The sequence below is a fragment of the Halomonas sp. XH26 genome, assembly GCF_024138895.1.
GTDB classification, from domain to species: domain Bacteria; phylum Pseudomonadota; class Gammaproteobacteria; order Pseudomonadales; family Halomonadaceae; genus Vreelandella; species Vreelandella alkaliphila.
The window spans coordinates 1726021-1841363 of record NZ_CP071889.1; the positions used below are offsets into that span (position 1 = coordinate 1726021).

Here is a 115343-nt window from a genome sequence, read left to right on the forward strand (position 1 = left end):
ATCGCGGCGATTGATGCCCGAGGCTTCATCATTGGTGCGCCCTTGGCCTATGAGTTGGGCTGCAGCTTTGTGCCCGTTCGCAAGAAGGGCAAACTGCCTTTCAAGACGATCAGTGAGACTTACACGCTTGAGTACGGCCACTCTGAAGTTGAGCTTCATGCCGATGCTTTTCAGAAAAATGACCGTATCCTGCTGATGGATGATTTGATTGCCACTGGCGGTACTATGCTTGCAGCAGCGAATCTAATTCAACGCTCTGGTGGGCACGTGGTGGAAACCGCAACTATTATTGAACTGCCTGAGCTGGGCGGTTCCCAGAAAATTCGCGACGCTGGCTATAGCGTATTCGCGGTATGTTCATTCACCGAAGACGAGTAACGCCTCTTATGAGCAGCGAACGCTATCATCAGCACTTCACCATTTCCTGGGATCAACTGCACCGCGATGTGCGTCAACTTTGTCATCAGTTAATTGAACGAGATTTCAAAGGTATCGTCGCGATTACCCGTGGTGGATTAATACCTGCGGCGCTTATCGCCCGTGAACTCAATATTCGCTTGATCGATACCGTTTGTATCAAAAGCTATGATCATATGGATCAAGGCGGTTTAGACATTATGAAGGGCGTTGACCATGATGGTGATGGTTGGCTGTTGGTTGATGATCTGGTAGACACCGGTAAAACTGCCCGTGCTGTTCGTGAAATGCTGCCTAAGGCGCATTTCGTGACAATGTATGCCAAACCAGAAGGGCGCCCTCTGGTTGACCAATACCTTACCGAAGTGGCTCAGCAGTGTTGGATCCAGTTCCCTTGGGATATGGGCATTGCTTATGTTGAGCCGCTGGCGGATCAACTGAAGAAGTAATATGGCTAACCCGCTACCCGACGATTGGAATCAATGGCTTGGGCAAGAATTTCAGGCTGACTATATGTCAGCCCTGAAAACATTTTTGGCCCAAGAAAAATCAGCCAAAAAAGTTATCTACCCGCACTCATCGCATTGGTTTCGCGCTTTTGAGCTGACACCTTTAGCCGCTGTGAAAGTGGTTATTTTAGGGCAAGACCCTTATCACGGCCCAAATCAAGCTCATGGGTTGTGCTTTTCGGTGCAGCCGGGTATCCAAGTGCCCCCCTCTTTGGTCAATATTTATAAAGAATTAGCTGCTGATGTGGGGTTTACGCCCGTGCGACACGGCTTTTTGGAGTCTTGGGCAAACCAGGGTGTGCTGCTGCTGAACACCGCATTAACGGTTGAGCAGGGTAATGCCGCTTCTCATCGTGGCAAGGGGTGGGAACACTTCACCGACTGCGCGATTGAAACCGTCAGTCGGTACGCTGAACCGTGCGTTTTCTTGTTGTGGGGTAGTCATGCGCGCCAGAAGAAAGTCCTGATTGATCAGTCGCGCCACTTGGTGTTGGAATCCCCGCATCCTTCGCCACTCTCGGCGCATCGAGGCTTTTTTGGCAATCATCACTTTTCCCGTGCCAATCAGTTTTTAGCAGAGCATGGGCGTTCACCGATTGAGTGGCAATTGCCGGAAACCCCTTAACCTACTGGTCAGTTGCGGGTAGAATGGCGCGCAATTTTGTAAGCTTGTCGATGCGACTTAGGTCGCCATCCTGAATCCCATGCAGCGAGGAAGTCCCATGAGTGTCTACGCCATTAATCATCCGCTTGTTCAACATAAGCTGGGACTGCTTCGCGAAGCTGATTTAAGCACCAAGAGCTTCCGAGAGCTGGCTGGTGAAGTGGCTAAGCTGCTGACCTATGAAGCAACAAAGGGGCTAGAGCTCGAAGATCATGAGATTCAAGGCTGGAACAACGAGCCTATTGCGACGCGTCGCTTGAAGGGAAAAAAAGTAACGGTTGTGCCAATTCTGCGAGCTGGTTTAGGTATGCTGGAGGGCGTAACTGATCTAATTCCTAGCGCACGCGTCAGCGTAGTGGGTCTTTATCGTGATGAAGAGACTCTTCAGCCAGTGCCTTATTTCGCCAAGTTCGCCAATGATATTGAAGAGCGCATGGCACTTGTCATCGACCCGATGCTTGCGACCGGTGGCTCAATGGTGGCGACGTTAGATATGTTGCGTGAGCGTGGTTGTGAGCATATGAAAGTCATCGTGCTGGTAGCTGCCCCTGAGGGTATTAAGCGTGTTCAGGATGCGTACCCAGATGTTGAGATTTACACCGCATCCGTTGATGACCGGCTAGATGAGCATGGCTACATCGTGCCTGGTTTGGGAGATGCAGGCGATAAGATCTTCGGAACGCGCTAAGCACTCCGACTAACAATGCCCCTTACGCTTCGCGTTGGGGGCATTTTTTTGGCTAACCACCGACAACGAAAACATTGGAAACGTTTAGATGAGACATTCAGCAAGTCATGAGTCTTGGCCCAAAATGCTGCTGACAGGTGCGCAAATGCTATTCGTAGCCTTTGGTGCACTGGTATTGGTTCCACTGCTGACTGGTCTAGATCCCAGTGTCGCACTATTTACCGCGGGTATTGGTACGCTGGTGTTTCACGGAATTACCAAGCAGACGGTGCCGGTATTCTTGGCGTCATCATTTGCGTTCATTGCTCCCATTCAAGGCTCGATAGCAAGCTTTGGCGTGTCAGCCACGCTGGGTGGCTTAATGGCAGCAGGGGTGGTGTACGTTGCCATTTCTCAAGTAGTACGTGTTAAAGGCACTGCTTGGCTGCACAGGCTGTTACCGCCTGTTGTTGTCGGGCCAGTCATTATGGTGATTGGTTTAGCATTGGCGCCAGTCGCTGTCAGTATGGCAACAGGAGAGACAAGCGATAACATTGGCTATGGTCAAGCGATCTTTCTTTCCATGGCCAGTTTGCTGGTAACGCTGATATTAGCTGTCTTCGGGCGTGGAATTCTTCGCTTGGTGCCGATAATGGGTGGTATTGCAGTAGGGTATGGCTTAGCGCTTGTTATGGGCGTTGTCGATTTCACTGTGGTGCGTGATGCTGCTTGGCTATCATTGCCAAACTTTACCGCGCCGAGTTTTCACTGGGCGGCTATTTTGTTCATGATTCCTGTCGCGATTGCTCCTGCGGTGGAACATATCGGCGATATGGTGGCGATAGGCTCAGTGACACGCAAAAACTATTTAGAGAAGCCAGGTCTTCACCGCACCTTGTTAGGCGATGGGCTGGCGACAATGGCGGCTGCGCTGTTTGGCGGTCCTCCCAACACAACCTACTCAGAAGTAACGGGGGCAGTGACGCTGACTAAGGCATTCAACCCCATGTACATGATCATCGCCGCAGTGATTGCGATTGTACTGGCCTTTGTAGGCAAGCTGGGCGCGTTACTGCAAACTATTCCAGGCCCTGTAATGGGCGGTATTATGACGCTGCTGTTTGGTTCGATCGCAGTGGTTGGTATGAATACCCTGGTGCGTGCAGGCCAGTCATTAACTGCGGCGCGTAATCTCGTGGTGGTTTCGTTAATTTTAGTATTTGGGATAGGTGGAATGCAGTTTGGAGGTGGTCAGTTCACCCTCCAGGGCGTGAGTTTAGCTGCGTTAGTTGGCATTGCGCTAAACTGGCTGTTACCCGCTGAGAAAGAGGGCGAATAGCCACTCAATCATACCCACCGGTTGGTCATTGGGAGTTGTTAATGGAAGAGGCAATTGATAGTCCATTTCCTGTACTCGGCATTGCCGCGTGGAGTGGTACTGGTAAGACGACTCTGTTAGCGCAGCTTTTGCCTCGCCTGCGCGAAAAGGGGCTTAGGGTGGGGGTGATAAAGCATGCTCACCATAGCTTTGATGTCGATCAGCCAGGAAAAGATAGCTATAAACTTCGTCAGGCTGGCGCTGCGCCTATGTTGATTGCATCCCGAGAGCGTTTTGCCATGATGCAAGAGACACCTGGCCAAGCAGAACCGGACCTTGGCTACCTCTTGTCACTGATGATTACCCAGGCGCCAGATTTGGTCATTGTCGAAGGCTTTAAGGCGTGGCCAATTCCTAAGCTAGTCCTGTACCGTGCAGGAATTGGCGATGTTTCCATTGTCAGTGGTGACTGGGTACAGGCGGTAGCGTCAAGTGGTTCGCTGCCTCCATCAATTCGCCCAACAGCTAAGCGGCTGGACCTGAATAATATTGAAGCGATCACTGAGTGGGTAATCGAGTGGATGAATGCTCAACCCAATGCTGTGGCTAACTAAATTAGCAGCTCCCAAATCAGTATTTTTATAACACCGTGGCTTGATTAAATAGGTAACGATATGCAGCTAACTCACCTCAATAAACACGGCGAAGCCAACATGGTCGATGTCGGAGATAAGCGAGAGACTCGCCGCGAGGCGGTAGCGTCTGGGCGTATCGTTATGCAGCCTAAAACGTTGCAGCTGTTGAGTGATGGCGAGTTGCCCAAAGGCGATGTGCTGGCGACCGCGCGCATTGCGGGTATTCAGGCAGCAAAGCGCACGCATGAGTTGATCCCGTTGTGCCATTCATTAGCGCTTTCAAAAGTCTCTGTAGATTTCGATATTGATCACGCTAACGGCTGTGTTGAAGTCTCCGCGCTTTGCCGCCTTAACGGACAGACCGGGGTGGAAATGGAAGCCCTGACAGCCGTGTCAGTAGCTTGTCTGACGCTTTACGATATGTGTAAAGCGGTGGATAAAGAGATGCGCATTGACGCCATTCAATTGGAAAGTAAGCGGGGCGGTGTTCGTGGCGATTATCAACGAGGTGTGCCAGAACCAATTGTGACTGGCGGTGGCGTTGCGGGAGAGGTTCGCTTAGGCGAGCGATGTGCATCCCCTTGCGTTCGGGTTAAGTTTCTTGCTGAGCTGCGTGAGCGGGTGGAAGAGAGTGACCTTGCCATTGGGCTTGATCAACTGCCGAGTCGAGATGTGGCGGGGTTGAAAGCGGCGTTAAGCGCTATGGATGCACGCTTTAATGTGTTGTCAGAGCAGCGCACGTTGTGTGCTATCAATCAAGTGATGGCCAACGATAGTGCGCGCCTTACCGATGAGGATGAAGTGGCCTTCTTTCCTCCAGTGACGGGTGGGTAATCAGATGGCTGATATTACAGAGACTGAATTGGATATTGCTGTCAGGGTTCAAGAAGAAGCGTTTAAAATGGATGATGGCTATGAAAGTGCGCTGCGCAAGCGCACCGATATCGGCGCTATTGTCACCTTCACGGGATTTGTGCGTGACTTTAATGAATCCCCTGATGTTATTGGGCTGACTCTTGAGCACTACCCAGGGATGACCGAGCGCACATTAACGCAGATTGGTGAGCAGGCCTATCGGCGTTGGGATTTACAGGCCGTGCGGATTATTCACCGCATTGGTGATTTGACGCCGGGAGACCCTATTGTGCGGGTGCTGGTGGCCAGTGCTCATCGCCGCGATGCTTTCCAAGCCTGCGACTTTATTATGGATTTTTTAAAAACCCAGGCGCCGTTTTGGAAGAAAGAGCACTCCCGTCAGGGGGCTTACTGGGTAAAAGAGCGGCATACTGATCAGCAAGCTGCAGAACGCTGGTAGACGATATTGCCAATAGCATTAATATCGCCAATGGCTTTAACTATCGCTAATGGCTTCTGAAGAGGGCATTTCGGTTGCCATTATTTGTAAATGTACGTCTGGCATGTGCTGTAGGTGATTGGCTAGCCAATGAATGAGCCTCGGTTGCAGTGCTTGACGCAAATCGGCCAATGTCTCTGCTGCTATTTCTAATAACTGATCATCTAGCCATTCGCTGAAACTATCTTCATCGAGTGGGCTGGTACCGCTGGCATCCAGCATCAAACGACCAATGCGGCACCAGCCAGTGTCGGTAGCCGTAACGGGAAGCGCTAAGAACAAACTGCCGCGCCGCGATGAATGAGAGCCGGTATCGAGCCCTGGATGAGGCACGACGCTGTTCTGATTAACGATGCAGGGCGGCTGGGGATAGCGTGCTTCGCAGCGTAAGCCTAGATTGTCGAACATCAACATGTCGCCATTTACCGGTGCGAGCGGGGCGTTAATACCGAGACTGGTGGCAATCTCTTGATGGGCAGCCTGATGGCGCGCCTCCCCATGCACCGGCAGCAATGTTTTCGGCCGAATCCATTGATACAGTTTTCTCAGCTCATCTTCGGCAGGATGCCCAGTAGCGTGTAATTCTGGGTGGTTCATCTCATCGAAAATTGACACCCCAAGCTGCACTAGGCGTTTTTTCAGTTGTTCAATAGGGCGCTCGTTGCCTGGTATGGCTTTGGCAGAAAAAATGATGCTATCGCCTGGCTCAATATCCACAAACGGGTGCCTCCGCTGCGCTAAGCGTTGTAGTGCTGCACGTGGTTCGCCTTGGCTGCCCGTAGCAATAATCACCACCTCTTCTGGCGGCAGGTAGCCTAAGTCATGGGGCGGTACTAGCGGCGGAAAGTCGTCTAGATACCCTAGGCCCTTCGCGACACTCACCATGCGTTCCATTGAACGGCCCATCAGACTGACGCGTCGGCCGCACTGTTGGGCAGCAATCCCAATCGCTAATACGCGGGCGAGGTTGCTGGCAAAACAAGATACCACCACGCGGCCTTTGCACTGCTTCAAGGTGTGAGCGAGTGCTTTTGCAACATCGCCTTCACTGCCTGAATGGCCGGGCATCGGGGCGTTAGTGGAGTCGCCTACGACGAGGTCGATAGGCGCGAGCGCACGAAATTGAGCAGCGTTAATGGGCGAACCAATTAACGGGTTAGGGTCTAGTTTCCAGTCCCCGGTGTGTAGCACGCGATAGTCGCCTGCCTGCATTAGGATTGAGCAGCTTTCAGGAATCGAATGGGTAACTTGAAGGTAACGCAGCGTGAAGGGGCCGAGCTCCATTGCATCACCCGGTTCCACAACGTTTATAGCGGCGCTACTAAGCTGATGTTCTGCAAACTTATGGCGCAGCAATCCCGCCGCTAACGGCGTTGCAAAAATAGGGCAATTCCACTTAGGCCAGAGCCACGCCACGGCGCCAATATGATCTTCATGGCCATGGGTAATGTAGAGTGCCTTTGGGGTAATGTTGAGTGCTGCTAATGTATCTGTATTGGGCACCTGCAGTGGAGAATTAGGTAGATCTTGGCGAATCATCATGCCGCAGTCGACGGCGATCCACTCATCATCGTATCCATACAGCGTAAGGTTCATTCCAATTTCACCACACCCACCTAGCGGCAGTAGGCGCAGGGGAGGGCGACGGCGGGGACGAAGTTGAACGCGTGGTGGGTGCATCAGTAATGAAAAGCCTAAAAAGTAAGGCCTTAACTATACGGGAAGGCAGGGGCGGGTAACAATCATCGTGGCATTTGGCTGCGGTGCTTCCTTGATAAGCATAAGGTACACTATTTCGCCTATATACCGCTTACCTACCGCTGGTAGGTGCTTGTCGAACGTGCCGTTAAAATATGTCAAGAGTGTTTATTTATGTCTCATTATTACCGTTTGGTGGTTTCTTGCCCTGATCAAGTGGGCATTGTGGCGCGTGTCTCAAGCTTTATTGCTCAACAAGGTGGTTCTATCACTGAAGCAAGCCAGCATTCTGATCTTGAGACTGGCCGATTCTTCATGCGATACGAAATTTTGGCAGATTCGTTGGGTATGTCGGCGGAGGCGTTACGTAGTGCGTTTGAGCCGGTGGCTAAAGCCTTCAATATGCAGTGGTCGCTCGTCGATACTCAAAAGCGTAGGCGTGTGGTGTTGATGGTGTCGCGGGAGTCTCACTGCCTGGTTGATCTGCTTTATCGTTGGCAGGCTGGGGAGCTTGATTGCGATATTGTCGGGGTTATTTCAAACCATGAGGATATGCGATCACTCACTGAGTGGTATGGCATTCCTTACCATCATGTGCCCGTAGATCCTGATAACAAGCAGGTTGCTTTCGAGCAGGTGCAAACTCAGATTGATAGCGCAAGGGCTGACTGCGTTGTGCTGGCACGTTACATGCAGATTTTGCCACCTTCGCTCTGCTCACGTTACGCGGGACGGGTGATTAACATCCACCATAGCTTCTTACCCTCTTTTGCCGGTGCTAAGCCCTATCATCAAGCTTACCAGCGTGGCGTTAAGCTAATCGGTGCTACCTGTCACTATGTCACTGAAGAACTGGATGCTGGGCCGATTATTGAACAAGATATTCATCGGGTAAGTCATTGCCACACGCCAACGGATCTCGTGCGTTTTGGGCGCGATGTCGAAAAAGCGGTATTGGCGCGTGGTTTACGATGGCATTTAGAAGACCGAGTATTAATCCATGGCAATAAGACCGTGGTGTTCAGCTAAGCATGTTGTTTAGATACGCAGAGTTTTTAGTCAATTCAATTTTACAGCTGGCTTGTCGTTAGCTGACGGGTAGATAGGGGCATCCATGTCTTTCGCGCAAAGTGTTTTAGCTCCCTGGGCATTGTTGCTGACGTGGTTGGTATCGTTGAGCGTACTTGCATGGATGATATGGCTGCGCCCTTGGCGAGTACTGATAGGCGATGTGGCTCTTCAGCATCGGTGGTTAGCCGCGACGCTCGCTGTAGTGTTGATGTGGCAACTGCGTGCTCAGGCAGTCGATTGGCTAACCCTGCACTTAGTATTCACTGTCTTAATGACGTTGGTATTCAAAATGCCTCTCGCATTAATCAGCAATGTGCTGATTAATGTTGCGATGTCAGCTATTGGCCGCAACGAATGGGTGTTACTAGGCGCTAATGTATTGGTAACCGGCATTGTACCTGCGGTCATTACCGGTTTGGTATGGCGATGGGTAGATCGGCGCCTGCCGGATAACTTGATGATCTTTCTATTCGTATGCGGCTTTTTTGGCGCAGCGCTGGCAACACTGGCAGGAGGGTTGTCGGCGGTCTTGCTAATCATGGTGGCGGGTACCGACTCTGAAGCTGTGTACTTAGCCCAAGAGTATGCGCGCTTCTTACCCCTGTTAATGCCCTCCGAGGCTTTCATCACAGGGATGTTGCTCAGTATTTTATTGGTGTATCACCCGAGTTGGGTAGCTACGTTTAATGATCGTCGCTATATAGACTCTCAGTAACATTGCGATAGCCGGTGAGTATCTCTATCGAGTGCCTCACCGGCATTTACACTTACTCGCTTATCCCAGTGCTTGGCCGTTACCGCCACGTATGACACCAACTCCCACCCCTTCGATATCCAACTGCTGCGTGCGTAGGTCAATTTCTATGGGCGCAAAGTCGTTGTTTTCAGCAATCAGCGTCACCGTATGGCCCTGTCGTTTAAAGCGTTTTACAGTTACTTCATCTTCTAGCCTTGCCACCACAATCTGGCCATCACGAACCCGGTCGGTGCGATGCACGGCAAGAAGGTCGCCTTCCAGTATGCCAACATCCTTCATTGACAAGCCTCGCACCCGAAGAAGGTAATCCGCTTTGGGGGTAAAGTATTCAGCGGGGAGTGGGCAATAACGATCAATGTGTTCCGCTGCTAGAATCGGGCTTCCTGCGGCCACTTCGCCAATGACAGGTAAGCCATTGGGTAGTGGTTCTACGTTGGCGGCAGGCGCTGTTGCCGAGACATCACTGACATCCTGCGGTTCCTGATTAGGCAGTCGAATCCCCCGCGAGGTATTGCGAATGATGCGGATGGCACCTTTACGCTCAAGCGCTCGTAAATGCTCTTCAGCAGCGTTAGGGGAGCGAAAGCCTAGCGCTTTGGCAATTTCTGCGCGGGTTGGCGGATAGCCAAATTCAGACATCGTTTTAACAATAAAATCAAAAACATGCTGTTGACGAGCAGTAAGTGGACGCGACATAACAAACTCCAAAAAATTAAACAAGACAGTGGCTACATGTCGGCTTAAACAGTATGTGGTTAAGTATACAGTATGTTGCTCTGTCCAGTACATGCTAGAGCGTTTCGCTATGGCATGGGAGTCGTTATGCGAATGGTGTCAGGAGTGGAGATAAGAACGGTAAGTCTGAGGGGCTCTGTCGACGGAGCGTCTGATGGCAGGCGTTTGAATAGGGGCCTAGGGTGCATTTGAGCGTTGGGTAAAAAGCTAAAGATAAGTGATTGAGCCAAATAGCGTTATGGCATAGTATTTAACGATGTTTTAAACACTCGTTTTCTGGAGGGCGCTATGGCGCAATCTGATACGGTAACACGTATCCTCGATACCGCTGAGGTGCTGTTTGCCGAGCGTGGTTTTGCCGAAACATCGCTACGCAATATCACCAGTAAAGCGCGGGTCAATTTGGCGGCTGTCAATTACCACTTTGGTTCTAAAAAAGCGCTTATCCAAGCGGTGTTTGCGCGCTATTTAGACCCTTTCTCGCAACGTTTTCACACGGCGCTTGATGAGCTGGAAGCGCAGTACAACGGTGATGTGATTCCGCTTGAAGTGCTGTTGGAAACAATGGCAAGCACGGTGCTGGCAGTGCCTGCTGAGCGCAATAGCCTGAAGGTGTTTATGCGTCTGCTAGGGTTGGCGTATAGCCAGGCACAAGGGCATTTACGCCGTTATATCCAACAGCAGTACGGAGACGTATTTACCCGCTTTACTGAACTCGTGCGCCAGGCAACGCCAGATTTACCTGATGCTGAGCGTTTTTGGCGACTGCATTTCATGTTGGGCACCGTGATTTTTACGCTGTCGGGTCTAGATGCGCTGCGAGACATTGCTGCGAAAGACTATAATGAGCAAGTAACCGTCAGGGATTTGGTAAGACGTTTACGCCCTGTCGTGGTTGCTGCCATGAATGCTCCGCTACCGCCTGCTGCTGATGAAGGACATTATGCGAACGCCCACGCTAGCTGAACTACCCCCGCAGAATGGTGGTTGGATAGAAATCAATATCAAACAGCAGCAGCTATGCTGGTGGCAAGGGCGTACGCTGCAGTACACGTGCTCTGTATCCACCGGTGAGAAAGGTGTAGGACAGCAGGAAGGTAGTGGTCAAACCCCCCTGGGATGGCATTATATCCGCGCATCGATAGGTGGCGGTTTAGCTGATAATGCTGTTTTTCGGGGGCGACGGTGGACTGGGGAGGTGTTTACGTCGGCGCTTGCGGCGGAATTCCCTCATCGTGATTGGATATTAACGCGCATTTTGTGGCTCTGTGGTTTAGAGAGAGGAGTGAATCGCGGCGGGGATGTCGACACTCAGCGTCGCTTTATCTACCTTCATGGCACGCCACCTGATCAACCGATGGGTGTGGCTGCTTCACATGGGTGTATTCGGTTGCGCAATGACGATCTGCTTTATCTTTTTGAGCATGCGCCGCCGGGCACACCTGTTTGGCTTCATAATGGCTAAGCGTAGGCAGCTTATTATTGATTTTTTGACACGAGAGATTGATCAACTAAAATTGACGGCCCTTTTGTTGGATCCATCACAATGACTCAATCTTTAGGCCCGGTCATGCTTGACCTTGAAGGGCCGCGATTAACCAAAGCTGAAAAACATCTTTTGATGGACCCTGCTGTGGGCGGTGTCATTTTATTCGCTAGAAATGTCGAGAATGCTTACCAGGTTAGAAAGCTTTGCAGTGATATTCGTCGTGTCCGCGGCGAGCTGTTACTTGGTATTGATCAAGAAGGCGGTCGCGTTCAGCGAATTAAAGAAGGCGTTACTCGCATGCCAGCCATGGCACGCATTGGTGATCAATTCGCTGAGGATTCGGCATCCGGTCTTGCACTAGCAAAAGATGCGGGTTGGTTGCTGGGGATGGAAATGGCTGCTTGCGGTCTGGATATCAGCTTTGCGCCTGTTTTAGATGTCGAAAGTGGCATCTCTAGCGTTATCGGTGATCGTAGCTTCAGCACCGACCCTGCACACGTCGCTGCGCTGGGTCAGTGTTTTATCAACGGTTTGCATGAAGCGGGTATGGCGGCGGTAGGTAAGCATTTTCCTGGCCATGGTGGCGTTGCCGCTGACTCCCATGTGGCGTTACCTGTGGATGACCGTCCGCTGGCGCTTATTAAACAGCGCGATCTTGTTCCGTTTAGCCAGCTTGCTACTCAGCTTGATGGTGTTATGCCTGCCCATGTTATTTATAGTGCGTTTGACTCACGTCCTGCTGGCTTCTCACCTAGCTGGTTGGGAATGTTAAGAGAGTCCCTGGGGTTTAAAGGTTGTATCTTTTCAGATGATTTAAGCATGGCGGGTGCTCATGAAGCGGGTGACCCGAAGGAGCGCGCCAGTGCTGCCCTTGCCGCAGGATGCGACATGCTATTGGTCTGTAATGACCGCTCTGCAGCGTTAGACGTTGTTGAAGCATGCCAAGGATTACACAGCAAACGACCAATCAAGCTACGCTATGGGCGAGCCCGTCCAGATGTGGATGCGCTAACGGCGCTTGGCCGCTGGCGTCGTACCCATGCCAAATTAGAAGCGTTGGCGAACTAACCCCATCTTTTCTTAAATTATTTCGTTTTTAAGTCACTGACTAGTTAACCTCTTCTTGGAGTAACCCGATGTCCAAACTGGATAAAGAGGCGCTTGAGTCGCTTGACTCAATGCGTGAGCTGATGGATAACGCTGACTGCTTAATTTCTCAAGAACAAGTTGAGCGCGCACTGGATCGAATGGCCGAGGCAATTAGCAAAGATCTAGGGGATAAGTTGCCAGTTTTTTACTGTGTTATGAATGGCGGCTTGATCACTACAGGGCACCTGCTAACTCGATTAGGTTTCCCTCTTGAGGTTGATTATCTGCACGCGACCCGCTATCGCAATGAGTTGCGTGGTGGCGAACTTTTTTGGCGTGTTTCTCCAGAAATTCCCATGGCAGGGCGCCACGTAGTCATCGTCGATGACATTCTTGATGAAGGCTCTACGTTAGCCGCTATTCTTGCCTACTGCGAGGAAGCCCAAGCGGCGAGCGTTACAACGGCCGTGCTGGTGGATAAGCAGCATGACCGTAAAGCGGTGCCTGGCTTAAAAGCCGATTACTGTAGCCTAGAGGTTGCAGATCGTTACGTGTTCGGCTTTGGCATGGATTATAAAGGCTACTGGCGTAATGCCCCTGGAATATTTGCTCCCAAGGGCATGTGATGTTCTGGCCTAGCGGGGCGAGAAGCGCCTGGCTAGGCCTGTCTCCGCAATCATTCGGGTTGATATCTCTTCTACTGAAAAGCGTGTCGTATCGATAAACGGGATGTGCATCGAGCGATATAGCGACTCAGCCTGTTCAACTTCTTGCAAACACTGATCCATTGAACTGTAGCGGCTGTTTGGACGGCGCTCGTTGCGTATTGCTGCTAGCCTGCGAGCATCAATTGTCAGACCAAACAGCTTGTGTCTATGAGGAGCCAGTGCCTTGGGTAGTTTTAAACTGCCATCTTCATCCAGGTCATCTTCAGTTAATGGGTAGTTAGCTGCTCGAATACCAAATTGAAGCGCTAGATAAAGAGAGGTGGGTGTTTTTCCGCAACGTGAAACGCCAACCAGAATAATGTCGGCTTTATCGTATTGGTGCGTTCGTGCGCCATCATCATTATCTAGTGCAAAATGGACGGAATGGATGCGATCCATGTAGACATCATCGCTACCAATCGAGTGCGTTCTGCCGACGCTGTAAGAGGAGTGTGTTTCTAGCTCTTGCTCTAGGGGTTCTAAAAAGGTAGAGAAGATATCCACCTTGAAACCTGAGGCCTGTCGAATGACGTTACGGATATCCTGATCCACAATGGTATCAATGATAATCGGCCGATGGCCGTCACGGACGGCGGTAGAGTCGATTATTTCCGCTAAAGCTTGAGCCTTTTCCAGCGTATCAATGTAGGGCTTTGTAAGCATATTAATTTCAACATCACTAAATTGAGCTAACAGGCTACGCCCAAGGCTTTCTGCCGTAATGCCAGTACCATCAGAAATAAAAAAAGCTGTTCGCTTCATCGCTAAATCCGTCAATAAATAAAGTTGCTATTGTGGGGTGAGGCATGGGTTAGCACAATCGTTGCCAAGCCATTCACATTGCAGTTCGTTTTAACGCATATTTAATAAAAATTACCTCATTAAGACTACATAAAAAGCCCTTTATTGCACTTTGTTGTAAAAATCCTCCACTCCGTTCGCTATTAGACCAATGGCGAATGCGGTGGGGCGATGCTAGTGTGACATGGTCAATTAGAGTCGGCCTGTCAGGTCGCAAAGCAGTCTAAAAGCGAGGGGGTTGCGTGGAAGAGTACATTCTATGGTTCGATCAGCTAGGTATGGCAGACGTCGAACGTGTGGGTGGTAAAAACGCTTCGCTTGGCGAAATGATCTCGAATTTATCAGGTGTGGGCGTGACAGTGCCGGGTGGATTTGCCACGACGGCCCATGCCTATCGTGAGTTTCTCTCTCACGAAGGGCTAAATGACCGCATCAACGCCACCCTTGCTCGCCTTGATGTCGATGATGTTAAGGCGTTGGCAGAGGCTGGCAAGACTATCCGCCAGTGGATTATTGATACGCCACTTCCCCCTGCATTTGAACATGCTTTACGCGGTGCCTATGAGCAGCTTCAGGCTAAGCATCCCAGCTTGAAAGTTGCCGTACGCAGCTCGGCCACGGCAGAAGATCTGCCTGATGCGTCTTTTGCTGGTCAGCAGGAAACGTTCCTCAATATTGAAGGTTTTGACAATATTAAACAGGCGGTGCACGAAGTGTTTGCATCGCTATTCAACGACCGCGCGATCTCTTACCGCGTTCACCGCGGCTACGCCCATGAGAATGTGGCGCTGTCTGCGGGTGTGCAGAAGATGGTGCGTTCAGAGACAGGTGCTTCCGGGGTTATGTTTACGCTGGATACCGAGTCTGGTTACCGCGACGCAGTGTTTGTCACTGCTTCCTGGGGGCTTGGTGAAACCGTCGTCCAGGGGGCTGTCAATCCTGATGAATTTTATGTGCACAAGCCCACGCTTGAGGCTGGCCGTCCCGCGGTGCTTCGCCGGACGCTAGGCTCTAAATTGATCAAAATGATCTATGGGCAAGATGCCAGTGCTGGTAAATCAGTTGAAACTGTTGATGTGCCGCTTAACGATCGTGGTCGGTTCTGTATTAACGATGAGCAGATCATGGATCTTGCACGGCAAGCCATGACCATTGAAAAACATTACCAGCGCCCGATGGATATCGAGTGGGCACTGGATGGTGATGATGGTCAGCTTTACATCGTTCAAGCACGTCCTGAAACCGTTGTTTCACAACAGGAAGGAGGAAAGTTAGAACGCTTCCACCTGCGTGAAAAAGGACGCACGCTGATTACAGGGCGGGCGATTGGTCAGCGGATTGGGCGTGGCACGGTAAAAACAGTACTTAGCCCAGAAGAAATGGACAAGGTTCAAGAGGGGGACATCCTGGTAACCGACATGACCGACCCGGATTGGGAACCGATCATGAAGCGTGCATCAGCGATTGTTACTAATCGTGGTGGACGAACTTGTCACGCGGCCATCATTGCGCGGGAATTGGGCATACCTGCGGTGGTCGGTTGCGGGGATGCAACCACTCAGCTTAAAGAAGGCATTGATGTCACGGTGTCCTGTGCCGAAGGTGACACTGGCCACGTATATGAAGGGCTTCTGGCATTTGACTGCAAGGTCTCAAGTGTCGACGCGATGCCGGAGATCCCCTTCAAAATTATGATGAATGTGGGTAACCCAGACCGTGCATTTGGCTTTGCTGGCTTACCCCACGCTGGGGTTGGCCTTGCTAGGCTGGAGTTCATCATTAACCGTATGATCGGTGTTCACCCCAAAGCGCTGTTGGATTACGACACGCTGCCTGCTGATCTTCAGCAGGTCATCGATTTGCGCACTGCCGGTTACGATGATCCTGTCAGTTTCTATGTTGATAAGCTGGTCGAAGGCATCTCAACCCTGGCCGCTGCTTTCCATCCTCAGCGAGTGATCGTAAGGCTCTCTGATTTTAAATCAAATGAGTACGAAAACCTCATTGGTGGCAAGCTTTATGAGCCCGGTGAAGAGAACCCAATGCTTGGTTTCAGAGGGGCCTCGCGTTATATCTCGGATGCCTTTAGGCCCTGTTTTGAGCTTGAGTGCCGAGCGCTGAAGCGGGTTCGTGAAGAAATGGGCTTTGATAACGTTGAAATCATGGTGCCCTTTGTCCGCACAACCGATGAAGCGCGCGAGGTCGTAGAGTTGTTAGCGGCTAATGGCTTACCGCGGGGCGGTGAGTCTAATCCTGATGGCTTAAAAGTTATCATGATGTGTGAGTTACCGGCTAACGCACTACTGGCTGATGAGTTCCTCGAGTACTTTGATGGTTTCTCGATTGGTTCCAATGATTTGACCCAACTGACGCTAGGTCTGGATCGTGACTCGGGTATCGTTGCGCATCTGTTTGATGAACGAAATCCAGCGGTGAAAAAGCTATTAGCAATGGCCATCAAAGCCTGCAAAGCGCAAGGCAAGTATGTTGGCATTTGTGGTCAAGGCCCTTCTGATCATCCGGATCTGGCCAAGTGGTTAATGGAGCAGGGAATTGATTCTGTCTCCTTAAACCCAGACGCGGTGCTTGAAACCTGGTTTATGCTGGCGGGTGAAACCATCGAATAATACTGTCAGCTTGCAGGACTGGCTCGCAACACCAGTGAGTGACATAGTGGGGTGAGTTGCTTATCTTCGCCCGGCCATTGGCCGGGCGACTGGGAATCATAAAGAGATTTTTGCTATTGGCGTAGCCAGTTGCGCAGTTTTACCAGCATTAGACCGCCGTCGCTCAGCGCACGGCGGTCTTCTATTAGCTCGCTCAAACGGTCTGGATAGTCAGTGATTATCGCATCAACCCCAAGATCAATCAGTGCCGACATGCGCGCTCGGTCATTGACTGTCCAGGCGTGTATTTCGTAGTTATAAAGCGCCGCCAATCGAATTTCTTGTGGTGTGATACGGTTATGACGCAGGCCTAAAGCATCGAATTGGCGTCGATCCAGCGTGCCAGCCAAGATCAGTTGGGCGAGTAAGGTAATGCGTAATTCGGGGGCTTGCTGTTTTAAATAAGTCACCATACTGGGTGACATGGTCGCCATGCGCATATCTAGGAATACATTTGGAAACCCGCAGTTCGCGTTCGCATTGAGCGCGTTATCCTGGGTTGCCCAGCAGCGATAACGAATGTCACTTTCTGTCTCAAGGGTTGCTAATACGGCGCGAGCAAGCCTCTCTTCTTCGCCAGGCGAGGGCTTCATGTCAATCATTAAGCCTGCGCGTCCTCGCACTAGCGCCAAAGCATCATCCAAACCAGCAATCCTTTCGTCTTGAAAGGCATCGCCAAACCAGCTGCCGACATCAACTTTGCTCAACTCTGCTCTAGTGAGTGAATCAAATTCTCGCCGATCGCCTGTTAGCCGGGCCAAGCTGCGATCATGGTAAAGAAGCACCTGGTTGTCAGCACTCAGGCGAACATCCAGTTCTACAGCATCGGCACCGTCTTCAAGCGCTTGTCTTATCGCGGATAAGGTATTCTCCGGCGCTACCATCGAGCTTCCTCGGTGGGCGATGACTGCTACGTTATCGCGTATTTCAAAGCTGTTGAGTATCCACCATGCTTGTAGCCCCGCCAGTAGCAGTACGCTTAGTTCAATCGCCCACGCAAGGCGACCAGGATGGGCGTGTTCCGACCGAGGCGAAGGGCGTGTCTCTCGAAAAGCCAGTTGCAGGTATAAGCACGCTGATAGGAGAGCATTGGTGGCAATACCTAAAAATGTAATGGTTAACGTAACCAGTACGTAGCTGGTTAAATAAGCCAACATCGCTGGAATCAGCACGGCATTATGTTCGGGTAGTCCCCATAACAGGGGCGTCACGACACTATCAAATAGCCATGTAGAGATAATCGGCAGACTGATAATGACGATCAGCAGTGTCAAGACCGCCACACCAATCGAACGATGCCAGCCGCGAGTTAAGCGCACGCTACGCTTAAGTGCTTGGAAAGGGGGGCAGTTGTCCAACGCTACTAACGGTAGCGCTAGTAACCAACGCAGGTAGAGCCACGCAGCAAACCCAAGCCAGATAACCAGTAACGGCAGTGCGCAAGCAATAAAATACCACAGCGAGGCTGGGCGGGTTTGTTGTAAATAGTAGGGATCTATACCGCTTAACCACACATCATAAAGCCACGCTAAGCCCATCATAAAAGGGGCTAAAAGCAACAAGTGGGCTCCTACCTGAAGAATGACCAGACCCGCGAGTGCTGGCAAACGGCGTGTGCTTAACCACAGTGCTTCAAAAGCGAGTCGGTAGTGGTTGTCTTTAGGTCTGACGGCCACCAGCAGCATGCCTGCTTGTTGCCAATAAATCAGTAAGAATGCAAAGCCAAGACCCACGAGCAACGCAACTAAGCCCAGTGGACTAAATAGCAGTGTAATCAGCGCATCATTGGTGACGACTGTTCGGTTGAGTTGCGCTAGTAAGGCCCGAGAGATCCACGCAATCAATGGCACTACAAGAGCAGAGGCTAATAGGGTGAAGAGCAGGTGATAAGCAATGAGAGGACGAAGATGGTCGCGCAGAGTGTGGAGTAGGGTGTAGCCCAATTGGTTAAGCGGCTGCATGGTCACAATTTTGTCAGAGTTGAATCACCAGGGTGGCACTAAGTACCACACCTGGCAAGCCCTTGCCTTAGGAAAGCTCAAGCGGTTTTTCGGCGATAATAATGCCGTTGTTATCTGCGTAAAGCCATTGTCCAGTGTGTAACGTGGCGCCTGCAAAGGTAATGGGTATATCGCGTTGCCCTTCGCCGCGCTTTTCGCTCTTGCGCGGATGGTTACCTAACGCTTGAACGCCAAGTGGTAGTGTGACAAGAATGTCGACGTCTCGTACACAGCCATACATCACCACACCAGCCCAACCATTTTTAGCGGCTTGCTCGGCGAGCATATCACCAAGCATGGCACAGCGGTGTGACCCGCCAGCATCCACAACTAACACTGCACCATCACCTGGTTCGGCAACAGCTTGCTTAACCATTGAGTTGTCTTCAAAACACTTAACGGTACGAATAGGGCCGTAAAAACTGTCGACGCCACCATAATTAGCAAACATCGGTTCAAGTACTATTACGTCAGGATTCGCGTCACATAAATCTGGCGTGACAACAGGGGTTGCATATGTCATTACACGCTCCTATGAAGCATTATCTTCAAAATTAGCCCATGAAGACCCATTGATGAAAGTCAGGCGGCCATAAAAAAACGCCCCAGCCTGCAAGCAGGTTGGGGCGTTCGGTCATCGGCTCAAAAAGGAGACATTGTCATCCTTCTTGCGATGTTGCGAGCATCGGCGATAAGTTCTCAGTACTGCAAAGAGCATTAAGCTTCTTGAGCAACCGGAATCACGTTCGAGGCGATTTTTTGATACTCCTCGATTTCGTGGAAGTTCATGTAACGATATATTTCTCCAGCGAGTGCGTCAAATTCACTCATGTATCGCTGGTACTCTTCCACGGTTGGAAGGCGGCCTTCCACGGCAGCGACGGCTGCGAGTTCCGCTGAGGCGAGGTATACATTGGCACCATCACCTAAGCGGTTCGGGAAGTTACGTGTAGACGTAGACACAACAGTGCTTTTCGCTGCAACGCGTGCCTGGTTACCCATACACAGTGAACATCCCGGCATTTCCATGCGGGCGCCAGCACGGCCATAAATGCCGTAATAGCCTTCTTCGGTAAGCTGGTGCTGATCCATTTTGGTCGGCGGCGCCAGCCAAAGGCGCGTTTTCAGGCTGCCCGCAGGCTGTTTTTCAAGTAGTTTACCGGCTGCACGGAAGTGACCAATATTGGTCATGCACGAACCGATAAATACTTCATCAATTTTTTCGCCGGCAACGTCTGAAAGCAGACGAGCATCATCTGGATCATTAGGCGCACAAAGAACGGGTTCTTTAATTTCGCTCAAATCAATTTCGATGATTTCGGCGTAGTCAGCATCTTTGTCAGCACGCATCAAGCTTGGGTTCTCAAGCCATGCTTCCATACCTTCGATACGACGGCTGATAGTGCGTTCGTCACCGTAGCCATTCGCAATCATCCACTTCAGCAGTGTGATGTTGGATTTAAGGTACTCGGTGACGCTTTCTTCAGACAGGGTGATTGTACAACCTGCTGCACTACGCTCTGCTGAAGCGTCGGAAAGCTCGAAAGCTTGCTCGACGGTCAGGTCTTCAAGACCTTCAATTTCCAATACACGGCCAGAGAAAGCGTTCTTCTTACCGGATTTCTCAACGGTTAGCAGTCCCTGCTTGATGGCGTAGAGGGGAATGGCGTGAACCAGGTCGCGCAGTGTCACGCCCGGCTGGCGCTCACCTTTAAAGCGCACCAGTACGGATTCCGGCATGTCCAGCGGCATAACGCCAGTCGCAGCAGCAAACGCTACCAGACCAGAACCTGCTGGAAACGAAATGCCCAGCGGGAAACGGGTGTGAGAGTCACCACCGGTACCCACTGTGTCGGGCAGTAGCATACGGTTCAGCCAGCTGTGGATGATGCCGTCGCCGGGGCGAAGAGAGACGCCGCCACGGTTCATGATGAAGTCAGGCAGTGTGTGGTGCGTATCCACATCGACAGGCTTTGGATAGGCCGCAGTGTGACAGAATGACTGCATGACCAAGTCGGCCTGGAAACCAAGGCACGCCAAGTCTTTCAGCTCGTCACGGGTCATCGGCCCTGTTGTGTCCTGAGAGCCAACGGTGGTCATCTTGGGCTCGCAGTACATGCCGGGGCGTACGCCGTCCATGCCACACGCTTTACCGACCATTTTTTGAGCAAGGGTGAAGCCCTTGCCAGTATCAACCGGCTGGTCTGGCAGGCGGAAAACATCAGAAGGCTCAAGGCCTAGCGATTCACGCGCTTTACCTGTTAAACCACGACCGATAATCAGCGGAATGCGTCCACCTGCGCGCACTTCGTCAAGAATCAGTTGGGTTTTAAGTTCGAAGGTTGTCAGTACTTCGTCGGTACCGTGCTTGCACACTTTGCCTTCGTATGGATAGACATCAATGATGTCGCCCATTTCTAGTTTGGCAACATCCATTTCAACCGGCAGTGCACCAGAATCTTCCATAGTATTGAAGAAGATCGGTGCGATTTTGGCACCAAAACAGAAGCCGCCAGCGCGCTTATTGGGCACGTAAGGAATGTCGTCGCCGAAGAACCAGAGTACAGAGTTAGTGGCGGACTTGCGTGAAGAGCCAGTACCAACCACGTCGCCTACATAGGCAACGGGGAAGCCTTTCGCTTTAACTTCTTCAATTTGTTTCAGCGGGCCAGTCGTGCCTTGCACTTCGGGTTCAATACCTTCGCGCTCGTTTTTGAGCATGGCATTGGCATGCAGCGGGATGTCTGGGCGCGACCACGCGTCAGGCGCAGGAGAGAGGTCGTCAGTATTGGTTTCGCCAGGAACCTTAAAGACGGTTAAGGTGATTTTCTCTTCCAGTGCAGGCTTGGAGAGGAACCACTCTGCAGCAGCCCAAGACTGAATAACGTCTTTAGCAACCGCATTGCCATTTTTGGCGCGCTCTTCAACGTCATGGAACGCATCAAACATGAGAAGGGTATGCTTGAGCTGTTCGCCAGCTTCTCGAGCAAGTTCTTCATTGTCTAATAGTTCGACCATGGAGACGATGTTATAACCGCCTTGCATGGTGCCGAGAAGTTTGACGGCATGGATCTTATCGATCAGTGGAGAGGTGGCTTCACCTTTAGCAATCGCGGTTAAGAAACCTGCTTTTACATACGCAGCTTCATCAACGCCTGGGGGTACTCGGTTGGTGATTAGGTCAAGAATAAACTCTTCTTCACCTGCCGGCGGATTTTTAAGTAGCTCAATTAAGGCAGCGACTTGTTCGGCGTTCAGGGGCTTGGGCGGTACGCCCTCTGCAGCGCGTTCCTCGACATGTTGGCGGTAAGCTTCAAGCACGTTGGGGCCCTCTCATCTTCTTAATGGTGACGAGCGCATACCCACACGGTATTGAGTATGTGCTCGGACACGTGACATACGCTTGACAAACAGCGTCTGGTGGATGAAATGGATTCTACGGGAAACTGTCGACAATGTTAAGGCGGCAAGCTCCTGAGGACCTTGTACTTTATGTTGAGGAGATGGTGTGGGGTTTCTTAATAGCGCGTTTTTTTCTTAATTAACCCAGCGGGTGGAAGTTTTTTACCGAACAGGCGTAATTGAGGGTGAGGGCACGTGTGATTATTGTGATGCCGCGTTACCATACTGTTTGATTATTTCGTCGTATTATTATCACTACGGCAGTTGAATCGCGGGTATTGTGGTGTGGAGCTGCAATATAAGCGTAATTTTATATTAGATATGTGCTATATAAAAAGTGCTGTTACGGCTCTTTCAACAGCGAGCGTAATGGCAGGGAACAAACGCCCAGGGCGTTTATATGTTGTACAATAGTGAGATAAGCGCTTGGTAATGGTGTTATGTCGATACAATTAAATATGTTGCAACCTGTAGGTCATGCGCTTCAAGCGGATGATTTACTGCCAGAATGTCTCCATCAGTTTCTTGCTTGCTCAACGCCTGATGCTTGGCTGCAATGGGCGCTGGATAACCCAGAGATACTTCTTATTGACCACGCTCAGTGTGAGAAAAAAGCCGCTTCAACGGCAATGAGCTTGCTCTATCGTTACGTTGATCAGCCGTTACTATTAAGCAAGATGTCGCAGCTGGCTCGAGAAGAACTACTGCATTTTGAGCAGGTAGTTGGCTTAATGGAGAAGCGAGGCGTGTCGTATAGTCACCTTACTGCGTCACGCTATGCCGAAGGCTTGCGCAAGCATGTGCGTAGCAATGATCCTGACCGTTTAATTGATGTGTTAATTATTGGTGCGCTCATTGAAGCACGTAGCTGCGAGCGCTTTGCGCGCTTAATTCCTTATTTAGATGAAGAGCTTGCCAAGTTCTATCGCACGTTAGTGAAGTCAGAAGGCCGTCACTTTGAAGACTATTTGCTGCTTGCCAGACAGCAAACATCGGCATCAATAGATGACAGAATCGCCTTTTTTGTGGCGCGTGAAGCGGAGTTGATTACTTCGCCAGATACGGCTTTTCGTTTTCATAGCGGTGTGCCTGCTTAAGCCACCGCTAGTCTAGGTAGGATATGTATCATGCGCGATGCTCGTGAGACAGACCAACTGACCCTGTTTGGCCATTTCTCTTTATCACAAGGAGAAGATGTGCTGACGCACTTCAGTTATGACAAGGTAAAAGCGCTGCTCGTTTATTTGTTGCTGCACCGACAGCCGGTCAACCGAGCTTCTCTCGCAGAGTTGCTTTGGCCAGACCAGGGGCTGTCATCGGGCAGAACCAACCTACGTCATGCGCTTCACTGTCTGCGTCAGTCGATGGGGGACAATGCCGAGCAAGTGCTGAACGTATCCCGCCAGACCATCGCTTTTCAATTGCCCGCCCACTGGCGGGTTGACTTGCACGAATTACAGCAATTGCTTGAAGGCCCTCGAGATTTAGCGAACCTCGAAGAGGTGATGTCGTGTTATCAGGGGGATTTGATAGAAGAGCTCCAACTTGCCAACTGCAGCGAATTTCAGCGCTGGTTAGTTCAAGTACGAAACGAGTGGCGCCAGCGTGTTATCCGTTTCGCTGAGCAGGTGTTAGATGCCCACTCCGATGTACCTGACAATCTATTGGAAGGTTTAGTCAGCCGCTTTTCTGGCTACGGACCATTCCATGAGCGCCTAGTACGTCAGTTGGCTGAGCAAAATCAGATGGCGGCTGCCCATGAACAGTACAACAGCTATTTACAGTTGTTAGCACTTTCTGGGCAGCAGCCCGAACCGAGCTTTCTACAGTTAGCTAATTATTGGTCAGATGGTCACCATGATCCGCGTGTATTGAGCCCGCAAGGCGCTTTTTCGCGCGTGTTGGCCGCGGATAGTAAGCCTCTTCGCGAAGATGAAATTGAGCTGCGCCAGTTATCTGTGATGGCTATCCGGCTTAAGTTACAAGGTGATTGGCAAGATCGCGCGGCTACTCGGAACTGTTTGGCGCTTCAATTAGAGCTACTGCGCTGGTTAGAACAGCAGTGTCATCACTTGGGTGGCTTCTGGTTGCCGGGCGCAACAGGTGGGCTTGGCTTGGCCTGCTTTGGTACCCATGGTCCGGCTCATCAGTTGGCAGAGCTGGTTGCACTTTATGAACACTGCCGCCTGGCGTTGCCTTTAGAGTCCCAGCGTCACTGGGTCGGTGACGGTGATCCTCCAAAATTTGAGCTCGCCGCAGGTCTTAATAGCGGAAGAGTGGTTTATCTACCTGAACGTCAGCTAGCTGACCCGCTTGGCCAAGTAACCCAAGTATCACTGGAGTTAATGAGTGCCGCAGAAGGTAGCGAGTTGGTAATTTCTCAAGAAGCCAGCCAGCACATGCCGCCTGCACTTGATTTGCAACCGCGGTTGGTATCTCGCTTAGTGGCTAGCGATGGCCGCGTCCGCTTGAGAGCATTAGTGCTGGGAGTGAATGAGGGCGGTAGGGATGCGCTACCTCCCAGTTTAGTGGGTCGAGAAACATCACTACGCACGCTAAGAGACGCGTTGGCGAGGGCAGGCATTGGCTTGCGCCAGAGCGTGCTAGTACGTGGTGCATCCGGGATGGGTAAATCTGCGTTAATGGTGGGTTTTCGCCAGTTAGAACTGAGTCGTGATGCTGCCATTTGTTGGCAGCCAACGACGCGGCTATCGGTGCTAGAGCCCTACGGTGTCGCACGTACTCTACTCGCTTGGTATGTTGAAGCTACGCCAACTTGTGAAGCTGTTCGCCAACTGCAAGAAACGCTCTCCTTAGAGCCTCTGGAGGATGAACGTCAGCAACTGCTTGAAGAAGCGCTCGGTGTGCGTGATGTTCAAGAAGTTGCTCAGTTAACTCAGAATGGTGAGGCTATTGAGCTAGTTGTAAAGCTGTTACACCGCTTAATCGATCATCTGGCCAGTTCACGGACATTGGTACTAATGATTGATGATCTGCAATGGCTTGATGAACCTTCATTCAAGGTGTTGGCAGGGCTACAAGCTCGGTTGCCGATCAATACTGCCTTTATGCTGGTCGCCAGTCACCATGGCCGAGAGTCACTGCCGGTCAAATTGCACTGGGATCAGCAAATTACGCTTGGAAGGCTGGATGCGCAGCAGTCGTCTCGCTTGCTTTCTCAGTTATCCCGCCGGTATCGCATTCATTTAAGCCCGCGGCTACGCAATCAAATCATTGAGCGTTGCGACGGGGTGCCGCTGTATATGCAAGAGATTTGTCGGCGTTTAGATATGGATCGCCGCGAAGGTCGCAGTGTACAGTTTGATGAGCTGCCCAAAGGGCTATTAGGACTGCTGGCTAGCCGAATTGACCAGTTGGAAGGTGATCGGGAAATTGCCCACGTAGCGGCGGTATTAGGCAAGCGTTTCCGTCTTGATTTTCTGCAAGAGTGCAGTGGTTGGGAAAAGCTGCGGCTGTCCCAAGCAATTGAGCACATGCGTCAACTGGAAATTATCGAACCAGTGGATAAAGACGGGGGCGAGCAGGAGCATCAGTTTAGCCACCAACTGCTGCAAGAAGCCGCTTATCTTTCATGTCCTAGGGACGTGCGCGTTAAGCTTCATCAGCAGGTAGTCACGCTGATTGAAGAGCGCTTCCCTGTATGGATTAGCCGCCACCCAGGTGATTTTGCAACCCACCTACGCCGCAGTGGCCATTACGCCAGGGGCGCTCGTTACTTTGAACTGGCCGCACGGGAAGCCCTCAAGGTGAGTGCTAACCGTACGGCACTGCGCATGGCAGACTTCGGACTTGCTAGCCTGCGTCATGTGGATCATGAAGTTGAGCGCGAAGTGAGCCTGCTGACCGTGCGAGGCCAAGCGGCCTTCGCCTTAGAGGGACATGGTTCGCCCACTGCGCATGAGAGCTTCGTGCGTGCGAGGGAGTTGCTCCGCCAGTCTGGTGGCGCCGCCACGGAAGATCCAGAAGACCTTGAGCAAATATTTTTGGTTAAGTGGGGCTTATGGGTTGGCCGAAGTCAGCGCTATGCCCACGCCGATGCATTTGCGCTTGCTTCGACGCTTGCAGACATTGCTGGGCGTTTAGAAGATCCGCGCTACCAAAGGCTGGCAGATTATGCGCGGGCGCATTGCGAATACTGGGCTGGACGTATTCAGCAAGCGCATGACCATCTGGACGAAATTGACCCGCTCAATGCGCAAATGATGATTGAATGGCTGCCATTCTCTGATCACCCGCAAGTAACCGCGGCTTCTTTCCAAGGTTGGGCGCTCTGCTTGCGTGGTGACTACCAACGCGCAGAGCGGCATATCTCTTCCGCCATCCGATTGGCTGAAAAAATTGGCCATCCCGGTACGCTTGCCATGGCGTTGATGTTTTCCGCCGCTCTTTATCGGCAGCTTGGCCATGTACATCTAGCAGCACGACACGCTGAGCGTGCTGCTGCAATGACGGGTACGCCCGATTTGCAACTGTGGCAGATTTCTGCCCAGGGGATTCTTGGCTGGCAGCGAGCTCTTGCGGGCGATCAGGGGGGCTTGGTGCAGGTGCGGGACAGCCTGGATCAGATGGCAGAGCTGAATGGACGTGATCGCTATCAGCGTCCGGTCCTGTGGTACTCAGATGCGTGTATTGAGCTTGGCGAGTTAAAAGCGGCTGAAGATTATCTAGATCAGTGTCTGGTCATTGCCAAAGAGCGCACAACGCTCTTTTTACCTGAGTTGGCAACGCAGTTAGCTAAAGTGCGTGATTTGCTCGGCCACCCTGCTAATGAAGTGAAAGCGCTGGCTGAAATGGCCATTAATCAGGCCCGCGAGCATGGCAATCGCCATCAGGAGCTTGCAGCGCTCGAGCTTTGGTTGACGCGTATTGCACCAAACGACTTGCAGGCCAAAGAAGCATTTAGACGCTTATTAAGTGAAGTGAGCCATAGCGATGCGCCAGTGCTTGTTCGCTGGGTTAGCCTGCTTGATAGACGGTTGCCCCACGCGGTAAGTGTTGAAAACGAAACCTGATTGGGTGACTAACGGGTTGTTGATTCCAGCCAGTTAAGTGTGGCGAGCGCCTCTTCACGGTGTTCGCCACACACATCAGCATCATAGTCGAACCGCTCACACACGGCAGGACGACTAGGATCGCCAAATAACCTACATAGATTGTCATCACTTAACTGTGCGCATCGAACGCCCGCCGGTTTGCCATTTGGCATGCCGGGTATATAAGAGGTGATCGACGGTGCAATACAGCAAGCACCGCAGCCTGCTCGGCAGGCGGCGGTGTCTGTTGCGAAAACGTGACTACTCATGGCGAGGCTTCTGCCGTTGCGCCTTTATCAATTCCTTCAAATGCCTGAACCAGTGTTTTATGGCCGCTGTGCTCTGCAATACTCTTGGCAAGCCATAAAGCAATATTCTCGACGGTTGTCGGCTTGGGCAGTACACAGCAGCGTTCTTGAGGCAGCGTGATCGAAAATGTGCCTTGTGCAGACTGGTAACGGCAGGTCAGCTTTTCATCAATCTGGCTTTCAATGTCGGCCTTTTCAAGCAGATATCGATTATCCAGCCATGCTGCCCAGCGCTGCTCAAGCGCTGGCTGACGTGCCTGATGCTGCCAGATAAACAGGCGCGAGCGGTGGCCATGGGCAATCCGCTGACAGTTGCCGAGATGCCGTTTCAGTCCGTGAGTGTAGCCATAGGCAGCGCCGTCTATAGGCTCGTCACTAAGCGTTAGTGTGACACTGTGGACATTGGCTGGCCGTTGCTCTTGCTTTGTCAGCTGTGAGCTTAAATAGTGGGTGACACGCTCAACAGTGATGGTATCCCAGGGGAGCAAGGTAAATGCTTGGGCTGGCCCGCGAACTTCCATTTCGTAAGGAGTCGCTGTTCTAATGCAGATACCTTCAGCGCAGTCAGTAACCTTAATGCCGGGCGCGTTGATAGGTACGAGCAGCGTATGGTCTAGGCCACTATCGAGTGTGCGTTTGATCCAAGGCTTAACTTCCCCGAAGTCAAAAAGCATACCATCTTCGCCTAGCTCCCCATCCAGTTGAGCATCTACTTGCCAGCTACAGCCTACCAACCCTTTTGTAGGGCACCACAGTGAAACATCAATATGGCTGAGACGATTTACAAATAACGCCATTACTCAAATCCTGCAATTTTGTGCGTTTGAAGCGATAGCCGCCACTGGGGGTTAGCCATGCAATACTCGGTGGTTGCCTGAACCGTCGCGTGATTTCTCTGCGCTATGCCGTGGTCCATCGGCTGCAAAAAAAAGTGGTTGAAGTCCAAATTGGCAAATTGAGTGGGTGGCGCTGCAGATTGTGGGAAAACCAGCTTTAACTCATCGCCATGGGTGACCACCAGTGGATTAGTGCCCTTAGGGCTAACACATAGCCAATCAATTCCTGGTGGTGGTATGACCGTTCCATTCGTTTCAACGGCCACTTCAAATCCATCGCTGTGTAGTAGCGCGATCAGCGGGGTATCAAGTTGGAGTAATGGCTCACCGCCAGTGAATACCACGTAGGGCGTTGCTCTTCCAGCATGAACTGGCCAAAGGGCTTTAATGTGTTCAGCGAGTTCACGTGCTGTATTAAAGCGCCCACCGTTAATGCCATCCGTACCGACAAAATCGGTGTCGCAAAAGGAGCATTTTGCGCTGGCGCGATCGATTTCACGCCCAGACCACAAATTGCAGCCGCTAAAGCGGCAAAATACGCTGGCGCGGCCTGCCTGTGCACCTTCGCCCTGCAAGGTATAAAAGGCTTCTTTGACGTGATACATCAGCCGGTAACCTGTGCAGGGGTAGATTCATACGCCAGTGGGTCTGAAGTATTGTTGGCTGCGAACGCCGCCAGCCGTTCACGGCAACTGCCACACTTGCCGCAAGCCAGTGGGCGTCCTTCATAGCAGGTCCAGGTGTCACGGTAGTTCAGGCCCATTGCTAAGCCATCGCGTAAGATATCGGCTTTGCTCGTTGCTAGATAAGGTGCATGCAGCGTTATCGGTTCAAAATTAGCGATGCCAGCGACCTGATTCATTGCGTGAACAAATTCAGGGCGGCAGTCAGGGTAGAGAATATGATCGCCGCCGTGGGCGCCGTAATCGACACGCCCCGCCCCGATATTAACTGCCTTAGCAATGGCTAACGAAAGCAGAATCATATTGCGGTTAGGGACAACGGTAGTAGTGAGGTTATCAGCAGCGTAGTCACCCTCAGGCATTGATATATCTGGGTTGGTCAGCGCTGAGTTATCAATTAAACCGTGAATAGCACGTATATCAACGACTTGATGGGGAATATTGTGCTGCTTACAAACTGCTTTCGCTATGTCCAGTTCTTTGGCGTGGCGTTGGCCATAATCAAATGAGAGCGCATGAACCTCGAGCCCTTCTTTAATTGCGCGGTGAAGAACGGTATAGGAGTCCATGCCGCCGGAATAAATCACAACGGTAGATGACGCGTCTGCGCCAGAGGTAGGGGGTAACGACATAATAATTACTCATTGGCCGGAGAATTTATTGAGTGCTTTAGCGTCGCGCTAAATGAGATTCCGGGGTCCGGTCCGGAAGGACGGCAGTTTACGCAATGCGGGCTTGCCTGGCCAGTGGTAGCGGCAATTGGTACCATTTTCCGTTCGGTATGTGCATGGGTCAACATGCTAAGCTAATCCTTCTAGTCGTAAGGGATGAATCCATGGCCACCATAGAACATAGCGAAATTATTAATGCTCAGCCTGAAAGGGTGTTTGAACTGCTGAGTCGAGTTGAAGATTTTGCTGACTATTCTGATCTGATTAGATCAATTGATACCTTAGGCGATAACCGTTATCGCTGGCATGTCCACGCGGTGGGTATGGATTGGTCATTTGATGTGGCAGTAACCGAGATCAAGCCACCTTATGTGCTGGCATGGGAATCATTGGAAGGCGTTAAAAATCAAGGTCGTTATCAATTGCGTGAAGTGCCGGAGGGGACAGAGGTATCACTTACGCTGAGTTATGAAATCCGTAATCGATTGGTGGAAAAAGCGGTGAACCGTGCTGCAAAGCCATTAGTGGGAAAAGTGAGCAGGCAAATTCTTGAGCGCGTTGAAGCTCGCCTCAATAGTTAATGGCTACATTGGCGCCGTTAGTGAGCGGCGCGCAAAGAGACGTTTAACAGCAATCAAGCTCGTTTGTGCATCGAGGCATCAAGGTGGTCGACAACTTCGGCCCAGTCAGCATCATCTTCCACGGCCTCACGAAGAAAATCAGCTTGGCCTTCGTTCCAGCAGGGAGCCTCTGCGAGTGGCATTTCTTTAGGTAGGGGGGAGTGGCGCTGAATAAAGTGCTCAATGGATTCTGCATCCGAGCGTAGCCCGAGCTGTTCAAATAGCTCGCTAAAATGGTGTACAGGCCGTTCCATACGCTGCTTTCCTTTTTGGTTATTAACGTATGTTTAAACATAGCGTGTATAAGTGACTACGCCAGTGCGAATTGATCGACGTGCGGCGTTTAGCGCTCGCCGACAAGTGACGTTAAAAATCGCTGGCGTCGAATGTCCATGGAAAGGGGTTGAGCCAATAGGTGAACGAGTTTGGTGAAAGCGGCTTCCGGCGTCATGTTATCTCCAGACAGTAAGCCCGCTTCTGCTAGGCCATGGCCCGCTGCGTACTCGCCCATATGAATGCTGCCCTGGGGGCACTGGCTAATCGCGGCCAGCAGTTTTCCTTCGCCACTGGCGTTAGCAATGACATCAATGAGTGCAGGGTCGTTGGGTATATTACCTGCTCCCCAAAGCTGCAGTAGAGCCCCCTTTACGCGCGAATCACCGAGCAGAGCTTCCAATTGCCAAGGCGATATGCCGGGCCACAATGCTAGTCTGATAACGGCGCCATCGGAGACGGCTTGATAGTCTGAAAGCTCAAAGCGGGGCGCGCCGCGTTGTTGAAATCCTAAACCTCGACTTGGGTAATAAATGAAGTCTTCGCCAACGCGTTCACCGATACAGGGATAGCTTGGTGAGATAAATGCATCTAAGGATTCTGTATGCTGTTTAATCGCTCGTGAACCCCTCAGAAGGCGATTTGAAAAGTAGATCGCCACCTCCTGTAATTCAACGTTTGCAGCAAACCTTAATGCTCCGTAAAGGTTGCCGATCGCATCGCTATCAATCATTTCAAGAGGATGCATAGAGCCTGTTAATACAACCGGGCGGTCAATCCCCTGTAGCTGATAGGCAAGACTCGACGCGGTCCAGCTTAGGGTATCTGTGCCGTGGATAACGACAAATCCACGGTAGTTGGCTAAGTGGGCTGCAATATCGTTGGCAATCTGTTGCCAAGTCAGCGGCGTCGCTGCACTTGAGTCGATCAATGACGCATAACTAAGCACGTCATAAGCGGGAAGGGCATGTTGGTGCAGTATAGGAAGCTGGCTTAGTGCGTCTGCCATGCGATCTTGAAAGTTCCCCCCTGGGGCTAGTCCCTTTACATTTGGCTGCATGCCAATGGTGCCGCCAGTATAGATGACCAGTACACGCTCTTGAGTGGGGGCGGCGTTTGCCAGGGGAGAAGTGATGCTCATAGCCGTTTCCTGAATTGGGCGAATCTAAAGGGGTGCTTCTCAATCGTAGCGTCTAGGTACTTGTGTCTAAGTACTTGTGCCTAAGTGCCTGTGCTTAAGTGTCCGTGGCTCAGTATGCTATTGAAGCAGGTGCTGCAAACTGAGGCAGGTATTGCCATGTGCGACTGCTAACCGCGATGTACTAACAACTCACCACTATGATCGTCTAATTGGCGGTTACGCCCAGCCAATAAGGCAAATCCGCAACAAATAACAATTAGCAGAATAAGCAGCCATGCTATGTGGTCTAACTCTGCTCCGGCTTGCAGCATTAGACCAACCCCAAATGGGCCTAGCGCTGCCAACGTATAGCCGCCACCCTGTACTAAGCCAGAAAGCTGCCCCGCAAGACGTGAGTTAGCCGTTCGTAACACCAGCAGACTGAGCGCTAAGCTAAAGCTGCCGCCTTGTCCAATGCCCAGAAGTACCGCGCCGGGCCACTTCCAGGCTAATGGCGCAATAAGCAACATCCAAAGCCCTAGTGCGGTGCTAAAAAGGACTAGCAGTAAGGCAGGGCGTTGGTCGTGGGTTAAGCGGGCTAGCCAAGGTGCGCCCAGTGCTGAAACTAGCTGACACATGATTGAGATGGCCATTGTCCAGCCGGCCGCAGCTTCATCATAACCTCTGTAGACTAATAAGGTGGGCAGCCAACCAAACACAATGTAAGCCATGGAAGACTGAATGCCCATGAACAGCATGACATGCCACGTGAGTGGTTTACGCATTAATTGGGCGAGCGAAGCAGAGGTTCTTGGGTTGAGCGGGGTGTGTTGAGCCGTTGGCATGCTGATCATCCATAGTGCCAGGGCTACTAATGCTAACAGTGACCAGCTCATTAGACTCAACTGCCAGCTGCCTAACCATTGCATTAGCGGAACACTAAGACCAGCGCCTAATGCACCGCCGAAACATAACGCCATGGTGTATAAACCAGTCAGCAGATCGGCGCTGTGGGGCAGCTCTCGTTTAACAAGCGCTGGTAGAAGGGTGCCTGCAAGGCCAATCGCACTGCCTGCCATTGCGGAGCCAATAAAAAGTGCGCCAGGCACTGGCATGCCTCTTAAGATTAAACCGCAGGTTAATAAAAGCAGTGCACTACTCAGGGCCCGTTCGCTGCCCAACTGTTTAGCCAATAGGGGAGCAAGTGGGGCTGACAAGCCTAAAAAAAGCACGGGTAATGTGGTTAAAATGCCCGCTGATGCAGGGCTTAATCCCGCAGTTTCTTGCAGTCGGGAAAGCAGAGGCGCAACTGATGACATAGCAGGGCGTAAATTAAGCCCTACTACGAACATCAGAACAATAAAGGTGTATGTGCGACGAGAAGCCATGCTGGCATTTACTTGAGGTGGGGGCGTAAGTCGCCGCGTACCGCATCAAGCAGGGTAATGAAATGATAATCTTGCTGCGTGTCTAAGCAGTCTACGCGCACCTCGGTACGCATCCCCTTATCAATATTCAGCTTGTCGTAGATTTCGAGGGTTAATTTACGTGCAGGTTTATCCCCAGGCGTAATAATGCCGTCTTCCAGCGTAAAGGTTTCAAGTAACGTTACCCGTACTCGCGTGCTGCTCTCTTCGCTAAGTACCCGTCGTACAAATAACCATCCTTCACAGGGTAGCGATTCGTTATCATTACGTTCACGTAAGAAAAGAGTGCGATAACAAGCGCCCTCTGTAGAGGCTTTTTCTGCCATGCTGCGATACGCTTGCAGTACCTGCCCAGCCGATGCTCGGGCATCCTCTAGCCGCTGTGAAATACCTTGGTGCTCACGGCTTAGTTGCTCCTGGCGTTGAAAGGTAAGCCACTGGCGGTAATCGTTAATAAGTTGAGACGACGCCATAATCACTCCATGAATAAGTTAAGCTGTACCAGCGGAATACGCGAAGCGATAACCTTCGCATATTCCTAAGCAAAGGGCTAGCGACGGGCGCGACGACGACGTTCACCGCCAGTATTGGCTGCTTGTCCTTCCGGTTTACGCTTGGCGCGGGGCTGCTTCTGACCACGGCGGCCATTTTCAATCGGCTCGGGCTTAGCGTTGGGATCAGGTTCAAAACCGGGTTCGATACGTTTAGGCAGGTTTTGCTTGATAAGACGCTCAATCCCACTCAGCAAACCGTGTTCGTCGACACATACGAGCGAAACTGCTTCTCCATCGCTGCCCGCTCGGCCGGTACGTCCAATACGGTGAACATAGTCCTCTGCCACATTGGGTAAGTCGAAATTAACGACATGGGGAAGTTCGTTGATATCTAGCCCGCGAGCGGCAATGTCAGTGGCGACAAGTACCTGCAAATCACCGCTTTTGAAAGCACCAAGAGCACGTGTTCTAGCCCCTTGGCTCTTATTGCCATGGATGGCCATGGCAGGTATGTCTTGCTTAGAAAGCTGCTCTGCTAAGCGGTTTGCGCCATGTTTGGTGCGTGTGAAAACGAGTACCTGAAACCAGCCATGCTGCTGAATTAAATGGGCCAGCAGCTCGCGTTTTTTATCACGATCTACTCGGTAAATGGTTTGCTCAATTTTTTCAGCGGTCGTGTTGCGAGGTGCGACTTCTATTAACGCGGGATTGTTGAGCAACTGTTGCGCCAATAATTGTATGTCGTTGGAGAATGTTGCAGAGAACAGCAGATTTTGACGCTGTTTTGGCACTAAACGCAATAGGCGCTTGATATCATGGATGAATCCCATGTCGAGCATGCGGTCAGCTTCGTCGAGCACCAGGATTTCGACGGCCGATAGATCCACGTGGCCCTGCTGATGCAAGTCTAGTAGCCGACCTGGCGTGGCGACCAATACATCAAGCCCCGCTTTGAGTGCATCCACTTGTGGCTGTTGGCCAACACCGCCGAAAATAATATGCGAGCGTAAAGAGAGGTGCTTGCCGTAAGCGGTTACGCTTTCGCCTACCTGGGCAGCAAGCTCGCGCGTAGGCGTGAGCACTAACGCGCGTACTTGGCGTTTGCCGGGACGTTTTCCATTCGCTAACCGCTGTAACATGGGTAACGTAAAGCCAGCGGTTTTGCCTGTGCCAGTTTGGGCACTGGCGAGCATGTCGCGACCTTCAAGTACAACGGGGATAGCTTTTTGTTGAATAGGGGTAGGCTGCGTATAGCCCTGCGCGGTAACCGCGCGTAGTAAATCGTCGTGCAGACCAAGTTCAGAAAAGCTCATGCGTTCTCCGCAATCGCTTAGTAAGTGACGTCGCTTGGCGCCGTCGTTACTGAGCGTAATGTTCAAAAAGCGAGGATGGTACACCTTCGCGGCAGCGAAGTTTGCCAGATAAAGCACGATGCCGCGATGGTCATTTTTTTGCCGATCAAGACGGTGAAATAGACATTGGCTCGAATCGGGGGTGACGTGGTGATGCTGAAAGATGACCCCTTTAGTATATCATGGATACTTCATTTCAGCGTTTAACATAGCGGTTGGATGCCTTACTGATGTCACATCTGAAAATAATTTCCTTCGCGGATCTCATTGGCGATTTGCAGGGCCACCTTATCCCAACTTTCGCCAAGTGAGCGAACGAGAGCAGGGTAGCCGTCCTGCTGTAGCTCGGTCTCTGCAGAAAAACTTTTTAGCGCAAGTAGGTTATTATCCGCGCCGCGTAACTGCCATTGGCCACTGGTGACCGCTCGCCCATCGTGCCGCCCCTGAAATTGATCAACTTCAAGTAGTAATGTGAGCGCTTCAGGTGCATTGCCATCAGCATGAACGACCTGAATGGACGCGAGCTCTTGGGATAGTTGAGCACGCAATGCACGTTCTAATTGGCGTCCAATACTTTCCGCCCATTGGTGTTCTCGGGCTTCATTTAGGGTGATGTCATCAAGCTGCATGACGATACCGTCCACATCTAGATAGTGTGCTAAACGTGGTGATCGCACCTGCAGTGTGCCAATCGGCTGGCTTGGTGAACTCACTGCATTTTCGCTTGGTAGCATGTAGCGAGAGGGTGGTGTGACACTGCTAGCGCAAGCGCTTAGCAGAATGCAAAGGCCAAATAGTGATAAATAGCGGACTGCCTTACAGCGCATAGTAAGCTCCTTCTTAGCGTGGTGCGCGAGGCACGGGATCTTGAGTATCCAGGTTGTCGAATAAAAGCGCTCTTGGGTTTTCATTTAATGTGCGAGTAAGTGGTTGTAAGTCGCGCATTAAGCGATCCAGCCGTTGAATAGCCGTTGTTAAATCCTGATAGGCTGGAGATGATGGCGATACACCTTGCAAGGTGTTACGTAGCTCCTCAAGAGTCGCATTTACGTTTCCGCCCACTGCCTGAGTATCGGGATCATTCAGCAACTGGTTGATGGAAGTGCTTACTTGGCGTATCTCGTTGAGCACACTTTCAGATGCTTGTAAGTTTCGGTCTAAACCTGCAAGTAATGGCTCAACTTCAAGCGCGTTTAATTTCTCAAGCAGGCTGGTTATCTGCGCTTGGATCTGTGCAAAGCCGCCAGCGACGGTAGGGAATACTGTCCGCTCGGAGAACGTTTCGGCGACATATTCATCAGCCAAGTCGCGTTGAAAATTAAGATCAACGAAAAGTGCACCCGTTAATAGGCTGCCATTTTTGAGTGATGCACGCAGCCCTAAGCCGAAAAGGCGCTTAAAGCGCGAGTCCCACTGTTCTATGTCGATGTCGGCATTCTCAATGCCCAGTCGCTGAGGCTCGATTCGAATCAGCACCGGGATGGCAAACTGAGAACGTGAGTCGGGCTGTGGAGCGGTAAAATTCCAGGGCACCGACGCAACCGTACCGATTCTTACTCCGCGAAATTCGACGGGCGCACCTTTCGATAACCCTCGAACGGTATCATCAACCAATAGCACGTACTCTAAATACTGATTGAAGGTTCCTTCCCGGGCAGTATTTTCATCCGCATAGAGATTAAAGCGTGCATTGGGCTCTACGGGTTGCCCCATCGGCAAGTCTTCTGGCACGCCAAACGTAACGCCACCTCCCAGTAACGCTTCAAGAGACTCCACGTTGACACGTACACCATCAGCATCTAGTTGAAAATCAACACCGCTCGATGTCCAAAATCGAGTGCTATCCGTTACCAACTGGCCGTAGGGTTCTTCAATAAATACTTGGTGGTGCATTGTGCGAGATTCCGCGTCAAACCGAGTATCTTCAACTCGTCCTACGGTATAGCCCTGGTAAGAAACAGGGTCGCCTATACGAAGTGAGTTACCCAGTTGACTGACTAAGCTGATTTGCAAACCAGCCTGCCCAGCTGGGGCAACCGGTGGTGTATCACTTACCGTAAACTCGCGCTCAGGTTCATCAGACTTACCTGCCTCTAGCTGAATATAGGCACCCGACAATACCGTGCCCAGCCCGCTAATGCCCTCGCGGCCGATGCGCGGCTTTACCACCCAGAATCGGCTATCTTCCCTAAGCATAGCTTCCGCTTCTGGTTGGATGCGGGCGGTCATAACGGCGTGGGAAAGATCATCAGATAAGCGAACGTTTTGGACTCTGCCTATTTCAACATTGCGGCTGCGAATAAGCGTGCTGCCCGCTTCGATACCTTCCGCGCTGTCCATTGTTAGTGTAACGAGCGTGCCTCGGCTGGCGTAGTTGTCGTAGACAAGCCACAGTCCGATCACAACAGCAACGATTGGCACGATCCAAATCGGAGAGAGCCGTGTTTGCGGTGATGACTTCGCACGATGTAAATCGTTGTTGTCGTTGGTATCGGCTTTATTTGGTGTTGAATCATTAGCCATCAACAGTTTCCTTGGTGGCCGTTTTACGGCGTGTAGAGCGAGGAGTTGGTGTGTCCCAAATTAAGCGCGGATCAAACGTCATGGCTGCTAACATTGTGAACACAACGACGGCGGCAAACGCGAGCGCTGCCGGCCCTGGTGTAATTGACATTAACGACCCCGCGCGAATCAGAGCTACTAATATTGAAACCACAAATACGTCAACCATCGACCACCGGCCTATAAATTCAGTCAGCCGATAAAGTCGAGTTCGGCTTTGTGCGTTTAGCTCGTTGCTATGCTTTATAACCATACAGAGCCAAATCAATGCGACTAGCTTGCCAACGGGAACAATAACGCTCGCTACAAAGATAACCACGGCCACGGGCCAGGAGCCCATTTGAACCAGTTGGACAACCCCGCCAATGATCGTTGAGGGTGATGAGTGCCCTAAGCTAGTCGTGGTCATAATAGGGTATACATTAGCAGGGATATACATCACCGCTGCTGCAAAAAGCAGTGCCCAGGTGCGTTGTAGGCTGTGTGGTAATCGTGGGTGGAGCTTTTCTTGGCACCGCCGACAGTGCCCCGTGCCATGCTCGCTAAGGCGATTAATTAGGCCGCAAGTTGGGCAGCCGGTTACTCCCTGGCTTGCTGCTGTCGTTCCTGTAAGAGTGCCTTCTGGCGCGAGGGGTTCTTTCTCTAAAGAGAACCACATCCAATCTGAATCAATGGATTGTGTCGTTAACAGTAAGAGGATGGCAAATACACTGAATGCCCAAAAGGAGATGCCTAATTCAACTTGTGCCATGCCAGCTATTTTTATCAAACTCACCAGTGCCCCAACGATGAAGACATCCGCCATCATCCATGGGTTAAGCCTCGCTAGTGAACGAGCGATGTCCCGACTAAACGGCATTGGATGGCCGCGAAGTAAGCCAAACTGAAGCCAGATCACGCCGATTAGATAAATAGCGGGCAGCACAACAATGGTCATAATGACAGCGATAGCGACAACAGGCTGATGAAAAGAGATGAGCGTAGTGGCTGTCTGTGAAAGTTCTATACGATTACCAATGCCGCTGATGCTAAAGCTCACAAACGGAAATGACACTGCTGCAAGTAGTGCTATCAAGGATGAAAGCGCTAGCGCCATGCTTCTCTGAGCAGGATAACGATGTCGCTTTACCAGCACATGTGAACAGCGTGGGCAGGATGCTTTCTCTCCGGAGCCGAGCGGAGGAAGTGCAGAAACCCAGTCACACTCGTGACAGGCGCGTAAGCGTCTACGCTGGGCGCGTGTTTCGGGAGGATGGCAGTCGACCTGTGGTGAGTTCACCTGCAAAGAAGGTCGTTTAATAAACTGAAAATGAGGCAACAGCAAATTCTCAATACGTTGAGGAATCCAAATTAGTACGGTGGGCAGATACTACTGTCAAATCGAGATTTATCTTCGCCCCGCCAAAACAGCACTTGACCTAACCAACTAGTTAGACAAGGATGCCTCGGCAATGGTGCCTAATGATAGTGCCTAACATTACGTTATTAAGGAAATGAAATAATGTTGCTCCCTTTTTTGGCTGTAGTTTTGGGATTGGTGCTTCTCGTATGGAGCGCCGAGAAATTTATCGATGGTGCTGCAGCTACCTCTAGGTGGTTAGGGCTATCGCCTCTATTAATTGGCATGCTGGTTATTGGTTTTGGCACCTCTGCACCAGAAATGATGGTGTCAGTGTTGGCGGCCATGCAAGGAAATCCTGGTTTAGCGGTAGGTAACGCATATGGTTCAAATATCGCTAATATTGGCCTTGTTTTAGGTTTTGTCGCGTTACTAGCTCCTTTAGCGGTGCACTCCGGTGTGATCCGCAAGGAGATGCCACTGTTGATAGGTGTCATGCTTCTGACGGGTTATATGCTTTATGACGGTTGGATTTCTCGTGGAGAAGCAGTCTTACTGCTAGGCGCGTTGGCGCTCTTTATCGGGGTTAGTATTGTTCGTTCACGAGGGCAGCAAGATGATCCGCTAGTGGGTGAAGTTTCAGAAGCGCTGGATAGTAAAGCCATGTCCCGTGGCAAGGCGCTTATGTGGACGTTAGTTGGACTAGTTTTGTTAATCGCTAGCTCGCGCATCTTAGTGTGGGGGGCGGTCGAAATAGCGGTGGCTTTTGGGGTTAGTGACTTAATTATTGGCTTAACCGTCGTAGCAATAGGAACGTCCTTACCAGAGCTTGCTTCCTCTATCAGCGCTTTACGGCGCAAAGAGCATGATATGGTGCTGGGTAATGTCGTAGGCTCTAACCTGTTTAACAGTTTGGCTGTGGTAGGTCTTGCAGGCCTTATTACACCCATTGAAGTAGGGCGCGAAGTGCTAATTCGTGACTGGAGCGTCATGACTTTTATGACCCTCATGATGGTGTTCTTTGCTTTCTCTTGGCGGGGTCGCCCACGGCGTATAAACCGTATCGAGGGTGGCGTGCTGCTCTCTATGTTCATTGCTTACACTGGCTACATGGTTAGCATCGTCGTGATGTCCTAACTGCGTCAATGCGACACAGTTTTGAAGAAGCGCTAGTAGTGTATAACGTTTGTCACAGCATCAAATGACAACACATTCGAATCTCAGGCTTAGTTGCTGTGTTGCTGCATCGTGCCTAGAGCCCATGCTCATTGCTAAAGTGCAGCACCAGTAAGGCTTAACTAAGCTTGTGTGGCCCCGCAGTGGGATGCTTATCCAGGTCTTAGGAGAGTGTGATGGAGCTTGCCCTCTGCGTGCTATCGCGAATTCAGTTCGCCTTTGTGGAATATTTCCATGCAATTTTTCCAGTTTTTACTATCGGGCTGGTCTCCTATATAGCATTACTCCATGGGCTTTTCTTTAAAACCCAAAACCCAGCTTGGGACCGTCTTTCGCTATTTTGGACAAAGGTGTGTGCAGTTGTCTTTAGCTTGGATGTATCCATTGCTGGCAAGGCGCGACCATCAAGTGCGGAGTGCCACTAACCTTATGGCTACCTCTCAATCAGATCAGGTAATACCCTTAACTTCACGCTCATGGTTGAAATCTCTTGCTCGGCGTGAGCACAAAAAGCTCACGCTAGCCGCAATAGGTGGCGTGCTTGCAGGGGGGCTTACGGTTTTACTAGTGGTGGGGCTTGCATGGTGCATTGATCAGCTTGTAATTCATGGTCGCTCACCGGCATCACTGACAGTTTTTTTCTTGGGGTTGGTGGCAGTGGTACTGTGTCGCTCACTACTTCAAGCAATGCAAGAAGCCAGTAGTGCAGAGGCAAGTCTTCGTATTCGCCAGCATGCGCGAGAGGAGTTGCTAAATAAGGTGGCGATGCTTGGGCCCGTTTGGCTTACTCGCCAACAGAGTGGGGCGATAGCGAATCAGGCGGTAGAGCATATTGACGCGTTAGACGGTTATTTCGCGCGTTTTTATCCTCAGATGAGGATTGTCGTCGCCTTACCGCTACTTATCCTTTGCATTGCTGGATGGCTGGACTACCTCGTGGCCATTTTTTTATTGCTTTCAGCACCACTTATCCCGCTATTTATGGCGTTGGTAGGCATGGGCGCTGAGCGTTTGAATCGTGATCAATTCATGGCCGTGTCGCGTTTGTCGGCTCACTTTGTAGACCGAGTTAGAGGGATGACGACGCTCCAGCTGTTTGGCCATACCAAGTCAGCACAAAAAGATGTTTGGTATGCCACTGATGACTATCGACGACTAAGTATGCGCACGCTGCGTCTAGCGTTTCTATCATCAGCGGTGCTTGAGTTTTTTGCATCCGTGGCGATTGCAGTTGTGGCCATGTATGTCGGTTTTGGTCTACTTGGTTATATCGACTATGGGCCATCCTCTTCTCTAACCCTCTTCACTGGGCTAGCCGTTTTATTGCTGGCACCAGAGTTTTTTCAGCCTCTACGAACGCTATCCCAGCACTATCATGACCGCGCAGCAGCATTAGGGGCAGCTGAAAGTATCGTGGCAATACTCAACGAGTCAGATCTGGTCCCTTCAGCCACGTCAGTGCCTCATTCGGAGAATGCAGTTATTGAGTTTTGCGGGGCTAGTGTTGGATATGAGGGGCGTGCCACGGTCTTGTCCAACCTGAACGCTACCATCCGGCGTGGTGACGTGGTTGCTATTACCGGTGAATCAGGTAGCGGTAAATCATCCATCCTAGCCTTAATGGCTGGTTTTATGATGCCTAGCAGCGGTGAGTGCCGGTATCGCCACAGTGGTCAGGTCGCCTGGCTGGATCAAACGCCTTGCATTATTCAGGGAAGTCTTGCCGATAACCTGCGCTTAGCCGCTCCTGAGGCTGACCAAGCGTCAATGGTACGAGCACTGCAACGGGCAGGGCTGGGTGAGTTGTTATCCCAGCTACCTAATGGTCTGGAAAGTCTGGTAGGCGAGCGTGGTGTCGGACTGTCTGGTGGCCAAGCGCAACGTCTTACGCTGGCGCGTGTCTACCTTAGCGAGGCGCAACTGGTTTTGTTAGACGAACCGACGGCAAGCCTAGACGCTATCACTGAGAAGGCTGTCATTCAGGCACTGTTGGATTGGGCAAAGGAAGGCCGTACGCTAGTTATTGCAACGCATCACTCTGCGGTGGTGGCTGTTGCTAATCGCCATTTTACTTGTGAAGCTGGCCAGCTTATTGAGGCGACGGTATGAGTCAGTTTTATCGCGATATGAAACCCTGGCTGCTCATAATGCTGCGCCGTCGTCAGCGCTTTTTTATAGGTGCATTATTAGCGTTGGTGACGCTCCTGGCAGGTCTTGCACTGTTAGGGCTTTCTGGTTGGTTTATTACCGCGTGTGCGTTGGCTGGCATAGCGTTGGCAGCTGGGTTGCCCGTTACTTTGGATATTTATGTTCCCGGTGGCGGTATTCGTTTTTTTGCACTGCTGCGAACGGTGGCTCGTTACGCGGAGCGTCTTTACAACCACAATACCGTACTGACATTGTTAGCTGATTTGCGCTACCGCGTGTTTGGCGATTTAACAAGGTTGGATGAAGCAACCCTTAAGCGCCGCCGCGCGAGTGAATGGCTAAGTCGCTTAACGTCGGATATTGATACGCTTGACAACTTGTATCTGCGCTTGCTTATCCCTCCGTTAGTTGGGCTGTTGAGCATCTTTGTTATATCTGGCTTTATCGCTATTTGGGTGCCAGTGTTGGGTGGTTTGATAGCCGCTGTGTCGAGCGTACTATGGTTTGTAGTGACGCTTGGTTATGCGTGGTTGGGGTTTGGTAATAGCCACCAGCAAGTTAGCGACCAAGAAGAGTTACGCCGTCTAGTGCTTGATCAAGTACAAGCGTCGGCTGAGCTAATGAGTTACCAGACCAACCCTTGGTACCGTACACGGATTAATCAACACGAAGACCAGGCGCTAAGTAATCAGCGTCAGCTTGCTTATAAGTCGGCCATTGGCAATGCATTAGTATTAGCGGTGACCGGTATGTTGTTGGTGGGCGTATTATGGCTGGGTAGCTTCATTGTAGAGGCTGGTCACGTGTCGGGGCCTATCATTGTTATGGTGGTTATTGCTGTGCTGGGTATAAATGAAGTATTCACTACGCTGCCTAACGCCTTTCTAAAAGTCGGTGCTAGCTATGGCGCTGCTCGGCGATTAAATGCACTGAGCAGCATAATGAATGAGGCGCCGTCGTTGGCCTTGCCTGATGCTTCTCACGGGCATTCAGTGGCGTTTAAGAATGTTTCTTTTCGTTATCCCGCAACAGCCTATTCGGTGCTGTCTGAGACTTCATTTACCTTGCCTGCCGGAGAGCGAGCAGTAGTGACAGGTATCTCAGGGGTAGGCAAGTCAACGTTGGCTAACCTTGTTATGGGTAGAATATCGCCTTCAGAGGGGCAGGTTTGCGTTGCCAACTGTGCGCCTTCTAACGTTACTGTGGAAAGCCGTGCCAAGAATTTTGCTTTGCTCACGCAGCAGATTGATCTTTTTGATGGATCGTTAGCGGCGAATCTGCGTATCGCGAACCCTGAGGCAAGCGATGATCAACTGTGGGAAGCTCTCTCTCAAGTTGCCCTAAAGGATTGGGTAAAGCAGCAACCAAATCAGCTTATGACCCAAGTCGGCGAAAAGGGGCAGCAGCTCTCAGGAGGGCAATCACGTAGAGTGGCATTGGCTCGTATTTTCTTGCGTGATCCAGCAGTCGTGCTTTTAGACGAACCCTTTGCCGGTGTGGATGCATTCACCGCAATGCATATTGCTAAATCTCTTGATCATTGGCTCACAGGTCGAACAGCGATCTATTTTATTCACCAAGTAGAATGCCCGTCGTTGCTGCCTGGCGTTAACTATCACTGGCGACTTGCTGGGGGGGAGTTAAATACGGATACTCTTGATAATGTTGGAAATAACTTATCCTAATGACAGGAGTTTCGTATGCATGAATTTCTTCTTCAGCTGCCTAAGGTAGAGCTTCATTTGCATATCGAAGGCTCACTAGAGCCTGAGTTAATGTTTGAACTTGCCAAGCGAAATGGTATTGAGCTTCCTTATGCTACGGTTAAGGAGGCAAAAGCAGCTTACGAGTTCGATGACCTACAGGGGTTCCTAAATCTTTATTACCAAGGCATGAACGTGCTGCGTACAGAGCAGGATTTTTATGACTTGGCGATGGATTATTTCAAGCGTGCTCGTGGGGAAGGGGTAGTGCACATTGATATGCATTTTGACCCTCAGGCCCATCTCCAGCGTGGCATTCCTCTTGACGTTGTGATGGCGGGATTGCTTCATGCGAAAGAAGAAGCAGAGGCAACGCTTGATCTGTCTGTTGGTATGATTATGGCTTTTTTGCGTGATCGTCCGGCTGAAGAAGCGCTCAGCGTGCTTGAAAACTCTGCTCCATACTGGAAGTTTTTAGATGCGATTGGTTTAGACAGCGCAGAGCGTGATAATCCCCCGGTAAAGTTCCAGGCACTGTTTGCGCGAGCCAAAGAACTTGGCTTGGTGCGTGTTGCCCATGCAGGAGAGGAAGGGCCTGCTGAATATATTGCTGAAGCACTGGATCTTCTCGATGTTCAGCGAATTGACCATGGGGTTCGCTGCCTCGAAAGTGACGCAGTGGTTAAACGGCTCAGGGAGCGTCAAATCGTACTAACGGTTTGCCCGCTGTCTAATGTCAGTCTGAAAGTGGTTGATGATCTTCGAGATCACCCTCTTCCCCAGTTATTGAAAGAAAACCTTAAGGTGACAATTAGCTCAGACGACCCGGCTTATTTTGGAGGTGGGTTGCTGACAAATCATGTTGCCTGTGCTGAAGCATTTGGCTGGGGTGCGGAGGTGTTCCGCATGCTGAACCGTAATGCAATCGAAGAAGCGTTTGTTGATGAGTCACGTCGCCAAGAACTTTTGCAACGTCTTGAGTTGGTATGAAAGAAGCGCCGACCTCGTGTTGATAATGGCTTATGTAAATCGCTTCCCATTTCACCGTCGGCCAGCATAGGTTTGGTCGCTGCCCGTAATGAAGTTCCTACTAGACAAACGGTATTCTCAAGTAGTCGCATATCTTCTTTCTAGGTGGTCATTCAACAAGATAAAAAAGTGTTGACGAATAAATAGAAATGAGTAGAATACGCCCCACATCGAACGGCAACGCCATTCGATAGCTCTTTAACAATTTGATCAGGTAATTCATGTGGGCGCTTGCCGATGAGGGTGATAAATCACCAAATATCAAGGCAAGCGGTCATGAGAACGACAGTTTTTAAACGTAAGTTTTTAAACAATAGTTGAATGAATTCGTTTGAACCTTGAGCCAAGTTTGATGCGCTTTTGTTGTTCGTAAACATTACGTTTTCGGGTGACGAGTAAGTATCACAATGATTTTAAACTGAAGAGTTTGATCATGGCTCAGATTGAACGCTGGCGGCAGGCCTAACACATGCAAGTCGAGCGGTAACAGGGGTAGCTTGCTACCCGCTGACGAGCGGCGGACGGGTGAGTAATGCATAGGAATCTGCCCGATAGTGGGGGATAACCTGGGGAAACCCAGGCTAATACCGCATACGTCCTACGGGAGAAAGGGGGCTCCGGCTCCCGCTATTGGATGAGCCTATGTCGGATTAGCTAGTTGGTGAGGTAATGGCTCACCAAGGCAACGATCCGTAGCTGGTCTGAGAGGATGATCAGCCACATCGGGACTGAGACACGGCCCGAACTCCTACGGGAGGCAGCAGTGGGGAATATTGGACAATGGGCGAAAGCCTGATCCAGCCATGCCGCGTGTGTGAAGAAGGCCCTCGGGTTGTAAAGCACTTTCAGCGAGGAAGAACGCCTAGTGGTTAATACCCATTAGGAAAGACATCACTCGCAGAAGAAGCACCGGCTAACTCCGTGCCAGCAGCCGCGGTAATACGGAGGGTGCAAGCGTTAATCGGAATTACTGGGCGTAAAGCGCGCGTAGGTGGCTTGATAAGCCGGTTGTGAAAGCCCCGGGCTCAACCTGGGAACGGCATCCGGAACTGTCAAGCTAGAGTGCAGGAGAGGAAGGTAGAATTCCCGGTGTAGCGGTGAAATGCGTAGAGATCGGGAGGAATACCAGTGGCGAAGGCGGCCTTCTGGACTGACACTGACACTGAGGTGCGAAAGCGTGGGTAGCAAACAGGATTAGATACCCTGGTAGTCCACGCCGTAAACGATGTCGACCAGCCGTTGGGTGCCTAGCGCACTTTGTGGCGAAGTTAACGCGATAAGTCGACCGCCTGGGGAGTACGGCCGCAAGGTTAAAACTCAAATGAATTGACGGGGGCCCGCACAAGCGGTGGAGCATGTGGTTTAATTCGATGCAACGCGAAGAACCTTACCTACTCTTGACATCCTGCGAACTTGTGAGAGATCACTTGGTGCCTTCGGGAACGCAGAGACAGGTGCTGCATGGCTGTCGTCAGCTCGTGTTGTGAAATGTTGGGTTAAGTCCCGTAACGAGCGCAACCCTTGTCCTTATTTGCCAGCGGGTAATGCCGGGAACTCTAAGGAGACTGCCGGTGACAAACCGGAGGAAGGTGGGGACGACGTCAAGTCATCATGGCCCTTACGAGTAGGGCTACACACGTGCTACAATGGCCGGTACAAAGGGTTGCGAGCTCGCGAGAGTCAGCTAATCCCGAAAAGCCGGTCTCAGTCCGGATCGGAGTCTGCAACTCGACTCCGTGAAGTCGGAATCGCTAGTAATCGTGAATCAGAATGTCACGGTGAATACGTTCCCGGGCCTTGTACACACCGCCCGTCACACCATGGGAGTGGACTGCACCAGAAGTGGTTAGCTTAACCTTCGGGAAAGCGATCACCACGGTGTGGTTCATGACTGGGGTGAAGTCGTAACAAGGTAGCCGTAGGGGAACCTGCGGCTGGATCACCTCCTTAAACGATGCATCATCCTCGCGGTAAGCGCTCACAATGAATTACCTGATCAGATAATAGAGCAAACGGTTTAAGCACGATCCCCTCTTGGGTCTGTAGCTCAGTTGGTTAGAGCGCACCCCTGATAAGGGTGAGGTCGGCAGTTCAAGTCTGCCCAGACCCACCAAATTCCTGTGATACTGCGTTAAAATACTCCTCGTATAGCAGGCTATACGTCGTTGCATTTTGCCTTGTCTCACAGAAATTAATGGCAAGAGGTTAGGTCGGCAAAAAAATGGGGCCATAGCTCAGCTGGGAGAGCGCCTGCCTTGCACGCAGGAGGTCAGCGGTTCGATCCCGCTTGGCTCCACCATTATGGTGTATTTTACCAACCGTTTGTTGATATTTTGTGACCATTGATAAGACAAACGCCGAAATTGCGTTGCCTTATCACTGTTCATCGAACAGTCGCTCTTTAACAATGTATATCATGCTGACATAAACGTTTTAGAACGTTTATACGTAATTGTTTTGTGATACGTCTCAAGCGTATCCGGCAATCGTTATCATTGCGAGATACCAGACTCCTTCGGGTTATAGGGTCAAGCAATGAAGCGCACACGGTGGATGCCTAGGCAGCCAGAGGCGATGAAAGACGTGGAAGCCTGCGATAAGGCTCGGCGAGGTGGCAAACAACCTGTGACCCGGGCATTTCTGAATGGGGAAACCCACTCATCATAAGATGAGTATCTTGCGCTGAATATATAGGCGTAAGAGGCGAACCAGGGGAACTGAAACATCTAAGTACCCTGAGGAAAAGAAATCAACCGAGATTCCCCTAGTAGCGGCGAGCGAACGGGGACCAGCCCTTAAGCATGTGACTGATTAGGCGAATGCGCTGGGAAGCGCGGCCATAGTGGGTGATAGCCCCGTAGTCGAAAATCTGATCATGTGAAATCGAGTAGGTCGGGGCACGAGAAACCTTGACTGAAGACGGGGGGACCATCCTCCAAGGCTAAATACTCCTGGCTGACCGATAGTGAACCAGTACCGTGAGGGAAAGGCGAAAAGAACCCCGGAGAGGGGAGTGAAATAGATCCTGAAACCGTGTGCGTACAAGCAGTAGGAGCAGACTTGTTCTGTGACTGCGTACCTTTTGTATAATGGGTCAGCGACTTATATTCAGTGGCGAGGTTAACCGTTTAGGGGAGCCGTAGGGAAACCGAGTCTTAACTGGGCGACACAGTCGCTGGATATAGACCCGAAACCGAGCGATCTATCCATGAGCAGGGTGAAGGTTGAGTAACATCAACTGGAGGCCCGAACCAGGATCTGTTGAAAAAGATTTGGATGACTTGTGGATCGGAGTGAAAGGCTAATCAAGCTCGGAGATAGCTGGTTCTCCTCGAAAGCTATTTAGGTAGCGCCTCACGTATCACCGCCGGGGGTAGAGCACTGTTTCGGCTAGGGGGTCATCCCGACTTACCAACCCGAGGCAAACTCCGAATACCGGTGAGTGCAAGCGTGGGAGACACACGGCGGGTGCTAACGTCCGTCGTGAAAAGGGAAACAACCCAGACCGTCAGCTAAGGTCCCGAAATCCTGGTTAAGTGGGAAACGATGTGGGAAGGCTCAGACAGCTAGGAGGTTGGCTTAGAAGCAGCCATCCTTTAAAGAAAGCGTAATAGCTCACTAGTCGAGTCGGCCTGCGCGGAAGATGTAACGGGGCTAAACCAGGTACCGAAGCTACGGGTTCACACTATGTGTGAGCGGTAGAGGAGCGTCGTGTAAGCCGATGAAGGTGAATTGAGAAGTTCGCTGGAGGTATCACGAGTGCGAATGCTGACATGAGTAACGATAAAGGGAGTGAAAAACTCCCTCGCCGGAAGACCAAGGGTTTCTGTTCGACGCTAATCGGAGCAGAGTGAGTCGGCCCCTAAGGCGAGGCCGAAAGGCGTAGTCGATGGGAAACAGGTCAATATTCCTGTACCGGACATGATTGCGATGGGGGGACGGAGAAGGCTAGGTGAGCCAGGCGTTGGTTGTCCTGGTGAAAGTGAGTAGGCTGGTATCTTAGGTAAATCCGGGATGCCTTAAGGCCGAGACACGAAACGAACTGACTACGGTCAGGAAGTCATTGATGCCACGCTCCCAGGAAAAGCCTCTAAGCTTCAGATCATGTGCGACCGTACCCCAAACCGACACAGGTGGTCAGGGTGAGAATCCCAAGGCGCTTGAGAGAACTCGGGTGAAGGAACTAGGCAAAATGGTGCCGTAACTTCGGGAGAAGGCACGCCGGCGTAGGGTGACGAGACTTGCTCTCTAAGCCCGAACCGGTCGAAGATACCAGGTGGCTGCAACTGTTTAGTAAAAACACAGCACTCTGCTAACGCGCAAGCGGACGTATAGGGTGTGACGCCTGCCCGGTGCCGGAAGGTTAAATGATGGTGTTAGGATTCGTCCGAAGCTCTTGATTGAAGCCCCGGTAAACGGCGGCCGTAACTATAACGGTCCTAAGGTAGCGAAATTCCTTGTCGGGTAAGTTCCGACCTGCACGAATGGCGTAATGATGGCCACGCTGTCTCCACCCGAGACTCAGTGAAATTGAAATCGCCGTGAAGATGCGGTGTACCCGCGGCTAGACGGAAAGACCCCGTGAACCTTTACTATAGCTTCACACTGGACGCTGATGTTGCCTGTGTAGGATAGCTGGGAGGCTTTGAATCTCGGACGCCAGTTCGAGGGGAGCCAACCTTGAAATACCAGCCTGGCATCATTGGCGTTCTCACTCAGGTCCGTTATCCGGATCGAGGACAGTGTGTGGTGGGTAGTTTGACTGGGGCGGTCTCCTCCCAAAGAGTAACGGAGGAGCACGAAGGTACCCTCAGCACGGTCGGACATCGTGCAGTGAGTGCAAGAGCATAAGGGTGCTTGACTGCGAGACAGACACGTCGAGCAGGTGCGAAAGCAGGTTCTAGTGATCCGGTGGTTCTGTATGGAAGGGCCATCGCTCAACGGATAAAAGGTACTCCGGGGATAACAGGCTGATACCGCCCAAGAGTTCACATCGACGGCGGTGTTTGGCACCTCGATGTCGGCTCATCACATCCTGGGGCTGAAGTCGGTCCCAAGGGTATGGCTGTTCGCCATTTAAAGTGGTACGCGAGCTGGGTTTAGAACGTCGTGAGACAGTTCGGTCCCTATCTGCCGTGGGCGTTGGATGTTTGAGAAGGGCTGCTCCTAGTACGAGAGGACCGGAGTGGACGCACCTCTGGTGTTCCGGTTGTCACGCCAGTGGCATTGCCGGGTAGCTATGTGCGGACGGGATAACCGCTGAAAGCATCTAAGCGGGAAGCCCCCTTCAAGATGAGACATCCCTGAGGCCTAGAGCCTCCTGAAGGGCCCAGCGAGACCAGCTGGTTGATAGGCACGGTGTGGAAGCGCTGCAAGGTGTTGAGCTAACGTGTACTAATGGCCCGTGAGGCTTGACCCTATAACACCCAAGGGGTCTGGTCGTAATGATAATGAAAACCGGATACGCGCTTCCTGTCAGCGACAGGAAACGAGAGACGCCACAAAACACGCCAGCATGATATGCATTAAAAGTTACGCCTGACGACCATAGCACGCGTGAACCACCTGATCCCATGCCGAACTCAGAAGTGAAACCGCTTAGCGCCGATGGTAGTGTGGGGTCTCCCCATGCGAGAGTAGGTCATCGTCAGGCACTTATTGAGAAACCCCGGCCATTTGGTCGGGGTTTTGCTTTTTAGGGGTCTCCCCTGGAGAGTAGCGGAGCGCCGCCCGGATCATCGTCAGGCACTTATTTAACAAAGAACCCAGCCCATCGGCTGGGTTTTTTGTTTGCGCGGAAGAAAAAAGCACCCCCTGGCCCCTATCACAAAGCGGCCACCTGCCGAAGCGTGCACCGCACAGTCATTCCCGAGTGAGGTTATCGGGAATCCACCTTGACCTGCAGCAGGCCGAACCCCCTCAGTTCAACATGGATTCCCGCTAAGAGCCTGCGGGAATGACGAGTTAACTTTGAAAATTAATCCCGTTGGTGCTGGCATTCGCCAGCGGCCCAAGTTTCATAGATAGCGCGATCATCAGCGAGCATCATCAGCGCAAATAAACGCTCGCCGAGTGTTTTGCTGTGTTGGATACGGCGCTTCAACAGTGATGTCGCATGAGGATCAATGACTACAAAATCAGCCTCGTACGAAGGGGCAAGCTGGCCGATATGGGTATCTAGGGAAAGCGCTTTTGCATTGCCATGGGTTAAACCGTAAAAACCTTGCCATGCGGTGAGAGGCTGTCCCCCTAATTGGCCCACTTGGTAGGCTGCCTTAAGCGTTCCAAACCCTGATAAATCGGTGCCTGCGCCGATATCGCTAGCATAGGTAAATGCCATACCGGTCTGCTTAGCTGCCTCTCGGTCAAATAATCCGCTGCCTAAGAAAAGATTGGAGCTTGGGCAAAAGGCAATATTGGCGCCTCGGTCCGCTAGGCGTTTACGCATATCGTTATTCAGATGAATGCCGTGCGCGAAGGTGCTGCGAGGGCCGACTAACCCCGCTTCTTCGTAAACGGCTAAGTAGTCGCGGCTACCAGGAAATAGTTCGGCTACCCAGTCTAATTCCCCACTGTTTTCGGCCAAATGAGTTTGTAGCCACAAGCTAGAGTCATTGCGTAAGAGGGCGCCGGCAGCATCCATTTGCATTTTGGTAGAGGTGGGCGCAAAGCGTGGTGTGACGCTATAACCTAGTCGGCCATTGCCATGCCAGTCTTGAATAAGCCGCTCACTGTCTGCAATTCCAGATACGCCATCCATTAGGGCGTCAGGCGCGTTGCGATCCATTAATACTTTACCGACCAGCATGCGTAGCTGACGTTTTTGGCAGGCGGTGAAGAACGCATCCACTGAGCCAGGATGGCTTGAGCCAAATACTTGGGCTGTTGTCGTTCCCGCGCGAAGCATTTCATCTAGAAAAGCGTTCGATAGCGCTTCAGCATGCGCATGATTGGCAAAACGGCACTCTTCAGGAAACGTATAGTCATTTAGCCAATCAAGCAGCTGTCGGCCGTAGGAAGCCATGATGTCTAGCTGAACATAGTGAACGTGAGTATCGATAAAACCGGGCATAATCAACTTGCCGCGATAATCAATAACATGGGCGTCACTTGGCAGTTGATCAGCGAGATCACCATAGTGGCCGACAGCCTGAATATGACTGCCTTTTAGCCACAGTAGCCCGTCGCCATAATGCTCTAGGCTACCTGGCTGAGGTAGGTCATCATTACCTGGGTCGCGTGCAAAGCTGACAATTTCAGCGCGGATGAGCGTATCGATTGAGGAATTCATATTAACTCTGAGTCGTTTTCGTATCGTCAACAAGTGCACGTATTGCGTTCGGCTCAAGGCCGCGCATGTCTAGTGAGGCTGGCTTGTCCGTTAGCCAAAGCAGTTCGGTTACCACCGTCAAAGCAATCGCATAGGGGGTTTTGTTGCTAAGTTTAGTGTTATGAATACAACCAATGGGGCTGCGTACACGCTCTATTTCTTCAGCGGTGTAGCCTTCGCGCTGCAGTCGTCCTCGGAAGCTTGCCCATTTGCTATCAGAGCCGATTAGCCCTATCGAGGCGATGTCATGGCGCTGTAGTAAAGCGGTGATGAGGGCGTAATCTTCATCATGGTTGTGGGTTAATACCAATGCATGACAGTAGGGCGGCAGGGCTGAAGTTCCCTCTTGTGCACTGCTCAGCGTATGGCAGCTGAGTCGGGATTGCTGCTGATCGCGTTCGTTAAATACATCTGCTCGGCTATCAAACCAGTGTACTTGCCAGGGTAGCGGTTCGCTAAGCTTTACGATCTCTCGTCCGACATGGCCAGCACCAAATAAAGCGATATTGGTAGCGGCACCAGGAAACACTTCCAGCAGCACATTGACATAACCGCCACAGCACTGGCCGCTGCGGCCACCTAGCGAGAATGCCTCTAAGTGAAAGCCAGCGCGGCCTTGCTGTAAAAAGTCTCGAGCAGCATGGATAGTTTGCCACTCGAAAGTGCCTCCACCTAGCGTGTCATAGACAGCCTCTTGGGTGATCACCATGCGCGCGCCGGGCTCACGCGGGGTTGAGCCCGCGCTGGTTACCTGAGTGGCCAACACGTGGGGAACACCGCTACGCTGCAATCGATCGAGTGCCGCGTGCCAAGTTTCTGCTGAGGGCTGTGTCATAGCGCTTTTTCTCTAATTGCGTTTGCAGCCAACATCACTCGCTCAGGGGTTGCGGGAGTGTCGAGATGGGGAGACTGCTGGTAATCGGTTAAGCTTGAAAGCGCATCACGTAGTGCAGACCAAACACAGATACCAAGCATAAACGGTGGCTCACCAACGGCTTTAGAACGATATAGGCTTGCCATGGAGTTTGGGTGGCCTTCCAATAGTTCAACGTTAAAAATAGCGGGAAGATCACCAAACGTGGGTATTTTGTAGGTCGCAGGCCCGTCGCTAACCAGCACACCTTTATCGCTCCACTTAAGCTCTTCACTGGTTAGCCAGCCCATTCCCTGGATAAAGCCACCTTCTACTTGGCCAATATCAATGGCAGGGTTTAGCGAATTGCCAACGTCATGCAGCACGTCAACGCGGTTAACTAAATATTCGCCGCTCAATGTGTCAACACTTACTTCGGCAACGGCTGCTCCAAACGCGTAATAATAAAAAGGGCGGCCTTGGCCCGTTGCACGGTTGTAATGAATCAATGGTGTCGCATAAAAACCCTTTTCTGAAAGCGAGATGCGATTGAGGTAGGCCGTTTGAACAAGCTCTCCCCAGGGGATGCGACGCTCGCTCTCATTAATCCCCGCAATCAGCATGCCATCTTCCAGGCGCATACCTTCTCGGTCTAATCCGCCCTCAAAATGCATCGCGGCAAAGTCGAACAACCTTTCGCGCAATTTACTGGCGGCATCTCGCGCGGCCATGCCATTGAGGTCGGCGCCGCTTGAAGCCGCCGTAGGGGATGTATTGGGTACTTTATCCGTGCGAGTTGCACTAATCCGCACGCTATCTAAATCCAAGCCAAGCTCGCGCGCCACTACCTGACAAATCTTGGTGTGCAGCCCTTGGCCCATTTCAGTGCCGCCGTGATTGATCACGATGCTGCCATCGGTATACACATGCAGCAGAGCACCGGCTTGATTGAGGTGCTGGGCGGTAAATGAGATGCCAAACTTTACTGGCGTCAGCGCGAGCCCTTTTTTAATAATGGGACTGTTGCTATTAAATGCCTTAATCGCCGCACGGCGTGCCCAGTAATCACTATTGGTTTCCAATGTATCAACCAGCGTATGCAGCAACTGCTTTTGATCCACTGACTGCCCGTAGTGGGTGACGTCTCGCCCGTCGCGATAGAAGTTTCGTTTGCGTATGGTAAGAGGGTCTTCACCGACCTTGCGCGCGATATCATCCATTGCAGCTTCGATAATCATCATGCCCTGAGGGCCGCCAAAACCCCGAAAAGCCGTGTTAGAAGCCGTATGGGTCTTAGCTCGATGACCGGTGACGCGAGCATTGCCTATTGAGTATGCGTTGTCGGCATGGAACATTGCCCGATCAACAATGGCGTCTGAAAGATCCGGCGAGTAGCCACAGTCACCAATAACCGTTATCTCTCCGCCTTGGATGATGCCTTGCGAATCAATTGCAAGTCGGTAGCGATTATGAAAGGGGTGACGCTTACCGGTCGCGCGCATATCATCACTTCTCGGTAGCCGTATACGTGTGGCTTTTCCGGTTCTGCGGGCAATGATGGCTGCCATACATGCCCATGGGGATGCTTGGGTTTCTTTGCCTCCAAAGCCGCCACCCATTCGGCGCACTTCAACGGTGACGGCATGAAAGGGAATGCCCAGTACTTCAGCGACAAGTTTCTGGGTCTCACTAGGGTGCTGGTTAGAGGTATGAACAATGACCCCTTCGTCTTCGGTGGGCAGAACCAAGCATGCTTGCCCCTCCAGGTAAAAATGTTCCTGTCCGCCGATGAAAAGCTCGCCCTCAACCGTTTGCTCGGCTTGGCGCAGTTCCGCTTGCCAATCGCCTCTCTCCTGAACGTGGGTAGGGCGAACCACATCATTGCGTTCGGCAGCAGCAACAGGGTCGAGGCTTGCTGGTTGTTCATCGATACTTAACCTGGCCAGCGTTACCGCTCGGCGAGCAGCCTGAAGCGAGGTAGCCGCAACGGCGAAAATACACTGGCCTGCGTAGCTAATTTCTTGATCAACAAAAATGGGGTCGCCTGGAAACACAGGGCCGATATCTGTATGGCCGGGCACATCGTGAAAAGTGATGACATCGACAACGCCAGACGCTTGTTTAACTGCTTCGAGATCAAGTGCGGTCAATGTGCCGTGTGCGACAGGAGAAAGCCCCAGAGCTACATGCAGGGCATCTGCCGGTGCTTTGAGGTCATCAATGTAGGCAGCCTTGCCGGTAACGTGTTTTTCAGCGCTTTCATGGAAGCTAGCGGTGCCTGCTTGGCGCTGACCGTGGCTATCGACAGTATGGCGAGCAAGTGGGCCTGACCCTTGGATGTGGTTATGTAACTCTCGACGAGCGCGGCTGCTGTCGCCATCAAGTTTAGTGAGCGTACGCATGGAGCATCACCTCCTGGTTGGGTGACGAAAGCGATAAGTAGAGGCGTTCCAATAGGTTGAGAGCGGCTTGTTCTCGGTAGTATTGGCTGCCCCGTACATCGCTCATTGGCTGAAACTCTTCAGCAAGGGCTTGTTGGGCTGCTTGAAAGCTAGCTTTGGAAACGGGCTGGCCCTCTAGCGCAGCTTCTGTTTGACTAGCTCGCTTGGGAGTTGCAGCCATACCGCCAAAGGCAATGCGAACATCCTCCATCACACCCTGATTAACACGGTAGCAAAACGCACCTAATACCGCCGTTATGTCATCCTCGCGCCGTTTAGAAAGCTTCCAAACCCTTAGTGTGGCTGTTTCAGCCAGTTGAGGTATAAAAATACGGCTGATGACTTCATCAGCCGCCAGCGCTGTTTTTTTATAGTCGATAAAAAAATCACTCAGCAAGAGCTGGCGAGTATTGACGTGGCTGGTAAGTTCTACCCATGCATTTAGCGCCAGTAGTACAGGTGGCGTATCTCCAATTGGCGAAGCGTTGGCGATGTTTCCGCCGAGCGTTCCCCGGTTACGAACTTGTTGAGAGCCGAGCCTGTGAAGGAGGTGTGCAAACGCAGGAAAGTGACTGTTTAATAAGGGCTCAAGCTGCGAGTACGTAACCCCAGCGCCTACCCACCAACCTGGTTGAGCTTGGAATGTCGCCTCTTCAATTTGGCGCAATTCAGCCACACGCGTGGTATCAATAAGCTGGGTCAATGCGGTAAGGCGCTGAGTGCTTTCCAGCCATAGATCTGTTGCGCCAGCCACAAGGCGTGCATCAGGATAGCGATATCTTGCGTCGGCCAACTCAGCCAAGGTGGTTGGCTGTACAAAGAGTGGCTCACTCTTTGCGGTTGACTCCGGTACATGAAGCGGGTGACTGGCTGGCTGAGACGCATCGAACCACTGCGGTGCTTCCCAAGAGAAATCTTGCATACTCAATGCGGCGTCACGAATCGGTCGGTATCCCGTGCAGCGGCATAAATTTCCACCTAATGTGGCTTCAAGTGTTTCTGGTGTAAGAGGCGAGGGGCGCTGCTGTTGGTTGGCATGCAAGGTGAACAAGGACATGACAATTCCTGGCGTGCAAAATCCGCACTGGCTGCCATGGCACTCGATCATTGCGCGTTGAGCTGGGTGCAAGTTGCCTTCAGTCGCAAGCCCTTCAACGGTAATGACGTGCTGACCGTGAAGTTGATGAGCCGGGGTAATACACGCGTTGACGCTTAAAAAGCGGTTTTGCGTGTCGCTTGGATTGTTGATTGCGACTGTACAAGCGCCACAGTCACCCGATGCGCAGCCTTCTTTTGTGCCAGTGATGCCCAAATGATCACGCAACAGCGTTAGAATGCTGGTGTCAGGGGGTACATGACACTGCTTGGGGGTGCCGTTGAGCAGGAACTCAATCGTAGCCATGCCAAACTCCGTTATGATTGTTCTGACCGATCGGTCAATATTGTTTAGCTTGAGACAAAAGAGCGCACCTTGCAAGAATTTGTTGCTAATGCGGCTGTCTGTGCACTTACGCGGCCGGCGTAGACAAACCAATTATATGTAATAAGTCCCATGGGCTGACCATTGGTGCTTATCAAAAGCGCTTATTAAAGGAGCTTAATCAATGACAGCGGATACCGCTAACCATGAAAATGCCAGCAGAGATCGCATTGAACAGACCATACTGAGCGCTGCGGAGCAGGTGTTTTCTCAACATGGTTATCGTGGTGCCAGCCTTCAGGCAATCGCCGATATAGCAGGTCTTCCTAAGGCGAATATTCTCTATTACATGGGCAGTAAGCAGCTGCTTTATGTACGACTGCTTAATCGAATGATGAACCGTTGGAATGCGGTACTTGAAGACATAACACCTGACAGTGATCCAGCTAAGGTATTAAGCGATTTTATTCGCACCAAGATGATGCTGGGCCAGCGTTACCCCGAAGGTTCAAAGCTATTTGCCGCCGAAATTTTGGCTGGTGCGCCTTTCTTGAGTAATTATCTCTCTGGTGAGTTGAAAGAGTGGGTAGTTTCCCGTGCAGAAATTATTCACCAGTGGTCTCAGCTAGGGAAAATGGATGATGTCGATCCACGCTGGCTTATATTCTTGATTTGGTCGGCTACCCAACATTACACGGAATACAGTGCGCAGGTAACGGGAATATTAGGGACTGAAGTGCTCAGCGAAACGGATTTCGAGTCTATTTGCCGTTTCCTTGAGCATGTTATTTTGAAAGGATGCGGTATTTCAGCGTCGCATTTATCAAACGACTCATCAGTTTAGCTGCTATGCCCATATTGGCGATGTCTACACTTCCAATTGAACAGCACCTCAAGCCGATTCAGGCGGCTCTCTCTGCACATAACCGCCTAATCTTAATCGCCCAGCCGGGAGCGGGTAAGACAACCCGCGTTCCGCTGACCTTGCTGAACAGCCAGTGGGCGCAGGGCCAGAAGATAGTGTTGTTAGAGCCTCGACGGGTAGCGGCTCGTTTGGCGGCAAGCTTTATGGCCGCGCAGCTTGATGAGCCTGTCGGTAAGACAGTTGGCTATCGTATGCGAGGGGACAGCAAAGCGGGCCCGCACACACGCTTGGAGGTGGTCACCCAGGGCGTCCTGACGCGTATGTTGCAAGATGATCCGCTGCTTGAAGGCGTCGCCGGTATCATCTTCGATGAGTTTCATGAGCGCAGCATAGAAGCAGATCTTGGGCTGGCGCTATCACTGGATATTCAGCAAAGCATTCGCGATGACTTACGACTGATTGTGATGTCTGCGACGTTAGATGTTGCTGCGTTAAAAAGTGTATTGGGCAGCGATACATCCGTGATTGAAAGTACGGGGCGTGAATTTCCAATTGAAACGTATTATCGCCCTTTTAGCAGTGATGAAGCGTTAGACACAGCCGCTTACCGAGTGGTAACCGAAGCCTTGGCGAATGCCGATAGCCGCGACGTGTTGGTGATTTTACCTGGGGTGGCAGAGATAACACGGCTAGTGCAAATGCTGGAAAATAGCACCTTTGATATTGAGGTGCGCGCATTACATGGCGGCATGCCTATCGAGGCGCAGCAAGCAGCATTGAAGTTACACGAAACTCGCCGGCGGGTGATTGTATCGACGGCCATTGCGGAATCCAGCGTGACAGTTGATGGTGTTAATGTGGTCATTGACGCTGGCTTGGAGCGTGTGCCGTTGTTTCAGCCGCGAACTGGGCTCACTCGACTAACTACTCGGCGTGTCAATCGTGCCAGCGCTGATCAACGTCGTGGTCGTGCAGGGCGGCAACAGCCGGGTGTATGTTATCGCTTGTGGTCTCAAGATCAGCCACTGGTTGCTTACGGTGAACCTGAGATTGCCCAAGCTGATTTATCAAAACTTGCGCTTGAGGTTGCCGTATGGGGAGCGCGATCGCCTGAAGAGTTAATTTGGATGACACCACCGCCTAGCGGTGCATGGCAAAGTAGCCAGGCTTTGCTTCGTCAGCTTGGCATTCTTGATACAGCGGGTTTATTAACACCACTAGGTAAGCAAAGTGCGCGTTGGCCGCTTGAACCTCGTTTAGCGGTCATGCTGTCAAAGGCAGTGTCATTGAATGCATTACCGCTTGCCTGTGCTTTAGCAGCTCTGCTAGAGGGTAGAGAGCGTGTCAGTGGCTCGCTAAGAGATGCGTTGGCTCAGCGGCTCAGCCAACCCTGGCGATTTCCTCACTGGCAACGAGAAACCAAGCGCCTTATGGACATGGCTAGCCTTCAGATGCCACATAAGCTACCGCTTGAGCCGCTTAGCTATCTGCTGGCTATGGCTTACCCGGATCGCGTTGGTCAATTCATCAGTCCAGGTCGGTTCAAGCTTGCCAATGGCAAAACTGCCACGCTCTCCGTTAGCCACCCCCTAGCGAATGAAGCATTTATCGTCGCCGTTAGCGTAGAGAGTGCCAGTAGTGAGGCAGCAATTTATCTGGCAGAACCGATTGCTCAGACAGCGCTTAATGACCTTTACCCGGCAACTCAACAGTGGGAGGAGCGTGTTACTTGGTCAGATGCCCAAGGAAAGCTGCTTGGTGAAGCTGTTCAGCGCCATGGTGAACTTGTGTTGGCAAGTCGGCCTTTAGCGGAGTTATCAGGAGAGGCGGTCCAACAGGCGTTGCTGCGAGCTCTAAAGCAACGACCAGCAGCGCTTTTTAATGGCAAGGTTAAGCAATTACAGGGGCGAATGGCGCTAGTGTCGAGTATTTATTCTAACGTATGGCCTGACTGGTCAGAAAGCGCGCTATTAGACAGTTTGGATGTATGGCTGGCACCCTACATGACGGGTATTACACGTTTCAATCAGCTAGAAAAAATGCCGTTCCATAACTACTTAATGGCAACACTCAGCTGGGATGAGCAAACCCGTTTTGAGCGTTTAACGCCATCGGCATTAATGGCTCCTAGTGGTAATCAAGCAACAATTGATTATGAGTCCTGCCTAGCAGGAAGGCCGCCAGTGCTTGCTTTGAAGTTACAGGAAGCGTTTGGTTGGCAGGATACTCCCGCCGTAGCGGACGGTCATGTGTCTGTTGTCATTCATCTGCTTTCACCGGCAAAAAGGCCGCTTCAAGTTACTCAGGATTTACGCAGTTTTTGGTTGAATGGCTACCCAGAGGTGCGTAAAGAGATGCGTGGCCGCTACCCTAAACACCCCTGGCCAGAAGATCCGATTACCGCTCAAGCAACGGCATCTACAAAACGAAGGTAACGTTAATAACACCGTTTACAGAGAAGCCAGATCGAAGAAGGTCATTGCGTTTGCTCTTCAGGTATTTTACCTGGCACGCGATAGCGTACTCCGTCGGCGCGCTGCTCTTCATAACGCCGGTTTTCTTCTTCTGGGGGCACACCCAGCACAGTCTCTTGCGAGCCATCCGGCCAAGTGTAAGTTGTGCAGCCAGTCAACGATACTAAGACCACGGTTATTAACGAGAACAACGAAATAAATCCACGACATTTGGGCATATTAGGCTCCATCACCAGTCAAAAGCTGCTCTTAGCAAAGCGTGCGTAGTGTGAATGGCACGACAGTAAGTCGCAAGCTTAATCCCAAATTGTTAGGAAACCTCTGATTAACTATTACGCTTGGCCATACTGCGTTAAAAATTGCCTCAAAATGCTCATTTACAACCCGTAAACTCCGCTTTTTCGTTAATTTTTGCCTTGTCTGGCCTGCGCTCATCACATTAATCAGAGGCTCCTTAGATTTCTTCCCAAAGACTACGTCGAAACTCATGGGAAAGCTGGGATACCTTAGCAAAACGCTCAAGATTAGCATCGGTAAGCGTTTTGACCATTTCTTGGTAATGCTCAGTGAGTTCCTTAGCGCTGCAGTTTTCTTTGTCATCAGTCAGGCATAGCGTCAGTTTTTCGCTACTTTTAGCGATAGCTTGGAAAAGCTCGGCCTCCAGCTGCATGGCTTCTGTCACGCTCTCAAGCCACGCAATCTGACAACGTACCATTGGCATGGTGCTCAATAGGCAGTAATGCTGCCACCAAGCTGCGATATCTTGGTTCGTGTCGTTGACGGATGAGGGCTGCTTTTTGTTTGTATGGTCCATAGTAGGTTCCTATCGAGTTTTTCAATTTGTGAGGCATTCTTCACAGGTTCTCCTATCTTCAACTATAGCTAAAGCTATGCAGAAGAGTTGCTCATTTAGGCAACGCGATACGTGATAACGAGGAGAGGCTCAATGTGGTCAGTCGTTAAATCAGTACTGTCAGCACTGCTAGGCGTACAAAATGACCTCAAGCGGCAACAGGATTTTTCTAGCGGTAACCCCGCTGCCTTTATTGTAGTGGGAATTGTGATCACGCTCGTATTTGTTTTGATCTTGGTTGGGATTGCAGTGATTGCGTCGCGATGAAGCGTTGATACACCCCACGATAGTTGTGCGTGACGAATGCCACATGTTTTCTATACTGACGTTAATCAGTTAATCCTGACCTAAGTAAACGGATTGGCGAGAACAACAATAATAACGGAGGTTTCTATGCATCTATCGTGGCAATGGCTGCTAACCATTACCAGTGCCTTCAGTATCACTCAAGCTCATGCTAATAGCTGGAATATGCCTGTTGGGGTCACCGATATCAGCCAAGATATTTTTGGTCTGCATATGGCGATTTTTTGGGTATGCGTGGTCATTGGGGTGATTGTGTTTGGGGTGATGTTTTACTCACTATTTAAATACAGACACTCAAAAGGGGAAAAAGCGGCGAATTTTCATGAGCACACCTCTGTTGAAATTCTTTGGACCGCTATTCCTATTCTGATTTTGGTTGGCATGGCCGTGCCTGCGACAGCGACGTTGAAGAGTATGTACGATTCTTCAGAAGCTGATTTAGATGTGATGATTACTGGCCAACAATGGCGCTGGCGCTACGAATACCTTGGTGAAGATGTTGCGTTTACCTCCAATATGAGTACATCAAGAGCACAAATTCGTGGCGAGGAGGCGAGAGATGAGCACTATTTATTAGACGTAGATGAGCCATTGGTACTGCCAATTAATCGTAAAGTGCGTTTTTTAATGACGTCGGATGACGTTATTCACTCTTGGTGGGTGCCTGAACTAGCCGTTAAGCAGGATACGATTCCTGGGTTTATCAATGAGAATTGGGTGAAAATTAATGAACCGGGCATCTATCGTGGCCAGTGTGCTGAGCTTTGTGGCGTTAACCACGGGTTTATGCCAGTGGTTGTGCATGCGATGGAAGAAGAAGAGTTCGAAGCATGGTTGGCAGAACGAAAAGAAGCCGCAGAGCAAGAGGCTATGGGGGTTGACCGGGAGTGGGAGATGGAGGATTTGATGGCGCGGGGAGAGACCGTTTATCAGACTATCTGTTCTTCCTGTCACCAAAGCGAAGGCCAGGGGGCGCCACCAGCATTTCCTGCACTAGCCAATAATAATCAACTGATTAGTGATTTAGATTGGCATATGAATCGGGTTATTAACGGTGTTTCTGGCGCTGCTATGCCGGCATTCCGCAGTACGTTAAACCCTGTCGAAATAGCCGCTGTTGTTACTTATACCCGCAATGCTTGGGGCAATGAGACAGGTGATGTGGTGCAGCCAGCTACGGTGGCCGAACGTATCGCACAATAATTTAAGGTACTAACAATAAATCAGGCGGAGATGCTCATGGCGCCCAAACTACCTCCTCAACACTCGCTGCAACACAGCTCTACTGCAGCGGCTGGCGGTCATTCTCATCACGACCATGCGGCTCAGCCCAAAGGGATACTACGATGGGTTCTGACCACCAACCATAAAGAAATTGGTTCTCTTTACCTGATTTTTTCTCTCACCATGTTTTTTGTTGGAGGCATATTTGCCCTAGTGGTGAGAGCCGAGCTATTTCAACCTGGTTTACAGCTTATAGAGCCAGAATTTTTCAACCAAATGACCACCATGCATGGATTAATCATGGTGTTTGCTGCGGTAATGCCAGCGTTTACTGGGCTAGCCAATTGGATGATTCCGCTTCAGATTGGTGCGCCGGATATGGCGCTGCCCAGGCTTAATAACTTTAGTTTCTGGTTGCTTCCGGTGGCGTTTACATTGCTACTTTCTACGCTCTTAATGCCGGGCGGTGGGCCTAATTTTGGCTGGACATTTTATGCGCCGTTATCGACGACTTACGCACCTGCCTCCACAACATTTTTTATTTTAGCCCTGCACATTGCAGGCATTAGCTCGATTCTTGGGGCTATAAATATTATTGCGACCATTCTGAATATGCGCGCACCTGGAATGCGCATGATGGATATGCCGCTGTTCGTATGGACATGGTTAATTACGGCTTTTCTATTGATTGCGGTAATGCCTGTGCTAGCGGGCGTTATTACCATGATGCTGATGGATATTAACTTCGGTACCAGTTTCTTTGACGCCGCGGGTGGTGGTGATCCAGTGCTTTTCCAGCACTTATTTTGGTTCTTTGGCCATCCTGAAGTTTACATCATGATTTTGCCAGCTTTTGGTATTGTCTCAGCCATCATACCTACTTTCGCGCGTAAGCCTTTGTTTGGATACGCATCTATGGTGTATGCCACGGCAGCTATCGCGCTGCTGTCATTTTTAGTGTGGGCACACCATATGTTTATCGTCGGTCTTCCGCTAACAGCGGAGCTGTTTTTCATGTACTCGACCATGCTGATTGCCGTGCCCACAGGCGTGAAAGTGTTTAATTGGGTGACCACGCTGTTTCGCGGCTCGATCAGTTTTGAACCGCCCATGCTGTTTGCTTTGGCTTTCGTGGTTCTGTTCACCATAGGCGGTTTCTCAGGACTAATGTTGGCAATTGCGCCTGCGGATTTCCAATACCACGATACCTACTTTGTCGTGGCGCATTTTCATTATGTGCTAGTACCCGGTGCTATTTTTGCCATTATGGCTGGCGTCTATTATTGGCTACCCAAATGGACAGGTTATTATCCTAACGAGCGACTTGCTCAATGTCATTTCTGGTGCTCTATTGTTGGCGTTAATCTAACGTTTTTCCCTATGCATTTCGCAGGCTTGGCGGGCATGCCAAGGCGCATCCCCGACTATGCATTACAATTTGCGGATTTCAATATGCTCTCCAGCATTGGTGCCTTCTTTTTTGGTGCGTCACAGCTGATGTTTGTATTGGTTGTGGTGATGTGTGTGAGAGGAGGTAAAAAAGCACCTGCAAAAGCTTGGGAAGGTGCAGAAGACCTAGAGTGGAGCGTCCCCAGTCCGGCACCGTTGCACACCTTTGAAACACCGCCAGTATTTAACCGTACTCATCACCATGACTAATTAGCTGCCCATCAGCAAAATGGTCTAGGGGGATATATGGCAGTCAACGATACGGTGCAATCACTTGGGGTTAAACGGACAGTCATTCGTACAGTGGCGGCGCTAATTGGGATGTTTGCCTTTGCATTCGCACTGGTTCCTCTTTACGACGTGTTTTGTAGTGTGACTGGCCTTAATGGCAAAGTGGATACAACGGCTAAAGCCATTATTCATGAAGAAGTTGATCAGTCCCGCTATATTACCGTGCAGTTCATTACCCGAGGTAGCGCGGGGTTGCCATGGCGAATGAGCGTCGAAACTCGCCAAATGCGCGTGCATCCGGGCCAAACAGCTGAAGTTGATTTTACGTTTACTAACAACAGTCATGTCGAAAGCTGGGGGCGGGCTGTACCTAGCGTTTCTCCTTCAAGCGCTACGACGCATTTAAGAAAAGTAAGCTGTTTCTGTTTCCAGGAGCAGCAGCTTCAAGGGGATGAGCGTTTGACGATTCCTCTGATATTCCAGCTGGCGCGTGACCTTCCAGAGGATATTAATACGATAACGCTGGTATATACCTTGTATCCGGTTCATCACTTAGTAAAAGACATCTCGAAGAATGACAACAAAACGATAGGGGATTCGATATGAGTGGCGGCTACTATGTTCCTGCAACGAGTCGATGGCCTATCCTAGGCTCGCTGGCGCTCGGGGCTATGATGGTGGGTACAGGAATTAAACTTGTGTACGACACGGGTACCCCACTCATGCTAATCGGTATGGCTTGTGTCATTACAGTTATGGGGCTTTGGTTCAGAGATGTTATTCACGAGTCAATGAGCGGATTGTACGATGCTCAGATGGATCGCTCGTTCCGATGGGGGATGGGCTGGTTTATTTTTTCTGAAGTGATGTTTTTTGCGGCTTTCTTTGGTGCCCTGTTCTATGTAAGAACGTTCGCTATACCCTGGTTAGGTGGTGAAGGAGCAAAAGGTGTTTCTGCGTTGCTTTGGCCTGATTTTGTCGCTCAGTGGCCGTTGTTAAACCCTCCTGATTCGTCGGTGGCTGGCCCGGATAGTGTCTTAAGTCCATGGCAATTGCCGCTCGTCAATACACTAATTTTGGTAACGTCGAGCATTACATTGACGGTTGCACATGAAGCTTTGAAATTAGGCGAACGTAAGACGTGTAGAAACTGGCTGGCAGGTACTGTATTGCTGGGCTGCTGTTTTATTATGATTCAGGGCGTCGAATATTATGAAGCCTACAACCATTATGGTATTACGCTTGAAGCAGGGATCTTCGGCGCTACTTTCTTTATTCTAACGGGCTTTCACGGCGTTCATGTCATTATAGGTACGTTAATTTTAACCAGCATGCTGATACGTATACATAAAGGGCACTTTGCCCAAGATCATCATTTTGGTTTTGAAGCATCTTGTTGGTATTGGCATTTTGTAGATGTTGTATGGGTTGGGTTATTTATTTTTGTATACGTTTTCTAATCAATTAGCCTAAATCTCCCGACCAGAAGCCAAACACTAACAAGGCCATGAGTAGACATGTTAACCCAATGCGCCATTTAAGGGATGCTAGTAGCCGTCGCGAGCTGCTGTCATCCTTTAATAAAAAACCTGCGCCGGCCGCTAAGCTAGCGACTATTCCAATAAAAACTAGGCCAATGAGCAGCTTTAACCACATGACGAAAACCTCTTTTGGGTCGCAACGTCTATACGTCTGGTGTGTGTTTTGGGGCGTATTAGTTTCGCTAGGTATCTTCCTAGGACTATGGCAGTGGGAGCGTGCCGCTGACAAGCGAGTTTTGTTAGCCGCTCGGGAGGCAGCGCCTTTGGTTAAATCGCCTACTGCTATGCCAGAAGAGGGATCTGAGCTGCATTTACAAGGAGAGTACCTTGCTAATCACACGCTTTATCTGGATAACCGCATTGTGGACGGGCGCCTGGGCGTGGCTGTGTTAACGCCTTTCCGAGACAGTTCTGATCAGTTGTGGCTTATTCAGCGAGGGTTTATTGAGACAGGGCCAAGTAGGGCGGCGCCACAAGCGGACACTCCAGAGGGCAGCGTAACCGTTTCAGGCGAGTGGCAGGTTGCGCGCTCCGGCGGACCGCTATATGGCAAAAACAAGGAAGGGCTAAGACTGCAGCAGATCAGCTTAACCCCGTGGGAGTCAACACTGCCAGCCTTCACTTACACCGGCTGGCTACATGCTGACCAGGGTGAGGGGGTGTTTGCACCCTGGTGGGAAGCTAACGTGATGCCTCCTAGTCGCCATCTTGGCTATGCTTTTCAATGGTGGGGGTTGGCGCTTGCTGCGACAGTAGTCATGGTGTTGGGGGGGCGTCGCCTGCGCAAAGATAGTCTTACAAAAGATAGTCTTACAGGTTACTGAGGGGAAAGCATGGAGCAACGCCAGCCAGTTCGTTATCCGCGAGTTAAATTGTTGCTTATATTTGCAGCATTCGCGGCGCCTATTGTTACTGCGTGGATGATGTTGACATGGCAAATAGGCATACCTAGTGAAGATACTGCCCATGGTCAAGTGCATGTCAGCGTACCCGCACTAGATGATTGGCCTCTGAGTACTCAACCCGAAAAAAATGATGCATGGACACTAGTGTTTGACTGTACTTCTCTTTGTGATGAGCGCATGGATGAATTGTGGCGTCTGCATCGAGCGTTAGGTCGAGAAGCCCCTCGGTTAGAGCGGCTGCGAATAGGCGGGAGTGCGCAAGAGCTTCCAGGTGAAAAGGTTAGTCGTTGGCGAGTGGAACCTGCATGGCGAGAAGAAAATAGCGTCTGGCTAATGGATCCTTTCGGCAGGCCAGCGTTGTCATTTAATAATGCAGTGCCCGCAGCTGATATTCTCGATGATATACGTCATTTGTTTAAGGTTAATCCGCTATAGCGAACAATATACCGTTACTCTGCATGCTCGACCTCGCAGGTCGTAAGGAAGCAACGTGCCATATTCTACTGAGCGGCGCTTACAATGGCTGAAACGTTTAACCTTGGTCGGCACTGTGCTTACAGCGTTAGTGATTCTAGTTGGCGCATGGACGCGCTTAGTTGACGCTGGTTTGGGGTGCCCAGACTGGCCAGGCTGTTATGGGCGGCTGTTAGTCCCTGATGCCGAGCATGCTGCTCTACGACATCCTGATGTACCTCTTGTGCCTTTTAAAGCATGGGTAGAGATGGCTCATCGGTATGTAGCAAGTTTTTTAGGGCTTATTGTTCTAAGCGTAGTGGCGCTAGGTTTTTCATTGCGCAAGCGTCCAGGGTTTCCATGGAAAGTAAGTATTGCCTTGCTCGTTGTTATTCTGCTTCAAGGCGCGTTTGGCGCTTTTACAGTGACGCTAAAGCTTTGGCCACAAGTGGTTACTTTACATTTGTTGGGTGGGCTAAGTGTACTGATGCTGTTTTTTTGGGTGCATTTGCGAATTCGGCTCAGCTTGACAAGGCCTGTACCTACCTCTACCGACCATACTTCTTCTCCCACACGTTATACCTCTCTATTTAAGAATGCTAATGCGCTCTGGGTAATAGGCGTGTTGATATTAGTTTTGCAGCTTGCTTTAGGGGGCTGGGTAACCAGCAACTATGCAGGTATTGCCTGCCAAGGATTCCCGACCTGTAATACGCAGTGGTGGCCAGAAATGGATATAAGTGAAGGCTTCCACCTAACACAAACGGTCGGTCCTAATTATTTACACGGGCAGCTACATGCCGATGCACGTACTGCAATTCACGTTATACATCGTATTGGAGCGCTTCTACTCGGAATTGTCTTGTTAGCGCTATGGTGGCGATATCGTGCGGCTGCGTCTGTTGGGCGAGCGCTCACCTTGGTGGTAATTGCTTATTTTGCCCAAGTCGCGCTTGGCATTGCTAATGTGTTGTTGTGGCTTCCTCTATGGCTGGCTTTGTTACATACCGCTGGAGCGGTTGCCTTGACCTTGAGTATGGGGTGGGCTGTCTGGTGCTGGAAATATCCTTCTAATCAGCATCTTAATGAAGTGAATTATCTAAAGTCATCTCAAGTTTTCTCGACGTACGATGGTAACTAGAGGTTTTGCTTCGTCAAAAATAATAATGGTTATTACGGAGTGGATAATGAAAAACGTTGCTGTGTAATCCTTAGTTTTATGCGGAAGCAGAGGTGAAGAAATAGTGAGAGTGGTCTCATTGGGGTAATAGGGAGTACAATTGTCGTCAAGCTTTCTACCTCTCCGTTGTGAAAGGAGCGTTATGAGTTCCACAGGAGCGTTGTTGTTATTCATCGTTGCAATTATTGTCATTGCAGCGCTTGGTTTTTATGCTTATAAACTTCGCCAAGAGGTTAAACGTCGAGAAGCATTTCGGCTGGATGAAGAGCGTCGTGCCCATCAAAACAGCCTGGAAAATCTTGATTTTGTCGTTAGCGCGCTTGTGCAAGAGCAAGTTGACATTACAGAAGGGTCTTGGCGATGCAAAGTTTTGCTTGAGATTATTGATTCCAGCCTAACAGAGCGTCCAGACTTTCAAGCGTTTGCAGAGGTATACAATCGTACTCGGCATTTAAAAACTCATTCTGCACGTAAGCAATTGACGCCACGAGAGCGAATGCAAGAAGATAAAGAGCGCCTTGCGGTTGAGAATGAAATGCGTCCTGCCGTACTTGAGGCAGCGAAAAAGGTAATTGACTGGAGGTCTAAAGGATCTGCTGGCCTTCATTAACCTTGTTTAACGAGCATAGGGGGCTATAAGTACGATAACCTATGTTTTTTGACGCTTATTGCGTCAATTTTGCTATGCTGAAAATGTCGGTATTGGCAAGAAGTTGATATCTCGGCATTGTTGCCTTCTGGTGATTAAACGTTAATCATAGGCAAACGTTCAGCCTTATGGTGAAAGTACAATATTGCCATGATGCTGAGCAGCGAAAAATGGATGCTCTCGCAAATTAGAAGCATTGGGATAGATTTGGTCTTATGACCATGTCAGCATTGGATCAAGAAGGAGTCTTGCATGAAAAAATCAACGACTGGCTTGCTAATCGGTTCTGCACTGGTAGTGGGTTTATCGGGCTGTGCCAGCTCAGCATCACAATCATCTGGCCAAACCAGCGCAAGTAGCGACCGCGATTGGTATCAACATCCTTTCGTTTGCGGATTGGCAGGCAGTGTTATCGGCGGCAGTATTGCTTACGCAACGAGCGGCAATTCTGACGAAGATGAAAATACCGCTATTGGCGCAACTGCCGGTGCAGCGATCGGTGGCCTGCTATGTGCAGACCGTACACCTAAGCCAGTAGCACCGCAGTGCCCAAGCTATGGTGAAGTGCCCGCAGGCGTTGCAGTTGATGCTGAAGGCTGCCCGCTGGACTCCGATGGTGACGGTGTGCCAGATTACCGTGACCAGTGCCCGGGAACTCCTGCTGGTGTAGCTGTTAATGCAAATGGCTGCCCACTCGATTCTGATAACGACGGCGTGCCGGATTATCGCGATCAGTGCCCCAATACTCCTGCAGGTGTTGCAGTTAACTCACTGGGTTGCCCTGACAGCGTTGTGTTGCAGGACGTAAACTTTGAGTTTGACTCTGCACAGTTAACTGCCCAAGCACGAAGTGTTCTGGACGGTGTTGCAGAGCGCCTGGTCAATAATCCTGATGTGCGTGTTAGTATTGAAGGCCACACTGACTCTCGCGGTTCTGCTCAGTACAATAAAAACCTGTCGCAGCGTCGTGCGGAATCCGTTGCTGCTTACCTTGCCCAGCGTGGCGTAGGTGTCAACCGTATGCGTGCTGTTGGCTACGGCGAAGAGCGTCCGGTTGCTAGCAATGATACCGATGCGGGTCGTGCACAAAACCGTCGTGTAGAAATGGATGAGTGGAACTAAGTCACGCATCGCTTTTCATTAAAGGGGTGGGCCATTGTGCCAGTGATTAATGCCCTTTAAGTACGGAACGGGAGGCTTATGCCTCCCGTTTTATTTTACGGCTTGCTAAATTCTGGTAGGCTGGGCAACCCTCAAAAAGCACCTAATACTCTCGATCATTGATAGCGAAATGTGATCCTTGGTATGGATCACCACTGCGCTCAAGGAATACTTAATGCCCATAGTAACATTGCCGGATGGCAGCCAAAGAACGTTCGAAGCACCACTTTCTATCATGCAGCTTGCAGAATCCATTGGCCCTGGTTTGGCCAAGGCCTGTGTGGCTGGCAAGATTGGTGGTGTATTGGTCGATGCTGCTGATTTGATCGAGCAAGATGCTGAAGTGGCGATAATTACCGCCCGTGACCCCGAAGGGCTTGAGATTATCCGCCATTCCTGTGCCCACTTGATTGGACATGCGGTTAAGCAGCTATATCCTGATGCCAAAATGGCCATTGGGCCAGTAATTGACGATGGTTTTTATTACGATATCGATTTCGGCAAGTCGGTAACGCCTGACGACTTGGAAGCTATCGAAAAACGCATGCAAGCACTTATTGAGCGTGATTACGATGTCGTGCGTGAGTACGTTGATCGCGACGAGGCGATGAAAACGTTTATTGAGCGTGGCGAAACGTTCAAACAGGAAATTGTTCGCGATATACCTGAGGGTGCAACAATACGTTTGTATCATCACGAAGAGTACACCGACATGTGCCGTGGGCCGCACGTGCCGAATACGCGTCACCTGAAAGCTTTCAAGCTAACAAAGTTAGCTGGCGCATATTGGCGTGGAGATGCCTCAAACCCCATGCTGACACGTATTTACGGTACAGCATGGGGCGATAAGAAGCAGCTCAAAGCTTATTTGAAGCGCCTAGAAGAGGCCGAAAAGCGAGATCATCGCAAATTGGCACGCAAGATGGATCTTTTCCATTTGCAAGAAGAAGCGCCAGGCATGGTTTTTTGGCACCCCAATGGCTGGACGATGTACCAGGCATTGGAAGATTACATGCGGAAAATTCAGCGAGCGCATGGTTATCAAGAGATTAAAACGCCGCAAGTAGTAGATCTTTCGTTGTGGAAGAAATCGGGGCACTGGGGGCACTACAGTGAGCTCATGTTTACCACTGAGTCAGAAAAACGTGAGTATGCTGTTAAGCCTATGAATTGTCCCTGTCATGTACAGGTATTTAATCAGGGACTGAAAAGCTACCGCGATTTACCGTTACGTTTAGCAGAGTTTGGTAGCTGCCACCGGAATGAACCGTCGGGCTCATTGCATGGTCTGATGCGCGTTCGTGGCTTTACTCAAGATGATGCGCATATTTTTTGTACCGAAGGTCAAATTCAGGCAGAAGCAGAAGCATTCATTGCGCTTACCCTACAAGTTTATAAAACGCTTGGTTTCGAGGATGTTGAACTCAAGCTGTCAACTCGACCTGAGGACTTTCTTGGCGAAGCAGAGATGTGGGATCGAGCAGAGCAGGGGCTTGAAGCTGCGCTCAATGCGACAGGGCTTGATTGGGAGCTTCAGCCAGGAGAGGGAGCTTTTTATGGCCCGAAAATTGAATTCGCTCTGCGTGATTGCCTGAATCGTGTTTGGCAATGTGGTACTCTACAGTTAGATTTTAATTTGCCAGGGCGCTTAGGCGCGCAATACGTTGATGAAGATGGGACACGAAAGACCCCAGTGATGCTTCATCGTGCTATCTTAGGTTCTTTTGAGCGGTTCTTGGGAATCTTAATTGAGCACTATGCTGGTGCGATGCCGCTATGGTTGGCACCTCAGCAAGCTGTGTTGATGACCATTACTGATGCGCAGCGTGATTATGCGCTTGAGTTGGAGCAACGGCTGCAAAAAAATGGCTTACGAGTTAAAGCGGACTTGAGGAACGAGAAGATCGGCTTTAAAATCCGTGAGCATACGTTACAGAAAGTTCCCTATCTCCTTGTGGTGGGAGATAAGGAAGTCGAAGCTGACTCAGTGGCCGTGCGAACTCGCAGCGGCGAAAACCTCGGCACAATGACAGTCGATGAATTCATCGAACGTTGCAGTGCAGAGCGAGCAGCCCTGGCGACATCGTCAATTGCCTAAGGAGACGGAGCAATCAAGCGAAGCAATCAGCGCGGGCGTCCACAAGACAAACGCCCACCAATGAACGAGAGAATTACCGAAGAAGAAGTACGTTTGATCGATGCTGAAGGTGAGCAGTTGGGTGTTGTGCCCACCACCGAAGCGCTTGAGCGTGCAGAAGCTGCCGGTTTAGACCTCGTGCAAATTTCGAATGCCGATCCAATCGTTTGTAAGATTATGGATTATGGCAAATTTGTTTTTGAGACGAAGAAGCAGAAAGCGGCTCAAAAGAAAAAGCAGAAGCAAATCCAGGTTAAGGAAGTCAAATTCCGTCCTGGCACTGACGAAGGCGATTATCAGGTCAAGCTTAAAAACCTGACGCGCTTTCTAGAAGGTGGTGACAAGGGCAAAGTCACATTGCGCTTCCGTGGTCGTGAAATGGCGCACCAGGACATTGGTCGTAAGCTAATGGAGCGGATCGCGGCAGACCTGGAAGAGATCGGAGCGGTAGAGTCTTTCCCGAAAATGGAAGGACGCCAGATGATCATGATTATTGCCCCGAAGAAGAAGTGATCCAACGGCGAAGCTAACGGGTCAGCGTGAAAGCGCTGATCGGCCCTGGGTTTTCTAAAAAATATCGAGCGGAGTTTTCTCATGCCGAAAATCAAAAGCAACAGCGGCGCTGCTAAGCGCTTTAAAAAGACCGCCAATGGCTTCAAGCACAAGCAGTCTTTCCGTAGCCACATCTTGACCAAGAAGTCGACCAAGCGTAAGCGTCAGCTACGTGGTATGAAGCAGATCCATGCTTCTGACAAAGCGCTGATTCAGCGCATGCTGCCGAATCTGTAAGGTCGAATTTTCTTATCTGAGTGCATTTAGCCTCAGTCATAAAGTCAGGAGTGTGTTATGACTCGTGTTAAGCGTGGCGTAGTTGCCCGTCGTCGCCATAAAAAAGTATTGAAGCAGGCTAAAGGTTACTACGGAGCCCGTTCGCGTGTTTTCCGCGTAGCCAAGCAGGCTGTTATCAAAGCCGGTCAGTATGCTTACCGTGACCGCCGCAACCGCAAGCGTCAATTCCGCGCTCTGTGGATTCAGCGTATTAACGCTGGTGCGCGCATCAATGGCATGTCTTACAGCCGCTTTGTTGGCGGTCTGAAGAAAGCCGGTATTGAAATTGACCGCAAAGTATTGGCCGACCTGGCAGTACACGAGAAAGCTGCATTTGCGGCTATCGTGGAAAAAGCCAAGGCTGCCCAATAAGTCACATAACACTGAGTTAAATCAGTGTGACGTGTCAGAGGTCATTTCAGTGTGACCCATGCAGGGGAAGAGCAGCCGCTCTTCCCCTGTTTTTTTGTCACCTTCAACATGCCAGCCATCTTTAGAGATGGAAATCGCTTAATTCGGAGTGAATCGGATGGACCATCTTCCTACTCTGGTGTCAGAGGCTCGCGATGCTATTCATGCGGCGCAAAGTGTCCCTGCTCTAGATGAGTTGCGCGTACGTTACTTGGGTAAAAAAGGCGAAGTGACGGCCTTGTTGAAAGGCTTAGGAAAGCTATCAGCAGAAGAGCGTCCTGCCGCCGGTGAGCAAATTAATCAGGCGAAACAGACCCTGGCAGCTGAAATTGATACAAAGCGTCAGCAGCTCGAAAGCGAAGCGCTTAACGCTCGCTTGGCAGCTGAAAAAATTGACGTGACACTGCCTGGCCGTGGTCAAGAGAATGGCGGCCTACATCCAGTCACCCGCACGCTTGAGCGTATTGAAGGCTTGTTTACCAGGATTGGCTACGATGTGGCTGTAGGGCCAGAAATTGAAGATGACTACCATAATTTCGAGGCGCTAAATATACCCGCTCATCACCCAGCGCGTGGTATGGCGGACACCTTCTATTTCGATGCTACACGCTTGTTACGTACTCACACATCGCCAGTTCAAGTGCGTACCATGAAAAGTAGTGAGCCGCCGATCCGTATTGTTTGCCCCGGTCGTGTCTACCGTAGTGATTCAGATCTCACCCACACCCCAATGTTCCACCAAGTGGAAGGCCTGTTGGTTGACGAAGGTGTGAGCTTTGCAGATCTTAAGGGAACTATTGAAGATTTCCTCCAGGCGTTTTTTGAACGCGATGATCTTTCAGTGCGCTTCCGTCCCTCTTACTTTCCATTCACTGAGCCCTCCGCAGAGGTCGATATTCAGTGTGTGATGTGTAGCGGTGATGGTTGTCGGGTCTGCTCGCATAGCGGCTGGTTGGAGGTTATGGGCTGTGGGATGGTGCATCCTGAGGTGTTCCGGCATTCGGGTATTGATGCTGAGCGTTACACAGGGTTTGCGTTTGGTATGGGCGCCGAGCGGCTTGCGATGCTGCGCTACGGTGTCAATGACCTGCGTTTGTTCTTTGAGAACGATCTGCGTTTTCTTCGCCAATTTACCTAAGACCGCTGCCAACGACGGGAATCAATATGAAATTTTCAGAACAGTGGCTGCGTGACTGGGTGGCTCCGCAGCTTGATACACAGGCAATTGCCGATCAAATTACCATGGCAGGCCTTGAGGTCGATGCTATTGAGGCTGTTGCGTCCGCGTTTAGTGGCGTAGTGGTTGCAGAGGTGCTGACTAAAGAGAAGCATCCAGATGCTGATAAGCTCAACGTATGTACTGTTAATGATGGTACCGGTGAGCCTGTGCAGGTTGTTTGTGGTGCTGCCAATGTCGATGTTGGTCAAAAAATTCCGTTTGCTCAGGTGGGTGGCATTCTACCGGGCGACTTTAAAATCAAAAAAGCCAAATTGCGTGGTGTTGAGTCACGCGGAATGATTTGCTCGGCCTCAGAGCTAGGCCTTGAGGAAGAGACGTCTCCTGGTATTTTTGTGCTGCCCGCCTCTGCGCCGGTAGGTCTAAGTTTTCGAGAGTATATGCAGCTCGATGACATGACCATTGAAGTTGATCTCACGCCGAACCGTGGTGATTGCCTAAGTATCAAGGGGCTGGCTCGAGAAGTGGGCGTGCTCAATCGTCTTCCGGTGAGTGGGCCTGAGATTGCGGTTATTGAAGCTAGCATTGACGATACTTTTTCAGTGCGTATTGAAGCGCCGGAGCAGTGCCCGCGCTACCTGGGGCGCATTATTAAGGGTGTCGATATTAGCGTCGAAACCCCGCTGTGGATGGTGGAGCGTCTCCGGCGTAGCGGTGTTCGTTCCATTGACCCTGCCGTTGATGTGACTAACTACGTGATGCTAGAGCTAGGCCAGCCGTTGCATGCGTTTGATCGCGACAATCTTCACGGCGGTATTACCGTTCGCTTAGCGCGTAAAGAAGAGCGTCTGACCTTGTTGGACGGTCAGGAAGTAGCGCTAAGACCTGAAACACTGGTTATTGCTGATGATGAAGGGCCTCTAGCAATGGCGGGTGTTATGGGGGGCGAGAACTCAGGGGTAAGTGAGAAAACCGATACGATTTTCTTGGAAGCTGCCTATTTTACGCCGTTGGCTATTGCAGGGCAGGCGCGTTCTTACGGTCTCCATACGGATGCATCACATCGATTTGAGCGTGGCGTTGATCCGGCGCTTGCCAGTGTGGCGATTGAGCGTGCCACTCAGCTTCTAATGGAGATATGTGGTGGTCAGGCTGGCCCTGTTACTGAGTCGTCCAGTGGCGAACACCTGCCAGCACCGCGTAACATTGTATTGCGCGAGGCGCGTTTAGAGAGTGCGCTTTCGAAGCGGCTGCCCGTTGAAGATGTAACTGACATTCTGCAACGTTTAGGGCTTGCGGTTGATAAGCAGGCAGATGGCTGGTTAGTCACAGCGCCAAGTTGGCGTTTCGACGTGGCGATCGAAGAAGATCTCATTGAAGAGATTGCTAGGGTTCATGGTTACAACAACCTGCCTGTTCGGCGCCCTGCGGCGCGTTTGGCACTGCGTCCGGCTAACGAGGCGGTGCTAACCCAAGCCCAGCTGCGTAACCAAATGGTAGCTCGCGGTTTTCAGGAAGCGATAACTTACAGCTTTGTTGCGCCTGATCTCCAGGCGGTGATGTTGCCGGACGCTATTTCACCAGTGTTGGCGAATCCGATTTCGTCAGATCTGTCGGTGATGCGGGCTAGCCTGTTCCCCGGCTTAGTGCGTGCGCTTGAGCATAATCTGAATCGTCAGCAAACCCGTGTCAGACTGTTTGAAACCGGCTTGGTATTTAATGGCCATTTGGACAACCTCTCGCAAGTCCCGATGATGGGAGCGCTGGTATGCGGAGGTCGTGAAGCTGAAGGTTGGTGCGGGGCTAAAGCCCAAGTCGATTTTTACGATCTAAAAGGCGATTTAGAAAGCCTGTTGGCGCTTGGTGGCGCGCTGGATGCTTGGCGTTTTGAGCCGGGTGAGCATCCTTCGTTACACCCTGGGCAAACTGCAAGGCTCTTGCATAATGGTAAGCCAGCCGGTTGGATTGGCACCTTGCACCCTCAAGTGCGAGCCAAGCTAGGGCTGAAAGTAGATGCCGTCATGTTTGAGGTTCGCTTAGATGCGCTGAGCGAAGGTCTCATCCCGGCCTTTGAGCCGCTGTCACGTTATCCAGAAGTTCGCCGTGACTTGGCTTTCACTGTTAAGGCGGAGATACCGGTTCAGGCACTACTTGATTGTGCAAAAGCACAAGCTGGCGATTACTTAAAAGACATTAAGCTATTTGATGTCTATGCTGGTAAGGGCGTAGCTGATGGTTGTAAGAGTATTGCATTGGGCTTGACGTGGCAGCACGGATCACGCACGCTAAATGACGATGAAATCAACCTGTTGGTAGATTCCATCGTATCGCAAGTGCGAACAGAATTAGATGCTGAGCTACGTGGATAGGATTTGTGGACAGGATTTGCGACTAGGTTTGGTGGATAGTTACGTGAATAATTAAATAATGCCATGACACGACGCTTATCACGTTCTTGGCAATGCGTTTGCTACATGGAGGGGGCCTTATGGGTGCGTTGACCAAAGCAGAGCTAGCAGAACATTTACACACTGAGCTCGCGCTGTCGAAGCGAGAAGCAAAAGCCATGGTTGAGGCTTTTTTTGAAGAGATCCGTGCCTGCTTGCGCGAAAATGAGCAGGTTAAGCTATCGGGTTTCGGCAATTTCGATTTGCGTGATAAGCGCGAAAGACCGGGGCGTAACCCCAAGACGGGTGAAGAAATTCCCATTTCTGCACGGCGCGTTGTTACTTTTCGTCCCGGTCAAAAGCTAAAGCAGCAGGTAGAGCGCTACACAAGCAGCTAACTTACGTGTGGGGGAAGCTTCAATGCACTGGTTGGTGGGTGAGTGTGTCGAACAGTTGTGCTGAGCTGATGCGCAGAGTGGTAGCAAATGAAAAGGAGTACCTTCGGGTGCTCCTTTTTAAGTTTTGGACTAAAGTCCACGTCCTTCAATGAGCCAAGTGATCACTACCTTAATGACATAACCCAGCATGCCAGCACCCAGAACGACAAAAAGCATGATCGTGCCAAACTTGCCTGCGTTGGATTTCTTAGCTAAGTCCCAAATAATAAAGCACATAAACACGATTAAGCCACCGACCATGATCGGTGTTATCCATGCCTCAAAGAGCTGCTGCATAAGATTTCCTACTAAATGATTGATAGTGCCTCATGAGAAGGCGTGTGTCGTTTTTGCGAGTCGTGTTAATATTTGACCAAATTCATCGGGTATTTGTCGACTGAACAAAGCACAGTGCGACACTATTGCAGAGGAGTAGGCCATGCCAACGCTAACGATTCTAGTCGGTACAATGTACGGTGGCGCGTTAGATGTCGCAGAGCAAGTAAAGCCGTTATTTGAGCAGGCTGGCTACAAGGTTGATATTTCTGAGCAGCCGACGATTGACGATTTGACCAATAGCCAAGATCTTACGCTGTTTTGTGTATCAACTACGGGCAGTGGAGATTACCCAGGGAATTTTGTTTCTTTTGTGCGCGGGCTGCAGGAAAAAAGTCCCTCGCTTACATCGTTGCGCTATGGGTTGATAGCGTTGGGCGATAGCTCATACGGAGACACGTTCTGTGGAGCGGGAAGGGCGCTCGATGCGTTATTAGCGGATTATGGTGCAACGCGTTTAGGTGAGCGGCTGGAAGTGGATGCTATGGAAACTTTTATGGCAGATGACGCCGCTATTCCGTGGGTAGAAGAGTGGATTGAGTCTCAGCAACTGAAGGTTGCTTAACCATGCAGCGAGTCCCTTTTTCTCCGGAACGTATCAGCGTTGCTCTCGGACTTTGTATTGTGATGTTGGCTGCGATACCTCGTTACATGGTAGAAGGGCATGAAACACGCCAAACATTGTTACTTATTGCGCTAGCCATTGTGGTGGGTGCTGCCGCTGTTCAGTGGAAAATGCTGTCGGTTGATGCACGAAAAGCGCTGCCGAAATTATGTCAGCGCTTGCTATTTATGCTGCTGATAGGTGCCCTGGTAATGGGGGCATGGCATGGTCTGTTCACTGACTGGATTAGCTGGCAAGTGTTTATTTCCCACGCAGCAACCTGTGGTCTGCTATTTCATGCTGTTTCTTTGTGGTGGGCGAAACGCGATTAAAGGCCACTATTTTAGATGTGATAGTCAGGCTACAAGGCTTCATCTAACGTTTAAAAATAATTTTGACTGCATTGTGGTCAAAAAACGACCTAAAATGGTCGTTTTGCTAGTGATTACCCTTGTATTTGCGGGTTATGCCCCCATCTTGCGAGCATGGCGCTTGCCACGATGCGCTAGGGTTCTTAAAATTGCCCCCTTGTACTTATTTTACGCAATCAACATAACGCCCAGCCGCTAGAGGACAATTCATGCAAGTTTCCGTCGAGACGACCTCCCAGATCGAACGCCGTATCACTATTCAGGTGCCGGCCGCCGAAATCGACGAGGCCGTCAGCGCTCGCTTAATAGACACCGCGAAAAACGTTCGCCTGAATGGTTTTCGCCAAGGCCGAGTGCCGATGGCTGTAGTTCGTCAGCGCTACGGCGACAGCGTGCGCAATGAGGTGGTAGGTGAAGTGATGCGTGAGCGCTATGTGCGTGCCATCACGGAAGAAGGCCTTAATCCTGCCGGTTTTCCCCAGATTGAGCCAAAAGTAAACCAAACTGGCAAAGACCTAGAGTTTGTGGCGGTTATGGAAATCTACCCGCAGGTTGAGCTTGCGTCTATCGAAGGCACCGAGGTTGAGCGTCCGGTAGTGGCGGTTAACGATGCTGATGTCGATGAGATGATCGATACACTGCGTAAGCAAAATGCTGCGTGGGAAGAAGTAGACGCCGCCGCTGCTGATGGCGATCAAGTGACCATCGACTTCCAGGGCTTCTTGGGTGATGAGCCTTTTGAAGGTGGAAGTGCTGAGGGCCATGCTTTAGTTATTGGCTCCAACAGCTTCATCCCAGGCTTTGAAGAGCAGTTGATCGGTGCGAAGGCGGGTGATGAGAAAACCATCACTGTTACCTTCCCTGAAGATTACCAAGCAGAGCATCTTGCAGGCCAGGAAGCCACCTTTAAAGTCACCGTTCATAAAGTCAGTAGCCAAATGCTGCCGGCCGTAGACGCTGAGTTTATTGCGCGCTTTGGTGTTGAAGATGGCGATGAAGAGAAATTCCGCGCTGAAATCAAAAAGAACATGACCCGCGAAGCGGCCCAAGCGGTGGATAACCGTGTTAAGCAGCAGGTATTGGATGCGCTGAAAAAAGCGAACGATATTCCTGTGCCAAGTGCGCTTGTTCAGCAAGAAACTGATGGCATGAAGCGTCAGGCAGCACAGCAGTTCGGTCTGGGTGAGGACTTTGATGTCAGCCAACTGCCGAATGAACTCTTCGAAGCGCAAGCGAAAGGCCGCGTCCAGGTAGGGTTGCTGCTGGCCGAGGTTATTAAGGCGAATGAGTTAGACGCTGATGATGATGCAATTAAAGCTAAGGTTGAAGAGCTGGCAGAGCAGTATCAGGATCCTTCCGAAGTGGTTGAATACTACATGGGTAATGAGCAGCTCAAAACCCAAGTGAAGTCTGCCATCCTGGAAGAGAAGGCTGTTGATAAGCTGCTGGAGCAAACGAACGTTAAAGACGTTGAAATGTCATACCAGCAGGCATTGGCAGCGGCTCAGCAACAGGCCGAGCAAGATGAAGGTGTTGAAGAAAGCGAACAAGCTAGCGCTTAACTTCATCGCGTGGCGCACCCTATGTGGGTGCGCTTTCCCTTACCGGACGCAAGGAATCACGAATGAGTGAGTTTGATATTCAAAACGCCGGCGGTTTAGTGCCCATGGTGGTTGAGCAGAGCGCCAAAGGGGAAAGAGCCTATGACATCTACTCACGCCTGCTAAAAGAGCGTGTTATTTTCCTGGTTGGACCAGTTGAAGATTACATGGCGAACTTAGTGGTGGCGCAGCTGCTGTTTCTTGAGTCAGAGAACCCTGATAAAGATATTCACCTTTACATTAATTCTCCTGGTGGGTCTGTAACGGCAGGTATGTCTATCTACGACACCATGCAGTTTATTAAGCCTGATGTGTCGACCGTATGTATTGGGCAAGCGGCTAGCATGGGTGCATTGTTGCTGACAGCAGGCGCAGCAGGTAAACGTTATTGTTTGCCTAATTCCCGTGTGATGATTCACCAGCCGCTGGGTGGCTATCAAGGCCAAGCGTCTGATATCGAGATCCACACCCGTGAGATTTTAGGTATTCGTGAAAAACTGAACCAGATTTTAGCCCATCATACTGGCCAAGATCTTGATACTGTTGCTCGGGATACTGACCGTGACAACTTTATGAGCGCCACTAAAGCCCAAGAATATGGCTTGATTGACGCAGTGCTGGATAAGCGGCCTACATCCTGATAGCGTGGTAGGATTCTGCTTTTCTAACGAGCTTTTCCGGCGGCGTAAGCCGCCGCAGTGATAGAGGTACGCGAATGGCCGACGGCAAAGGCAAGGACGAAGGTGGCAAGCTTTTATACTGCTCGTTTTGTGGTAAGAATCAAAACGAAGTACGTAAGCTAATTGCAGGCCCGTCCGTATATATCTGCGATGAGTGTGTCGACTTATGTAATGACATCATTCGCGAAGAAGTTCTCGAAGCCGATGCCGAGAGCGATGAAGAGCGTTTACCTACGCCTCGCGAAATACGTCATACGTTAGACGACTATGTCATCGGACAAGATCGCGCCAAAATGGTGCTATCTGTAGCGGTTTATAACCACTACAAGCGTCTTAAGACGGAAGTGCGCGAAGGCGATGTAGAGCTAGGTAAATCAAATATTCTGCTTATTGGTCCTACCGGTAGTGGTAAAACACTGTTGGCGGAAACCATGGCGCGGTTATTGAATGTACCTTTTACCATTGCCGATGCCACTACACTGACAGAAGCGGGTTATGTGGGTGAAGATGTTGAAAACATCATCCAAAAGCTTCTGCAGAAGTGTGATTACGACGTCGAAAAGGCTGAGCGAGGCATTGTTTATATCGATGAAATCGATAAGATTTCGCGCAAGTCTGATAACCCTTCCATCACACGTGATGTGTCGGGCGAGGGTGTCCAGCAGGCACTACTCAAGTTGATTGAAGGCACAACAGCATCCGTGCCGCCGCAGGGTGGTCGTAAACATCCCCAGCAAGAGTTTGTTCAGGTCAATACGGCCAACATGCTGTTTATTGTGGGTGGCGCTTTTGCGGGTCTTGATAAAGTTATCCGTGACCGTGCTGAGAAAGGTGGCATTGGTTTCAATGCTAGCGTGAAGAGCAAAGAGTCTTCGCGTGGTGTGGGTGAGTTGCTGGCCGACGTAGAACCAGATGATTTAGTGAAATTTGGTTTAATTCCTGAGTTTGTTGGACGTCTGCCCGTGATTGCGACGCTCACTGAGCTAAATGAAGATGCGTTGGTACAGATCTTAACTGAGCCGAAAAACTCGCTGGTTAAGCAGTATGCCAAGCTCTTTGAAATGGAAGATGTGACGCTCGAGTTTAGAGACGAAGCGCTGCGTGCTGTCGCAACCAAGGCAATGGAGCGTAAAACTGGCGCGCGGGGTTTGCGATCTATCCTTGAGTCTGTGCTGCTAGACACCATGTACGAGATTCCTTCGCTTGAAGGTGTTAGCAAAGTGGTGATTGATAGTTCAGTGATTGCAGGCGAAAGTGAGCCACTACTGATCTATTCGCAGCAGGAAGATGCTCGTGTTGATGGCACCGACGGTTAGTCCCGACGTGCATTCCACGGCCTAGCTTTTACCGCTTGCGCCAAACCAAGGGGTCGCCTAGGCGGCCCCTTGTTATTCATAAGTTATTCATGAAATGTTTGCCTAGCTGCTCAGCGCCCTAGCGCCATGCTTTTCATACTGTGAGGTACTTGGCTAAGTACCCTTTCAAGTACTCATCCGATTTTGAGGAACGTCTGCGATGCAGCAGAACGCCGATCAGACACAATGTTTACCCCTGTTGCCTTTGCGGGATGTGGTTGTGTACCCGCAAATGGTTATTCCACTTTTTGTTGGTCGTGAGAAGTCCATCCAAGCGTTGGAAGCGGCGATGGAGGCCGACAAGCGTGTGCTGCTGGTGGCTCAGCGTGAGGCCTCCCAGGATGAGCCCGATAACGCTGATCTTTATGCCATGGGCACCGTGGCCGATATCATGCAACTGCTAAAATTGCCTGATGGCACTGTAAAAGTGCTGATTGAAGGTAATTTTCGCGCTGATGTTATTGATATTGAAGAGCACGAAACGGGCTACACCCAAGCTTACTTGGTGCCTCGTGAGAGCGAGCCGCTAACCAGTCGTGAGCAAGAAGCACTGGTACGTGTGCTGCTCAACCAATTTGAGCAATACGTCAAGCTGTCCAAAAAAGTGCCTAACGAGGTGCTCAATTCGCTTTCTGGAATTGAGGATCCGAGCCGCTTGGTCGATACCATCTGTGCGCACTTGTCATTAAAAATAGGCGACAAGCAAGAGCTGCTCGAAATGGATCGCGTGCGTGATCGCATTGAGCACTTAATGGCGCTGATTGAGTCCGAAATTGATTTGCTGCAGGTTGAAAAGCGCATCCGCTCGCGTGTGAAAGAGCAGATGGAAAAGACCCAGCGCGAGTATTACCTCAATGAGCAGATGAAGGCCATCCAGAAAGAGATGGGTGAGCTGGATAATGTGCCAAATGAGGCCGAAAAATACGAGCAAGCCATCGCTTCATCTGGAATGCCCAAAGAAGCGGCAGAAAAGGCTACTCAAGAGCTTAGTAAGCTAAAAATGATGGCTGCTAACTCGGCCGAAGCTACGGTGGTTCGCTCTTACCTAGACTGGCTAATAGCTGTCCCCTGGAAGAAGCGTACCCGCGTCAAGCACGACTTAGTGAAAGCGCAGGAAGTGCTGGATCAGGACCATTACGGCTTAGAAGAAGTCAAGGCTCGTATCCTTGAATATCTTGCGGTACAAAAGCGCGTGCGCAAGATGAAAGGGCCTGTATTATGCTTGGTGGGTCCCCCTGGTGTGGGTAAAACCTCTCTTGGTCAATCTATCGCGCGGGCCACGAATCGTAAATATGTTCGTCTGGCGTTAGGCGGCGTACGTGATGAGTCTGAAATTCGCGGTCATCGCCGCACTTACATTGGTTCGTTGCCAGGTAAGTTAATGCAGCGGATGAGTCGTGCTGGCGTTAAGAACCCACTGTTTTTATTGGATGAAGTCGATAAACTCGGTATGGATCACCGCGGTGACCCTGCGTCGGCGCTGCTAGAGGTGCTTGATCCTGAGCAAAACAATAGTTTTAGTGATCACTACCTTGAGTTGGACTACGATCTATCAGAAACGCTATTTATCTGTACTGCTAACTCAATGAATATTCCTGGTCCGCTGTTGGATCGTATGGAAATCATTCGTTTGCCGGGTTACACCGAAGATGAAAAGTTAGCGATCGCTAGGCGTTATTTGTTGCCGAAGCAGCAAGAAGCGAATGGCCTCAAAACAGAAGAGCTGGCGCTCAATGATGATGCTCTGCTAGAACTAGTGCGTTATTACACCCGTGAAGCTGGGGTGCGAGAGCTGGAGCGTCAGATCGCCAAAGTCTGCCGTAAGGTGTTGCGCGAGCGTTTAGAAGCCGAGCAGGCAGCGAGTGGTAAGCAGGGTAGCCATCTGCAGGCTCAACAAGTACTGGCAGCTGAAGATATTGAAGCCTATGCCGGCGTGCGCCGTTATAGCTACGGGTTGGCTGAGCAGGAAGATCAAGTTGGTCGTGTGACAGGGCTAGCGTGGACATCGGTTGGCGGCGAATTGCTGAATATCGAATCTGTTGTTACGCCCGGCAAAGGACGTATCAACAAAACCGGCTCGCTGGGCGATGTTATGAAAGAGTCGGTGAGTGCGGCGCAAACGGTCGTTAAGGCGCGTGCAAAAGAGTATGGTATTGATCCGCAACGGTTTGAGAAGGAAGACTTGCACATTCACGTTCCGGAAGGTGCTACGCCTAAAGATGGCCCAAGTGCAGGCATTGCCATGGTAACCGCGATTGTCTCTGCCTATACTCAACGCCCTGTGCGTTGTGATGTGGCCATGACAGGAGAAGTGAACCTACGTGGCGAAGTGATGCCCATTGGGGGGTTAAAGGAGAAATTGCTGGCAGCCCGTCGCGGTGGTATAAAGACGGTCTTAATTCCTGAGGAAAATCGTCGAGACCTCAAGGAAGTGCCAGAAAATATTAAAGGGGCACTTGATATCCGTCCCGTACAGTGGATAGATGAAGTACTGGCCGTAGCGCTACATAACGATCCAATTGACGAGAGCGTCTCGTTGAAAGGTTCTGATCCGGCTTTTAATTCAACCGTCGTAACGAGTACCCATTAAGCGTTAATACTCCATTGAGTTTTAACATTACTTAATAGTTTTGCCCAAGACCTTGAGTTGCGGGCATTTCTCGGCACTGTCGCTTGACAGGAGTTTCAAGGCATTGCTATAAAACACAGCTACGCTTTGAAGTTGTATCTAACGGTGGCAGTGCCGTTCAGAGCCATTTTTTTGAAACAGTTAAGGGGTGAAGTGTGAATAAGTCCGAGCTGATTGAAGCTATTGCCGCGTCTGCTGATATTCCTAAAGCAGCGGCAACCCGCGCATTGGATGCCATGGTGGAGTCTGTCACCGATAGCCTCAAAAAAGGCGAAAGTGTTTCACTGGTAGGTTTTGGTACTTTCGCAATTAAAGAGCGTGCTGCTCGTACTGGTCGTAACCCGCAGACCGGCCAGCCGATTGAAATTAGCGCTGCGAAAGTCCCCAGCTTCAAAGCCGGTAAAGCGCTGAAAGACGCCGTCAACTAATTGGCTCGCGTTTGCTGTAAGCTAATGGGCGCATCGCATTCGCGATGCGCCCATGTTTTTTTCTGGCCCGATAGTTAGGGCGATAGATAGCTGTGATGATCTGAGGCTAGCATGCTGCAAAGTATTCGAGATGGCTCCAGAAGCTGGGGTGCCAAAATAATTATCGGTGTCATGGTGGCTGCCATGGCGCTTTTTGGCGTGGAGTCGCTGTTTAGTGTCTTTGGCGATGACCCTAATGAAGTGGCGAGCGTTAACGGCGAACCAATCATGCGTCAGCAGGTTGAGCTTGAGGTACAACGTGCGCTTCGCTCTGGACAGGTGCCACCAGAGCAAGAGCGGGCGCTTCGTAATGATGTCCTTGACCAGTTGATAACTCAGCAACTGCTAACACAATATGCTGAAGACGGTGGTGTGTTCGTCTCTGATGCCCAACTAGACCAAATGATTGTTGGTCTGCCAGAGTTTCATGATCAAGATGGTCGGTTCTCGGCTGAAATATTCCGCAACCGTCTTGCTGGTGCAGGATATACCCCAGTGGCGTTTCGTGAAGAGCTGCGTGCCGATATCAAGCGCCAGCACTTGCAGCAAGGCCTTGCGTTTAGCGACTTTAGCTTGGAAAGCGAGCAGGAACGCTTAGCTGAATTGCAGCGCCAGCAGCGCAGTTTTCGCTATGTTTTATTAGATGCCGATGATGTAAGCGTAGAGGCGAATGTTACTGAAGCGCAAATGCAGGAATATTTCGATGCAAACCAGGCACGTTTCGAGCGTCCTGAGCAGGTGCGCGTTGAGTATGTGTTAGTTGACCGTCAAGCGATGGCGGAAAACGTTGAGGTTAACGAGCAGAGCTTGCGCGATGCGTGGCGTGAGCAGAATCGCAATGCCGATCGACGTGTCTCTCATATTATGGTGACGTTTGGCGAAGAGCGCAGTCGCCAAGAAGCGCAAGCACACGCTAATGAGGCTTTAGAAGCCTTGAACAGCGGTGAAACTTTCGCCGATACGGCACTGCGTTATTCAGATGATACAGCGAGTGCTGAGGAAGGCGGCGACTTAGGGGTTATTAGTCGTGGTTTCTTTGGTGATGCCTTTGATGAAGCTGCTTTTGCTCTCGATGAAGGTGAAACATCTCAACTGGTGGAAATGGATGGTGCATTTCATATCCTTCAGGTAACCGAGCTGGTAGCACCCGCCTTTGAAGAGCAGCGTGAGGCACTTCAGCAAGATGTTGCTCTGCGTGAAGTCAATGATGAGTTCAATCAGCAAGTTCAGCGCTTAATTGATGAGAGTTTTGCTGCCGATGATCTGCAAAGCGTAGCGGATGACCTCGGTCTAACGCTAAACCAGACTGACTGGTTAGCACGCGGTGAAGGTGAGGGCGTGCTTTCAGAGCCGGGGGTGCTAGATGAGGCCTTTAGTGCTGATGTGCTAGAAGAAGGCTATAACAGCGAAGTGATCGAGCTGGATGATGATCGTCGCCTTGTGCTGCGTGTTGCGGAGCATCGCGAAACGACTCAACTCACGCTAGACGATGTGCGTGACGAAGTCGCTAACGCTGTTGTTGCTCAACAACGCCAAGAAGCACTTGAGCAAGAAGCGGCTCGTATGATCGAGGCGGTGGAAGCGGGCGAGGCCAGCAACATTGATTGGCTTGAGGCTAGCAATATCTCGCGCCAGTCTGACACTGTGCTTCCCCAGGCGGTAGTGCAACAGGTGTTTCGTATGCCGCGTCCGCAGGAGGGTGATAGCGTTTACCGTTCTGTGTCACTTCCGGAAGGCGTTGCCATCATAGCGTTGGATAGCGTATCCGTAGGCGAAGTTGACGAGCAGCTTACTTCTTTTGTAGCTCAAATGGCTGAACAACTCCGCGCCCAGTCTATCATTCAGGGCTTGGTAGACGATCTGCGTAGTGACGCGAAGATTGAGCGTTAATTAACGCGTTTTTATTAACCCAAAAAGCCGGCCAAAAATTGATTTGGCCGGCTTTTTTGATGGTTTTTTTGCTGATGTGCAACGTTAAGTATTAGGGTGGGTTGGCTAAGGTAAATTGGCGCAGAATAGGCATGGCGTCATGCTCTGCCGTGCGTTCAACGACGATGTCCCAGCCATGATGAACATCCCAATCACCAAGAACAAAACGTTTTGCAGGTACGTCCTCAACCGTCAGGTCATGTACCTTTGGCCGATGGGTGTGACCATGAATCATGGTGGTGACACCAGAGCGCGCCATCAGCGCCACCACTTCTTCGTGTGTCACGTCCATGATCGCTTCCGCTTTACCCGCGTTGGCATCGCCCGACTGCATACGCAGACTCTTGGCAAGCTCCAGCCGCTGATCAAGGGGTAGGGATAGGATTTGCGTTTGCCACTGAGGATCTCTCGACTGTTGGCGGAACGCCATGTAAGCATCATCTTTAGTGCAAAGACTATCGCCATGTAGAATAACGACAGGCACCCCTTGGAGTTCCACCGTTTGGCTTTCGGGTAGCAGAGAGGCTTGGCACTCACTGATAAAGCGCTCGCCAATCAGAAAGTCGCGATTGCCGTGCAGGAAATAAATCGCGGTTCCGTTGCTGCTTAATTTGCGTAACCGTCTGATCACTTCCCAGGCAATGTCGCTAAGAGGATGTGGTGTGTCAAGGAGATCATCTCCGATCCAGGCGTCAAACAGGTCGCCTAGAATATACAGGGCGTCAGCCCCAGTAGCGGTGTGCTCTAAGTAACGATAAAACCCCTGATTAATCTCAGGGGTATCACTGCTTAGATGCATATCAGCTATCAGCAGAGTGCGCATAGAACTCCCGTAATTAGTCGGCTTCTTTTACATAGGCGCGCTCAATGATGACATCGTCTGCGGGCACATCAGCATGCATGCCACGACGTGTGGTGCTGACACCGCGGATGGCGTCTACCACGTCCATGCCGTCGACAACCTCGCCAAACACGGCATAGCCCCAACCTTGAAGACTTTTACCACTGTGATTCAAGAAACTATTGTTACCAACGTTGATAAAGAACTGCGCTGTGGCAGAGTGGGGATCTTGAGTGCGTGCCATTGCCAGTGTGCCAACCGTGTTTTGTAAACCATTGTCGGCTTCGTTCTCGATCGGATCACGCGTTGGCTTTTGGTTAAAATCTTGATCGAAGCCACCGCCCTGAACCATAAAGCCATCGATAACACGGTGGAACAAAGTGCCATCATAAAAACCATCGCGGACATATTGCTCAAAATTAGCGGCAGTTTTTGGCGCTTTTTCATGATTAAGCGCAATAGTGATGTCACCGTGGTTGGTCTGTAATACGATCATAGATAAATTCCTGTTCAATAAAGGCGTTCGCCTTGGCGCTGTGCATCGGCGTCACGTTATAATAGCGGTTTTGCTTGGCACCGCGAAGCGCAAACCCTAATAGCTTAGGCATTGGTTGCCTAGCCCGCCATCCACCATGAGGTTATCAACACCACCATGACCAACGAGACCACCCCAGCGCCGAACTTCATTCGCAACCAAGTACGCGACGAAATAGAGGGCGGCCAGGTCACCAAAATCGTGACGCGCTTTCCTCCCGAACCTAATGGCTTTTTGCATATCGGTCATGCAAAGTCGATCTGTTTAAATTTCGGGTTGGCAGAGCAGCTAGGTGGTGAGTGTCATCTGCGTTTTGACGACACCAACCCCGCGAAGGAAGAACAGGCGTATATCGACGCTATCAAAGAGGACGTCAGCTGGTTAGGCTTTAACTGGGCAGGCCCAGTTCGCTTTGCTTCTGATTATTTCGACCAGCTTTATGCGTGGGCACAACATCTTATTCGCGAGGGCAAAGCTTACGTTGATGATCTTTCTCCAGATGAAATTCGCGAATACCGTGGCACACTCACGGCACCGGGTAAGCCAAGTCCTTACCGCGAGCGCAGCGTTGACGAAAACCTAGATTTGCTGGAACGCATGCGTAACGGCGAGTTTGGCGAAGGCGAAAAAGTACTGCGTGCAAAAATTGATATGGCGTCGCCCAATATCAATCTTCGCGACCCGATCCTTTACCGTATTCGCCATGCTAGCCACCATCAAACAGGTGACAAGTGGAAAATCTATCCGTCGTACGATTTTACCCATGGCCAGTCTGACGCCATCGAAGGCATTACCCATTCAATCTGTACGCTAGAGTTTGAAGACCATCGCCCGCTTTACGAATGGTTTTTGAATAACTTGCCGGTTCCCGCCAAACCGCGCCAAATCGAGTTTGCTCGACTTAATTTGGATTACACTCTCACTTCGAAGCGCAAGCTGAAACTGCTGGTTGACGAGCAGATTGTCGATGGCTGGGACGATCCGCGTATGCCAACTATTTCAGGTATGCGTCGTCGCGGCTATACGCCGGCATCCATTCGCAAGTTCTGTGAGATGATTGGTGTTACGCGCGCCGATGGCGGCTTGGTGGATATTGCCATGCTAACGCATGCGATTCGCTCTGACCTTGAGGACAATGCGCCGCGGGCAATGTGCGTATTGAAACCCCTTAAGGTAGTACTGACCAACGTTCCTGAAGACCATGAAGAAGTGTATGACGTGCCCGGGCACCCTGCGCGAGAAGATATGGCTGTGCGTAAGGTGCCGTTTAGTCGCGAGCTGTATATTGACCAAGACGACTTCATGGAAGACGCGCCCAAAAAGTTTTTCCGTTTAGCGCCCGGCAAAGAAGTCCGCCTGCGTAACAGCTACGTGATTCGTTGTGATGACGTTGTAAAGAACGAAGCCGGTGACGTGACGGAACTGCACTGTTCGGTGGATTTCGATACGCTGGGCAAAAATCCTGAAGGCCGCAAGGTGAAAGGCGTGATTCACTGGGTGAGTGCCGCCCATGGTGTACCGATGGAAGTGCGCTTGTATGACAATTTGTTCACGGTTGAACAGCCGGATCGTGACAAAGATGTCGACTTCCTCGAACACCTGAACCCCGACTCCTTGGCGGTGTGCCACGCCATTGGCGAGCCCAGTTTGGCGGATGCTGTTCCAGAAGATCGCTTCCAGTTTGAGCGGGTGGGCTATTTCTGCGCTGACCGTCATGCTTCCAAGCCAGGGCAGCTGGTGTTTAATCGTACCGTTGGGTTGAAAGATAGCTGGGCGAAAATCAAACAGAAGGGCTAAGGAATCGTCATATGCACATTTATAATACGCTGACACGCCGCAAAGAACCGTTTACCCCGCTGGTGGCGGGTAAAGTCAGCATGTATGTCTGCGGCATGACGGTGTATGACTACTGCCACCTTGGCCACGCGCGGGTCATGGTGGCCTTCGATGTGATAACCCGCTACCTGCGTTATCGCGGTTATGATGTTACTTATGTCCGTAACATCACCGACATTGACGATAAAATTCTCAAGCGTGCCGAAGAGAATAACGAATCGATTAGCACACTCACCGAGCGCATGATTCAGGCAATGCACGAAGACGAAGCACGTCTTGGTGTATTGCCCCCAAGCCATGAGCCTCGGGCGACAGGTCATATCGATGACATTGTTGCCATGATTGAGACGCTGATTAAGAAAGACTTTGCTTATGCTGCTGCCAATGGGGATGTGTATTACCGGGTACGCAAGTTCGCTGATTACGGCAAGCTAAATAATCGTCAACTTGATGATATGCGTTCTGGTGCTCGGGTTGAGGTTGATGTTCATAAAGAGGACCCGCTTGATTTTGTGCTTTGGAAAGCCGCTAAACCGGGCGAAGCACACTGGCACTCTCCTTGGGGCAATGGCCGCCCAGGATGGCACATTGAGTGCTCAGCAATGTCGACGTGCTGCTTAGGCGACACTTTCGATATTCATGGTGGTGGTCCTGACCTTACGTTTCCTCATCATGAAAACGAAATTGCCCAATCAGAGGCAGCGACTGGTAAAACCTACGTCAACACCTGGATGCATGCCGGGGCTGTGCGGGTTAACCAGGAGAAGATGTCAAAATCGCTGGGTAACTTTTTTACCATCCGCGATGTGCTGGCAGAGCATGATCCGGAAGTCGTGCGTTTCTTGCTAGTGGCTAGCCACTACCGTAGCCCAATTAACTACTCGGTAGACTCTCTCCATGAGGCTCGCAAATCGCTGACGCGCTTTTACACAGCATTAGAGGGTATGGAAGTGTCATCTAGCGGTGACGGTGATGAGGCAGGCTATGCTGAGCGTTTCACCACGGCGATGGATGACGACTTCAATTCGCCTGAGGCGTTAGCGGTATTATTCGATCTGGCGCGGGATCTCAATCGCGCTAAGAGCGAGTCGCCAGAAAAAGCGCAGCGTTTAGCATCGGAATTAACACGTCTAGCGGGTGTGCTAGGGCTTTTGCAGCAAGATCCTCAGACTTTTTTGAAAGGTAATCAGCAGCAGGTAGCGCTGAGTGAGACTGAGATTGAGGCCAAAATAGCACAGCGTAAAGAAGCAAAAGCCAATAAAGATTTTGCTCAGGCAGATGCTATTCGAGATGAACTAGCGAGTTTGGGTATTATCCTGAAGGATTCCCGTGAGGGAACAACCTGGGTGATTGAAGCGCCTTAAGCGTTATCGATGTTGAGCGTGATGGCAGTGAGGGCATTGAATAGAAACGTTGTAGATGTCAGGCGCCGTTGATATGGCGTCTGACGTCAATGTCGTTGGCTCTTATACTGAGATGATACCTTCAAGACGCTAAATAATAGGATGACCACTATGCGCTTTACTCTAAAACCGACCATCGTCGCTTGCTTATCAGCCATTACTTTTTCGACTGCTTACGCCAGCGACCCTGTTGTCGTGTCCTCCAAAATCGACACAGAAGGGTCCGTGCTGGGTGAGCTGATTATTCAAACGCTAGAGCGTGGCGGTGTGCCTACAGAAGATCGCCTACAGCTAGGTGGCACCAGCGTTGTGCGTAGTGCACTTGAAGCGGGAGAAATCGACCTTTATCCCGAATATACCGGTAACGGCGCTTTTTTCTTTGATATGACTGACAGCCCTGTCTGGAATAGTACAGAGGATGCCTACCAGACTGTTAAAGAGCGCGATGCGGCGCAGGGGCTAATATGGCTGAAGCCTGCTAGCGCTAATAACACCTGGGCCATGAGTATTCGTGAAGACGTGGCGACGGCCAACGGCTTAACGACCCTTGATGACCTTGCCGACTATGTTAACGAAGGCGGCGAGTTTAAATTCGCAGCGAGTGCAGAATTTGTAGAGTCCGCTCAGGCATTGCCTGCATTTCAGGATGCTTATGGTTTTGAACTTGGCGATGATCAACTGCTTGTACTGTCCGGTGGTAATACGGCGGCTACTATGCGAGCCGCTGCCCAACAAACAAGCGGTGTTAATGGTGCCATGACCTATGGCACCGATGGTGGTTTAAGTGCGCTGGGACTGGTTGTTTTAGAAGATATTAAGGGGGTTCAGCCGGTATATCAGCCGTCGCCAGTGGTGCGTGCCGAAGTGCTGGATGCCTACCCTGAAATTGAGACGCTACTCAACGACGTATTTGCAACGCTTGACCTTGTGACGTTGCAAACGCTGAACGCTGATGTAGCGGTGAATGGTTTCTCTCCTGATCAAGTCGCAAGCGACTATCTTGATAGCCTGGATGACTAATGAATGTCGCAGATAGACGCCTTGCCATCGCCACCCCGTCAATATGGGCATTTAAACTCAGTACTGATATGTTTAAGTGCCGCTATGTTAGGGGCCTCTTGGCTACTGGGTCTTGTTAGCGTCGCGCCTAATAGAATTGTAGCGGGTACATCTTATGGCTTATTACATGCGATTGGGTGGCCCGGTGCGCTGCTTGTTTCCTTGCTATTTATCGCTATGGGCGGCTTGGCTATTAGGCCAAGCCGCCTTCATTGCTACGCTCAACTGTGTATCGTTACCCTGACACTCTTATTGATGCCATTCGGGCTTATGGTAGCAGGCCACTGGCTGATTGATCCCACTCTGCCGCAAGCGCGTTTAGGTATTGGTGCTGCCTATTGGGTCGTGCTTTTTTTGCTTTTATTGTGCCTAGTTGAAGTGCGTTTACGTTTGGGGTTGTCACGTTTATGGACCACCCTATTGCTCAGCAGCGTGGGGGGGGCGTGGCTGCTTTGTGCCGCCTTATGGCTTGAAAATTTAGCCCTTGTTCAGGAGTTTCAAGCGCGCGACCAGCAATTTTATCGTGCCATGCTGCAACATGTAGTACTGGTCGGCATAGCGGTGAGCGTTAGTGTGGTGGTCGGTTTGGTTCTCGCTATGCTAATGCGGCGTTACCAACGTCTACAACGCATAGCGTTTGCATGGTTGAACTTCCTGCAAACGATTCCGAGCTTAGCTCTGTTTGGGCTGCTGCTGGCTCCGCTTGCTTGGCTAGCTGCTAACGTGCCTTTTTTAGCCCAGTTAGGTGTTAGCGGTATTGGCGCCACACCCGCATTGATTGCGCTCATTGCTTATAGCCTGTTACCCATGGTGCGCAATACTTATATTGCGCTTGATGAAGTCGACCCTGAAACCTTAGATGCTGCTAAGGCGATGGGGATGCGACCGTATCAGCGCTTCTGGCAGGTAAGATTTCCTTTGGCGCTGCCAATACTATTAGAAGGTGTGCGAATCACCGCTGTTCAAGCTATTGGATTAACGGCCGTTGCTGCGTTGATTGGGGCAGGTGGGTTTGGCACGTTTATTTTTCAGGGATTGGGCCAAGCGGCTATGGACATGGTGTTACTTGGCGCGCTGCCTATTTTAGTCTTGGCACTAATTGTAGATGCTAGTTTGGGGGCATTAGCCGACGCGCTTCGCCCCGGAGGACATAAATGATAGAGCTTTCCCATGTGTCGAAGCACTTTGGCGAAGACACAGCGGTAGACGACATATCCTTACACGTCGCGAAAGGAAAGTTCTGTGCGCTGGTAGGGTCATCAGGCTGCGGAAAATCGACGACGCTACGTATGATAAATCGTTTGATTGAGCATAGTAGCGGCGACATTATCATCGACGGACAGGCAATAGGCCACTATGATCCGGTTAAGCTTCGCCGGCGTATCGGCTATGCGATCCAGAGTACTGGCCTGTTTCCCCATTGGACGGTAGCGCGCAACATTGGGCTGGTACCGCGTTTGCTAAAATGGCCTGCCGCTGATGTTAAAGCACGGGTCGAAGAGTTAATGCGTCTGTTAGGCCTTCCCATGGAAGAGTTTGCCCATAAGTATCCTCACCAGCTCTCTGGCGGCCAGGCGCAGCGGGTAGGCGTTGCGCGCGCATTGGCGGCAGATCCTGATATTTTGCTGATGGATGAGCCTTTTGGAGCGCTAGACCCTATTACGCGAGAAAAGCTTCAAGACGAACTGGCAAAGCTTCAGGCGCGGCTGCATAAAACCGTGGTGTTCGTGACTCACGATATGGATGAAGCGCTCAAACTGGCAGATCATTTAGTCGTTATGCGCGAAGGGCGTATTGTGCAGCAGGGGTCACCGCTAGCGCTGCTTCAAACCCCCGCCGATCCGTTTGTTGAGTCGCTATTGGGAGGGTTGGAGCGTGGTTTAAAGCAGGCTGCCTTAACACGCGTGAAAGATCACATGTCATCGCTTGGACAGACACTGCCTGCCCAGTCGCGTATACCGGGTGATTTTTCACTGCGCCAAGCGCTTTCAATGATGCTGCGAGACCACTGCGATAGGCTGACGGTTGTCGACCAGCATGATATGCCGATTGGTGAGTTATCGCTGCGCAAAGTGGTGAAAGAGGCCCAGTTAGACAAGGTGAGTCACCGTGACGCGTGATCGTAACCGTGGTGAATCATCGATTACAGTCGGCCCGCGCTGGCTATGGCCTATTGGTTGGGCACTCTTGCTGCTGGTAGGGGTATTGGGTATCCCGGCGTTAGAGCCTGTATTTCGTTGGCTGGAACCAGACGCCCGTCAGGTGATTTATGCCCGCGCTGATTTTGCTTCTCTGCTGGCAAGGCACGTGTTCGTTGTTGGAGTAGCGGCTGTCGTCACGATAAGCGTAGGCGTATTGGCCGGCATTGCAGTCACTCGGCAGTGGGGGCGAGACTTCTTACCCCTTGCTGGGCAGTTGGCTTCACTGGGTCAGACATTTCCTCCTGTGGCAGTGCTTGCCCTGGCGGTTCCTGTATTGGGTTTTGGAACATTGCCGATTATCGTGGCGCTAATGCTCTATGGCTTATTACCGATTGTGCGAAACACGCTTGCTGGGCTGCAGGATGTAGATGCGAGTCTTAAACAGGCGGCGTTTGCCATGGGGATGACCCCTTGGCAGGTATTAACTCGCGTTGAGCTGCCATTAGCCACACCCGTAATTCTGGCCGGTATCCGAACATCGGTAACCATTAATATTGCCACAGCGGCTATAGGGGCGACGGTAGGCGCCAGTAACTTAGGTGATCCGATCATAGCAGGTATCGTGAATGGCAATATGGCGTATGTTTTACAAGGTGCGCTGTTGATCGCGTTGCTCGCGTTGACCGTCGATAGTCTATTTGATGCGTTGCAACAACAGCTGCGCACTCGTCTATCTGCGTCTTAAGTTGTATCCCTAAAAGTAGCAGACTGCGTTACTGTCCTTGTGTTGCGTTGATCGAGGTGACACTAACCTCGACAAGCTTGACCTATGCTAGATAAATCCACTGGCAAAAACGGTCAACACCAACAACACTGCCCTCAAAAGGGGTAATACAAGGATAATAAGCATGACAAACTACGTACATCAGCCGCTCTTTATGACCGGCGAAGAATTCTCAATGGCTACCTTCAGCCTGCTCGACCCAGAGGGCGAGCTTTACGAAGGGGCGAGAGAGCCAGACCTACCGCGTGATCATGCCAGACGGCTCTATCAAGCCATGCTGGCCACCCGTATCCTAGATGAGCGCATGATGGCTGCCCAACGCCAGGGGCGGCTTAGTTTCTATATGCAAAGCACGGGTGAAGAGGCCGCCGTTGTTGGTGCTGCTGCTGCACTAGACGATGCCGATATGATCATGGCGCAATACCGCGAGCAAGGCGCATTAATGTACCGCGGGTTCTCCATTGATGAGTTTATGAATCAGCTATTTGGCAACGAGCTTGACTACGGTAAAGGCCGCCAAATGCCGATTCATTATGGATCACGCAAGCTGCACTACATGACCATTTCTTCTCCGCTTGCAACGCAAATCCCCCAGGCGACAGGCTACGCATACGGTCAGAAATTAGCGGGTGATGGGCATTGCACCTTAACGTTCTTCGGTGAGGGTGCTGCATCAGAAGGTGATTTCCACGCCGCGCTGAATATGGCATCAGTCCATCAAGTACCGGTGATTTTTTTCTGCCGCAACAATGGCTATGCCATTTCGACGCCATCAACCGAGCAGTTTGCAGCGGATGGCATTGCCCCCAGGGCGTTTGGCTATCATATGCATGTGATACGCGTTGACGGGAACGATGCACTGGCAGTTTATGAAGCGACACGCCAAGCGCGTCAGATTGCTGTTGAACAAAACAAGCCCGTGCTGATTGAAGCCATGTCTTACCGTCTTGCTGCTCACTCCTCTTCGGATGACCCTTCCGGCTATCGTGCCAAAAGTGAAGAAGAAGCGTGGCGGTTAAAAGACCCCATACTGCGCATGCAGAAATGGCTGTTGAAAAAAGGCTGGTGGAGCGAGGAGGAGGAAACCAGCCAGCAGGAAACGTTGCGCCGCGAAGTTCTAGATACCATGAAACGGGCAGAAAAGCGTTCACCCCCACCGCTGGAGTCGCTGATTACTGATGTCTATGCCGACATAACCCCTGAGTTACAGCGTCAATTTGACCAGCTTAAGCGCCATATTCGCCGCTATCCAGAGGCCTACCCGCGTGGAGCGCGGTCGCTAGACCTTGAGGTGAATACGTCCACAGATTCCCAGGGGGAGGCATAACATGCCCACAATGAACATGCTCCAGGCGATCAACAATGCGCTTGATATCGCCATGGCTGAAGATGGCAAAGTTATCTGTTTTGGTGAAGATGTTGGCGTTTTTGGCGGCGTATTCCGTGCTACCAGCCATTTACAGGAAAAGTATGGTAAATCGCGCTGCTTTAACACGCCGTTGGTAGAACAAGGCATCATTGGTTTTGCTAATGGGCTGGCTGCTCAAGGCTCAGTGCCCGTTGCTGAAATACAGTTTGCCGACTACATCTTTCCCGCTTTTGACCAAATCGTTAATGAATCTGCGAAATTCCGCTACCGTTCGGGGGATTTATTCAATGTGGGTGGATTAACCATCCGCACGCCCTATGGCGGTGGTATCGCGGGGGGGCTCTATCATTCGCAGTCACCAGAAGCTTACTTTACACATACGCCCGGTTTAAAAGTCGTTGTGCCGCGCAATCCCTACCAAGCAAAAGGGCTACTGCTCGCTTCCATTCGCGATCCAGATCCGGTGCTTTTTTTAGAACCCAAGCGTCTCTATCGTGCGTCGGTGGGTGAGGTGCCCCAAGAGGATTATCAGCTTCCTATTGGTGAAGCGGAGGTCATTAAAGAGGGGACTGATATAACGCTGGTGGGCTGGGGCGCACAAATGGAAGTCATCGGCAAAGCCGTTGAACTTGCTGAAGAGCAGGGCATTGCCTGTGAAGTGATTGATTTGCGCACGTTGCTGCCATGGGACGCGGATACTGTCGTTGAGTCTGTTCTAAAAACAGGACGTTTGATCGTTAGCCATGAAGCGCCGTTAACAGGTGGCTTTGCGGGTGAAATCGCCGCGACGATCCAAGAGCGCTGTTTTCTCTATCTTGAATCGCCGATTACTCGGGTAACGGGGCTAGATACACCTTTCCCGCTAGTGCTGGAAAAAGAGTATTTACCCGACCATCTGAAAATTTTTGAAGCGATTCGCGAAAGCGTTAACTTTTAGCGCTAGGGAGAAAAATAATGAGCGATTTCATGCTGCCGGATATCGGCGAAGGCATTGTTGAATGTGAAGTGGTGGAGTGGCGCGTTGCGGAGGGTGATCGGATTGAGGAAGATCAGCCGATTGTCGAGGTGATGACTGATAAAGCGCTAGTGGAAATTACCGCTCCCGAAGCAGGCGTGGTCACCAAACTTTATGTTGCCCAAGGCAAAATTGCCAAAGTACACGCACCGCTTTATGCCTACCAAGCAGAAAATGACACCCAAGAAGCGGGCGCGACGGAACAGGCTAACGAGCCTCAATCACCTGTAGCTGACGCTGACAGTGGCTCAGCCAAGGCGGTTGAGCAAGCCGCTGTGGCATCCAGTACCTGCAGCCTTAGTACCAGCAGCGGCAAAATACCTGCCAGCCCAGCCGTGCGACGTCTTGTTCGTGAACATCAACTTGAGTTAACTGCCATTGCTGGCAGTGGTAAAGATGGCCGGGTATTAAAAGAAGACGTGCTGGCGCACCTGAATCAACCTTCTGCTGATCCTAGCCAAGCACCATCGCAAGTCACCCAAGGAGCACAGTTGCCTCGCGTCGAACCGCTTCGCGGTGTGCGCGCGGTGATGGCGAAAAGAATGGTTGAGGCAGCCAGCTCCATCCCGCATTTCCACTATGGCGAAGAGATCGATGTGACCGATCTGCTGGCGCTGCGCGAGCGTCTAAAGCCACGGGTCGAGGCGCTTGGTGAGCGGCTAACACTTATGCCCTTTTTCATGAAAGCCATGGGGCTAGCGGTTACTGAGGCGCCGATCATCAATGCCCAGCTAAACGCGGAAGCCAACGAGCTGCACTACTACGAACAGTGCAATATCGGCATGGCGGTGGATAGCAAAGCCGGTTTGCTGGTGCCCAATGTGAAAGGTGTTGAGCGTCTAACGTTACTAGACATTGCCCGTGAAGTAGGGCGATTAACCATAGCGGCGCGCGAAGGGCGTGTCGATCAGGCTGATCTTAAAGGTGGCACCATCAGTATCTCTAACATTGGTGCGTTGGGTGGAACGTATGCAGCGCCGATTATCAATGCGCCGGAAGCGGCGATAGTGGCGATTGGTAAAACCCAATGGTTACCGCGCTTCGATGAGCAAGGAGAAGTTCAGCGGCGAGCCATTATGACCATCACCTGGGCAGGCGATCACCGCTTTATTGATGGTGGTACTATCGCTAGGTTCTGCAATGCTTGGAAAGGCTATTTGGAAGCGCCTGAAACCATGCTGCTGCACTTGGGCTAAGGTTGCTAGACATTGAATAGCAAGAGGTTAAATAGCCAGAAGTTGGTTAGCAAGGAATGAGAAATGTCTCAGGCACCGCTCCAGCAGTTTTATATACCGGAAGAGCAGTCGGTATATCTACTCAGCCATCACGATGCTCGTAAGCTTAAAGACTGGGTAGCACTGTGTCAGGCACAGCTCGCCCAGCTGGGCTACACGGGGATTGAGCTGGTGGGTAAAGGTGCCTATGGCTTTGTATTTGCGGGCAGCGCGCAACACCAAGATGTGCCTGCCCACTACGTGTTTAAATTCTCACGTATTACGCTACCGACTCATTTACAAGAACGCCTTGAAGAAGAGGCGTTTATGCTTGATCAGGTTTCCCATCCCCGCATACCAAAGCTTGTGGCTTACCAACGCTCCCGAGGCCAGTCCATTCTGGTGATGGAGCGTGCGCCTGGTTGGAACCTTGAACAGGTGTCACTGAAAGAAGGCCGTCTCTCTCCGCGGTTAGTGGTGCGCATTGCCGACCAGTTGGCCGATATTCTTTCTGCACTGCGCCGCGAAACGGGGCCCAATGCACGTCCCGTTGTGCATGGCGACATCAAACCGTCAAATTTGGTATTTGATCCAGATACCGAGTCCATTGCGTTGATTGACTGGGGATCGTCCGTATTTGCCCAGTTAGACGAAAAGCTCCAATTTGTCGGGGCAAACGTGATGGAATTAATGTCCGACAATCTGCAGCAAACCAACGCCCGGCTGGGCGATGTCTACTTTATTGGTGAAGAGCAGCTAAATGGAGCGCTATCATCGCCCCGTTTCGATGAGCAAGGGGCCGCAGGAACGCTATATGCATTAGCTTCTGCGCAATCTTGCCGCTTTGGTCATCGTGCCATTCCCGCTAGCTCGCTGGGGCTACCCTTGGAGTTTGCCCGCACCTTGGACGGTATGCTGGATCCCGACCCCCACATACGCCATAAAGCAGGGGATCACTATTTACAGGCGATGTCCCGCATGGCCAAAGTGGTGATGTTAGATTTGCCCACGCCAATACAAACACCGCTAGTGCCTGTCTGGGGCCGTGCGGCGCACCAAGAGATTGATACGGTCGTTTACAGCTCTCGGAAGGCATTTCTGCGCGAAGCGAACGCGGAAGAGACACTTAATGATGTCAATGATGTGCAGTTAGACCGCTATTACAAGCAATTTATGCAGGGCATGGGGGAAACCGAAAAGGCGTTTTTGGCCTCGGTGAGTCGCTTAGGAAAATACCCGGTTGTCGGTGGTTTAGCAGTACGCTGGGAGCGAGAGGGCGTCTATATAGACTCCTCACTTAACCTACACGATCCCGCGTTAAAGCCAGCGTTTATTCAAGCCGTCAACAATATGGTGCACTTGGCGCGAGCCATCCATCGCCAAGGGGTGTTTAAAAGCTGCTTGTTTAATGCCCGCCAAACGCTGCATTTAGAGCGCGCGAGTGCGGAAGAGCCTTTTCATTGTGATCCTGGCACCACGATTGACTACGAGCTGAGCGCGGTTCCAGAAATGGAAGACCTCACTCGCCAGCATAGCTACTTTGAAGACGGCCCTGATCCAGAAGAGCTACTTGTCCTACCGGACACCATTATGCACATACTGCAACGGCTGAATGAGATTCATCACACCGGCATGATTATCTTTGAGTCACTACCAAAGCATCTTAAAATTCATAGCTATTATCGGCTTCTGGACCCTAGCCGGGAGGCCGAGTTTCGGGCTTTGCTGGCGCAGATGTTGGCGTCTGTAAGCCAGATCGAGGGGTTAGGCGTGTCCGGCTTTATGAAAATGCCTTACAAAGACACGCGATTTTTTACCCATTTAGAGTGCCAGCCTGAACATTTTTATCCTAAAGACCCGCGTGATTTTTTAAGAAAGACGCCGTCAATCGGCGGTTCTCAGACTGCTTGATTGCGCCGCAACCCATGCTGAAAGCTGCTCCGCTAGCGCATCGCTAGCCGCGCCAAACGCATTCACGACGTCCGGAATCTCTGGACTATCCGCGCGGGTGCGGATAACAAAACTAGTCGCAGCCAGTGGTTTTCGGTGTTGTGTATTCACAAGCTGGACATCTAATTGAAGATGAATACTGGGTGGGGAAGTGTCGTACTCACTTTGGAAATGGCGCAGTTCGCTCAGTAGCAGTATATCGTGAGGCAATCGGTCGCTACTTACGCCAGTGAATAGCTGGCGCTGCTGCAGATCAGAAATTAAGCGCGCTTGAAGCATTTCTGGGGCGTCCTCATGCCAGCGTACCCCCTCATAGACATTGACTACATTGCCTTCTGGGTATACCACAATACGATTGCTGTTCAGCAAGTGGCCTGCCCCCGGGGTAGCAATGCCTAGTCTTACGGGGAGGGTGGCAGCCATGTGTTCAGACTGCGTGGCAGACGATGGCAGCCGATAGAGCGTTGCGGGATTACTTTCGGGCAGTATTGAACAACCGGCGCTTAATACAAGCGCCGCTAATGTGACGATGCTAAACGTAGAGCGCAAGCTCATGGACGAAACTCCTCTACCTGATCCCGGCCCAGGAAAAAGTCTGCGGGACTCTCTTCAAGCTGGCGAGTAATACGATCAAGATTAGTTAGTGTAGAACGTAGGGCTGAAAGTGCGGGAGCAATGTCTTGTGCCCCCTGCAGCGTACTATCGACAGCATCGGCATTGTCGTTAACGAGCTGTTCAATTCGTTGCGCGGCGCTGGCCACATCACGACTGGCGCTTTCAGCGCTTCGCATCATTTGCTGACCATCTTGTCGCAATAGCTGTGTCGCCTCGAGGCTAAGCGTATCGATGCTTTCAAGGGTCGCTGTGGCTTGGCGTGATACTTCGCCGAACAGTGCCATATTTTGATCAAGCGCTGTTTGTTGTGAGGCGATCATCTCTGTGATCTGCGCAATACTCGTCAAAATAGTGCCGGCTTGTTCACGATTGCCGTCATTAAATAGTTCATTAACGTTTATCAGAATAGAATTAATGTTTTGAATCATTGTTTCGCCTTCATCAAATAGCGTGGCAATCGGTGAAGGGTCTGCGTTGATAAACGGTGCCATACTGTCCGTTTGGTTTACTAGGCGGGGGCTTTCTGGGGTGCCTCCGTACAGCTGAACCGACATGCTGCCGGTAATGCTGGCAAAGGCTAACTTTGCTCGAGTATCTGTTTTGACGGGGGTGTCTTCATAGACTCGCACACTAGCAATAACTTGGCGTGGGTCGTCAGGGTTCAGTGTCAGCTCGGTAACATCGCCAACTTCAATGCCGTTGTACTGCACCTTACTGCCAATTGATAAACCACTAACACTGCGCTCAAACAGAATCCGGTAAGGTTGATAGTTACGCTCTCCGGCGGCATAGCTCATCCATAGCGCAAACAGCAGTGCTGCGACGGCGGTTCCCAGTGTGAACAAACCTATCAAAACGTGATGCGCGCGGGTTTCCATGTGCAGTCACTCCTGGACGTTTGCGTTATTTGAAAAGGCGGTATGAGCACGCTGAGCGGCTCGACCACGCGGGCCGTGAAAGTAGTCTTGAATCCATTCATCGTCGGTATCCGCCACTTTATCGATGGTATCCACCACCAGCACACGTTTCTGTGAGAGTACCGCGACCCGATCGCAGGCAGCGTAGAGCGTATCCAGGTCATGGGTAACCAGAAATACGCTGAACCCCAACGCATCGCGAAGGGTGACCAGCAACTGATCGAAGGCCGCCGCGCCAATAGGGTCAAGCCCTGCCGTGGGCTCATCAAGAAACAGGATGTCAGGATCAAGCGCTAAGGCACGGGCAAGGGCGGCGCGCTTGACCATGCCGCCAGACAGCGACTCAGGAAACTGCAGCGCGGCCTGTGGCGGAAGCCCGACCAACGATAACTTGACCCTGGCAAGATGCTCGGCGTCTTCACGGGGTAGCCTGGCATGTTCAATTAGCGGTAGGGCAATATTCTCTTGCAGGTTCAACGAACTGAACAGCGCACCGCGCTGAAACAGCACGCCAAAGCGTCGCTCTATTTGACTGCGCTGTGCCTCGTTAAGCTCGTTAAGCGTTGTGCCTAGGACTTCAACCATGCCGTCATTGGGGCGCTTCAAACCGACGATGCTGCGTAACAGCACTGATTTGCCGGTACCAGAACCACCTACAACGCCGAGGATTTCCCCGCGTTCAAGGGTCAGATCTAAATTTTCGTGCACCACATGAGTACCAAAGCGGTTCACCAAGCCTCGAACCTTAATGACCGGTAAGTCGTTTTGCTCTGTCGGTTTATCTGAATTGATCACCAGCCCATCTCCATAAAGAATAGCGCGGCGACGGCATCAATTAGAATCACCATAAAAATCGATTGAACGACACTTGAGGTGGTGTGTTCTCCCACCGACTGCGCGCTACCGCTGACCTTAAAGCCTTCCAGGCAGCCGATCACGGCGATCACGAAGGCAAACACCGGGGCTTTGCTTAGTCCTACCAAAAAGTGTGTCACCGATACATCTTTTTGCAGCGTGGCCATAAACTGGGTAAGTGAAATATCCAGTGACAGAGAGGTGACCATGGCGCCGCCCGCTAAGCCGCTGAGCATACCTACAAAGGCGAGCATGGGCAGGCTAATTAACATCGCCATTACCCGTGGGAGCACCAAAAGCTCGATAGGATCAAGCCCCTGAGCCTGCAGGGCATCTATCTCTTCATTGGATTTCATGGCGCCAATTTGGGCAGTAAAGGCACTGGCGGTTCGTCCCGCGAGTAGGATCGCAGCAAGCAGAACGCCGAACTCTCTCAAAAATGAGAACGCCACAAGATCGATGGTATAAATTGTGGCGCCAAAATCCTGCAAAACGGTAGCGCCAAGGAAAGCCACCACGGCGCCCACCATAAAGGTGAGTAGCGCGACGATGGGGACGGCATTAAGACCACTCTGCTGGATATGGGCCACAGTGGCCGTTAAGCGCCAGTGGCGTGGCCGCAATGTTAGATGGAAGAGGGTGGCCACGACGAGACCAATAAAGGCCAACAGCTGGCGCTGCTGGGACCAAAGCCCCACCATGTGTTGACCCACGCTGGCAAGCGCTTGGCTAATGCGCGAATAGGAAGGAGGATCAACGTCCAGCGGCGCTTCCATGGCTTCGGCAATACGCACCAGCAACGCCTGCTGCTCTTTCGGCAGTTCTGCTGCCCAATCCGCCACCGCCTGCGCTTTCTCAACGCCAATCAACTCCGCAATGAGTATGGCGCCAGCGGTATCAAGGCGAGTTATTGCGTCTAGTGAAACCGTCGCATCTGTTGGCTTGCCAGGCTCAGTTTGAGTTTCACTTTGCTGAAGCGCCGCTTTGATAAGGCGATAATTGGCAAGCGTCCACTCGCCTTTAAGGGTTACTGTTTGATCATCACGCGCTATCCACTCGCTTGGCATCCCCACTCCTTTGCGCTCTTGGTATTGATACGCTTGTTTAGAAGTCTATGATGCATTCAAACAAATCTTAGTTAAAGCTGCTTCGTTAAGCTTATAAAAATAATGCTTATGAAAATTCACGCCATGCAGCATAAGTGCTAAGAAAAACGCGCCCAGTCAGAGCTTCTAAAAAATCACTCTTTTTGAGCTGATCCATAACGGGGCCCTTCACCTCTGACAGGTGAAGTTTTACATCGGAGTCTTTTAAACGGGCGTTGATGGCATCCAGGCTCTCGAGTGCTGATGCATCAATTAAATTAACGGCTGAACAGATCAGAACGACGTGCTCCAGCTCAGGATAGCTGGCAACTAAATTATAAACGGTATCCTCAAGGTAACGGGCATTCGCAAAATAGAGGCTTTCGTCGATTCGCAGTAGCGCCACATTACTGACGGTTTCAACATCGTGGCGTTCGGTATTGCGGAAATGCTCGGTGTCCGGAACCCGGCCCACCAACGCGCTATGGGGGCGGCTGGTGCGATACAAAAATAACGCGATAGAGAGACTCACGCCACCGATGATGCCTGCTTCGATACCTTCAATTAGGGTTAGCAGAATGGTGACGGCCATCGCAGCGAAATCGCTGCGAGAATAGCGCCACGTTTGGCGCAACATGGGGATATCGACCAGGGTTAAAATAGACACAGTAATTGTCGCGGCCAACGTAGCAATCGGCAGGTAGTAGAGCCAGCCAGTAAACGCCATCGTTACCAAGGCTATTCCCAGTGCTGCAAAGGCTCCGGCCGCGGGTGTTTGTGCCCCAGCATCATAGTTGATGACCGTGCGCGAAAGGCCACCGGTGACCGGCATGCCGCTGGTAAACCCAGCGGCTAGATTAGCGGCACCTAAGCCAATCAGTTCCTGGTTAGGAGAGATACGCTGGCGCCGTTTCGCTGCCAACATTTGCCCCATGGAAACAGACTCGACGAACCCCACCAAACTAATGAGTAGCGCAGGGATGAACAGGGCGCGCCATAGTGACGTATCTCCCCAGGGAAAACTTAGCGCAGGTAGCCCACTGGGAATAGCGCCGACAATGGCAACGCCTTGGTCAGCCAACTGCCAATGCCAAGTACCCAGCGTGGTAATAACCACCGCAAAGACAGGACCCGCCTTGGTGATTAACTCGGCGAGCGCTCTAGGCAAACCAATAGCACTAAGGCTCTGCTTACCAAAACGCCGCATCATAACGAGAAACAACAGCGTTCCAGTACCGATTACAAGCGTATAGGGGTTAAAGGTGGGGAGATTAGGAAAAAGCGTTACCACACGCTCTACCAGCGTAAAGCCACTGCTGGAGATGCCCATTAGGCTTCCCAGTTGACTAACGGCAATCAGAATGCCCGATGCGGTTAAAAAGCCCGAGATAACTGGATGGCTCAAAAAATTGCTAAAAAAGCCCATTTTAAGAGCACCCATTGCCACCAATATACCGCCAGAAAGTAATGAAAGTACCAGTGCAGCTTGCAAATAGTCGGGGCTGCCGGGCGTTGCTACAGAAGAGAGCGCAGCGCCCGTCATTAATGCAATGATGGCCACCGGCCCTACGGCCAGGGTGCGGCTGGTGCCTAAAAAGGTATATAGAAGTTGCGGCAAAATACTGGCATATAGGCCCACTACCGCAGGCAGGCCAGCAAGTAGGGCATAGGCTAATGACTGCGGAATCACCATTACGGTTACGATGAGTCCCGCTAATATATCGGCACCTAGCAGGCGCTTATGGTAGTGGGGCAGCCATGTAAGAATAGGAAAATAGCGCTTGAACATAAGCTCCTGGTGTCAGCTTCGTTTTTTTAAACTCAACCATTGGTGAGTCCGTCAGTTTAACGTGTTGCGTGGGCAATGATGGCCTTTGCTTTCAAACAAAAGCATGTTCTGACCCGAAAGTGCTACTTCATTCATTAGCATAACCCGTTAAGCTGACTGAAAAGTGGCTAATCGCTCCTTCTTTATTGATCGACTGCTCAATAACGTCAAATAAAAAAGAGTATCCCGCATGCGACTACTTCGGCTATTAGTGCCCTTGGCAGTGCTAGGTGTTTCTGTTTGGATGATGACTGAATCTGGTGCTTTTCCCTATGTCGCGCTGCTGTTGGCGACGGGGGCTGGTGCAGGTTTAATGCTCGTAACGATTACGTCGGTTTACTCAGCTGATCAAGCGCGTTTGACAAAACCCATTCACGGTTTCAAGCCCATTCGCGACTATGGTGCGCTTCGCGCGATGGCCTATCGGTTGATGAACCGAGCAAGTAGCACTGCTATCGCCTCGGCAGAAGTTTCTCATTACGCTGATCTTATGGCGCAACGCCTTACTAAGCAGGAAGCCATGGCCAGTGACGCGTCATCGAGTATGAACGCTATTAATGCTGCCATTATGCAAGTGAGTGCCAGTGCTACCCATGTCGCTTCGCTTGCCGAGAGCGCTCGTCAGGCAAGTCATCACAATCATGATGAGCTGGCTGATATTATTGGCGATATGAGTGATGTTTCCGAGCGCTCTGATCAGGCGCTGGAAATGCTATCGGCGCTAAACGACAAAATTGAGCGCGTCCGCAATGTGACGTCGATGATTGAGGGAATAGCAGAACAAACGCACCTGCTATCACTCAATGCTTCTATTGAGGCAGCTCGAGCGGGAGAGCATGGACGAGGATTTGCGGTTGTCGCGGGCGAAGTGCGCAACCTAGCACTGAAGACGTCAACGGCGACACAAAGCGTCGATGAGCTTGTTAAAGATATGCACCAGAGTGGCCAAAGTGTTGTTGGTACCATGGGAGTGCTGATGAACCGTATCAGAGAGCGTTCCCAAGGGATGCAGCAGGTGGGCGGTAGTCTTGCCACTATCACAGAACAGTTCGATCAAGTTGAGCAGGAAATCACCAGCGTCGCAGAAGCAATGGAAAGCACTAAAGTCCATAGCCAAACAGTTGCTGATAGCTTACGTCAGCTTGAAGACGATGTAGATGAGGGCAATCGCGATATGCGCGATTTAGCTCAGCAAGCTCGGGCGTTAATGGAAGCTGCAGAAGGCGTTGATGGCGAGCTGGCGCAGCAGCGTTTACAGGGGCGTCATCAGCATGTGTTTAGTGTTGCTCGTCAAGCGGCGAACCGTATTGGTAAATTGTTTGAAAAGGCCATTGCCTCCGGTGAGTTATCAGAAGCGTCGCTGTTCCAGCCTGATTACAGGGTCATGCCAGGGACACAGCCACCGCTTTACCACACAGGCTTTGATGCATTCACGGACTTACAGTTACCCAGCTTGCAAGAACCGTTGCTTACTGAGCACGGGTTGAGTTACGCCATTGCATGTGACCGCAACGGCTATGTGCCTACCCATAACTCAGCCGTTAGCCGCGAGCCCATCGGTGATTACGATCACGATCTTAAGTATTGCCGCAGCAAACGCATTTTTGATGATCCGACGGGCAGTCGTTGCGGCGCCCATGAGAAACCGTTGCTGCTACAAACCTATAAGCGTGACACTGGCGAAATCATGCACGATCTTTCGGTTCCCATTTACATTAATGGTAAGCACTGGGGAGGCTTTCGCGTGGGCTACCAGCCTGAAAAGACAAATGACACCAGTGCAGTGGTGATTGAAAAACCAGTGGAAGAACTAGCCTCAGGAAGCCACCTTCTGGCGCGGACGTGATTGCCAAGAGGACCAGGAATATAGCGCTAAGCTCGCCCAGATCATCACAAAGGTCGCTAACTGGATGAGCCCTAGAGGCTCGCCAAAGATAATGATTGCAATCAAAAACTGAATGCTGGGATTGATATACATCAGAAACCCTAGCGTTGCCAGCCGTAAGCGCCGTGCAGCCCCAGCAAAGGCCATCAAGGGCAGGGCAGTTAACACACCGCTAATTATTAGCAGGGTGCTCATCGGCACATTATGAATAAAGTGAGACTCCCCCTGCCAACTGAGCCAAGTGAGCGCTATCAGTGCTAGTGGGAATAGCAACAGCGTCTCTACAAACAGGCCTGAAAGCCCATCAAGAGGCACTTGCTTGCGAAATAATCCGTAGCTACCAAAGCTGAGTGCTAGCAACAGGCTGATCCAGGGCAGTTCACCCAGCATCACGAACTGGATTGCAATCGCTAAACTTGCCAAACCGAGGGCAACCAGCTGGAGGCGAGCCATTACTTCGCGTAGCACTAGCACGCCCAAGGCAATGTTTACCAACGGCGTTAGAAAGTAGCCTAAACTGGCTTGTAACACCTGCTTGCTTTCAACAGCATAGATATAGAGACCCCAATTAAAGGCAATCAGTAACGCGCAAGCGAGTACGCGCCCCAAGCGCTTGGGCTCAACAAGTGCGCTAACCACTGGCGTCCATCGGCGCAGTATGCTGATTAACCCGACCAGGAAAAGGCACGACCACAAAATCCGATGTATCAGGATTTCAAATGCGGGAATGCCATCAAACAGAGCGAAAAATAGTGGGAAGCAGCCCCACATAGTGTAGGCCGTTAAGCCGAACATAACGCCCTTGACCGCTTCAGGGTCCCTTGATGCGGGTGGAAACATAGCAGCCTCATTAATTAAAAATGCTAATCTAGCACATAATTGACGAACACACTGATGCAAAGGAGACATGGCATGAGTCAACTGAAAACGAGCTTAGTGCAGTGCGATTTGCGCTGGGAAGATCCTCAGGCCAACCATGCGCATCTTGAGCGGCTATTAGGCGAATTAGATAGCCGCGATACCGATTTAATTGTGTTGCCAGAGATGTTTGCTACGGGTTTCACCATGAACTCACGGGAAATGGCCCAGCCCATGAACGCGAGTCAGAGCGTTGCCTGGTTACAGACGCAGGCCAAGGCGAGAGGCTGTGTAATGACCGGCAGCGTGGCAATTGTCGATGAAGGGCAATACTTCAACCGTATGGTATGGGCTACCCCCAGCGGCGACTTGCAGTACTACGATAAGCGCCATTTATTTCGTATGGCCGGAGAGCATGAACGCTATGGTATGGGCAACAGCCGGAAAATAGTGGAACTGAAAGGTTTCAGGCTGCTATTGAGCGTATGCTATGACCTGAGGTTTCCCGTTTGGATGCGCCAGCAGCCAGCAGAGGGCGAACATTTCGAGTATGATGCCGCGCTGTGTGTGGCGAACTGGCCTGCACCCCGGCGTCACCCATGGCGCACGCTTTTACAAGCGCGTGCAGTTGAAAACTTAGTTTACGTAGTGGGTGTCAACCGCGTCGGTGACGATGCCAAAGGACTCGCCTATAGCGGCGATTCCATGCTGGTCGATTTCAAAGGGGAACCGCTGATCGACCACCCTGCAAACTCTCCGTTTATTGAAACGGGGACGCTAAATAAAACGGACCTAGATGCTTTTCGAGAAAAATTTCCTGCCTGGCAAGATGCCGACCGCTTTTCGCTTCTGCCAGGAGTGGGTCAATAATGCGCCTTGATCGCTTTTTGAGTGAAACAACCCCATTGACGCGCAGTCTAGCAAAGCGTGCGTTAAAAAATGGCGAGGTGACCCTGAATGGCGAGCCCATCAAGCAGTCGGCGACCCAAGTTGACACCCAGAACGACGAAGTAAAGCTCAACGGTGAGACGCTAGCGCTGGTTGGGTTGCGTTACCTGATGATGCATAAGCCGCTGGAAGTAGAGTGCACTGCACGCCGTGGGCTCTACCCAAGGGTGATTGACCTCATTGATCTACCCAAAGTAGAGCGACTGCAGCCGGTAGGGCGGTTGGATGTAGATACCACTGGCTTGTTATTGCTCACTGATGATGGCCAATGGTCCCATCGTGTCACCTCGCCGCGCCATCGCTGTGCCAAGGTATACATTGCAGAGTTGGCGGAGCCTATGGAAGGTAGCGCCGCTGAGTGGGCCATTAACCAAGTAGAGGAAGGACTTCTACTCGATGGTGAAGAAACGCCAACGCAACCTGCCGTGCTGAGGTTTATTACTCCTCAGCAAGCGGAATTGACCATTACTGAAGGGCGCTATCACCAAGTGAAGCGTATGTTTGCAGCCCTAGGCAATCACGTCAATGCGCTTCATCGCCGTTCGATTGGTGATGTGGTCTTGCCAGATGACCTAGCACCTGGTGAATGGCGGGAGCTAACGCCTGAAGAAATTGCCAGCTTCTAAAAACACTTAGCGTCACTGCTAGTGGATAGAACGCCCCGGTCAGCACACCCGTGCCAAGGCCAGGGCGTTTTTATTTTGAGTAACGAATATTTATACCGTTATCTTGCTTCTGCGTTCATGCGTACCAACTTGAAAAAGTTGCCGAGACAAACGTTTATGTTTACCAGGTAGCTAGTGCAAGTGGGCAGCTTCTATCAACGCTTTGGTATAGGGATGCTGCGGCGCGGCGAGCACTTCCAGGCAATCCCCTTGTTCTACTACGTCGCCATCTTTTAGCACCATAATGCGGTGGGCCATAGCGCGCACCACGGCAAGATCATGGCTGATAAACAGGTAGCTTAGTTGGCGGCGTGCCTGAAGTTCGCGCAGTAGCGTGACCAACTGTTTTTGTACGGTCCGATCTAACGCTGAGGTTGGTTCGTCCAGTACCAGTAGCTCAGGTTCTAGGATAATTGCCCGAGCCACCGCTATGCGCTGGCGCTGTCCTCCCGAAAACTCATGAGGGTAACGGGCAGCACAACTTTCCGGCAGACCCACTTCTCGCAGCGTGCGATGCACGCGTTCGGTGACTTCTGCATTGGTCAAGTTAGGGTAATGAAACTGCAGGCCTTCACTGACAATATCAAATACCGGCATGCGTGGAGAAAGTGCTCCGTAAGGATCTTGAAAAACCATTTGTAGCCGATGGCGCTGGCGTCGCAGCGTGTCGCCAGAGAGCTGGCTCAACGTGGCATTGCCCAGTGTCACCTCACCTTGGCTAGCGACTAATCGCATAACCGCTGACGCCAGCGTTGTTTTTCCAGAGCCTGATTCGCCAACAATGCCCAGCGTTTCGCCAGGAGCGATCGTTAAGTCGGTGGCTTTCAGGGCCTCAAAAGCGGGTGGTTGGCGCTGAAAAAGTCCTGTCCTCGGGCGCTTGAAGCTCACGCTAAGCTGGCGTGTGGTCAAAAGCGGCGTGGTATCGGCGGGTTCAGCAGGCCGGCCTTCTGGTTCGGCGGCAATAAGGGCTTTGGTGTAGTCGCTTTGGGGATTATTAAATACATCGGCAACGCTACCGGTTTCCTGAATTTTCCCTTGATACATGACGCATACACGGTCTGCGTGGCGGCGTACCAAGTTTAAGTCGTGACTGATAAACAGCACGCCCATGCCGTGATGATCGCGGAGTTCTTTCAGCAGGGCTAAAATTTCTTGCTGAACGGTCACATCGAGCGCCGTCGTTGGCTCATCCGCAATCAGCAGTGCCGGATTATTGGCAATGGCCATGGCGATCATTACCCGCTGGCGCTGGCCGCCAGAAAGTTGATGTGGCCAGGCGTCAAGCAGTTCATCAGGGCGCGGTAGTTTTACTTGTTCTAACAGTGCCTTGGCCCGTGTACGTGCAGCCTGCCCGCTAAGGCCCTGGTGTAAACGAAGGGTTTCGCCTATTTGCTTGCCAATGCGGTGAAGCGGGTTGAGCGACGTCATCGGCTCTTGGAAAATAAACCCCACCTGATTACCGCGTATACCATTCCAATCACGTTTGCCTAGTTGATTAAGGTCGGTCTCTTCTAACCAGCGCTGACCACTTACCTTAGCGTTGTCAGGCAGTAAATTAATCGCGCCCAGTGCAGAGACCGACTTGCCTGAGCCAGATTCCCCCACGATAGCGAGCGTTTCGCCCGCATTGACAGTAAGAGAGAGGGAATCGACAACGACGTTGCCATCGAAGGAAACAGAAAACTCGCTTAAGCGCAGTAGTGGTTGGGCATTGTTTGCGTGACTAGGCATGCTTGGTTTCCTGGGCAGGTGACTGATGCTGCTTCACATGTCGTGGGTCGAAGGCATCCCGAAGTCCTTCACCAATAAACACCAGTAGTGAGAGCATAATGGCAAGCGTCATAAACGCGGTGATGCCAAGCCATGGAGCATGCAGGTTATTTTTGCCTTGTGCCGCTAGTTCACCAAGTGAAGGCGCGCCAGGTGGCAGACCAAAGCCTAAAAAGTCCAGCGCGGTGAGCGTGCCAATGGCACCAGTGAACAGGAAGGGGATAAACGTCAGGGTGGCTACCATCGCGTTCGGTAATACATGGCGCCACATAATCAGCCGAGAAGGGAGTCCCATTGCCTTGGCCGCACGCACGTACTCGAGATTGCGTGCACGCAAAAACTCGGCGCGTACGATATCAACCAGTCCCAGCCAAGAAAATAACAGCATAATGCCAAGTAGCCACCAGAAACCGGGCTGCACAAAACTGGCCAATATAATCAGCAGAAATAGCACCGGTAATCCCGACCAGATTTCTGTGATGCGCTGTCCGATGAGGTCTACTTTGCCGCCAAAATAACCCTGCACACCGCCCACCACCACGCCCAGTACCAAGGAGCCTGCGGTAAGCGCCAGGGCAAAGGCAACCGATAGTCGAAACCCGTAAATGACTCGCGCTAATACATCACGCCCTTGATCATCGGTGCCCAGCCAATGGCGCCTATCTGGCGGTGCCGGCGAAGGTCGTGTCATCTGCATATCGAGGGTTTGATAGGAGTAGGGAATCATCGGCCATAGCGCCCAACCGTGGTCGCTAATTTGCTGTTGGACAAAGGGGTCTAAGTAATCGGTACGGGTGGGTAAGAAACCACCGAATTCGGTTTCCGGATAATCGATCAGTAGCGGTACATACCACTGCCCGTCATATTTCATTACGAGAGGCTTGTCGTTGGCGATGAGTTCAGCAAATAGGCTGACAATAAACAGAACGCCAAATAGCCACAGCGATACTCGGGCGCGGCGATTGGCTTTAAATGCTGCTAGGCGACGCAGCGTAATCGGCGAAAGACGCGAGCTGATAAATGTCATGTTTATGACTCCCTCGACGCAAAATCAATGCGTGGGTCTACCCACACATAGGTCAAGTCGGATACTAGCTTTAGCAGCAGCCCGATCACCGTATACAGAAATAGCGTTCCGAAAATGACGGGGTAGTCTCGCTGCATTACTGCCTCAAAGCCTAATAAGCCGAGGCCATCCAAAGAGAAAATTACCTCGATGAGCAGTGCGCCGGTAAAGAAAATACCAATCATTGCAGAGGGCAACCCAGCAATGATGATCAGCATGGCGTTACGGAAAACATGGCCATATAAAATACGCTGCTCGTCGGCCCCTTTGGCCCGGGCTGTCAGTACGTACTGCTTATGAATTTCATCCAAAAAGCTATTTTTGGTCAGCATGGTGAGGGTGGCAAAACTGCCAATCGCGGCAGCCAGTACCGGCAGGGTGATATGCCAGAAGTAGTCTTTAATTTTGCCCCAAGCGGATAGCTCGGAGAAATCGGGTGATGTTAAACCGCGTAGAGGAAACCAATCCAGGTAAGTGCCACCAGCAAACACGACAATAAGAAGAATGGCGAACAAAAAACCAGGGATGGCATAGCCTACGATCACTAGGCCTGAGGTCCAGACATCAAAGCGAGATCCGTGTCGTAGCGCTTTGCTGATGCCTAAAGGAATAGAAATGAGATAGACCAGCAGCGTTGTCCATAAGCCTAACGAAATAGACACGGGCAGGCGCTCGATCATCAGTTCAATCACCGGTCGATCACGAAAAAAACTGGTGCCGAAATCGAAAGTGAGATAGTCCACCATCATGCCGATAAACCGCTCGTGAGCGGGTTTGTCAAAGCCAAATTGCTGTTCTAATTGCTCGATAAAGCGTGGATCGATTCCACGCGCGCCCCTAGAGTCATCATTAACTTGTACATCCGCGCCCCCCATATCCAGGCGTGTGCTTGCCATGGCGTCGGCCCCCTCAAAGCGGGCCAACATTTGGTCAATGGGCCCCCCAGGGGCAGCCTGAACAATCATGAAGTTAAGCAGCATGATGCCGAACAGGGTCGGGATCATCAGTAGCAGTCGGCGTAAGGTATAACGTGCCACAGCGCGCTCCATGAGTAATTGGGGGCCAAAAGTTATTGCCGTTAAGCTGTTATAACTATGTTTGATGAATTTATGTTTGATGAATTTATGTTGGCTAAATCAGCGGCGTCGATGACGGCGTTGTAGTTCTGCTTCTCGATCGGTGTTTACCCACCAAGCGTCTAAATCCATGGCATAAGCCGGAAACGGTTCTGGGTAGCCAAATTTAT

100 protein-coding genes, 2 tRNA genes, 3 rRNA genes and 1 pseudogene (2 of these 106 only partly in view) are annotated in these 115343 nt (G+C 51.1%); 68 read left to right on the plus strand and 38 right to left on the minus strand.

Features of this window, described 5'->3' with window-relative positions:
* The 8 genes from J4377_RS07990 to moaE form a co-directional block, all read left to right on the plus strand.
* Nucleotides 1-378 carry the 3' portion of an adenine phosphoribosyltransferase gene (locus J4377_RS07990; RefSeq protein WP_038483768.1) on the plus strand. It extends 168 nt beyond the left edge of the window, so only the last 378 of its 546 coding nucleotides appear in the window; its start codon lies off the left edge, out of view; its stop codon occupies nucleotides 376-378.
* An 8-nt stretch (nucleotides 379-386) separates the two neighbouring features.
* Nucleotides 387-866, plus strand: coding sequence for a xanthine phosphoribosyltransferase (gpt, locus tag J4377_RS07995; protein ID WP_009723428.1), 480 nt, complete (start codon nucleotides 387-389; stop codon nucleotides 864-866).
* Between the two features lies 1 nt (nucleotide 867).
* Entirely contained in the window at nucleotides 868-1551 is a 684-nt protein-coding gene (gene ung, locus J4377_RS08000; protein WP_120387031.1) for a uracil-DNA glycosylase, read from the plus strand.
* Nucleotides 1552-1648: 97 nt separating this feature from the next.
* On the plus strand, nucleotides 1649-2278 hold the full coding sequence (upp, locus tag J4377_RS08005; RefSeq protein ID WP_038483772.1) for a uracil phosphoribosyltransferase: 630 nt from the start codon (nucleotides 1649-1651) through the stop codon (nucleotides 2276-2278).
* 88 nt (nucleotides 2279-2366) lie between these two features.
* Complete coding sequence (locus tag J4377_RS08010) at nucleotides 2367-3596, plus strand: uracil-xanthine permease family protein (RefSeq protein ID WP_120387030.1); 1230 nt, start codon at nucleotides 2367-2369, stop codon at nucleotides 3594-3596.
* A 41-nt stretch (nucleotides 3597-3637) separates the two neighbouring features.
* Complete coding sequence (gene mobB / locus J4377_RS08015) at nucleotides 3638-4189, plus strand: molybdopterin-guanine dinucleotide biosynthesis protein B (RefSeq protein ID WP_231658649.1); 552 nt, start codon at nucleotides 3638-3640, stop codon at nucleotides 4187-4189.
* A gap of 60 nt (nucleotides 4190-4249) precedes the next feature.
* Complete coding sequence (moaC, locus tag J4377_RS08020; protein ID WP_198349833.1) at nucleotides 4250-5044, plus strand: cyclic pyranopterin monophosphate synthase MoaC; 795 nt, start codon at nucleotides 4250-4252, stop codon at nucleotides 5042-5044.
* A gap of 4 nt (nucleotides 5045-5048) precedes the next feature.
* The gene (gene moaE / locus J4377_RS08025; RefSeq protein ID WP_120387028.1) at nucleotides 5049-5525 is read left to right on the plus strand and encodes a molybdopterin synthase catalytic subunit MoaE; all 477 of its coding nucleotides are present in this window, start codon (nucleotides 5049-5051) and stop codon (nucleotides 5523-5525) included.
* 36 nt (nucleotides 5526-5561) lie between these two features.
* On the opposite strand, the gene J4377_RS08030 is transcribed toward moaE, so the two are convergent.
* A complete protein-coding gene (locus tag J4377_RS08030) occupies nucleotides 5562-7160 on the minus strand; it encodes a ribonuclease J (protein ID WP_253488127.1) in 1599 nt (532 codons plus the stop codon).
* Between the two features lie 276 nt (nucleotides 7161-7436).
* On the opposite strand from J4377_RS08030, the gene purU reads away from it, so the two are divergent.
* Both purU and J4377_RS08040 read left to right on the plus strand, forming a co-directional pair.
* The gene (gene purU / locus J4377_RS08035) at nucleotides 7437-8291 is read left to right on the plus strand and encodes a formyltetrahydrofolate deformylase (RefSeq protein ID WP_095604125.1); all 855 of its coding nucleotides are present in this window, start codon (nucleotides 7437-7439) and stop codon (nucleotides 8289-8291) included.
* Between the two features lie 85 nt (nucleotides 8292-8376).
* Complete coding sequence (locus J4377_RS08040; RefSeq protein ID WP_095604124.1) at nucleotides 8377-9048, plus strand: energy-coupling factor ABC transporter permease; 672 nt, start codon at nucleotides 8377-8379, stop codon at nucleotides 9046-9048.
* Between the two features lie 60 nt (nucleotides 9049-9108).
* Here the strand turns inward: J4377_RS08040 and lexA are convergent, their stop codons facing one another.
* Complete coding sequence (gene lexA, locus J4377_RS08045; RefSeq protein ID WP_038483790.1) at nucleotides 9109-9786, minus strand: transcriptional repressor LexA; 678 nt, start codon at nucleotides 9784-9786, stop codon at nucleotides 9109-9111.
* Nucleotides 9787-10113: 327 nt separating this feature from the next.
* On the opposite strand from lexA, the gene J4377_RS08050 reads away from it, so the two are divergent.
* The 4 genes from J4377_RS08050 to J4377_RS08065 all read left to right on the plus strand — a co-directional run bounded on the left by J4377_RS08050 (nucleotide 10114) and on the right by J4377_RS08065 (nucleotide 13029).
* On the plus strand, nucleotides 10114-10791 hold the full coding sequence (locus J4377_RS08050) for a TetR/AcrR family transcriptional regulator (protein WP_038483793.1): 678 nt from the start codon (nucleotides 10114-10116) through the stop codon (nucleotides 10789-10791).
* A complete protein-coding gene (locus J4377_RS08055; protein ID WP_038483796.1) occupies nucleotides 10769-11290 on the plus strand; it encodes a L,D-transpeptidase in 522 nt (173 codons plus the stop codon). Before J4377_RS08050 ends, J4377_RS08055 begins: the two co-directional genes overlap by 23 nt.
* 81 nt (nucleotides 11291-11371) lie before the next feature.
* Nucleotides 11372-12382: a beta-N-acetylhexosaminidase gene (gene nagZ / locus J4377_RS08060; RefSeq protein ID WP_038483798.1), complete on the plus strand. Its 1011-nt coding sequence runs from the start codon at nucleotides 11372-11374 to the stop codon at nucleotides 12380-12382.
* Nucleotides 12383-12450: 68 nt separating this feature from the next.
* A complete protein-coding gene (locus J4377_RS08065; RefSeq protein WP_009723414.1) occupies nucleotides 12451-13029 on the plus strand; it encodes a hypoxanthine-guanine phosphoribosyltransferase in 579 nt (192 codons plus the stop codon).
* A 9-nt stretch (nucleotides 13030-13038) separates the two neighbouring features.
* Here J4377_RS08065 and J4377_RS08070 read toward each other — a convergent pair whose 3' ends face one another.
* Nucleotides 13039-13872 carry a pyruvate, water dikinase regulatory protein gene (locus J4377_RS08070; RefSeq protein WP_038483801.1) on the minus strand — a complete coding sequence of 278 codons (834 nt, stop codon included), beginning with the start codon at nucleotides 13870-13872 and terminating at the stop codon, nucleotides 13039-13041.
* A 281-nt stretch (nucleotides 13873-14153) separates the two neighbouring features.
* Between J4377_RS08070 and ppsA the strand changes: the two genes are divergently transcribed.
* Nucleotides 14154-16538 carry a phosphoenolpyruvate synthase gene (gene ppsA / locus J4377_RS08075; RefSeq protein ID WP_089038205.1) on the plus strand — a complete coding sequence of 795 codons (2385 nt, stop codon included), beginning with the start codon at nucleotides 14154-14156 and terminating at the stop codon, nucleotides 16536-16538.
* 113 nt (nucleotides 16539-16651) lie between these two features.
* Here ppsA and J4377_RS08080 read toward each other — a convergent pair whose 3' ends face one another.
* The 3 genes from J4377_RS08080 to acnB form a co-directional block, all read right to left on the minus strand.
* Nucleotides 16652-18538, minus strand: coding sequence for a glycerophosphodiester phosphodiesterase family protein (locus tag J4377_RS08080; RefSeq protein WP_253488129.1), 1887 nt, complete (start codon nucleotides 18536-18538; stop codon nucleotides 16652-16654).
* Nucleotides 18539-18605: 67 nt separating this feature from the next.
* Entirely contained in the window at nucleotides 18606-19100 is a 495-nt protein-coding gene (gene rraA, locus J4377_RS08085) for a ribonuclease E activity regulator RraA (RefSeq protein WP_038483805.1), read from the minus strand.
* Nucleotides 19101-19294: 194 nt separating this feature from the next.
* Complete coding sequence (gene acnB, locus J4377_RS08090; protein WP_253487851.1) at nucleotides 19295-21898, minus strand: bifunctional aconitate hydratase 2/2-methylisocitrate dehydratase; 2604 nt, start codon at nucleotides 21896-21898, stop codon at nucleotides 19295-19297.
* Between the two features lie 521 nt (nucleotides 21899-22419).
* Here acnB and J4377_RS08095 point away from each other — a divergent pair.
* Nucleotides 22420-23076 (plus strand): tRNA-(ms[2]io[6]A)-hydroxylase, encoded by a 657-nt coding sequence (locus J4377_RS08095; protein WP_253487859.1) that lies wholly within the window; start codon nucleotides 22420-22422, stop codon nucleotides 23074-23076.
* Between the two features lie 30 nt (nucleotides 23077-23106).
* A complete protein-coding gene (locus tag J4377_RS08100; RefSeq protein ID WP_198349836.1) occupies nucleotides 23107-27012 on the plus strand; it encodes an AAA family ATPase in 3906 nt (1301 codons plus the stop codon).
* An 8-nt stretch (nucleotides 27013-27020) separates the two neighbouring features.
* Here the strand turns inward: J4377_RS08100 and J4377_RS08105 are convergent, their stop codons facing one another.
* Genes J4377_RS08105 through queC form a run of 4 tightly spaced genes read right to left on the minus strand, consistent with a single transcriptional unit; the run spans nucleotide 27021 to nucleotide 29492 of the window.
* Nucleotides 27021-27302, minus strand: coding sequence for a YkgJ family cysteine cluster protein (locus J4377_RS08105; RefSeq protein ID WP_120387021.1), 282 nt, complete (start codon nucleotides 27300-27302; stop codon nucleotides 27021-27023).
* Nucleotides 27299-28138, minus strand: a complete 840-nt coding sequence (locus J4377_RS08110) for a 6-carboxytetrahydropterin synthase (RefSeq protein ID WP_038483809.1) — start codon at nucleotides 28136-28138, stop codon at nucleotides 27299-27301. Before J4377_RS08110 ends, J4377_RS08105 begins: the two co-directional genes overlap by 4 nt.
* Nucleotides 28138-28782, minus strand: coding sequence for a 7-carboxy-7-deazaguanine synthase (queE, locus tag J4377_RS08115; RefSeq protein ID WP_231658644.1), 645 nt, complete (start codon nucleotides 28780-28782; stop codon nucleotides 28138-28140). Before queE ends, J4377_RS08110 begins: the two co-directional genes overlap by 1 nt.
* Entirely contained in the window at nucleotides 28782-29492 is a 711-nt protein-coding gene (queC, locus tag J4377_RS08120; protein ID WP_038483813.1) for a 7-cyano-7-deazaguanine synthase QueC, read from the minus strand. Before queC ends, queE begins: the two co-directional genes overlap by 1 nt.
* Nucleotides 29493-29695: 203 nt before the next feature.
* On the opposite strand from queC, the gene J4377_RS08125 reads away from it, so the two are divergent.
* Entirely contained in the window at nucleotides 29696-30112 is a 417-nt protein-coding gene (locus J4377_RS08125; protein ID WP_038483816.1) for an SRPBCC family protein, read from the plus strand.
* Between the two features lie 53 nt (nucleotides 30113-30165).
* Here the strand turns inward: J4377_RS08125 and J4377_RS08130 are convergent, their stop codons facing one another.
* The 8 genes from J4377_RS08130 to J4377_RS08165 all read right to left on the minus strand — a co-directional run bounded on the left by J4377_RS08130 (nucleotide 30166) and on the right by J4377_RS08165 (nucleotide 38679).
* Complete coding sequence (locus J4377_RS08130; protein ID WP_038483819.1) at nucleotides 30166-30405, minus strand: DUF2789 domain-containing protein; 240 nt, start codon at nucleotides 30403-30405, stop codon at nucleotides 30166-30168.
* A gap of 89 nt (nucleotides 30406-30494) precedes the next feature.
* Complete coding sequence (locus J4377_RS08135; protein ID WP_120387018.1) at nucleotides 30495-31565, minus strand: asparaginase; 1071 nt, start codon at nucleotides 31563-31565, stop codon at nucleotides 30495-30497.
* Between the two features lie 167 nt (nucleotides 31566-31732).
* Nucleotides 31733-32932: an MFS transporter gene (locus tag J4377_RS08140; RefSeq protein WP_253487861.1), complete on the minus strand. Its 1200-nt coding sequence runs from the start codon at nucleotides 32930-32932 to the stop codon at nucleotides 31733-31735.
* A gap of 8 nt (nucleotides 32933-32940) precedes the next feature.
* Nucleotides 32941-33444, minus strand: coding sequence for a hypothetical protein (locus J4377_RS08145; RefSeq protein WP_038483828.1), 504 nt, complete (start codon nucleotides 33442-33444; stop codon nucleotides 32941-32943).
* Nucleotides 33445-33521: 77 nt separating this feature from the next.
* Nucleotides 33522-34778 (minus strand): DEAD/DEAH box helicase, encoded by a 1257-nt coding sequence (locus J4377_RS08150; protein WP_089038216.1) that lies wholly within the window; start codon nucleotides 34776-34778, stop codon nucleotides 33522-33524.
* A gap of 272 nt (nucleotides 34779-35050) precedes the next feature.
* Complete coding sequence (locus J4377_RS08155; RefSeq protein WP_038483834.1) at nucleotides 35051-35644, minus strand: membrane integrity-associated transporter subunit PqiC; 594 nt, start codon at nucleotides 35642-35644, stop codon at nucleotides 35051-35053.
* A gap of 13 nt (nucleotides 35645-35657) precedes the next feature.
* Nucleotides 35658-37340, minus strand: coding sequence for an intermembrane transport protein PqiB (pqiB, locus tag J4377_RS08160; RefSeq protein ID WP_198349840.1), 1683 nt, complete (start codon nucleotides 37338-37340; stop codon nucleotides 35658-35660).
* A complete protein-coding gene (locus J4377_RS08165; RefSeq protein ID WP_038486739.1) occupies nucleotides 37333-38679 on the minus strand; it encodes a paraquat-inducible protein A in 1347 nt (448 codons plus the stop codon). Before J4377_RS08165 ends, pqiB begins: the two co-directional genes overlap by 8 nt.
* Nucleotides 38680-38880: 201 nt before the next feature.
* Here J4377_RS08165 and J4377_RS08170 point away from each other — a divergent pair, with 201 nt between their 5' ends.
* The 10 genes and pseudogenes from J4377_RS08170 (at nucleotide 38881) to rrf (ending at nucleotide 50427) form a co-directional block, all read left to right on the plus strand.
* Nucleotides 38881-39855: a calcium/sodium antiporter gene (locus J4377_RS08170; protein ID WP_120387013.1), complete on the plus strand. Its 975-nt coding sequence runs from the start codon at nucleotides 38881-38883 to the stop codon at nucleotides 39853-39855.
* Nucleotides 39856-40070: 215 nt separating this feature from the next.
* Nucleotides 40071-40274, plus strand: a pseudogene (locus J4377_RS08175) (cytochrome ubiquinol oxidase subunit I); the annotation flags it as partial.
* A gap of 49 nt (nucleotides 40275-40323) precedes the next feature.
* The gene (gene cydD, locus J4377_RS08180; protein ID WP_253487863.1) at nucleotides 40324-42003 is read left to right on the plus strand and encodes a thiol reductant ABC exporter subunit CydD; all 1680 of its coding nucleotides are present in this window, start codon (nucleotides 40324-40326) and stop codon (nucleotides 42001-42003) included.
* Nucleotides 42000-43727, plus strand: a complete 1728-nt coding sequence (cydC, locus tag J4377_RS08185) for a thiol reductant ABC exporter subunit CydC (protein ID WP_253487865.1) — start codon at nucleotides 42000-42002, stop codon at nucleotides 43725-43727. Before cydD ends, cydC begins: the two co-directional genes overlap by 4 nt.
* A gap of 15 nt (nucleotides 43728-43742) precedes the next feature.
* Nucleotides 43743-44735 (plus strand): adenosine deaminase, encoded by a 993-nt coding sequence (locus tag J4377_RS08190; RefSeq protein WP_253487870.1) that lies wholly within the window; start codon nucleotides 43743-43745, stop codon nucleotides 44733-44735.
* Between the two features lie 454 nt (nucleotides 44736-45189).
* A 16S ribosomal RNA gene (locus J4377_RS08195) occupies nucleotides 45190-46724 on the plus strand.
* An 86-nt stretch (nucleotides 46725-46810) separates the two neighbouring features.
* Nucleotides 46811-46887, plus strand: a tRNA-Ile gene (locus tag J4377_RS08200).
* Between the two features lie 110 nt (nucleotides 46888-46997).
* Nucleotides 46998-47073 (plus strand) — tRNA-Ala (locus J4377_RS08205).
* A gap of 227 nt (nucleotides 47074-47300) precedes the next feature.
* Nucleotides 47301-50193 (plus strand): 23S ribosomal RNA (locus J4377_RS08210).
* Between the two features lie 118 nt (nucleotides 50194-50311).
* Nucleotides 50312-50427, plus strand: a 5S ribosomal RNA gene (gene rrf / locus J4377_RS08215).
* The 16S, 23S and 5S rRNA genes sit together here with 2 tRNA genes alongside, the layout of an rRNA operon.
* Nucleotides 50428-50751: 324 nt before the next feature.
* Here rrf and guaD read toward each other — a convergent pair.
* From guaD to xdhA, 4 genes are read right to left on the minus strand one after another with little or no spacing between them, the layout of a single operon-like run.
* Entirely contained in the window at nucleotides 50752-52065 is a 1314-nt protein-coding gene (guaD, locus tag J4377_RS08220; protein ID WP_038483857.1) for a guanine deaminase, read from the minus strand.
* A 1-nt stretch (nucleotide 52066) separates the two neighbouring features.
* Nucleotides 52067-52939 (minus strand): xanthine dehydrogenase accessory protein XdhC, encoded by an 873-nt coding sequence (gene xdhC / locus J4377_RS08225; RefSeq protein WP_038483859.1) that lies wholly within the window; start codon nucleotides 52937-52939, stop codon nucleotides 52067-52069.
* Nucleotides 52936-55359, minus strand: a complete 2424-nt coding sequence (gene xdhB / locus J4377_RS08230) for a xanthine dehydrogenase molybdopterin binding subunit (protein ID WP_253487872.1) — start codon at nucleotides 55357-55359, stop codon at nucleotides 52936-52938. The genes xdhC and xdhB overlap by 4 nt, the downstream gene beginning before the upstream one ends.
* Complete coding sequence (gene xdhA, locus J4377_RS08235; RefSeq protein WP_038483864.1) at nucleotides 55343-56800, minus strand: xanthine dehydrogenase small subunit; 1458 nt, start codon at nucleotides 56798-56800, stop codon at nucleotides 55343-55345. Before xdhA ends, xdhB begins: the two co-directional genes overlap by 17 nt.
* A 202-nt stretch (nucleotides 56801-57002) precedes the next feature.
* Here xdhA and J4377_RS08240 point away from each other — a divergent pair, with 202 nt between their 5' ends.
* Nucleotides 57003-57662: a TetR family transcriptional regulator C-terminal domain-containing protein gene (locus J4377_RS08240; protein WP_038483867.1), complete on the plus strand. Its 660-nt coding sequence runs from the start codon at nucleotides 57003-57005 to the stop codon at nucleotides 57660-57662.
* A gap of 20 nt (nucleotides 57663-57682) precedes the next feature.
* Nucleotides 57683-60118: an ATP-dependent helicase HrpB gene (gene hrpB, locus J4377_RS08245; RefSeq protein WP_253487874.1), complete on the plus strand. Its 2436-nt coding sequence runs from the start codon at nucleotides 57683-57685 to the stop codon at nucleotides 60116-60118.
* A gap of 41 nt (nucleotides 60119-60159) precedes the next feature.
* On the opposite strand, the gene J4377_RS08250 is transcribed toward hrpB, so the two are convergent.
* Nucleotides 60160-60375: a hypothetical protein gene (locus tag J4377_RS08250; protein ID WP_089038333.1), complete on the minus strand. Its 216-nt coding sequence runs from the start codon at nucleotides 60373-60375 to the stop codon at nucleotides 60160-60162.
* A 236-nt stretch (nucleotides 60376-60611) separates the two neighbouring features.
* On the minus strand, nucleotides 60612-60971 hold the full coding sequence (locus J4377_RS08255) for a hypothetical protein (protein ID WP_038483881.1): 360 nt from the start codon (nucleotides 60969-60971) through the stop codon (nucleotides 60612-60614).
* A gap of 132 nt (nucleotides 60972-61103) precedes the next feature.
* On the opposite strand from J4377_RS08255, the gene J4377_RS08260 reads away from it, so the two are divergent.
* From J4377_RS08260 to J4377_RS08280, 5 genes are all read left to right on the plus strand, one after another.
* Nucleotides 61104-61277 (plus strand): DUF2970 domain-containing protein, encoded by a 174-nt coding sequence (locus J4377_RS08260; protein ID WP_084183706.1) that lies wholly within the window; start codon nucleotides 61104-61106, stop codon nucleotides 61275-61277.
* A gap of 126 nt (nucleotides 61278-61403) precedes the next feature.
* Nucleotides 61404-62519 (plus strand): cytochrome c oxidase subunit II, encoded by a 1116-nt coding sequence (coxB, locus tag J4377_RS08265; protein WP_120387003.1) that lies wholly within the window; start codon nucleotides 61404-61406, stop codon nucleotides 62517-62519.
* A 36-nt stretch (nucleotides 62520-62555) separates the two neighbouring features.
* A complete protein-coding gene (ctaD, locus tag J4377_RS08270) occupies nucleotides 62556-64199 on the plus strand; it encodes a cytochrome c oxidase subunit I (protein WP_038483887.1) in 1644 nt (547 codons plus the stop codon).
* Nucleotides 64200-64235: 36 nt separating this feature from the next.
* Nucleotides 64236-64826 carry a cytochrome c oxidase assembly protein gene (locus J4377_RS08275; RefSeq protein ID WP_038483890.1) on the plus strand — a complete coding sequence of 197 codons (591 nt, stop codon included), beginning with the start codon at nucleotides 64236-64238 and terminating at the stop codon, nucleotides 64824-64826.
* On the plus strand, nucleotides 64823-65680 hold the full coding sequence (locus J4377_RS08280) for a cytochrome c oxidase subunit 3 (RefSeq protein WP_038483893.1): 858 nt from the start codon (nucleotides 64823-64825) through the stop codon (nucleotides 65678-65680). Before J4377_RS08275 ends, J4377_RS08280 begins: the two co-directional genes overlap by 4 nt.
* A gap of 4 nt (nucleotides 65681-65684) precedes the next feature.
* On the opposite strand, the gene J4377_RS08285 is transcribed toward J4377_RS08280, so the two are convergent.
* Nucleotides 65685-65876, minus strand: coding sequence for a DUF2909 domain-containing protein (locus J4377_RS08285; RefSeq protein ID WP_038483896.1), 192 nt, complete (start codon nucleotides 65874-65876; stop codon nucleotides 65685-65687).
* Between J4377_RS08285 and J4377_RS08290 the strand changes: the two genes are divergently transcribed.
* The 12 genes from J4377_RS08290 (at nucleotide 65875) to J4377_RS08345 (ending at nucleotide 77447) form a co-directional block, all read left to right on the plus strand.
* Nucleotides 65875-66585, plus strand: a complete 711-nt coding sequence (locus tag J4377_RS08290) for an SURF1 family protein (RefSeq protein ID WP_120387002.1) — start codon at nucleotides 65875-65877, stop codon at nucleotides 66583-66585. The two genes, J4377_RS08285 and J4377_RS08290, sit on opposite strands and share 2 nt — an antisense overlap.
* 9 nt (nucleotides 66586-66594) lie before the next feature.
* Entirely contained in the window at nucleotides 66595-67101 is a 507-nt protein-coding gene (locus tag J4377_RS08295) for a hypothetical protein (protein WP_231656895.1), read from the plus strand.
* 55 nt (nucleotides 67102-67156) lie between these two features.
* Nucleotides 67157-68260: a heme A synthase gene (locus tag J4377_RS08300; RefSeq protein ID WP_038483905.1), complete on the plus strand. Its 1104-nt coding sequence runs from the start codon at nucleotides 67157-67159 to the stop codon at nucleotides 68258-68260.
* Nucleotides 68261-68441: 181 nt separating this feature from the next.
* Nucleotides 68442-68909 (plus strand): DUF2489 domain-containing protein, encoded by a 468-nt coding sequence (locus J4377_RS08305; protein WP_038483908.1) that lies wholly within the window; start codon nucleotides 68442-68444, stop codon nucleotides 68907-68909.
* A 291-nt stretch (nucleotides 68910-69200) separates the two neighbouring features.
* Nucleotides 69201-70070, plus strand: a complete 870-nt coding sequence (locus tag J4377_RS08310) for an OmpA family protein (protein ID WP_095602860.1) — start codon at nucleotides 69201-69203, stop codon at nucleotides 70068-70070.
* Between the two features lie 214 nt (nucleotides 70071-70284).
* The gene (gene thrS, locus J4377_RS08315; protein ID WP_038483914.1) at nucleotides 70285-72207 is read left to right on the plus strand and encodes a threonine--tRNA ligase; all 1923 of its coding nucleotides are present in this window, start codon (nucleotides 70285-70287) and stop codon (nucleotides 72205-72207) included.
* A gap of 12 nt (nucleotides 72208-72219) precedes the next feature.
* Nucleotides 72220-72759, plus strand: a complete 540-nt coding sequence (gene infC, locus J4377_RS08320) for a translation initiation factor IF-3 (RefSeq protein WP_083003855.1) — start codon at nucleotides 72220-72222, stop codon at nucleotides 72757-72759.
* Nucleotides 72760-72840: 81 nt separating this feature from the next.
* The gene (rpmI, locus tag J4377_RS08325; RefSeq protein ID WP_009724291.1) at nucleotides 72841-73035 is read left to right on the plus strand and encodes a 50S ribosomal protein L35; all 195 of its coding nucleotides are present in this window, start codon (nucleotides 72841-72843) and stop codon (nucleotides 73033-73035) included.
* Nucleotides 73036-73092: 57 nt separating this feature from the next.
* Nucleotides 73093-73446, plus strand: a complete 354-nt coding sequence (gene rplT, locus J4377_RS08330) for a 50S ribosomal protein L20 (protein ID WP_009097607.1) — start codon at nucleotides 73093-73095, stop codon at nucleotides 73444-73446.
* A gap of 157 nt (nucleotides 73447-73603) precedes the next feature.
* Nucleotides 73604-74623, plus strand: coding sequence for a phenylalanine--tRNA ligase subunit alpha (gene pheS, locus J4377_RS08335; RefSeq protein WP_038483919.1), 1020 nt, complete (start codon nucleotides 73604-73606; stop codon nucleotides 74621-74623).
* A gap of 26 nt (nucleotides 74624-74649) precedes the next feature.
* Nucleotides 74650-77031: a phenylalanine--tRNA ligase subunit beta gene (pheT, locus tag J4377_RS08340; protein WP_120386999.1), complete on the plus strand. Its 2382-nt coding sequence runs from the start codon at nucleotides 74650-74652 to the stop codon at nucleotides 77029-77031.
* Nucleotides 77032-77150: 119 nt separating this feature from the next.
* Nucleotides 77151-77447: an integration host factor subunit alpha gene (locus J4377_RS08345; protein ID WP_009724294.1), complete on the plus strand. Its 297-nt coding sequence runs from the start codon at nucleotides 77151-77153 to the stop codon at nucleotides 77445-77447.
* A 129-nt stretch (nucleotides 77448-77576) separates the two neighbouring features.
* Here J4377_RS08345 and J4377_RS08350 read toward each other — a convergent pair whose 3' ends face one another.
* Entirely contained in the window at nucleotides 77577-77783 is a 207-nt protein-coding gene (locus J4377_RS08350) for a DUF2788 domain-containing protein (RefSeq protein WP_038483925.1), read from the minus strand.
* Nucleotides 77784-77925: 142 nt separating this feature from the next.
* Here J4377_RS08350 and J4377_RS08355 point away from each other — a divergent pair, with 142 nt between their 5' ends.
* From J4377_RS08355 to J4377_RS08390, 8 genes are all read left to right on the plus strand, one after another.
* Nucleotides 77926-78387, plus strand: coding sequence for a flavodoxin domain-containing protein (locus tag J4377_RS08355; protein ID WP_038483928.1), 462 nt, complete (start codon nucleotides 77926-77928; stop codon nucleotides 78385-78387).
* Nucleotides 78388-78389: 2 nt separating this feature from the next.
* Nucleotides 78390-78758 carry a hypothetical protein gene (locus J4377_RS08360; protein ID WP_038483932.1) on the plus strand — a complete coding sequence of 123 codons (369 nt, stop codon included), beginning with the start codon at nucleotides 78390-78392 and terminating at the stop codon, nucleotides 78756-78758.
* Between the two features lie 248 nt (nucleotides 78759-79006).
* Entirely contained in the window at nucleotides 79007-80359 is a 1353-nt protein-coding gene (gene tig, locus J4377_RS08365; RefSeq protein ID WP_038483935.1) for a trigger factor, read from the plus strand.
* Nucleotides 80360-80421: 62 nt separating this feature from the next.
* Nucleotides 80422-81039 (plus strand): ATP-dependent Clp endopeptidase proteolytic subunit ClpP, encoded by a 618-nt coding sequence (gene clpP, locus J4377_RS08370; protein ID WP_030073154.1) that lies wholly within the window; start codon nucleotides 80422-80424, stop codon nucleotides 81037-81039.
* 74 nt (nucleotides 81040-81113) lie between these two features.
* A complete protein-coding gene (clpX, locus tag J4377_RS08375; RefSeq protein ID WP_038483940.1) occupies nucleotides 81114-82394 on the plus strand; it encodes an ATP-dependent Clp protease ATP-binding subunit ClpX in 1281 nt (426 codons plus the stop codon).
* Nucleotides 82395-82593: 199 nt separating this feature from the next.
* The gene (lon, locus tag J4377_RS08380) at nucleotides 82594-85023 is read left to right on the plus strand and encodes an endopeptidase La (protein WP_253487876.1); all 2430 of its coding nucleotides are present in this window, start codon (nucleotides 82594-82596) and stop codon (nucleotides 85021-85023) included.
* A gap of 194 nt (nucleotides 85024-85217) precedes the next feature.
* A complete protein-coding gene (locus J4377_RS08385) occupies nucleotides 85218-85490 on the plus strand; it encodes an HU family DNA-binding protein (protein WP_009724302.1) in 273 nt (90 codons plus the stop codon).
* Nucleotides 85491-85601: 111 nt separating this feature from the next.
* Nucleotides 85602-87419 (plus strand): SurA N-terminal domain-containing protein, encoded by a 1818-nt coding sequence (locus tag J4377_RS08390; protein WP_193059785.1) that lies wholly within the window; start codon nucleotides 85602-85604, stop codon nucleotides 87417-87419.
* A gap of 91 nt (nucleotides 87420-87510) precedes the next feature.
* On the opposite strand, the gene J4377_RS08395 is transcribed toward J4377_RS08390, so the two are convergent.
* The gene (locus J4377_RS08395; RefSeq protein ID WP_253487878.1) at nucleotides 87511-88281 is read right to left on the minus strand and encodes a UDP-2,3-diacylglucosamine diphosphatase; all 771 of its coding nucleotides are present in this window, start codon (nucleotides 88279-88281) and stop codon (nucleotides 87511-87513) included.
* A gap of 13 nt (nucleotides 88282-88294) precedes the next feature.
* Complete coding sequence (locus tag J4377_RS08400; RefSeq protein WP_038483952.1) at nucleotides 88295-88795, minus strand: peptidylprolyl isomerase; 501 nt, start codon at nucleotides 88793-88795, stop codon at nucleotides 88295-88297.
* A 156-nt stretch (nucleotides 88796-88951) separates the two neighbouring features.
* Between J4377_RS08400 and J4377_RS08405 the strand changes: the two genes are divergently transcribed.
* From J4377_RS08405 to J4377_RS08450, 10 genes are all read left to right on the plus strand, one after another.
* Nucleotides 88952-90631, plus strand: coding sequence for a glutamine--tRNA ligase/YqeY domain fusion protein (locus J4377_RS08405; RefSeq protein ID WP_253487880.1), 1680 nt, complete (start codon nucleotides 88952-88954; stop codon nucleotides 90629-90631).
* Between the two features lie 11 nt (nucleotides 90632-90642).
* The gene (cysS, locus tag J4377_RS08410) at nucleotides 90643-92034 is read left to right on the plus strand and encodes a cysteine--tRNA ligase (protein WP_253487882.1); all 1392 of its coding nucleotides are present in this window, start codon (nucleotides 90643-90645) and stop codon (nucleotides 92032-92034) included.
* A gap of 150 nt (nucleotides 92035-92184) precedes the next feature.
* The gene (locus J4377_RS08415; RefSeq protein WP_253487884.1) at nucleotides 92185-93093 is read left to right on the plus strand and encodes an ABC transporter substrate-binding protein; all 909 of its coding nucleotides are present in this window, start codon (nucleotides 92185-92187) and stop codon (nucleotides 93091-93093) included.
* Between the two features lie 3 nt (nucleotides 93094-93096).
* Nucleotides 93097-94290: an ABC transporter permease gene (locus J4377_RS08420; RefSeq protein WP_253487886.1), complete on the plus strand. Its 1194-nt coding sequence runs from the start codon at nucleotides 93097-93099 to the stop codon at nucleotides 94288-94290.
* The gene (locus tag J4377_RS08425; protein WP_038483971.1) at nucleotides 94287-95252 is read left to right on the plus strand and encodes an ABC transporter ATP-binding protein; all 966 of its coding nucleotides are present in this window, start codon (nucleotides 94287-94289) and stop codon (nucleotides 95250-95252) included. Before J4377_RS08420 ends, J4377_RS08425 begins: the two co-directional genes overlap by 4 nt.
* The gene (locus tag J4377_RS08430) at nucleotides 95242-96018 is read left to right on the plus strand and encodes an ABC transporter permease (RefSeq protein ID WP_253487888.1); all 777 of its coding nucleotides are present in this window, start codon (nucleotides 95242-95244) and stop codon (nucleotides 96016-96018) included. The genes J4377_RS08425 and J4377_RS08430 overlap by 11 nt, the downstream gene beginning before the upstream one ends.
* A gap of 163 nt (nucleotides 96019-96181) precedes the next feature.
* On the plus strand, nucleotides 96182-97384 hold the full coding sequence (locus tag J4377_RS08435) for a thiamine pyrophosphate-dependent dehydrogenase E1 component subunit alpha (RefSeq protein WP_253487890.1): 1203 nt from the start codon (nucleotides 96182-96184) through the stop codon (nucleotides 97382-97384).
* Nucleotide 97385: 1 nt separating this feature from the next.
* Nucleotides 97386-98363 carry an alpha-ketoacid dehydrogenase subunit beta gene (locus J4377_RS08440; RefSeq protein ID WP_038483977.1) on the plus strand — a complete coding sequence of 326 codons (978 nt, stop codon included), beginning with the start codon at nucleotides 97386-97388 and terminating at the stop codon, nucleotides 98361-98363.
* Nucleotides 98364-98380: 17 nt separating this feature from the next.
* Nucleotides 98381-99637: a 2-oxo acid dehydrogenase subunit E2 gene (locus tag J4377_RS08445; protein WP_038483980.1), complete on the plus strand. Its 1257-nt coding sequence runs from the start codon at nucleotides 98381-98383 to the stop codon at nucleotides 99635-99637.
* 63 nt (nucleotides 99638-99700) lie between these two features.
* A complete protein-coding gene (locus J4377_RS08450) occupies nucleotides 99701-101566 on the plus strand; it encodes a protein kinase (protein WP_095602874.1) in 1866 nt (621 codons plus the stop codon).
* On the opposite strand, the gene J4377_RS08455 is transcribed toward J4377_RS08450, so the two are convergent.
* The 5 genes from J4377_RS08455 to J4377_RS08475 all read right to left on the minus strand — a co-directional run bounded on the left by J4377_RS08455 (nucleotide 101540) and on the right by J4377_RS08475 (nucleotide 106866).
* Nucleotides 101540-102160, minus strand: coding sequence for an ABC-type transport auxiliary lipoprotein family protein (locus J4377_RS08455; RefSeq protein WP_253487892.1), 621 nt, complete (start codon nucleotides 102158-102160; stop codon nucleotides 101540-101542). The two genes, J4377_RS08450 and J4377_RS08455, sit on opposite strands and share 27 nt — an antisense overlap.
* Nucleotides 102157-103098 (minus strand): MlaD family protein, encoded by a 942-nt coding sequence (locus tag J4377_RS08460; protein WP_038483988.1) that lies wholly within the window; start codon nucleotides 103096-103098, stop codon nucleotides 102157-102159. The genes J4377_RS08455 and J4377_RS08460 overlap by 4 nt, the downstream gene beginning before the upstream one ends.
* Before the next feature lie 6 nt (nucleotides 103099-103104).
* Entirely contained in the window at nucleotides 103105-103929 is an 825-nt protein-coding gene (locus J4377_RS08465; RefSeq protein ID WP_095603295.1) for an ABC transporter ATP-binding protein, read from the minus strand.
* Entirely contained in the window at nucleotides 103929-105059 is a 1131-nt protein-coding gene (locus J4377_RS08470) for an ABC transporter permease (protein WP_038483991.1), read from the minus strand. Before J4377_RS08470 ends, J4377_RS08465 begins: the two co-directional genes overlap by 1 nt.
* Before the next feature lie 106 nt (nucleotides 105060-105165).
* Nucleotides 105166-106866: a SulP family inorganic anion transporter gene (locus tag J4377_RS08475; RefSeq protein ID WP_120386988.1), complete on the minus strand. Its 1701-nt coding sequence runs from the start codon at nucleotides 106864-106866 to the stop codon at nucleotides 105166-105168.
* 229 nt (nucleotides 106867-107095) lie between these two features.
* Here J4377_RS08475 and J4377_RS08480 point away from each other — a divergent pair, with 229 nt between their 5' ends.
* Nucleotides 107096-108751, plus strand: coding sequence for a methyl-accepting chemotaxis protein (locus J4377_RS08480; RefSeq protein ID WP_095602878.1), 1656 nt, complete (start codon nucleotides 107096-107098; stop codon nucleotides 108749-108751).
* Here J4377_RS08480 and rarD read toward each other — a convergent pair.
* A complete protein-coding gene (rarD, locus tag J4377_RS08485) occupies nucleotides 108722-109630 on the minus strand; it encodes an EamA family transporter RarD (protein ID WP_095602879.1) in 909 nt (302 codons plus the stop codon). The genes J4377_RS08480 and rarD overlap by 30 nt on opposite strands.
* A gap of 72 nt (nucleotides 109631-109702) precedes the next feature.
* Here rarD and J4377_RS08490 point away from each other — a divergent pair, with 72 nt between their 5' ends.
* Nucleotides 109703-110518, plus strand: coding sequence for an amidohydrolase (locus J4377_RS08490; protein WP_038484002.1), 816 nt, complete (start codon nucleotides 109703-109705; stop codon nucleotides 110516-110518).
* The gene (locus tag J4377_RS08495) at nucleotides 110518-111222 is read left to right on the plus strand and encodes a pseudouridine synthase (RefSeq protein ID WP_038484005.1); all 705 of its coding nucleotides are present in this window, start codon (nucleotides 110518-110520) and stop codon (nucleotides 111220-111222) included. The genes J4377_RS08490 and J4377_RS08495 overlap by 1 nt, the downstream gene beginning before the upstream one ends.
* A gap of 171 nt (nucleotides 111223-111393) precedes the next feature.
* Here J4377_RS08495 and J4377_RS08500 read toward each other — a convergent pair whose 3' ends face one another.
* From J4377_RS08500 to J4377_RS08515, 4 genes are all read right to left on the minus strand, one after another.
* Nucleotides 111394-112992, minus strand: a complete 1599-nt coding sequence (locus J4377_RS08500; protein WP_038484008.1) for an ABC transporter ATP-binding protein — start codon at nucleotides 112990-112992, stop codon at nucleotides 111394-111396.
* On the minus strand, nucleotides 112985-114058 hold the full coding sequence (locus J4377_RS08505; RefSeq protein WP_095602881.1) for an ABC transporter permease: 1074 nt from the start codon (nucleotides 114056-114058) through the stop codon (nucleotides 112985-112987). The genes J4377_RS08500 and J4377_RS08505 overlap by 8 nt, the downstream gene beginning before the upstream one ends.
* Nucleotides 114059-114060: 2 nt before the next feature.
* Complete coding sequence (locus tag J4377_RS08510) at nucleotides 114061-115134, minus strand: microcin C ABC transporter permease YejB (protein WP_095602882.1); 1074 nt, start codon at nucleotides 115132-115134, stop codon at nucleotides 114061-114063.
* Between the two features lie 99 nt (nucleotides 115135-115233).
* Nucleotides 115234-115343, minus strand: partial view of an extracellular solute-binding protein gene (locus J4377_RS08515; RefSeq protein WP_253487893.1) — the final stretch only. 1771 nt of this gene lie beyond the right edge of the window; only the last 110 of its 1881 coding nucleotides appear in the window; its start codon lies beyond the right edge, outside the window — the gene reads right to left on this strand; the stop codon is at nucleotides 115234-115236.

Coding starts and splice junctions, on each gene's coding strand:
- gpt (WP_009723428.1), top strand. CDS start 387: ATGAGCAGCGAACGCTATCATCAGCACTTCACCATTTCCTGGGATCAA.
- ung (WP_120387031.1), top strand. CDS start 868: ATGGCTAACCCGCTACCCGACGATTGGAATCAATGGCTTGGGCAAGAA.
- upp (WP_038483772.1), top strand. CDS start 1,649: ATGAGTGTCTACGCCATTAATCATCCGCTTGTTCAACATAAGCTGGGA.
- J4377_RS08010 (WP_120387030.1), top strand. CDS start 2,367: ATGAGACATTCAGCAAGTCATGAGTCTTGGCCCAAAATGCTGCTGACA.
- mobB (WP_231658649.1), top strand. CDS start 3,638: ATGGAAGAGGCAATTGATAGTCCATTTCCTGTACTCGGCATTGCCGCG.
- moaC (WP_198349833.1), top strand. CDS start 4,250: ATGCAGCTAACTCACCTCAATAAACACGGCGAAGCCAACATGGTCGAT.
- moaE (WP_120387028.1), top strand. CDS start 5,049: ATGGCTGATATTACAGAGACTGAATTGGATATTGCTGTCAGGGTTCAA.
- J4377_RS08030 (WP_253488127.1), bottom strand. CDS start 7,160: ATGAACCTTACGCTGTATGGATACGATGATGAGTGGATCGCCGTCGAC.
- purU (WP_095604125.1), top strand. CDS start 7,437: ATGTCTCATTATTACCGTTTGGTGGTTTCTTGCCCTGATCAAGTGGGC.
- J4377_RS08040 (WP_095604124.1), top strand. CDS start 8,377: ATGTCTTTCGCGCAAAGTGTTTTAGCTCCCTGGGCATTGTTGCTGACG.
- lexA (WP_038483790.1), bottom strand. CDS start 9,786: ATGTCGCGTCCACTTACTGCTCGTCAACAGCATGTTTTTGATTTTATT.
- J4377_RS08050 (WP_038483793.1), top strand. CDS start 10,114: ATGGCGCAATCTGATACGGTAACACGTATCCTCGATACCGCTGAGGTG.
- J4377_RS08055 (WP_038483796.1), top strand. CDS start 10,769: ATGCGAACGCCCACGCTAGCTGAACTACCCCCGCAGAATGGTGGTTGG.
- nagZ (WP_038483798.1), top strand. CDS start 11,372: ATGACTCAATCTTTAGGCCCGGTCATGCTTGACCTTGAAGGGCCGCGA.
- J4377_RS08065 (WP_009723414.1), top strand. CDS start 12,451: ATGTCCAAACTGGATAAAGAGGCGCTTGAGTCGCTTGACTCAATGCGT.
- J4377_RS08070 (WP_038483801.1), bottom strand. CDS start 13,872: ATGAAGCGAACAGCTTTTTTTATTTCTGATGGTACTGGCATTACGGCA.
- J4377_RS08080 (WP_253488129.1), bottom strand. CDS start 18,538: ATGCAGCCGCTTAACCAATTGGGCTACACCCTACTCCACACTCTGCGC.
- rraA (WP_038483805.1), bottom strand. CDS start 19,100: ATGACATATGCAACCCCTGTTGTCACGCCAGATTTATGTGACGCGAAT.
- J4377_RS08095 (WP_253487859.1), top strand. CDS start 22,420: ATGTCGATACAATTAAATATGTTGCAACCTGTAGGTCATGCGCTTCAA.
- J4377_RS08100 (WP_198349836.1), top strand. CDS start 23,107: ATGCGCGATGCTCGTGAGACAGACCAACTGACCCTGTTTGGCCATTTC.
- J4377_RS08105 (WP_120387021.1), bottom strand. CDS start 27,302: ATGAGTAGTCACGTTTTCGCAACAGACACCGCCGCCTGCCGAGCAGGC.
- J4377_RS08110 (WP_038483809.1), bottom strand. CDS start 28,138: ATGGCGTTATTTGTAAATCGTCTCAGCCATATTGATGTTTCACTGTGG.
- queE (WP_231658644.1), bottom strand. CDS start 28,782: ATGTATCACGTCAAAGAAGCCTTTTATACCTTGCAGGGCGAAGGTGCA.
- queC (WP_038483813.1), bottom strand. CDS start 29,492: ATGTCGTTACCCCCTACCTCTGGCGCAGACGCGTCATCTACCGTTGTG.
- J4377_RS08125 (WP_038483816.1), top strand. CDS start 29,696: ATGGCCACCATAGAACATAGCGAAATTATTAATGCTCAGCCTGAAAGG.
- J4377_RS08130 (WP_038483819.1), bottom strand. CDS start 30,405: ATGGAACGGCCTGTACACCATTTTAGCGAGCTATTTGAACAGCTCGGG.
- J4377_RS08135 (WP_120387018.1), bottom strand. CDS start 31,565: ATGAGCATCACTTCTCCCCTGGCAAACGCCGCCCCCACTCAAGAGCGT.
- J4377_RS08140 (WP_253487861.1), bottom strand. CDS start 32,932: ATGGCTTCTCGTCGCACATACACCTTTATTGTTCTGATGTTCGTAGTA.
- J4377_RS08145 (WP_038483828.1), bottom strand. CDS start 33,444: ATGGCGTCGTCTCAACTTATTAACGATTACCGCCAGTGGCTTACCTTT.
- J4377_RS08150 (WP_089038216.1), bottom strand. CDS start 34,778: ATGAGCTTTTCTGAACTTGGTCTGCACGACGATTTACTACGCGCGGTT.
- J4377_RS08155 (WP_038483834.1), bottom strand. CDS start 35,644: ATGCGCTGTAAGGCAGTCCGCTATTTATCACTATTTGGCCTTTGCATT.
- pqiB (WP_198349840.1), bottom strand. CDS start 37,340: ATGGCTAATGATTCAACACCAAATAAAGCCGATACCAACGACAACAAC.
- J4377_RS08170 (WP_120387013.1), top strand. CDS start 38,881: ATGTTGCTCCCTTTTTTGGCTGTAGTTTTGGGATTGGTGCTTCTCGTA.
- cydD (WP_253487863.1), top strand. CDS start 40,324: ATGGCTACCTCTCAATCAGATCAGGTAATACCCTTAACTTCACGCTCA.
- cydC (WP_253487865.1), top strand. CDS start 42,000: ATGAGTCAGTTTTATCGCGATATGAAACCCTGGCTGCTCATAATGCTG.
- J4377_RS08190 (WP_253487870.1), top strand. CDS start 43,743: ATGCATGAATTTCTTCTTCAGCTGCCTAAGGTAGAGCTTCATTTGCAT.
- guaD (WP_038483857.1), bottom strand. CDS start 52,065: ATGAATTCCTCAATCGATACGCTCATCCGCGCTGAAATTGTCAGCTTT.
- xdhC (WP_038483859.1), bottom strand. CDS start 52,939: ATGACACAGCCCTCAGCAGAAACTTGGCACGCGGCACTCGATCGATTG.
- xdhB (WP_253487872.1), bottom strand. CDS start 55,359: ATGCGTACGCTCACTAAACTTGATGGCGACAGCAGCCGCGCTCGTCGA.
- xdhA (WP_038483864.1), bottom strand. CDS start 56,800: ATGGCTACGATTGAGTTCCTGCTCAACGGCACCCCCAAGCAGTGTCAT.
- J4377_RS08240 (WP_038483867.1), top strand. CDS start 57,003: ATGACAGCGGATACCGCTAACCATGAAAATGCCAGCAGAGATCGCATT.
- hrpB (WP_253487874.1), top strand. CDS start 57,683: ATGTCTACACTTCCAATTGAACAGCACCTCAAGCCGATTCAGGCGGCT.
- J4377_RS08250 (WP_089038333.1), bottom strand. CDS start 60,375: ATGCCCAAATGTCGTGGATTTATTTCGTTGTTCTCGTTAATAACCGTG.
- J4377_RS08255 (WP_038483881.1), bottom strand. CDS start 60,971: ATGGACCATACAAACAAAAAGCAGCCCTCATCCGTCAACGACACGAAC.
- J4377_RS08260 (WP_084183706.1), top strand. CDS start 61,104: ATGTGGTCAGTCGTTAAATCAGTACTGTCAGCACTGCTAGGCGTACAA.
- coxB (WP_120387003.1), top strand. CDS start 61,404: ATGCATCTATCGTGGCAATGGCTGCTAACCATTACCAGTGCCTTCAGT.
- ctaD (WP_038483887.1), top strand. CDS start 62,556: ATGGCGCCCAAACTACCTCCTCAACACTCGCTGCAACACAGCTCTACT.
- J4377_RS08275 (WP_038483890.1), top strand. CDS start 64,236: ATGGCAGTCAACGATACGGTGCAATCACTTGGGGTTAAACGGACAGTC.
- J4377_RS08280 (WP_038483893.1), top strand. CDS start 64,823: ATGAGTGGCGGCTACTATGTTCCTGCAACGAGTCGATGGCCTATCCTA.
- J4377_RS08290 (WP_120387002.1), top strand. CDS start 65,875: ATGACGAAAACCTCTTTTGGGTCGCAACGTCTATACGTCTGGTGTGTG.
- J4377_RS08285 (WP_038483896.1), bottom strand. CDS start 65,876: ATGTGGTTAAAGCTGCTCATTGGCCTAGTTTTTATTGGAATAGTCGCT.
- J4377_RS08295 (WP_231656895.1), top strand. CDS start 66,595: ATGGAGCAACGCCAGCCAGTTCGTTATCCGCGAGTTAAATTGTTGCTT.
- J4377_RS08305 (WP_038483908.1), top strand. CDS start 68,442: ATGAGTTCCACAGGAGCGTTGTTGTTATTCATCGTTGCAATTATTGTC.
- J4377_RS08310 (WP_095602860.1), top strand. CDS start 69,201: ATGAAAAAATCAACGACTGGCTTGCTAATCGGTTCTGCACTGGTAGTG.
- thrS (WP_038483914.1), top strand. CDS start 70,285: ATGCCCATAGTAACATTGCCGGATGGCAGCCAAAGAACGTTCGAAGCA.
- rpmI (WP_009724291.1), top strand. CDS start 72,841: ATGCCGAAAATCAAAAGCAACAGCGGCGCTGCTAAGCGCTTTAAAAAG.
- rplT (WP_009097607.1), top strand. CDS start 73,093: ATGACTCGTGTTAAGCGTGGCGTAGTTGCCCGTCGTCGCCATAAAAAA.
- pheS (WP_038483919.1), top strand. CDS start 73,604: ATGGACCATCTTCCTACTCTGGTGTCAGAGGCTCGCGATGCTATTCAT.
- pheT (WP_120386999.1), top strand. CDS start 74,650: ATGAAATTTTCAGAACAGTGGCTGCGTGACTGGGTGGCTCCGCAGCTT.
- J4377_RS08345 (WP_009724294.1), top strand. CDS start 77,151: ATGGGTGCGTTGACCAAAGCAGAGCTAGCAGAACATTTACACACTGAG.
- J4377_RS08350 (WP_038483925.1), bottom strand. CDS start 77,783: ATGCAGCAGCTCTTTGAGGCATGGATAACACCGATCATGGTCGGTGGC.
- J4377_RS08355 (WP_038483928.1), top strand. CDS start 77,926: ATGCCAACGCTAACGATTCTAGTCGGTACAATGTACGGTGGCGCGTTA.
- J4377_RS08360 (WP_038483932.1), top strand. CDS start 78,390: ATGCAGCGAGTCCCTTTTTCTCCGGAACGTATCAGCGTTGCTCTCGGA.
- tig (WP_038483935.1), top strand. CDS start 79,007: ATGCAAGTTTCCGTCGAGACGACCTCCCAGATCGAACGCCGTATCACT.
- clpP (WP_030073154.1), top strand. CDS start 80,422: ATGAGTGAGTTTGATATTCAAAACGCCGGCGGTTTAGTGCCCATGGTG.
- clpX (WP_038483940.1), top strand. CDS start 81,114: ATGGCCGACGGCAAAGGCAAGGACGAAGGTGGCAAGCTTTTATACTGC.
- lon (WP_253487876.1), top strand. CDS start 82,594: ATGCAGCAGAACGCCGATCAGACACAATGTTTACCCCTGTTGCCTTTG.
- J4377_RS08390 (WP_193059785.1), top strand. CDS start 85,602: ATGCTGCAAAGTATTCGAGATGGCTCCAGAAGCTGGGGTGCCAAAATA.
- J4377_RS08395 (WP_253487878.1), bottom strand. CDS start 88,281: ATGCGCACTCTGCTGATAGCTGATATGCATCTAAGCAGTGATACCCCT.
- J4377_RS08400 (WP_038483952.1), bottom strand. CDS start 88,795: ATGATCGTATTACAGACCAACCACGGTGACATCACTATTGCGCTTAAT.
- J4377_RS08405 (WP_253487880.1), top strand. CDS start 88,952: ATGACCAACGAGACCACCCCAGCGCCGAACTTCATTCGCAACCAAGTA.
- cysS (WP_253487882.1), top strand. CDS start 90,643: ATGCACATTTATAATACGCTGACACGCCGCAAAGAACCGTTTACCCCG.
- J4377_RS08415 (WP_253487884.1), top strand. CDS start 92,185: ATGCGCTTTACTCTAAAACCGACCATCGTCGCTTGCTTATCAGCCATT.
- J4377_RS08420 (WP_253487886.1), top strand. CDS start 93,097: ATGTCGCAGATAGACGCCTTGCCATCGCCACCCCGTCAATATGGGCAT.
- J4377_RS08425 (WP_038483971.1), top strand. CDS start 94,287: ATGATAGAGCTTTCCCATGTGTCGAAGCACTTTGGCGAAGACACAGCG.
- J4377_RS08435 (WP_253487890.1), top strand. CDS start 96,182: ATGACAAACTACGTACATCAGCCGCTCTTTATGACCGGCGAAGAATTC.
- J4377_RS08440 (WP_038483977.1), top strand. CDS start 97,386: ATGCCCACAATGAACATGCTCCAGGCGATCAACAATGCGCTTGATATC.
- J4377_RS08445 (WP_038483980.1), top strand. CDS start 98,381: ATGAGCGATTTCATGCTGCCGGATATCGGCGAAGGCATTGTTGAATGT.
- J4377_RS08450 (WP_095602874.1), top strand. CDS start 99,701: ATGTCTCAGGCACCGCTCCAGCAGTTTTATATACCGGAAGAGCAGTCG.
- J4377_RS08455 (WP_253487892.1), bottom strand. CDS start 102,160: ATGAGCTTGCGCTCTACGTTTAGCATCGTCACATTAGCGGCGCTTGTA.
- J4377_RS08460 (WP_038483988.1), bottom strand. CDS start 103,098: ATGGAAACCCGCGCGCATCACGTTTTGATAGGTTTGTTCACACTGGGA.
- J4377_RS08470 (WP_038483991.1), bottom strand. CDS start 105,059: ATGCCAAGCGAGTGGATAGCGCGTGATGATCAAACAGTAACCCTTAAA.
- J4377_RS08475 (WP_120386988.1), bottom strand. CDS start 106,866: ATGTTCAAGCGCTATTTTCCTATTCTTACATGGCTGCCCCACTACCAT.
- J4377_RS08480 (WP_095602878.1), top strand. CDS start 107,096: ATGCGACTACTTCGGCTATTAGTGCCCTTGGCAGTGCTAGGTGTTTCT.
- rarD (WP_095602879.1), bottom strand. CDS start 109,630: ATGTTTCCACCCGCATCAAGGGACCCTGAAGCGGTCAAGGGCGTTATG.
- J4377_RS08490 (WP_038484002.1), top strand. CDS start 109,703: ATGAGTCAACTGAAAACGAGCTTAGTGCAGTGCGATTTGCGCTGGGAA.
- J4377_RS08495 (WP_038484005.1), top strand. CDS start 110,518: ATGCGCCTTGATCGCTTTTTGAGTGAAACAACCCCATTGACGCGCAGT.
- J4377_RS08500 (WP_038484008.1), bottom strand. CDS start 112,992: ATGCCTAGTCACGCAAACAATGCCCAACCACTACTGCGCTTAAGCGAG.
- J4377_RS08505 (WP_095602881.1), bottom strand. CDS start 114,058: ATGACATTTATCAGCTCGCGTCTTTCGCCGATTACGCTGCGTCGCCTA.